Genomic DNA, 115343 nt, shown 5'->3' with positions numbered 1-115343 from the left:
GGAGGACAGGCGGCCGACCCCTACGGTAAAGCCGATCAAGGTCGCCAGGACGATACCGATGACACTCGCCAGCAAGGTGTTGAGCAGGCCGACCAGCAGCACCCGCGAGTAGGTGTCCGCTTCGGTGTAGTCGATCAGGTGCTGGGCAATGCCGAAGCCAGCACTGCGCTCGAGAAAGTCGAAGCCCGAGGTGATGCCCCGGTGCTGCATGTTGGTTTGGGTGTTGTGGATCAGGTACCAGCCCAGACCGACCACGCAGACCACCGTGAGGATCTGGAACAGCCACGCGCGCACACGTGGATCACTAAGGGAAAAGCCCTTGGGTGCGCCGATTTGATTTTGCATGAAGTGCCCCGGAAAAAAGGGATCAGAACAGCCTGCGGCGGCAGGATGCCGCCGCAGGTGCAGCCATCAGCGCACCGGTGGTGCGTACTGGATGCCGCCGTTGTTCCACAGGGCATTCAGGCCACGATCGATCTGCAGCGGGGTGCTCTTGCCAAGGTTCTTCTCGAACACTTCGCCGTAGTTACCCACTTGCTTGACGATCTGTACCACCCAGTCCTTGGGCAACTTGAGGTCTTTGCCGTATTCGCCGTCAGCGCCGAGCAGGCGGGCGTTGTCCGGGTTCTTGCCGGATTTGGCTTCAGCCTCGACGTTTTTCGAGGTGAGGCCGGCTTCTTCGGCATTGAGCATGGCGAACAGGGTCCACTTGACGATGCTGAACCACTCTTCATCACCTTTACGCACGACAGGGCCCAGTGGCTCCTTGGAGATGGTCTCAGGGAGTACCACGTAGTCGGTCGGTGCTGCCAGCTTGGAGCGTTGTGCGTAGAGCTGCGACTTGTCCGAGGTGAGCACGTCGCAGCGGCCCGATTCCAGCGACTTGGCGCTCTCGTCGGAGGTGTCGAAGGTGATCGGGGTGTACTTCAGGCCATTGGCGCGGAAGTAGTCGGAGACGTTCAGTTCGGTGGTGGTGCCTGCCTGGATGCAGACGGTCGCGCCGTCGAGTTCCTTGGCGCTGGAAACACCGAGCTTCTTGTTGACCAGGAAGCCAATGCCGTCGTAGTAGGTCACGCCAGCGAAGACCAGGCCCATGCCAGCATCACGCGAGCTGGTCCAGGTGGTGTTGCGCGAGAGTACATCGACTTCGCCGGACTGCAGCGCAGTGAAGCGCTCCTTGGCGTTGAGCTGGCTGAACTTGACCTTGGTGGCATCGCCGAACACTGCAGCGGCTACCGCACGGCACACATCGGCATCGATGCCGACGATGTTGCCCTTGGCGTCAGGTACCGAGAAACCCGGCAGGCCATCGCTCACGCCACACTGGACGAAGCCCTTTTTCTTTACCGCATCCAGCGTAGCGCCGGCCTGGGCAAAACTGGTTGCACCCAGCGCGGCGGCAGCGGTCAGGACTGCCAGCGTGGTTTTCAACATCTTCATCTACAACCTCCAAATCGCTCTTGTTGTGTCGAGCCGGAATTGCACCGCACCCTTATGAGGCGCATCCGACCCCTGTTGGCTTGTTTTTGGGTCACGTGGTGCAATGAGCTGTTCTGTGACAGCCTTTGATCCAAACGAGGGGTGTTACCGTCGCCGGTCAATCCCTTCGCATCGGTAGATCCATAGCAAGGCGCGTACCACAGTTGCCGGCTTAAGCGTTTAAGCGGTCGTCAAGTAGTAAAAGTTGTACAGTTGCGACATCTTGTTAAGGCATTCGCTACCCCTGCCTTTTTTTAATGCACTTAATACGTACACGCGCACAAATTCGGAGCAGTTATGACCAACCCGTTGATTATCGAACCGCAAACCACCGCTGACGCCTGTGTGATCTGGTTGCACGGCCTGGGTGCCGACCGTTACGACTTCCTACCGGTGGCCGAATTTCTTCAGGAGCGTTTGCTCAGCACGCGCTTTGTCATGCCCCAGGCGCCGACCCGCCCAGTCACCATCAATGGCGGCTACGCCATGCCCAGCTGGTACGACATCAAGGCCATGACCCCGGCGCGCGCCATCGATGAAGCGCAGCTGGACGAGTCGGCCGAGCAGATCATCCAGCTGATCAAGGCCGAGCAGGCCAAAGGCATCAGCTTGGCGCGGATCATCCTCGCCGGGTTTTCCCAAGGCGGCGCGGTGGTGCTGCACACTGCCTATATAAAGTGGCAGGAAGCGCTCGGCGGGGTCATTGCCCTGTCGACCTACGCGCCGACCTTCAGCGCCGAACACCAACTCAGTGCCTGCCAGGAGCGCACTCCTGCACTGTGCCTGCACGGCATCCATGACCCGGTGGTGATCCCGTCGATGGGCCGCACCGCCTTCGAGTACCTGAGCCAATGGAACGTCGCCGCGCGCTGGCAGGAGTACCCGATGGAGCATGAAGTGGCCGTGGCCGAGCTTGCCGATATTCACGACTGGCTCAGCGAACGACTGCGCTGAACCCGGCCGGCAGGCAGCTGCCGGTGCATTCCCCTACGCCGCGCCCGAATCTTGCATTACACTGGCCGGCGTATATTCCTTAATCAAATAACGAGATGACCGTGCTGAAGGCACTGAAAAAGATATTCGGCAAGGGAGACGCCGCACCGCAAACGGCTGCGCCCCAAGCCACTGAAACAGCACCCGCACCTGCGGTTCTACCGCCTGCTAACGAGGTTCAGCCTCACCCCGAGCCTGCCGTTGCCGTTGCGCCGGTCTTCCCGTCGCGCAGCGAAAAGCCTGCGCAACCCAAGCCTCGCCGCGAACGCAAGCCCAAGCCACAAGCCAGCCTGTGGAAGCTGGAAGACTTTGTCGTCGAAGCTCAGGAAGGCAAGACCCGCTTCCACGACTTCAAGCTCAGCAACGAGCTGATGCATGCTATTCAAGACCTCGGCTTCCCGTACTGCACGCCGATCCAGGCCCAGGTGCTGGGTTATACCCTGTGCGGTCAGGACGCCATCGGCCGGGCCCAGACCGGTACCGGCAAGACGGCCGCGTTTCTGATTTCGATCATTTCCCAGCTGCAGCAGACCCCGCCGCCGAAAGAGCGCTACATGGGCGAGCCGCGTGCGCTGATCATCGCGCCGACCCGCGAGCTGGTGGTGCAGATCGCCAAGGACGCCGCCGACCTGACCAAGTACAGCGGCCTCAACGTCATGACCTTTGTTGGCGGCATGGACTTCGACAAGCAGCTCAAAGCGCTTGAAGCCCGGCACTGCGACATTCTGGTGGCCACCCCGGGCCGCCTGCTGGACTTCCACCAGCGCGGCGAAGTGCACCTGGACATGGTCGAAGTGATGGTGCTCGATGAAGCCGACCGCATGCTCGACATGGGCTTCATCCCTCAGGTGCGGCAGATCATCCGCCAGACCCCGCCGAAGAGCGAACGGCAGACGCTGCTGTTCTCGGCGACATTCACCGACGACGTGATGAACCTGGCCAAGCAGTGGACCACCAACCCGGCGATCGTCGAGATCGAGCCGGAAAACGTCGCCAGCGAAACTGTCGAGCAGCACGTCTACGCCGTTGCCGGCAGCGACAAGTACAAGCTGCTGTACAACCTGATCACCCAGCAGAAGTGGGAACGGGTGATGGTCTTTGCCAACCGCAAGGACGAAGTGCGGCGTATCGAAGAGCGCCTGGTGCGCGATGGCATCAACGCTGCCCAGCTTTCAGGCGATGTGCCGCAGCACAAGCGTATCCGCACGCTGGAGAATTTCCGCGAAGGGCGCGTTACCGTACTGGTCGCCACCGACGTTGCTGGGCGCGGGATTCACATCGATGGCATCAGCCACGTGATCAACTTCACCCTGCCGGAGGATCCGGACGACTACGTGCACCGCATCGGCCGCACCGGTCGCGCTGGCGCCGCTGGCATCTCGATCAGTTTTGCGGGTGAAGACGACTCGTATCAGTTGCCGGGCATCGAAGCCCTGCTGGGTCGCAAGATCAAGTGCGAAATGCCGCCTGACGAACTGCTCCAGGCGGTGCCGCGCAAGGCGCACTGATAGTCCGATCGCAGGCCCTGCCGAACTACCAGCGTTCGGCAGCCTGCTGATCGCTGTGCCTGCCCTCGACCCAGCGTGGTCCGTCTCCGGTAGTTTCTTTCTTCCAGAACGGCGCGCGGGTTTTCAGGTAATCCATGATGAAGTTGCAGCCATCGAAGGCGGCCTGACGGTGCGCGCTGGCGACGCCGACAAAAACGATCGGCTCGCCGGGCTGAAGCGTCCCTATACGGTGCAGCACCTCGACCTTGAGCAACGGCCAACGCTGCTCGGCTTCGACAACGATCTTGGCCAGGGCCTTCTCGGTCATGCCGGGGGCGTGCTCGAGAAACATCCCCGCCACTTCGCGACCGTCGTTGAAGTCGCGCACATAACCGACAAAACTCACCACCGCACCCACGCCGGCATTGGCTGCGTGCATGGCATTGACCTCGGCGCCAGGATCGAACGCCTGTTGCTGCACTCGTACAGCCATGTTCAGCCTCCGGTCACCGGTGGAAAAAACGCAACTTCGTCGCCATCTGCCAGAGGTTCAGCCAAACGGCAAAGGTCCTGATTGCGCGCGCACATCAGGTTCTGCTCGGCGAGCACGGCATACTCCGGGCCTTTGCCAAGTAGCGTCTGGCGCACTGCTTCAACATTTTCGAAGTCGCCCTCGAGACGCTCGCCGTCACGCCCGAGCAGCTCGCGATAGCGGGCGAAGTACACCACCTCGACGCTCATTGCGCGGCCGCCTTGAAGTCGCCGCTCTTGCCGCCGACCTTCTCCAGCAGGCGCACCTGTTCGATGACCATGCCTTTGTCGACGGCCTTGCACATGTCGTAGATGGTCAGCGCGGCGACGCTGGCAGCCGTCAGTGCTTCCATCTCCACCCCGGTCTGCCCGGCGAGCTTGCAGCGGGCAACGATACGCACGGCATCAACGCCCTCGGCCGTGAGCTCGACCTTGACGCTGGTGAGCATCAGCGGGTGGCACAGCGGGATCAGATCACTGGTCTTTTTCGCCGCCTGGATACCGGCAATGCGCGCCACGGCGAACACATCACCCTTGGGGTGATCACCGTCGACGATCATCTGCAGGGTCTGCGGCAACATGCGTACACGCGCCTCGGCCACTGCCTCGCGCTGGGTCACGGCTTTTTCAGTGACGTCGACCATATTGGCACGCCCCTGGGAATCGAGATGAGTCAGCACTGCTCTGCTCCTGTGAAGGGAGTAGAGAGTGTAAACCTGCAAGTCAGCTTTTCGCAGCGAAAATAACCGGGCGGCGAACCGCCCGGCCAGATGGTTTACATATGCGACTCGGCGTACTCGGCGAGCACCGAGCGCGGAACACCCTGCAGGGTGATGTGCACGCCGTGGGGGAAGTCCTTGAAGCGCTCGGTCAGGTAGGTCAGGCCCGAGCTGGTTGCGGACAGGTAAGGGGTGTCGATCTGCGCCAGGTTGCCCAGGCAGACCACCTTGGAGCCAGCACCGGCACGGGTGATGATGGTTTTCATCTGGTGCGGGGTGAGGTTCTGGCATTCATCGATCAGGATCAGGCTCTGCTGGAAACTGCGACCGCGGATGTAGTTCAGCGATTTGAACTGCAGCGGTACCCGTTCAAGGATGTACTCGACACTGCCGTGGGTACTCTCGTCGTCCATGTGCAGGGCTTCGAGGTTGTCGGTGATAGCGCCCAGCCAAGGCTCCATCTTCTCCGCCTCGGTACCGGGCAGGAAGCCGATCTCCTGGTCCAGCCCCTGCACGCTGCGGGTGGCGATGATGCGCCGGTAGCGTTTGCTGACCATGGTTTGTTCAATGGCTGCCGCCAACGCCAGGATGGTCTTGCCCGAACCCGCCGCGCCGGTCAGGTTGACCAGGTGGATGTCCGGATCGAGCAAGGCGAACAGCGCCAGGCTCTGGTGGATGTCACGCGGTTTCAGGCCCCAGGCTTCCTGGTGCAACAGCGGCTCCTGGTGCAGGTCGAGCAACAGCAGTTCGCCCTCGCGGATGCCTTTGACCCAGCCGACGAAGCCTTGCTCGTCGATGATGAACTCGTTGACGTGCACCGACGGCAACGGGTCGGTCAGTTGTACCCGGTGCCAGGTACGGCCGCGCTCCTGACGCGTGTCGACCTTGTTGACGCGGTCCCAGAACGAACCGCTGACCGAGTGATAGCCCTTGGACAACAGCGATACGTCGTCAACCAGTTGGTCGGTGCTGTAGTCCTCGGCGGCAATGCCGCAGGCGCGCGCCTTGAGGCGCATGTTGATGTCTTTGGTGACCAGCACCACGTCCAGATCCGCACGTTTGGCGCGCAGTTCCAGCAGCTGGTTGATGATGATGTTGTCAGCGAGGTTTTCCGGCAGCAGGCGATTGGGCTCGCTGCGCGGGCCCATCAGGATCGACAGGAAGCCCTTCGGTCCGCTTTTGCCACGCTGGATCGGCACGCCCTGTTCGACGTCATTGGGTGACGCGTCGGCAAGGGTCTGGTCGATCAGGCGAATGGCCTGGCGGCAGTCGGCGGCGATGGTCTTTGTGCCCGTCTTGAGCTTGTCGAGTTCCTCCAGCACCGTCATCGGGATAGCGACGTGGTGCTCCTCGAAGTTGAGCAGGGCGTTGGGATCGTGGATCAGGACGTTGGTATCGAGCACATACAGGATTGGCTTGCTGGAGGAAGGGTTGCGTCCATGGTCATCCATACTCGGGCACCTTATGTCAGAACCGCGCGACGCATTCTGGCTGCGTCGCAGAGTGACGCCGTTCTCCCCGTATCCGCGTTGTTACGGGCGGGGGGCTCACCTGGCAAAGGAGGGTCTGGATGACGCCACCTGTGCTGCAGGAATCGGCTGTCTGGTTCTTTCATACCGCAAAAACGATGAACAAAAAAAGCTTTTTTACGTGTTGATGAAGTTTATTTTTCCGAATGACGAACCGACCTTGGCGAAGCCTCGGCATGGGTCTAGAGTCATATATCAAGCTCGATCGTCATCATCCGCCTACGCCGCTCTGCGCCGTTGCGCCAGCGTCTGCGCCGCGCCCGTATTCCTTGCAGTCCTGCCAACCGATACCGCTCTGCACCGTGTGCTGCAGCAACCACTCCAGCGCCGGCTGAGCCTTGATCTGGTTGTCATGAAACTGAATAACGCCCTTGCGCCACAACAGCATCAGCGTCACCACACGCTGGGCTGATGCCTCGGCGGTCAGTGCGCCATCGTCCATTGCGTCGATATCCCATAACGACACCTGCAGCCCTTCGCTGGCCATGAACGCCTCACCATCGCTGCGCCGCTGGCCATAGGGCGGACGGAACAGCGGCACGTACTGCTCGGGCAACTCGGCCTGCACCCACGCCTGGCTGCGGCGCAGCGAATCCTGCCAACCCTGCCATTGCGCGTGGGAGCGGTACTCCCAGCCCTGGATGCCGACGCACTGCTTGCGGTACACGTCCTGCAATCGGCCAGCGCCGCTGTCGCGGCGCTGCTGCAGGCGGTTGCCAAGGACGAAGAAGGTGGCGTTGAGTTTCTGCCGGCGCAGGTAATCGGCCAGGTTGTCGGTGCTGCTGCCCTGCCCGCCTGGTCCGCCAACAAAGGTCAGCAGGAACATCCGGTCATTCAGTTCATCGCCGTTGCGTTCGCGGCTGGACAGCCGTTCAATCTCGCTGCTGGTCTGCGGGAACAGCGCCGCCTTGCGCAGCTGTTCATCCAGGTAGCGCCGATGAAAGCTATGGCTGGGTTCGGTCCAGCCGACATAGAACTCGCCGACATCGGCATTGAACGTGGCCGCCCGGGTGCGCAATTCGGCCATCGACTCGAGCGGATAGCAGAACGACGCATCCTGCTCGCAACTGCGCTGGGCCTGCTGGTAGTTCTGCCACAGCCGCTGCCACATCCGCGCCCGCACCGCACGCACTACCGGCAGGTTGACCTGCCTGAGCTGAAGCCGCGCCGCCAGCGCCGGCTCGTCGAGCATTTCGCTCTCCTGCAGCACCTGGGCAAACGACAGGATCTCGGCCCGCGACGCCACATCGAACAGCACCGGGCTGTCCAGTTGCTCAGGCCACAGGCTGCGATCAAAGCTGGCCGGGACGACCGGGGCGGCTTGCACGGCCAGGCTCAACACACTGGCCAGCACGGCCAAGGCAATGCGCACGATCAAATTCTCCATTTCATCCTGGCCGGCACTATAGCGCGGCCCTCGACGATGTTCTGTGACTATCGTCGGCATAGTTTGGACTTGCCCGGTTCAGCCCGTAGAATCGACGCCATTCGATTTCAGGAGCCGACCCGATGCTGACGGTGATTTCCCCCGCCAAAACCCTCGACTACGACACCCCGCCGGTGACCGAGCGTTTCACCCTGCCGCAGTATCTGGATCACTCGCAGGCGCTGATCAGCCAACTGCGCGACCTGAGCCCGGCACAGATCAGCGAGCTGATGCACCTCTCGGACAAACTCGCCGGCCTCAACGCCGCACGCTTTGGCAGCTGGAGCGCAGACTTCACCCCAGACAATGCCAAACAAGCGCTGCTCGCGTTCAAAGGTGACGTATACACCGGCCTCGACGCCGAAAGCCTCAGTGAAGACGACTTCAGCTACGCCCAGGATCACCTGCGCATGCTCTCCGGCCTCTACGGCCTGCTGCGCCCACTCGACCTGATGCAACCCTACCGCCTGGAGATGGGCACCAAGCTGGCCAACCCACGCGGCAAGGACCTGTATGCCTTTTGGGACACGCGCATCAGCGAATGGCTGAACCAGGCACTGGCCGAGCAAGGCGACGACGTGCTGCTCAATCTGGCCAGCAACGAGTACTTCAGTGCGGTCAAACGCAGCGCGCTCAAGGCACGGATCATCAATGTCGATTTCAAGGACTGGAAGAACGGCCAGTACAAGATCATCAGCTTCTACGCCAAGAAAGCCCGCGGGATGATGAGCCGGTTCGTGATCCAGGAGCGGATCGCCGATCCGGAGCAGCTCAAGCAGTTCGATGTGCAGGGGTACTACTACAGTGTTGAGCAGTCGAAGCCGGATCAGCTGGTGTTTCTGCGCGATCACCTGTAGGAGCGACCTTGCCGGGGCGCCGGACCGGTCGGAAAGGCCCGCAAAGCGGGCCCGGCGATGTCGGCGGCGAAGCTGAAAATGAGGGCACGCTACGCGCGCCTTTCGCGACACAGGGCCGCTCCTACACGCCAAAGGAGGTGGTTATTGGCAGCGTCTTACTCCACCCAGACCCAACCCGCCTCCAGCCCTTGAACTTCGACGCCTTGCGGCACTGCGCGAAGGGGAGTGACGACAACATTGCGCCCTGGCTGATAGTCGTCCGCGCGATACAGCACGTAGTGGCCACTGCCGTCGTCAGTACGCAGCGCCGCTGCGGGCACCGCCAGCGCTTGCTCATTGCTGTACAGCAACACGGTCACCTGCGCGCTCATCCCCAGCCGAACGCCCAGCGCGACCGGGTCTGGCTGAGTATCCAGAGCAATCAACAAATCGAACCAGGCGCCCTGCCCTTCCTCGGTCCTGGCCTGCTGACCAACCGCGACGACCCGGCCGTTCAGCGTGTGCCCAGCAAACCCATCCCCGCTTACCTGCACGAACATCCCCTCGTGGACCTTATGCAGATCGCTTTGCTCCAGTGCGGCGCGCACCTGTAACTGGCTCAGATCGACCAGCACAAACAGCGGCGTGCCTTGACTGGCCAACTGGCCGACTTGCAGCGCAAGTTGGCGGTCCTCGCTTGGCCGAGGCACCAGCAGCCCACTGAACGGTGCGCGTACCTCGCGCTGGTTACGTAACGCCGCCAACTCGCGCTGGCGCGCTTGAGCAGCGTCGAGTTCAATGCTCGCCAGTCGCAAATCTACGCCTTGCCCGCGCTCACGGGTTTGTCGCAGATGCTGCCTGGCATCAAGCAGGTCCTGCTGCAGCATCACCATTTGTTGCTGCAAGGCCTCCACTTCCTGACGGGCGACGATACCCCGGTCGAACAGCCGCTGCGTCTGCTTCAAGGCTACCTGCGCGAGCTCCAGGCTGCTGCTGGCCATAGCCTGCGCACGTTTGGCCTGGGCCATCTCCGAGCCGCTTGCCCAGGCTTGCAGTTGCCGCAACGCGCGCTGGCTCTGCAGCAGCTGCGCTTCAGCTTGGCGAACCTGCGGGTCCAGTTCAGCAGTGTCGAGTACAGCAATGATATCTCCCGCTGCCACCTGCTGCCCCGGCGCTATCGGCAGCGCCTGAAGCAGGCCGGCAAACGGCGCCGCCACGGTCACTTGACGAACAGCCTGAATCCGCCCGAGCACGCCAAGGCGCTGCTCGATGAGTTGCGGCTCGATCCGCAGCCATGACCCGACGCTATTCTCGCTCAGCTCTGCCGGCCAAGGGCGCCATGGGCTCAGCAGAAGCCAGCCAAGCACCAGCATCGAAATTGCCAACACCTGCTGCCTAGTCATTGATGGCCACGTCCCAGCTGTCCAATGTCGTGCCCAGAATCAAGTCAAGGGCGGTCTGCGCATTCAAATAGGCGATCTGCGCGTCCAGCCGTGCACTCTGTGCGCCGCGCAGATCGCTCTCGAAACTGAGCACCTGAAAGTTGCTCGACAGGCCGAGCGCTAGCTTCTCCTGTTCGGTGGCGAGCTTGCGCCGTGACAGATCCAGTGCTCGCCCGGCGATTTGCAACTGGCGCCAACTGACCTGCACTTCGCGCACGCCATCGACAACCTCGCGCTGCAGTTGCTGACGGGCGTCGGCCAGTTGCAAGCGTCGACTATCAACGGCGACTTGGGCCCGCACCAGCCCTTGCCGCCGGCTCAAGTCAGCAATTGGGATTTCCAACTGCAACCCCAGATAGTGTTCCCAGACCTTGCCCGAATTTGGCCGCTCACGGGCCTGGCTGGTAGCACCGATCAACGACAAGTCCCAGCGCTGCTGATCCTTGGCAAGGCGCAGATCGAGGTCTGCTTGCTGATCGGCCAGCAACTGCAGCAGATAGATCGGCTGTAAGGCTTCAGCCTGGGCTAAAGCCCGCCTCGGATCTAGCCCGATCGGCTCGGCTTCCGCCTCTTCGCTAACGCGCAAGGGCGTGTCCAGATCCAGAGCCAGTGCTTGCAGCAGCGCCAGGCGGCCAGCGTGCAAGTTATTACGACTGCCCTCCAGAGCCAGTTCCTGATTGGCCAGCTCTGCTTCGGCCTGAACAATCTCGAACGCGGCCATGCGCCCGGCGTCAATCAGCTCGCGGTTGACGGCAATCAGCTGGCTGGCCCGTTGCCGAGCATCATCGGTGATGTTTAGTTGTTCCTGCGCACGTAACAGGTCGCGATACAAGCCAATGATGCGGGTGATGGTGTGTGACACCTGATCTTTGAGGGCCAGTCGATTGGCTTGCTCGGCCAGTTCCGCCTGATGCAAAGGTGCCATGGCTATGTCACGCCCTGCACCTCTGAGCAGCGGCTGGATCAGCATAAGGTTAGCGCCGTCACGATAACGCGGCCCAGCTGCATTGCCCCGAGTCTGGCCGTAGGCCCAATCGAGACTCACGCGGGTGCCGTAAGCCGTCAGCACACTCGCGCTGGGCGTTAACTCCGCCTGGCGATAGCGATCGTCCTGATTGCGGTTGGCCTGATACTGCGCCTTGAAGGAAAGTTGTGGCGCGTAGCGGTCAGCTGCAACGCGCAGCTCGAACTTGTCAGCAATGCGCTGCAAGTAAGCACTGCGAATACTGCGGTTGTCGCGCAAGGCCAAGGCAATCGCGTCGCTTAGACTCAACACCAGCTCGTCACGAGCTGCAACCGCCTTGGCCGAAACCGCCCCGGGGATGATCTGGCTAGGCGAGCGCAAGGCGGCTACGGTGATACCAGGCAGCAGGCACAGCAGCAGGCAGCAGCGCATCATCCGGTCATTCATCACGCAGCGCTGCCACGGGTTGCAGGCGCGCAGCAGCCAGCGCCGGCTGCAGGCCGAAGAACACCCCGATCAGCAGCGCACTGACCACGCCCAGCGGTATCGACCAGGGATCAAGGGCAAAATCCCAGCCCGACAGCCAAGCGAACAACCAGGCGGCCAGTACCCCAACCATCGAACCAAGCACAGCCCCGCCACTTGCCAGAATCACCGCCTCGAGCAGAAACAACCAGGCGATATCCACAGGCCGTGCGCCTAGCGCCATGCGTACGCCGATCTCACGCCGCCGCTCGATGACGCTCATCAGCATTACATTCATGACGCCTACGCCGCCAACCAGCAGTGCGATAGCGCCCAGGCCTGCCAACAACCAGCTGAACAGACGCGCCTGGCTGGCCATGCCATCAAGCAACTGCTGGGGTACCTGCACTTCGACTTCAGCGCCGGGCAGTTGCATGCGCAGATCACCGGCCAATTCATCAGCAGCAACGCGCACGCTTTGTGAATTGCGCGCCAGCGCCACTACCGCGCTGATCTGCGGTGCCGATGACAAGCGGCGCATGGCTTGCAGCGGTATCAGCAAGCCGTCATCGACCGCCACTGGCAGCAACGGGTTGTAGCCTATCGGGCCAAGGATGCCGATCACTTCGAACAGATAGAGACCCAGCTGCAATTGGTCACCCACGCTGGCCTGCAGTTGCTGCGCAGCGATCGCCCCCAGCAGCAGGTAAGGGCTGTGGGCGTCATGCTCTGACAACAACCGTCCCTGGTCGGCGGTCAGGCCGAGAACAGTGGCTAACGCCGGTGTACTGCCTGTGACCATGAGCGCTTCACTGATAGCGCCCAGACGCACCTCGACCGGCGCCATCGCCAGTGGCGCTGCGCTGATCAGCAGTGGTGAAACCGCTGACAGCTGCGGCGGCTGAGCCGTCATCGCCGGGGTCTCGCTATCACGCTGCAAAGTGGCGACCAGCAACTCGCTGCCCATGCCTTGAAATAACTGCCGAGATTGCAAGGCGGCGCTATGGCCGACATTGAGCAACGCCACCACTGCGGCGCAGCCCACCGCAATGCCCAACAAGCCCAGCCAGGCGCGACGCCCCATCGTGCCTAGGTTTGCTTTCGATTCGGCCAGCCGCTGAGAAGCGCTCGGCCCGTAATGGTCAGTGAGCATCGCCGACCTGCCCCGCCCGCACGTTCAAGCAGCGCTGCATGTGGCTGGCCATCGCGGGATCATGAGTGACCAGCAACAGGGTCACACCTCGCTCACGATTAAGCGCTTTCAATAGCTCAAGCACATCTGCCGCCGCTTCGCCATCAAGGTTGCCGGTGGGCTCATCGGCGAGTAACAACTGCGGCTCGCCGACCAACGCGCGGGCGATCGCGACGCGTTGACGCTGGCCGCCGGAAAGCTCGGCTGGCAGATGGCTCATGCGCGCCCCCAACCCGACCGACTGCAGCTGCATTCGTGCGGCGCATCTGGCCCGCGGCACAGGCATGCCGCGATAAAAAAGCGGCAAGGCAACGTTGTCCAGCACAGTCAAGCGCGGCAGCAAGTGGAAGCTTTGGAAGACAAAGCCGATGCTGCGGTTACGCATCATTGCCCGTTGCGCACCGCTGGCACCGGTCATGTTCTCACCACCGATCAGCACACGGCCATGACAGGGTTCATCGAGCAGACCGATCAGGTTAAGCAGCGTGCTTTTGCCAGAGCCTGACGGGCCAACGATGGCGCAGGATTGACCATGAGCGATCGACAGCGAGACATCACCAAGGATCACCTCGCCGCCGAGTGAACGGTGGACGTGTTCAAGCGAGATGGCGGCGCTCATGAGGGACTTGCCTGGTCGCCAAGACCTTTGGCGCTGCCCTCGTCGCCGGCCGCATCCTCGCGTTCATTAGCTGGTTTCCATTCGTTGGCGACCATGTCCAGAAGCGACGTATTGAATTCTGGCCACTCTATTTCCACAGCGCCCATCTGCATGCGGATCATGGCCTCGTAGTTACCATACCCGGCAACTTCGATGCGCGGCAGTGAGTCATAGTAATGGATAGTCTCCAGCAATGCGTCATCGCTGCGCCCGGTACGCTGACGCTCAGCATCCATCTTGTCGATTATATATCTGGCCCAGTCCTGATGTTGAGCATCCGCCTCCCATGATGCCGCACGGCGTTCATTAACCGTGAAGCTTCCGCTTTCATCGTAGGTAATCAGGCTTAGTTGATCACGCGACAGCCCCCTAAACGGGTTACTGCCCGTGCCATTGATGAAATCAGTGGCGTGCCGTGCCCTATCAAGTAACTCGACGTTATCGGTATCCGGTTTTTGCGCATCGTAAAACTCCTTTGCCGACGTATAATTCGCCCCACCAATCCTATCCCTGATCTGAGCGGCCAATTCCGCCAACTCCTTGCGTGAAAGCAGGCTATCACGAAGGGCGGCACGCGCGGATGCTTCGCTTAACTGCTTGGCCAATGGTGACAACTGCGGTTCTTCTCGCGCAACGCCAGCATCCAATTTTGCGACAATCTCAGCTTCAGAGGGCTGCACTTGGCGCCTAACGACGGCAGCACTCGCTGAAGCAGAAATAGAAGGTAGTTGCTTGTTAACAGCATCCATATTGCACACCTCTGGTAGTTTAAGAATCCAGCGCCCGTAGTTAAGCCATTACAGGAATTCAGGTAGGGCTCTACAGATCCCTAATTAGCTACTTCATTGAGAATTCGACCTTCCAGCCATAATCGGCAGCGGTACTCGTTATAGTTGCCACGCACGTAGCGCCACCACTGGGCGTTGCTGTTTTTGTCCACTGTGGTTGTTTTATTCCACCTGGCATCATCCGCATCTGAAAGGTCGTACCAAACGCGCAGGTCTTACTGCCAATGGTGTAGCGGACCATCGCTGCATTGACGTCTGGGCTGATAATCCGCTGAACACGGAAGAGTATCGAAGTGTTCGCCTCTACCTTTTCGCGGGGCTTTGGGCTGGCGATCTGATACGTGCTGGATTCGTTAGTTGTAACGATTTTCAGCACTGCCTGCTCGCGTCCCAGATTCTTGAAGGTGACATCGACGAGAGGCCCTGCCTGAGCTAACCCAGCCGCCATAGATGCCAGCGCAAGAATCACGCTCATCACCGAATTTTTCATAGCTGCTTTCATCCTTTTTTTTAAGTGATGCAGCCCGCGAACATGCAGGGCTACAGAGGCAGTACCGAATCCCCATCGTTGTGTGCAGGTTCATCTGCATTGCTCTCACCGTCTCTAACGGCACCCCGCCTCTAACCCTTAGGGTTCGTAAGGTCTTGCTCTGTTACGGCATGTGAGCCCCATTGCAGAGCACCGCGTGATAGACAGGGCGGATCGGCATTAAACGCCAAACATCAGGCGCCAAATAATCGACAAGGCAAGATCGACGCCCCCGCGCCAGCAGACCGTTCGTAGTTTTTTGACGAATTTTGCAATTATTTTTCCGGTGATGGCATATAACCATCCCGCTGGGTGTTCACCCTTTATATACCGGGGTGAAACCGTCGCGTGCTATCACCATGCAACTATGCGCACTTAGATAAATATTTAGAAATCTTTCATTTCGTCAGTTTCGGTTCAGGAACTTTGCCCCCAAGGTGCCCCTCATAGGACCCGTAACGAATCTTCATCGCTGCAGGTGAGAGATGACTTACAGATGACAAGCGGCAGGTACCTACTACCCGGCCGAAGAACTTAGGCAGACGCCACGGCAACCACCAAGCGCGCTGCCAGCTGAAGGAGATGCAAGCCCTTTTAAACGTCCTAGTGGTTGATTTCAAAGGATTTATCCACTTGAAAGAACAAGCACAGCAGTTCGCCACGTAGCGCGCTGCAGTAAAGACGGCTGCATTTCAGGGCACGTTTTTTAATGATCGGTCTTTGACTGCCTACTTAGAGTGCACACCGTTGTGCACTCCGGATTTATTCATGCCTGCGTTCGGTGAAGTGTGCACTCGCCTCGGCAAAGTGCGCCCGAATTAATGCTGGTTAATCAAACCGGCCGGCACTTCCGTGGAAGAGTCGGCGTGATAAACACTTGAGGTGAAAGCGATGCGTATCAGCATTTTTGGTTTGGGTTATGTGGGTGCAGTGTGTGCAGGCTGCCTGTCGGCACGGGGCCATGAAGTGATTGGTGTGGATGTGTCGCAGACCAAGATCGACCTGATCAACAAGGGCAAGTCGCCAATCGTCGAGCCGGGCCTTGAGCAACTGCTGCAGCAGGGCATCGCCAATGGCCGGCTGCGTGGCACCACCGACTTCGCCGAGGCCATCCGCGCCAGCGACGTGTCGATGATCTGCGTGGGTACGCCAAGCAAGAAAAACGGCGACCTGGGCCTTGAGTACATCGAATCGGTTTGCCGCGAAATCGGTTACGTGCTGCGTGACAAAGCCAGCCGCCACACCATCGTGGTGCGCAGCACCGTGCTGCCGGGCACCGTCAAGAACGTGGTCATCCCGATCCTGGAAGACTGCTCGGGGAAAAAGGCCGGCGTCGACTTCGGTGTCGCGGTCAACCCTGAATTCCTGCGTGAAAGCACCGCGATCAAGGACTACGACCAGCCACCGATGACTGTCATCGGTGAGTTCGACACCGCCAGCGGCGACGTCCTGCAAGCGCTGTACGAAGAGCTCGATGCGCCGGTGATCCGCAAGGACATCGCCGTTGCCGAAATGATCAAGTACACCTGCAACGTGTGGCACGCAACCAAGGTCACCTTCGCCAACGAGATCGGCAACATCGCCAAGGCGGTCGGCGTCGATGGCCGCGAAGTAATGGACGTGGTCTGCCAGGACACCGTGCTCAACCTGTCGCAGTACTACATGCGCCCAGGCTTCGCCTTCGGCGGCTCGTGCCTGCCCAAGGACGTGCGCGCCCTCACCTACCGCGCTGCCAGCCTCGACGTACGTGCCCCGCTGCTCGACTCGCTGATGCGCAGCAACGAATCGCAGGTGCAGAACGCCTTCGACATCATCGAGAGCCACGACAAACGCAAGATCGCCCTGCTCGGCCTGAGCTTCAAGGCCGGCACCGACGACCTGCGCGAGAGCCCGCTGGTGGAACTGGCCGAGCGCCTGATTGGCAAAGGCTACCAGCTCAACATCTACGACCAGAACGTTGAGTACGCCCGTGTCCACGGCGCCAACAAAGAGTACATCGAGTCGAAGATCCCCCACGTCTCGTCGCTGCTCAACGCCAACTTCGAGCAAGTCATCAACGACGCCGAAATCATCATTCTCGGCAACCGTGACGAGCAGTTCCGCGCCCTTGCCCAGCAAGCGCCGGCCGGCAAGCAAGTGATCGACCTGGTTGGCTTCATGAGCAAGCCCACCTGCAGCACCAGCCGCACCGAAGGCATCTGCTGGTAAGCCAGCCTGACGCGGGGCCGCAAGGCCCCGCTCTTTACTGAATTTCGTGACGGATGCCGAACATGCATAGGTTCCAGACAGTACTGATGCAGTGCGCCGGATGGCTGCTCTACATGAGCTTGCTCATGTTGATCGCCCTGGCCCTGCCCAGCGACATCTTCGATTCCGAGTCGAAGCATTTCATCTTCCTGGTCGGTGCGGTCGGCATCTGGCGTTACTCGATGGGCGCCACCCATTTCATCCGCGGCATGATCTTCCTGTATGGCGTCTATCCGTACCTGCGCAACAAGGTACGCAAGCTGGGCGACGACGCCGCGCCGTCGCATGTGTACCTGATGGTCACCAGCTTTCGCATCGATGCGCTGACCACCGCGCAGGTGTATAGCTCGGTGATTCGCGAAGCGATCAACTGCGGCTACCCGACCACCGTGGTCTGCTCGTTGGTGGAAAAGTGCGATGAGCTGTTGGTGAAAAGCCTGTGGGCCAAATACAACCCACCAGAGCACGTCACCCTCGATTTCGTGCGTATTGCCGGTACCGGCAAGCGTGATGGCCTGGCCTTCGGCTTTCGTGCCATCTCGCGGATGATGCCCGACCAGCATGCCGTAGTGGCCGTGATCGACGGCGACACCGTGCTCGGCGACGGCATCGTGCGCAAGACCGTACCCTGGTTCAAGCTGTACCCCAATGTCGGTGGCCTGACCACCAACGAATTCTGCGAAGTGCGCGGCGGCTACATCATGAGCGAGTGGCACAAGCTGCGCTTCGCCCAGCGCCACATCAACATGTGCTCGATGGCCCTGTCCAAGCGCGTGCTGACCATGACCGGGCGCATGTCGATGTTCCGCGCTAGCGTGGTGACCAACCCCGAGTTCATCGCCGACGTCGAAAGCGACTCGCTGATGCACTGGCGCCTGGGCCGCTTCAAGTTCCTTACCGGTGACGACAAGTCGAGCTGGTTCAGCCTGATGCGCCTTGGCTACGACACCTTCTACGTACCGGACGCGGCGATCAACACGGTCGAGCACCCGCCGGAAAAGAGCTTCCTCAAGGCCAGCCGCAAACTGATGTACCGCTGGTACGGCAACAACCTGCGGCAGAACTCGCGCGCCCTTGGCCTAGGCCTGAAACGCCTCGGCCCGTTCACCAGCCTGGTGCTGTTCGACCAGCGTGTGTCGATGTGGACCAGCCTGCTCGGGCTGACTGTGGCGGTGATCGCCAGCCTGAAATTCGGTATGGCATACCTGCTGGTGTATCTGCTGTGGATCGGCATCACCCGGCTGATTCTGACGATCATGCTGCTGTGCTCGGGGCACAAGGTCGGCCCGGCCTATCCCGTGATCCTTTATTACAACCAGATCGTCGGCGCGATGATGAAGATCTACGTGTTCTTCCGCCTCGATAAGCAGTCCTGGACGCGTCAGCCAACTGCCCTCAAGCGTGACCTTGCCAGCTTTCAACAATGGTTCAACACCTGGTCCTCGCGGACCATGACCTTCTCGGCGGCCAGCATCTTCGTTGCTGTGCTGTTCATGGTCGTGTGAGCCCCTCCGGATCAGAACTAACAGGAACTTGAAATCGCCATGAATAACGCCGTCAACGTCAATGTCGTGCATGAGTCCGAAGCCCAGCGCCAACACGCCCGGGTGCGTATCCCCGCCAAGCTGCGTTTTGTGGACGGCAACCGTGAGCCGCAAGAGGCCAAGGTCGATGACCTGTCTGCTGGCGGCCTGTCCTTCCAGGCCAAGCGCGCACTGCCGATCGGCCAAGTGATCCGCGGTCGCCTGCAGTTCGTGGTTGATAACCTCGGCCTGTCGATGGACATCGAGTTTTTGGTGCGCACCAGCGACGCCGCCACCGGCCGTACCGGTGCGGAGTTCCAGAACCTCGAGCCACGCGACATCGCCACCCTGCGCCACATCATCACCTCGCACCTGTCGGGCGAGTTGATCACTGCCGGTGACGTGCTCAGTACCCTGCAACGCGACAACTTCACCAAGGCGCGCAAACAGAAGGACGGCGGCTCGGGCCTGAGCGCGGTTGCCCGCCTGCGCGCCGTGACCGTGACCCTGGGCGTGTTCGTGGTCGGTATCGCCGCCTTTGGTTTTGTCGCCAAGTCGCTGTATGGCATGTACTTCGTCAGCCACGCCGAAGCCGGTGTGGTCGCCGTGCCGACCACCACCGTGACCATGCCCCGCGACGGCACCGTCAAGAGCCTGGTCGAAAGCGGCGGGCAAGTGGTCAAGGGCGCGCCACTGGCAAGCTTCAGCACCAGCATGCTGGACATGCTCAAAGGCCACCTGGACGACTCGCAGCTGGAGCCGGCCAAGGTCGAGGAACTATTCGGCAAGCAACTCGCCGGCACCCTCACCAGCCCGTGTGACTGCGTCGTCGCCGAGCAGCTGGTGGATGACGACCAGTACGCCAGCAAGGGCCAGCCGATCTTCCACCTGGTACCGCGCACCACCAACCCGATGATCGAGGCGCGCTTCAGCTACCGCCAGTTCGACGAGGTCAAGCCGGGCACCAAGGTTAACTTCCAGATCGCCGGTGAAGACGAAGTGCGCACTGGCCAGATCGTCAGCAGCGCAAGCCTCAACAGCGAAGACCTGGCCTCCGACATCCGCGTGCAGATCAAACCCGACGGTGCCTTGCCCGCCGAACTGGCCGGTCGCCCGGCAGCGGTCAACAGCGATCGCGGCCCTTCGCTGGATTGGCTGATCAGCAAAGCTGCGGCCCGTGGGCTGTAAGAGGATCTGACCATGAGCCTGTTCAACCTACCCATGGCGTCGCCCAGCGCGCGCCCAGCCACCTGGTGCTCACTGGCGATCGCCATTGCCCTGAGTGGCTGCGCCGGCCTGCCCGATCAGCGCCTGGCCAACGAAGCGCTCAAGCGTGGCGACACCGCCACTGCCGAGCGCAACTACAAGGCTTTGGCTGATCTCGGCTACAGCGATGCGCAGGTCGGCCTGGCCGATATTCAGGTGGCCTCGCGCGACCCTGCGCAGCTGCAGCAGGCCGAAGCCACCTACCGCGCCGCCGCCAGCACCTCGTCGCGGGCCCAGGCCCGCCTTGGCCGCCTGCTGGTAGCCAAACCGGACAGCACCCAGGCCGAGCGCGAAGAGGCCGAAAGCCTGCTCAAGCGGGCCGCCGCCCAGGGCGAAAGCAACACCCTGATCCCGCTGGCGATGCTGTATCTGCAATACCCGCAGAGCTTCCCCAAGGTCAACGCGCAGCAACAGATCGAACAATGGCGCGCTGCCGGCAACCCGGAAGCGGGCCTGGCGCAGATCCTCCTCTACCGCACCCAGGGCAGCTACGATCAGCACCTGGATGACGTCGAGCGCATCTGCAAGACCGCCCTGAACAGCACCGACATCTGCTATGTCGAGCTGGCCACCGTCTACCAGAAACGCAACCAGGCCGAGCAACGCACTGCCCTGCTTGAGCAGCTCAAGTCGGCCTATGCCCGCGGCAGCGTACCGGCCAGCCGGGTCGACAGCGTGGCGCGGGTACTGGCTGATCGCAGCCTGGGCCAGACCGACGAGAAAACCGCCAAGGACCTGCTCGAGCAGGTTGCCCCGGCCAACCCGGCCTCCTGGGTCAGCCTGGCGCAGTTGCTGTATGACTTCCCCGAGCTGGGCGACACCGACCAGTTGCTGGCTTACATCGACAAAGGCCGCGCCGCCGAACAGCCGCGTGCCGAGCTGCTGCTGGGCCGCCTGTACTACGAAGGCAAGACTCTGCCAGCCGATGCGGCCAAAGCCGAAACTCATCTGCAAGCCGCGGCTGCTGCCGGCGAAATCAGCGCCCATTACTACCTCGGCCAGTTGTACCGCCGTGGTTACCTCGGCCAGGTCGAGCCGCAAAAGGCGGTCGATCACCTGCTCAACGCCGCTCGCGGCGGTCAGCTCAGCGCCGACTATGCGCTGGCTCAGCTGTACAGCGAAGGCCACGGCATCCGCCAGAACCCTGGCAATGCCTGGGTATTCGCCAGCCTGGCGCAGGCCAACCCGTCGCAGCAGTCGACCGAACTGCTGCAGCAACTCGATCAGCAACTGACGCCTGAGCAGCGCAGCCAGGCCCAGCGCCTGCTTGCGCAAGAGCAGCAGGCGCGCGGCAGCATGGCCAAAGCCGGCAACAGCATGATGGCCATCGAAGCCCTGCAAGACGATGAAGACGCCGAGGATTCCTCCCTATGACGCTCAACCCCTTCGTGAAGGCCGGGATCGGCCTGAGCTTCGCCCTGCTCTGGTCGTGCCCGACCTTGGCCGATATCACCGCCGAGAAGAACTTCGGCCTCGACGTGAAAATCACCGGCCAGTCGGAAGACGACCGCGACCTCGGCACCCGCTCCGGCGGTGATGTGCAAGGCCTGGGTCTGGACCTGCGCCCTTGGGTCTACGGCGAGCGTGGCAACTGGAGCGCCTTTGCCATGGGCCAAGCGGTCGCGGCCACCGACACCATCGAAACCGACACCCTGCGCCAGTCCGACGATGGCAGCACCGTCGACACCGCTGCCGACGGGCGCAAAGCCGATAAAAGCTACCTGGCCATGCGCGAGTTCTGGGTCGGCTACAGCGGCTTCACCGCCTACCCCGGCGAGCAACTGCGGTTCGGCCGCCAACGCCTGCGCAACGACGACGGCATGTGGCGCGACAGCAACATCGAGGCGCTCAACTGGACCTTCGACACCACCTTGCTGCGGGCCAACCTGGGCATGGCCCAGCGTTTCAGCGAATACCGCACCGACCTCACCGAGCTGGCTCCGGAAGACAAGGACCGCACCCACTTCTACGGCGACGTTGCCACGCAGTGGACCCCCGGTCACTGGGTTGGCCTGCGCGCGCACCACACCCATGACAGCGGCAGCCTGAAAAACACTGGCGAGAGCCTTGATGGCCTGGACAAGCGCCGCACCGGCGACCTGACCTGGCTGGGCGTGGAAGCCAACAGCGATGCCTACAACTGGCGCAACCAGCACACCGTCAACTACTGGGGCAGCCTGACCTGGCTGACCGGTGACCGCGAAAAGCTCAACAGCGAGCTGGTCGGCAACGAGCAAATCGCCACCGGCAAGCAGAGCGGCGACGTCAATGCCTGGGCTACCGACCTCGGTATCCGCCTGCGCCTCGACCCGCAATGGCAAGTCGGCGCGGCCTATGCCCGTGGCAGCGGTGGCGGCGGCAGCAAGGGTTCGAACAACTACGAGCAGACCGGCCTTGAGAGCAATCGCTCCAGCTTCACCGGCACGCGCTCGCGGGTGCACCGCTTCGGCGAAGCCTTCCGCGGTGAGCTGGGCAACCTGCAGGCAGCCACCCTGTTCGCCTCCTGGCAACTGCGCGACGACTACGACGCCAGCGTGATCTACCACAAGTTCTGGCGCGTCAACGGCCAGCAGAACATCGGCTCCAGCGGCATCAATGCGGTGGTCGATGACGAAGGCGTCAACCGCCCACTGGTCAACGGCGAGAAGGACCTGGGCCAGGAGATGGACGTGGTCGTCACCAAGTACTTCAAGCAAGGCCTGCTGCCAGCATCGCTGAGCCAGTCGATCGACGAACCGTCGGCGCTGGTACGCCTGCGTGCTGGCGTATTCAAGCCTGGCGATGCCTACGGCAAAGAGGCCGACTCGTACATGCACCGCGCCTTTGTCGACGTGATCTGGCGTTTCTGACGTGCGCCGAGGACTGGATATGAACCTGCAACCCAAGCTTCGCTACAGCCTGCTCGCCAGCGCCCTGCTGCTGGCCGCAGGCGTGGCTCAGGCCGCCGAGCCAGGCACGGCCAAAGGCCTGCAGCAGGCCAAGACCTACACCGTGACCAGCGCGCCAGTCGAGCCGCTGCACATGGAGCCGCCGAAGCTGCCTGATCTGACTGGTTACACCGCGCAAGCGGTGCAAGCCAAGATCGACCGCAGCCGCAAGGGCAAGGTCAGCGTGCGCCGCATGCTTCAGGAAGAATCGCTCAAGGAATTCATCGGCGGCGACAACAAGGCCGCCGAGTGGGTCCAGCGCCAGCAGGGTATCCCCCAGGCGATCTTTGTCGACGACGGCCATGTCGACCTGACCGAACTGAGCAAGCAAGTGCCCAAGCAGTACCTGAGCGAAGTGTCGCCGGGCGTGTATCTGGCACGCTTGCCGATCGTGGTCGGACAGAAGGGCGTGCTGGAAATCAACGGCAAGGTCAAAGAGCTGCGTCTGTCGCAGGAGCGCGGCGCGTTTCTGGTCAACGACGGCAAGCTGTTCGTCAGCGACACCCAGGTCACCGGCTGGCGCGAGACAGACAACGGCCCGGCCAGCTTCCGCTCGCCCAAGGAGTTCCGTCCGTTCCTGCTGTCGTGGGGCGGCACCGAGACCTACATCGTCAACAGCAAGATGGCCAGCTTTGGCTACTCCCAGTCCAAGTCGTACGGCGTGAGCATCTCGCAGTACACGCCGAACATGGCGAAAAAGATGGGCCGCGCCGAACCGACCGGCTGGATCATCGGTTCCGAATTCAGTGACATGTGGTACGGCTTCTACTGCTACGAGACCAGCGACTTCGTGGTCAAGGACAGCACCTACCGCGACAACATCGTCTACGGCATCGACCCGCACGACCGTTCGCACCGCCTAATCATCGCCGGCAACACCGTGCATGGCACCAAGAAAAAGCACGGCATCATCGTTTCGCGTGAGGTCAACGACAGTTGGATCTTCAACAACAAGAGCTACGACAACAAGCTCTCCGGGGTGGTGATCGACCGTAACAGCGTCAACAACCTGATTGCCTACAACGAGATCTACCGCAACCACACCGACGGCATCACCGTGTACGAAAGCGGTGACAACCTGATCTGGGGCAACAAGGTCATCAACAACCGTCGCCACGGCATCCGCGTGCGCAACAGCGTCAACATTCGCCTGTACGAAAACATCGCCATGGCCAACGGCCTGGTCGGTGTTTACGGGCACATCAAGGACCTGTCCGACACCGACCGCGACATCGCCCTCGACCCGTTCGACACCAAGGTCTCGCTGATCGTGGTCGGCGGCGAGTTGACCGCCAATGGCTCCGGCCCCTTGTCGATCGACTCGCCGCTGTCGGTCGAGCTGTACAAGGTGGCCATGCTCGCCCCGCGCAAAGCCAGCGGCATCAGCCTCAATGGCGTGCTCGGCGAGCGCCAGGACGAAATCCTCGACCTGCTGGTGCGCCAGCAGAAGGCTGTGTTGATCGACCCGGTCGAACGCCAGACCGAAATGATCGATTAAGGAATGCTGACCATGACCACTGCACCTTTGATGAAACTGCTCGGCCTGACTGCCGCCCTGCTGGCGATCAGCCAGGGCGTGCGCGCCGAACAGGTCCAGGCGCCGAGCTTCACCGCCGAGCCATGCTGCCAGCTGTGCCCGGCAGCGCACGACGCCAGCCGCTACACCACCCGCTACCAGCAGAACTTCACCACCCTGGTGCAGGCGCAGGGCGACTGGTTGTTCCGTACCCGCGAAGACCTGCGCACCGAGTTCAGCACCAGCGCTGCCGGCTACCAGCGCCTGCAGCAGGTACACGATGCCTTCAAGAAACGCGGCATCGAGCTGGTGATGGTCTATCAGCCGACCCGTGGCCTGGTGAACCGCAACATGCTCAATCCGGCCGACAAGGCCGCGTTCGATTACCAGAAGGCGCTGGGCAACTACCAGGCCATGCTCAAGCGCTTTGCCAAGATGGGCTACACCGTGCCTGACCTGTCGCCACTGACCAACGAGCAGTTGGCGGCAGCCGATCAGGGCAAGGACTTCTACTTCCGTGGCGACCAGCACTGGACGCCGTATGGCGCTGAACGAGCGGCGAAGATCATCGCCAAGAGCGTGCAGCAGATGCCGGCCTTCGCCGACATCCCGCGCAAGGAATTCGAAACCCACAAGTCCGGGCGCATGGGCAAGACCGGCACCCTGCACAACGTCGCCGGCCAGCTCTGCGGCAGCAGCTACGCCGTGCAGTACATGGACCAGTTCGCCACCGAGCCGAAAGGCGCCGCCGGCGACGACGACCTGTTCGGCGACAGCGGCAATGCCGAGATCACCCTGGTCGGCACCAGCCACAGCGGCAAGAACTACAACTTCTCGGGCTTTTTGCAGCAATACATCGGCGCCGATGTGCTCAACGTCGCCTTCCCGGGCGGTGGCCTGGAAGGTGCGATGATCCAGTACCTGGGTAGCGAAGAGTTCAAGACCCACCCGCCGAAGATCCTCATCTGGGAATTCTCGCCGCTGTATCGCCTCGACCAGGAAACCATCTGGCGGCAGATCCTCGGCCTGCTCGACAACGGCTGCGATGACCGCCCTGCACAGATGAGCGCCAGCACCACGCTCAAGCCCGGCACCAACGAAGTCATGGTCAACGGCAAGGGCGGCGTGATCAAGGACCTGGTCAACCGCAACCTGCAGATGGACATCAAGTTCGAAGACACTTCGGTCAAGGTCCTGCAAGCGACCCTGTGGTATCTGAACGGGCGCCACGAGGACATCAAGATCGAAAAACCAGAGACCTCCGACACCGACGGGCGCTTTGTCTTCCAACTGCGTGAAGACGAAGACTGGGCCAGCCAGAACCTGCTCGCGCTGGAGCTGCAAGGCCCGGAACAAGGCACCCAGAAAGTCGAAGCCAAGCTCTGCAAACGCAACAACTTCGCCAGCTCTGCGCACACAGCGCAGGCTGGCCAGTGAGGTGCACATGATCAAGCCCCGCACGACCTTCGCCCCTGCCCTGCTCGCCCTGGCCCTGTTTGCCGGCGCTGCGCAGGCCGAGCTGGTACCCCCACAGGGTTACTACGCCGGCATCGAGCAGATGAAAACCACCGACGGCAAGTTCCGCTGTGAACAGGCGCCCAAGCCTTACACCGGCGCCTTGCAGTTTCGCAGCAAGTACGAAGGCTCGGACAAGGCCCGCTCGACGCTCAACCTGCGCTCGGAAAAAGCCTTTCGCGACTCGACCAAAGACATCACCACCCTCGAGCGTGGCGTCAGCAAGATGGTCGGCCAGTACATGCGTGACGGCCGCCCGGCGCAGCTCGATTGCGCGCTTGGCTGGCTGAGCCAGTGGGCGCAGGCCGATGCCTTGCTCTCGACCGACTACAACCACACCGGCAAGTCCATGCGCAAATGGGCACTGGGCAGCATGAGCGGCTCCTGGCTGCGCTTGAAGTTCTCCAATTCGCAGCCGCTGGCGGCGCACAAGGCCGAAGCCGAAGCCATCGAAAAATGGTTCGCCCGCCTGGCCGAACAGACCGTCAGGGACTGGAGCGACCTGCCGCTGGAGAAGATCAACAACCACAGCTACTGGGCCGCCTGGTCGGTGATGGCTACTGCCGTCGCCACCGACCGCCGTGACCTGTTCGACTGGGCCGTGAAGGAATACCGCGTCGGCGCCAACCAGATCGACGAGCAGGGTTTTTTGCCTAACGAGCTCAAGCGCCGCCAGCGCGCGCTGGCCTACCACAACTACGCTCTGCCGCCGCTGGCGATGATCGCCAGCTTCGCCAAGGTCAACGGGGTCGACTTGCGCAGCGAGAACAACTTTGCCCTGCAGCGTCTCGGCGAAGGGGTGCTGGCCGGTGCCCGTGATCCGCGTCAGTTCGTTGCCCGTACCGGCGTCAAACAGGACATGAAAGACCTCAAGGTCGACAGCAAGTACGCCTGGCTCGAGCCGTGGTGCGCGCTGTACCAGTGCGTTGGCGACACGCTGTCGCGCAAGCACGGCATGCAGCCGTTCGACAGTTTCCGCCTGGGCGGCAACATGACCCGGGTGTATGACCCGGCGGCAGCCGAGAAGAAATAGCGGCGGCTGGATTGGGGCCGCTGCGCGGCCCATCGCGACCGGTCCGGCGCCCCGGCAAGGCCGCTCCTACAGTCGCGAAACGAGGGCAACGCCCTCGCCAGATCATGAATCCCCCCCATTTTTAATGGGGGGTTTGGGGGGCTGCTGCCCCAGCTACGTACATCCATCAGGAGAACGAGGATGGTCTTCTCGTCAAATGTGTTCCTGTTCCTGTTCCTGCCGATCTTCCTCGGCTTGTACTACTTGAGCGGGCAACGCTATCGCAACCTGCTGCTGCTGGTCGCCAGCTACATCTTCTACGCCTGGTGGCGGGTCGACTTCCTGGCCCTATTCGCCGGCGTCACCCTGTGGAACTACTGGATCGGCCTCAAAGTCGGCGCCGCAGGCGTGCGCACCAAACCCGCACAGCGCTGGCTGCTGCTCGGCGTAGGTGTCGACCTGGCCATTCTCGGCTACTTCAAGTACGCCAACTTCGGCGTCGACAGCCTCAACGCAATCATCACCTCGTTCGGTTTCGAGCCGTTCATCATCACTCACGTGCTGCTGCCAATCGGAATCTCGTTCTACATCTTCGAGTCGATCAGCTACATCATCGACGTGTACCGCGGTGATACCCCGGCCACCCGCAACCTGATCGACTTTGCAGCGTTCGTGGCGATCTTCCCGCACTTGATCGCCGGCCCCGTACTGCGCTTCAAGGACCTGGTCGACCAGTTCAACAACCGCACTCACACCCTCGACAAGTTCTCCGAAGGCTGCACCCGCTTCATGCAGGGCTTCATCAAGAAGGTGTTCATCGCCGACACCCTGGCGGTGGTTGCCGACCATTGCTTCGCCCTGGAAAACCCCACCACCGGTGACGCCTGGCTCGGCGCCCTGGCCTACACCGCGCAGCTGTACTTCGACTTCTCCGGCTACAGCGACATGGCCATCGGCCTCGGTTTGATGATGGGCTTTCGCTTCATGGAGAACTTCAAGCAGCCGTACATCAGCCAGTCGATCACCGAGTTCTGGCGGCGCTGGCACATCAGCCTGTCGACCTGGCTGCGCGACTACCTGTACATCACCCTGGGCGGCAACCGCAAAGGCACCTTCAACACCTACCGCAACCTGTTCCTGACCATGTTGCTCGGCGGCCTGTGGCACGGCGCCAACATCACCTACATCCTCTGGGGCGCCTGGCACGGCATCTGGCTTGCGATCGAACGTGCGCTGGGCCTGGACACCAACCCGCAGCGCTTCAACCCGATCAAGTGGGCGTTCACCTTCCTGCTGGTGGTGACCGGCTGGGTGATGTTCCGCTCGGAGAACCTCGACGTGGCCGGGCGCATGTACGCCGCCATGTTCAGCTTCGGCGAATGGCAGCTGTCGGAACTCAACCGCGCCAACCTCACCGGCCTGCAGGTGGCAACCATGTTCATCGCCTACGCAACGCTTGCGTTCTTCGGCCTGCGCGACTTCTACCGCAATGCCAAGCCAACGCCCAAGGCAATCCCGGTACAGATCAACAGCGACGGCTCGATCGGCCTGGACTGGAGCCGGGTCATGGCCCGCGTGCTGGTGCTGCTGCTGTTCGTTGCCTCGGTGCTGAAACTCTCGGCGCAAAGCTATTCGCCATTCCTCTACTTCCAGTTCTGAGGCACGGACGACCATGACCCGGACACTTCGCATCACCTACTCGCTGACCTTCCTTGGCCTGCTCACCGGCCTTGGCGTGTGGTCGCTGAGCGGCGCTTCAAGCTTCCAGCGCACCGAGCAGATGACGGTGCTCAACGGCAAGCTGGCCAAGGCCGCCGAGACCCATTACGACGAGCAGTTCCCGATCAAGCGCCTGAGCACCAACCTGTGGGCCGCACTGGACTACAAGCTGTTCAACGAAGGCCGCCCCGGCGTGGTGCTGGGCCGCGAGCAATGGCTGTTCAGCGACGAAGAGTTCAAACCCACCGCCGGTGCCGACCAGTTGATGCAGGACAACCTGGCGCTGATCCGCGGCGTGCGCGACACCCTGCAACGCCAGGGCGTGCAGCTGGTGCTGGCGATCATCCCGGCCAAGGCGCGAATCTACTCCGAGTACCTCGGCGAAGAGCAGCCGGCCAGCCTGCATGGCGACCTGTTCAACCAGTTCCATGCCCAGGCGCGCCAGGCCAACGTATTTGCACCTGACCTGCAAGCACCAATGGAGCAGGCCAAGGCCCGCGGCCAGGTGTTCCTGCGCACCGACACGCACTGGACACCGCTGGGCGCCGAGGTAGCAGCGCAGACCGTGGCCGAAGCCGTCTCCCGGCAGAAGCTGTTGCAAGCCGAGCCGCAGGCCTACGTCACCGACGCTGGCAGCAGTGCGCCGTACAAAGGCGACCTGACCAACTTCCTGCCGCTCGACCCGCTGTTCAGCGAGTTGCTGCCAGCGCCGGACAACCTGCAAAAACGCACTACCCGCCCAGCTGCCGGCAACGCCGACAGCGGTGACGCGCTGTTCGCCGACAGCCAGATCCCGGTGGCGCTGGTTGGCACCAGCTACAGCGCCAACCCGCACTGGAATTTCCTCGGCGCGCTGCAGCAGGCGCTGCACAGCGATGTCGCCAACTACGCCGAAGACGGCCATGGGCCGTTGCTGCCGATGCTCAAGTACCTGCAAAGCGACGCCTTCAGGGATGCCCCGCCGCAAGTGGTGGTGTGGGAATTCCCGGAACGCTACCTGCCGATGAAAAACGACCTCAGCGGGTTCGACCCGCAGTGGATCGCGCAATTGAAGAACACCCGTAAATCCGAAGAAAACCTGGCCCTGTCGTCCAATCGGACGGAACACTGAAAGAGAGGAACACGCACATGTCCAACAAGCCATCTTTTGCCAAAGTCTTCACCCTCGCTGCGGGCCTGTCGCTGGCCTCGCTGCAAGCCTTCGCCGGCGCCGACGCCGCACTGTACGGCCCAAGCGCACCGAAAGGCTCAAGCTTCGTGCGCCTGTACAACGCCAGCAGCGCACCGACTGCCGCCAGTGTCGGCAACACCCAGATCAAGCAGGTCGGCGCGCAGTCCAGCAGTGACTTCAGCTTCCTCCCGGGCGGCGACTACAGCGCCCAGGTCGGTGGCAAGTCGGTGCCGGTGAAGCTCGCCTCGGACAAGTATTACACCCTGGTCAACAACGCCAGCGGCAGCCCGCAACTGATCGAAGAGCCACCGTTCAAGAACAAGCAAAAGGCATTGGTGCGGGTGCAGAACCTCACCGACCAGGCGCTGACCCTGAAAACCGCCGACGGCAAGACCGAAGTGGTCAAGCCGGTAGCCGCCCATGCGCGCGGCGAGCGCGAGATCAATCCGGTCAAGGTCAACCTGGCCCTGTACCAAGGCGACAAGAAAGTCAGCGACATCAAACCTGTCGCGCTGGAACGCGGTGAAGCCGCCGTGCTGTACGTCACCGGCTCCGGCAGCAGCCTGGCCCCGGTGTGGGTAACCCGTCCTGTCTCGACCAACTGATTTCTGCCTCTATCAACCTTTGGAGAAACATCATGATTCCGGTAATCCTTTCTGGTGGTAGCGGCTCGCGTCTGTGGCCTTTGTCGCGTAAACAGTTCCCCAAGCAGTTCCTCGCCCTGACCGGTGAGCACACGCTGTTCCAGCAAACCCTCGAGCGCCTGGTGTTCGAAGGCATGCAAGCGCCGATCGTGGTCTGCAACAAGGACCACAAGTTCATCGTCAACGAGCAGCTGACTGCACTGAACCTGCAGACACAGGCGATCCTGATGGAGCCGTTTGGCCGCAACACCGCGCCGGCCGTGGCCATCACCGCGATGAAACTGGTCAATGAAGGCAGCGACGAGCTTATGCTGGTGCTGCCGGCTGACCATGTGATCGATGACCAGAAGGCCCTGCAACGTGCCCTGGCCCTGGCCACCGTGGCGGCCGAGCGTGGCGAGATGGTGCTGTTCGGCGTGCCGGCAACCAAACCGGAAACCGGCTACGGCTACATCCGTTCCAGCCAGGATGCCCTGCTGCCGGAAGGCGTCGCCCGGGTTGCGCAGTTTGTCGAAAAGCCTGACGAAAAACGCGCCACCGAGTTCGTCCGCAGCGGCGGCTACTTCTGGAACAGCGGCATGTTCCTGTTCCGCGCCAGCCGCTTCCTCGAAGAGCTGAAAAAACACGATCCGGATATCTACGACACCTGCCTGCTGGCACTCGAGCGCAGCGAAGAAGACGGCGATTACCTGAGCATCGACGAAGCCACCTTCGCCTGCTGCCCGGACAACTCGATCGACTACGCCGTGATGGAAAAGACCCAGCGCGCCTGCGTGGTGCCACTGACCGCAGGCTGGAGCGACGTCGGCTGCTGGTCGTCGCTGTGGGATGTGCACGAGAAAGACGCCAACGGCAATGTCACCAAAGGCGACGTGGTGGTGCAGGACAGCCACAACTGCATGATCCACGGCAACGGCAAGCTGGTCTCGGTGATCGGTCTTGAGAACATCGTCGTGGTCGAGACCAAGGACGCCATGATGATTGCCCACAAGGACAAGGTCCAGGGCGTCAAGCAGATGGTCAACACCCTCGACAAGCAAGGCCGCAGCGAGACCCAGAACCATCTTGAGGTGTATCGCCCATGGGGCTCGTATGACTCGGTGGACATGGGCGGCCGCTTCCAGGTCAAGCACATCACCGTCAAGCCCGGCGCCAGCCTGTCGCTGCAGATGCACCACCACCGCGCCGAGCATTGGATCGTGGTGTCGGGCACGGCTGAAGTGACCTGTGACGAGAACGTGTTCCTGCTCACCGAAAACCAATCGACCTACATCCCGATCGCCTCGGTGCACCGCTTGCGCAACCCGGGCAAGATCCCGCTGGAAATCATCGAAGTGCAGTCCGGCAGCTACCTGGGTGAAGACGACATCGAACGCTTCGAAGACGTCTACGGCCGCAGCGCCACGCCGATCGAGCGCGGCATTTCGGTGAAAACCATCGCCCAGTAGTCCTCCCAGCCATACACGGTCCGTGTAGGAGCGGCCTTGCCGGGGCCCGGACCGGTCGGAAAGGGCTGCGTAGCGGCCCCGCATTTTCAGCTTCGCCGCTGACATTGCCGGGCCAGCTACGCTGGCCTTTCCGACCGGTCCGGCGCCCCGGCAAGGCCCTCCTACACGCCACCGTGTCGTCCATGTCACACCGCTTTTCATCCCCACCACTATTTCAGCTAGGATGTGCCAACCCGCACACCCAAGGCTTGCCCTCCCCATGATCATCGGCGCTCTGCTTATCCTGACCTGGCTGGTTCTGCTCATTCGCTACCCGGCCAAGGCTCTGCCGATTTCCCTTGCTGCTGTGCTCGGCCTCGGTTTGATCGCCCTCTGGGTTGCCTGGCAAGACACTCGCGAATCCAACCAACTGGCCCGCCTCGACCTGCGCCTGCAATACGCGCCTGAATTGTGCCCAGCCGACCGCAGCCTGCGCGTGAGCATGAAAAACGCCAACAGCGTGCCGCTCACCGAACTGCGCTGGCAGGTCGGCGCCTACGCCCCCGGCGACACGGTCAACCTCGCCGAAAACACCTACAGCACGCCGCGCTATCGCGGCCCCGGCGACCTGCAGCCAGGCGCCGAGTGGAACGACTGCCTGCCACTGCCGCCCTTGCGCTCCGGCTACCGCGCGCAAACCCTGGAGTTTCGTGCCGAACGCCTGCAAGGCTCGTTTGCCAACTAGCCGCAGGCTGATTTGTCTGGGGTATGATCGAGCACCTTGCACAGCCTACAGGCCCCGCCATGCCCACAGTCCTGATCACCGGTTGCTCCAGCGGCATCGGCCGCGCCCTTGCCGATGCCTTTCGTGATGCCGGTCATGAGGTCTGGGCCACCGCGCGCAAGCCTGAAGCCGTTGCCCAACTGGCTGCAGCGGGCTTTACCGCGCGACAGTTGGACGTCAATGACAGCGCCGAGCTGACACGCCTCACAGATGAGCTGCAAGCCAGCCATGGCGGCCTCGATATCCTCATCAACAATGCCGGCTACGGCGCCATGGGCCCTGTGCTCGATGGCGGTGTCGATGGGTTACGCGAGCAATTCGAAACCAACGTGTTCGCGCTGGTTGGGGTAACTCGCACGCTGTTCCCGCTGCTGCGGCGTAATCGCGGCCTGGTGATCAACATCGGTAGCGTCTCTGGCGTGCTGGTGACGCCATTCGCCGGTACTTATTGCGCGTCCAAGGCGGCCGTGCACGCGCTGAACACCGCGCTGCGCCTGGAGCTGGCGCCGTTTGGCATTCGCGTGATGGAAGTCCAGCCCGGCGCCATCGCTTCGCAATTTGCCAGCAATGCCCAGCAACAGGCTGAACACCTGATAGCGGCGGATTCACCGTGGTGGCCGCTGCGCGAGCACATCCGCGCGCGAGCGCGCGCCTCGCAGGACAAGCCAACGCCAACCGCCGAGTTCGCCCAAGGCGTGCTGGCGGCAGCGGGCAAGTCACCGGTGCCGGCCCTGGTGCGGCTGGGCAACGGCAGCCGGGCGCTGCCACTGTTGGCGTGGCTGCTGCCGCGACGTTTGCTCGACAGCATCCTGCGCAAGCGCTTTGGCCTGTTACGACCGCTCTGACAGCTAAGCCTTCGGCGGCGCCTCGGCGAATGCTTGCCAGCCGCCACCGAGCGCCTTGTACAAGCCGACCATCGCCTGCGAGACGGCCGCCGAACTGTCGATCCACTGCTCTTCGCTGGCCAGCAGCGCCGTCTGCACCGTGAGCACGTTGAGAAAGTCCACCGCGCCTTCCACGTACTGCTGCTGAGCGGTGTCCAGGGCGATGCGGTTTTCGCGCACGGCCTCGGCCAGGTGATCGCGACGCAGCTGGCTGGCGTTGTACAGGCGCAGCACATCGTCGATTTCGTGCCAGGCGCCGAGCACCACCTTGCGGTAGTTCAGCGCGGCCTCCTGCTGCTGCGCTTCACGCAACTGCAGCGTGCCCTTGAGCCGGCCACCTTCAAAGATCGGCAGCGACAGTTGCGGGCCAAAAGCAAACCGTCGTGAGTCCCAGCCGCCAAAGTCCGCCAATTGCAGGGCTTGCATACCGACGTTGCCCGACAGCCGAATACGCGGATAGAAGTCCGCCTTGGCCACGCCGATGCTGGCAGTTGCCGCATGCAGGCGCGCTTCGGCCTGGCGAATATCCGGGCGGCGCTCGGCCAACTCCGACGGCAAGCCAACTGCAAAGCGCTGCTGCGGCACCGGCAGTTCGCCCGGCGCCAGCAGCTCGGCCTGCAAACTGCGCGGCGGCTCGGCGGCGAGCAGGCTGAGGGCATTGATCAGGTCGTCACGCCTCGCTTGCAAGGTAGGTAAACGCGCTTCGATCGAGGCAACCTGAGCGCTGGCCTGGGCGACATCCAGGCGCGTCGCGACGCCCTCGGCCTGACGGTCGCGGGACAGTTGCAGGCTGTGCCGAGCGACCTTGAGATTGTTTTCGGTCACCTCCAGCGTTTGCTGCACGGCACGCAACTGGATGTAATCGCCGGCGGTCTCTGCGAGCAGCGCCAGCAACACGCCGCGGCGGTCCTCCTCGGCAACCGCCACGCTCGCATCGGCAGCTTCCACCTGACGGCGCACCCGGCCCCATAGATCCAGCTCCCAGCCCGCAACCAGGTCGCCCTGCCAAAGGTTGTAGGCCGATTTGCCGGCATTGCCGGACGGGTCATTCAGACCCTCGGCACTGTTGCGCGCGCGACTGTAGCCGGCATCCAGACCTAACGAAGGCGTCTCGTCAGCTGCAATCGTGCTGCGCAGCGCGCGGCTTTGCAGCAGGCGCGCACTGGCAATCTGCAGATCGAGGTTGTTGGCGGCGACGCGCTGGATCAGCGCGCTCAGCCTGGCATCGTGAAAACTCTCCCACCAACGCACTTGCAGTGGTTCGGCCAAGGGCTGGCTGGCGGCGGCCTCACCTTGCACCGGCGCCCATTGCTGTGGTGCCTGGCTGGGCGGGCGCTGAAAATCAGGGCCCTGGCTGCAACCGGCCAATGCGACAGCGAGCAGCAACGGGCTGAAGCGGACAAGTGCACTCATCGCGTGCTCACCTGCTGGCTGTCGAGCGAATCGCCCTGTGTGTCGATACTGACCACCACCGACATGCCCACGCGCAGGCGCGACAGCAACGGCTGGCCATCATCGAAAACGATCTTCACCGGTATCCGCTGCACAACTTTGGTGAAGTTGCCGGTGGCGTTGTCGGGTTTGACGGCGGCAAAGGTCACGCCGGTGGCAGGGGCGATGCTCTGCACATGGCCTTTGAGGGTCACGTCGGAATAGGTATCGACGCTGATGCTGACCGGCTGCCCCGGTTGCACATGGGTCAGCTGGGTTTCCTGGAAGTTACCGACCACGTAGGCCTGCTCCAGCGGCACCACCGACAGTAGCCGGGCGCCAGGGGTGACATAGGCGCCAACCCGCAGGGCGCGCTCGCCGACCATGCCCGCTACCGGCGCAGTAATGCGGGTGTGCGACAGGTCCAACTGGGCCTTGTCGACACCGGCTTCAGCGCGCTTGAGCTGGCCATCGGCGCTGGCGACCTGGGCCGTGAGAATATCCACCTGCTTGCGCGTCGCTACCAATGCGGCCTGGCTGTTGGCTTGTTGCGCCCGCGCCTGATCGACCCGGCTGCGCGCTTGTTGCGCGTTCTGCACGGTGCCCGCGCCCTGCTCGGCCAGGCGGCCGTAGCGTTTGACCTCCTGTTCGGCAAACGCCGCCTGCGCCTGAGCCGCCTTGAGCGCGGCCTCGGCCTGGGCGATCAGCGCAGCCTGGCGTTCGAGGGTGGCGCGCGCATCGGCGCTCTGCGCCTTGGCCACCAGCACCTGTGCCTGCGCGGCGGCCAACGCCGCCTCATAGTCGCGGGCATCGATAGTGGCCAGCAGCTGACCAGCCTGGACCTGCTGGTTGTCTTCGACCAGCACCTCCTGGATAAACCCGGCAACCTTTGGCGCCACCACGGTGTAGTCCGCGCTGACATAGGCATCGTTGGTCTGCTGCCGGTGATCACTGCTCAGCAGCCACGGCCCAACCAGTGCAGCCAGCACAGCCACGGCCAGCACCGAGCCGATGACGATAGTCTTGCGATTGTTGCTCATGTTCAGTGTTCTCGAATTCAGTCGGGTTCAGGCCACCGCGCGGGGTGGGTAAACCCGGGTGGGCGCAAAAGGAATCAGGCAAATCAGGGCCACGGCGACACAGGCCAGCAGCAGGTAGAGGTCGGCCGAGGTCAGCACCAGCGCCTGCTGGTGCACGCGCTGAGCCAGCCCGACTGTGCGGTCATCAAGCAGCGGTGCATTGCCCAGGCTGTCCACCAGGTGATTGGAATGAAAGTGCCGGCGCAGCGTGCCGACGGCTTCCAGCAGGCCCGCAGCGATCACTGCCGCAAGGCCTTTGACGGTGTTGAACCAGGCCGAAGCGAACGGCCCTTCCTGCGGCGACATGCCGTTGGTGGAGAGCATCAGCAACGGCAGCACGGCCATCGGTTGGCCGAACACCTGCAACAGGTAAAAGCCGTAGAAATCGTTGCGAATCCACTGCGAGGTCAACTGGCTGCTGCCCACACAAGACAGCGCCAGCATGCCCAGGCCCAGCGCCAGCACCCAACGGCAGTCCACTGCGCGGATGTTGCACAGCGCGGCAGTCAGCGGCAGCGCGGCCAGTTGCGGCATCGCCACCAGCAGCATCAGCGGGCTGCTCTGCGCCGGCCGGTAGCCCTGAATCTGCGCCAGGTACGCCGAAGGGATCGAGCCCAGCCCGGACAACACAATCAGCACCCCGGCGAGGGTCAGCAGGGCAAAACTCAGGTTGCGCCGCGAGAGCATGCGCAACTGAAAGAACGGCACCGGCTCGGACCACTCGTTGTACATGAACAGCAGCAACAGCAGCAGGCCGCCGCCGAGCAGCCAACAGATCAGCGGCGAGTCCAGCCAGCCCCAGCGGTCGCCCAGCGACAACCCGAGGACGATGCAGCTGAGTGCAGGCAAGCCCAGCAGCACGCCGCGCCAGTTGAACTGCTTGAAGCGCTCCAGCCGCAGCGGGTCCTGCGGCAGGCCCCAGGCCACACAAGCCATGGCCAGCAGCGACGGCAGGATGATCTGCCAGAACGCCCATTGCCAGCCAACGTATTCGGTCCACAGGCCCGCCAGAGGCGTGCCGAGATTGGGTCCGAAGGTAGCGGTCAGGGCATAGCAGGCCAGGCCATAGACTTTGATCCCCGGTGGCAGAAAGCGCAGCGCCACGCTCATCAGCATCGGCGGCAATGCGCCTGCGGCCAGGCCCTGAACGATCCGCAGCAGCATCAGGCTGTGCAGGTTCGGCGCATAGGGTTGCAGCAGGCCCAGCATGGCAAACACGGCTATTGCGCAAAGGGTGAAGCGACGCAGGGAAAAGGTCGCTGCCAGCCACGGCGAAAAGGCCATCGCCGACACCGACGCAGCCGCATACACCGCCAGCAACCAGGCGCCCTCGTCGGCACCGATGCCCATCGCGCCGCGAATGTCGTTCAAGGAAATCTTGGTGACCGCCTCATTCAACCCGGCGCAGAGCACAGCCAGCAGCACACCGAACAGCCCGACCACCACGCGCAGGCCAAATGCGGCCTGAGCGGGGGCGGAAGCCGCAGGGGTGGCGGAAAGCGAGGTCATATCAAGGAAATCTCCAGCAACAATTTGCACTGGAGGCATTTTAAAAAGATCGAATGCTTACGAAAACTGACTTATCGCCAGCTTTAAATTGCGTCAGACGCAATCCGCATTTGTCTCGAGTTCAAGGTTCAAGCCCGCAACAGGCCTTCAAGGTCTGGCGCAGCCAACGGTGCGCTGGGTCGCTATCAAAGCGCGGGTGCCAGGCCTGCATGACATTGACCCGCTCCAGCGCCAGAGGGATCTCGAACGAGCGCAGCGGCAGGCCGAGCTTGCTGACACTGCTGAGAATATTCGCCGGCATCGGCAGAATCAGGTCCGAATCGGGTAGTGAAAACAACGCCGAGTGGAAGCTCGGGGTGATCAGGGCCACCCGCCGCTGCACCTTGCAGTGGGCCAGTTCGACATCGATCGGCCCGTTGGCGCGCCCCCGGCGCGATACGCTGATCTGTGGATAACTGGCAAAGCTCTGCGCTGTCACCGGCTCGGCGAAGATCGGATGGTCCTGCCGCGCCAAGCCGATATAGAACGTCTGAAACAGGCTCTGTACCTTGATCTCCGGGCCCAGATCGACAGTCGAGCTGATGATCAGGTCGGTGCGCCCGTCACGCAGCACACTGTCGTCGTCGCCGCCTGGGCTTTCCGGGATGAAGCGCAGCACCGTACGCGGCGCCTGCTCGTGCATCATGCGCAGCAACTGCGCGCCGTACAGGGCAATGAACAGGTCATTGGTGCGGATGTTGAAAGCACGGTCGAGGTTGGCCAGATCGACCGTATCGGCACTGCGAAAGACCTGTCCGGCCTGTTCCACCAGCACGCTGACCTGCTCGCGCAGGGCGAGCGCCCGTGGCGTCGGCACCAGGCCACGACCGGCGCGGACCAGAATCGGGTCACCGAGCGCATCGCGAATCCGCCCCAGGGTCCGGCTCATCGCCGCCGGGCTCAGGTTCATCCGCTGCGCAGCACCGACCACACTGCCCTCATCAAGCAAGGCATCAAGGGCAACCAGCAGGTTCATGTCCGGGAGTTGCATGGCCGGTTTCCGTGACTGTTGTGGGAATGTGCATGTTAACAGCTCGCACGATTGCGCCAGACGCAACGACACCGTGCGTGCGGGGCCATTTATCCACAGCTGGAGCTCCGCTCAAAATGGCCTGCCGGCCACATCGCCTCGCGAGGACCCCCTATGCTCCGCTCTGTACTGATCGCCATCGACGCATCCCCCGCCACCAGCACCCTGCTGGCCCTGGCGCAGCGCTTCTGCCGCCCCGATCTGCACCAGTTGCATGTGCTGCTGGCGATCGACTCGACCTTCGCCGTGCATGAGCAACCCGCGCCCTTCACCCAGGCTGAGCGCGAGGAATACCCCGCTGCCTGCGAAGAGCAGCAACACGCAGAGGCCGCCATCGCCGCCGCAGTACAGACCTTGCGCGCTGGCGGCTTTGTAACCGAAGGCAGCCTGCGCGCCGACCAACCAGTAGATGCCATCGTCGCTCAAGCCCAGGCGCTGGACTGCGAACTGATCGTCATGGGCCACCGCCACATGTCACGGCTGGGGCGGCTGCTGGATCCGTCGATCAGCGCCAAGGTGCTGGATCGGGTCGAGATACCGGTGTTGGTGGGGGTGGCGGATTAGAAGCTTGCGTTTGGTTCGAGTACGCCGGCGGCGCTGCGCACCCCTTTCGCGACACAAGGCCGCTCCTACGGCGACCGCGTAAGTCGATCGTGCGCGGTCACTTGTAGCGGCCTTGTGTCGCGAAAGGGCCGCGCAGCGCCCCAGCAGTAATGGACACTACCGCGTTCGCTACTTTCCACCAGGCCTCACCACCACCGTACAGGTCGTCCCGGCCGCCAGCAGAAACCCCTCCGGCACTGCATCGATACGAATCCGCACCGGCACGCGCTGGGCCAGACGTACCCAGTTGAAGGTCGGGTTGACATCGGCGATCAGCTCGCGGCTTTGTGGGTTGTCGCGGTCGTAGATGCCGCGGGCGATGCTCTCGACATGGCCGCTGAGGCGTTCGCCGCTCATCATCTGCAGCTCGGCCTGATCACCGACGCGCACGTGCGGCAGCTTGGTCTCTTCAAAAAAGCCGTAGACCCAGAACGAGTGCTCGTCGACCACCGCCATCACCGGCTCACCGGTGCGCGCATAGTCGCCGCGGTGGACGTTGAGGTTGGTCACGTAGCCGTCGACGGTGGCGAGGATGCGCGTGCGTTTCAGGTCCAGCTCGGCGGCGGCCAGCTGCGCAAGGGCCTGCTGGTAATCGGCTTGGGCCGAGTTGGCGATGTTGCTGGCGTCGTCACGGTTTTCCTTGGAAATAACCAGGTTGTCGAGATCGGCCCGGCGCTTGGCGTTGACCTTGCGCATCTCCCAGGTGGCCTTGCGTGAAGCCACCAGCGCCTTGGCCTGGTCGGCCGCAACCTGGTAATGCTCGGCGTCGATCTGGATCAGCACATCGCCCTTCTTGACCCGCTGGTTATCGCGCACCGGCACATCGGTGACGTAGCCCGGCACATCGGCGGCGACATTGATGATGTCGGCGCGCACGCGGCCATCGCGGGTCCACGGGGTGGTCATGTAGTGCAGCCACAGCTGGCGGCCAATGGCCACGGCTGCGACCAGCACCAGCAGGGTGGCGATCAGGCTGAAGAACTTTTTCATCGAGGGGTTCTCACCAGTAGACAGTCAGCGCCAGCGCGCCGAAGAGGCAGATGAACAGGCACAGGCGCAGCAGCGCCGGGTGCCAGAAGAAGCGGTAGCCGTCATGGCTGGCGATAAACCGGTCCAGGCCCCAGGCCAGGCCTGCGGCAAGCACAAACAACAAGGTCATGGTCGGCATGTACACACCATGGAAGGCAATTTCACGGGGCATGCGGCAGTCCTTGCGCCAGTGGCGATTGGGGGTCGAGCAGCGAGCTGCGGATGAAGTGCAGGTAGCTCTGCGCACGGCGCAGCAGCGAGGTGTCGAAGTGCCGGGCGAACGGCTCGTCGGTGGCCTGCACCCGGCTGATGGCGTGGTCGACGGCGACCAGCGCGCGTTCGTGGTTGCTGGCGCTGGGCTGCAGGAACAACCGCGCCAGGGCACGGCCCATGACTCGGATCGCCTGGCGCCAAGGCTGCGACTCGGCATAGGCCGGGTGCACGGGCGCGTTGTGTTGCTCCTTGCGCAGCTCGATCACGGCGTGGCCGATTTCCAGCACGACGAACATCCAGCGCATCAGTTGGCTCTGTACCTGCGGCTTGCCAGCAGCCAGGCCGTAGGCTTGATGGAGAAGGTCGCGGGTGCGGCTGTCGAAGGCCGAACCGAGCCCGCGCAGGCGCCCACCGATGGCGAACAGCACCTGCTCGCGCAAGTCCTGCTCCAGCCGGCTCCATAACCAGCGGCTGTTCGGCGGCAGGATGATGGCCCCGGCGGCGGCGCAGACCAGCATGCCCAGGAGCATGCCGATGTAGTCGTTGATGAAGGTGTACGGGTTGTACACAGTCAGGTTGTTCGGCACCGAGCCGATCGCGAAGAACACCAGCAGGCCGATCCCATAACCGGCATAGGCTGGTCGCGACGAGAGAAACGCGCCAAGCACGAACACCGGCGCCAGCACCATGCACAGCAGCGGGAAACCGTCGATCCAGGGGAACACGAAAAAGGTTTCGAAAAAGCCGATGAAGGCCCCGAGCAGCGTGCCGCAGGCCATTTGGAACGACATACGTTTGGGGTTTGGCGAAGCAGCCGATAGACCGGCGGTGACGGTTGCGATCAGGGTCATCATCGCCCCGCTCGGCCAGTCGCTGAGCAGCCAATAGCTGCCGAGCAAGAGCAGTACCGCCGAGGCGCGCAGGCCGGCCGCCAGCGACACCAGCCAGTTGGTCCGCGACACGTACGGTTCGTCCCACTGCTCGCGCTGGTGGCTGTGCGCCGACAGTGAGGCGTGGGTCTGGGCATAGCTGAACATCTCGTCGACCAGGCGATAGAGCAGCTCAAAGGCCGTATGAAAATCGAGCAGCTCGGCTTCGCTGGGATGGGTTTGCAGATACTCGCTGCGCAGGCCGCGCACCTGGGCTTGCAGGCCATCTTTGTAGGCGGCCAGTTCGAGGGTCAGGCGCAATGCGTCGGCTTCGGTCAGGGCCCGGCCCACGTAGGGTTCGAGCAGCTCGACGAGGGTTTCCAGGCCCGGCTCGATGGCGCCGACAATCTGCAAAGGGCCACGCGCGCGCAGCCGTTCGAGCAGTTGATGAAGGGCATTGAAGCGGGTGCTGACGGCCATGAACTCGCTGTTCATGCGCACCAGTCGGCCGCTGCGACGGCGCATGTGCGGGTCTTCGAAGGCGGTGACGTTGCGCAGGCTCTCCAGGCCCACCGCCTCGGCGATGAAACGCACATTGCTGGCTTCGAAACGGTCGCGCTGAGTGTTGCCGCGCAGCGCCTCGACCACCACCCCGGCAAACACGCCAAAGCGCTGATACAAGGCATTGCGCATGGCGGCGCTGGCCGACTGCGGCAGGATCGCCGCGCTGACCAGGGTCGACACGAGGATGCCCAGGGAGATTTCCAGCACCCGCCACACCGCCGCCATAAACGCTTGCTCGGGATGCTCCAGCACCGGCAGGCCGATCATCGCTGCGGTGTAGCCGGCCAGCACGAAGCCATAGGCACGGAAGGTGCGATAGCGCATGGCCCCGGCCGAGCACAGGCCGACCCACAGCGCCAGGCTTGGCAAGAACAGCTCACTGTTCTGCGGGAAGATCGCAATCAACGCGACCATCATCGCCGAGCCAGCCAAGGTGCCTAACACCCGGTAGAAGCTCTTGGCGAAGACGTGCCCACTCTGCGGCTGCATGACGATGAACACGGTGATCATCGCCGTGCGCGGCTGCGGCAGTTCCAGGCGCATGGCCAGCCACAGGGTAATGAACGCCGCCACCAGCACCTTGAAGATGTACACCCAGGTCACCCCGTCGGTGCGCGCCCAGGCAAAGAAGCCGCGGCGCCATTCCAGGCTGTGCAGCCAGTTCCAGAGCAGGCTCATCGGCGGTCGCCAAGACGATCGACTATGGCCAGGCTGGCCGGCGGTTTCGGCGCGGCCTGTTGCGCTGGCGCGGGCACGTCGTCCCCGGCCTGCAAGCCGCCGCCCAACGCCGTGACCAGTTCGGCGTGAGCAGTCAGGCGCGCGGCCTGTACCTGCTGCTGAATCTGCTGCTGGCGAAACAGCAACGTCTGCGCATTAAGCACGTTGACGTAGTCGGTCAGGCCGCGCTGGAAGGCCACCAGGGCGATGTCGTAGGTCTTCTGCGCGGCGGCCACCGACTGCTCGGCGAAGTGCGCCTGCTCGTGCATCGACTCACGGCGGATCAACTGGTCGGAGATGCCTTTCAACGCGCTGACCACCGTCTGGTTGTAGCGCGCCACCGCCACGTCATAACCGGCCGAAGCGACCCCCAGCTGTGCCCGCAGGCGGCCGCCATCGAACACCGGCAGGCTGATCGCCGGGCCGACGTTGTAGTTGAACTTGCGCCCGCTGAGAAACGCCAGCGCACCACCGCCGGTGGCCATGAACCCTAGGCTGCCGACCAGATCGACATTGGGCATGAAGCTGGCGTGGACGACTTCGATACCGCGCGCCTGAGCCGCCACCTGCCACCGCCTGGCGACTACATCCGGGCGCTGGCCGACCAGCTCGGCGGGCAGTGTCGAGGGCAATTGCAGCGGCGCAGCGAGGGCCAGGGTCGGCCGCTGCAACTGCACGCCCTCGCCCGGGCCTTTGCCTGCCAACGCTGCCAGCTGGTTACGCGCCAGGGCAATCGCCTCGTTGACTGCATCCAGCTGGCGGTGGGTTTCGGGCAGCGGCGCCTCGGCCTGGCTGACTTCGAAGTGGGTCCCGATGCCGCCATCAAGGCGACGCCTGGCCAGGACCACGAGCTGCTCCTGCTGCTCAAGCTCGGCCTGGACGATGTCGCGCTGAGCAAAGTGCAGGGCAAACTGGATGTAGACCTTGACCAGGTTGTTTTCCAGCTCGAGCTGGGCCTGGCGCGCTTCGGCCACGTTCATGTGCGCGAGGTCGAGCGCCTGCTCGCTGGCACTGCGCTCACCGCCCCACAGGTCAAGCGCGTAGCTCAAACCAAGGCCAGCGCTGTTGTCCCAGGTGTTGGCACCCGACAGCGCACCGGGGCCGTAGAACTGGTCCTCCGGCCAGTTGTGCCGTTTCAGGTTCGCCTGACCATTGCCCTGCAGCTGCTCGGCCGCTTCGCTGACACCGGCCAGCGCCCGCGCTTCGCGGACCCGCGCGGCGGCCATGGCCAGGCTTGGGCTGTCGGCTATGGCCAGTTCCAGCCAGCGATCCAGCTGGCGATCGCCATAGGCACGCCACCACTGCTGGCGCGGCCAGTGGGCGTCCGTGGCGGCCTCGGCGATGGCGTGGTCAGTGAGCAGGGTGTTGGCTTGCAGCGTCTGGGTTTGCGGGGCGATGCCCCAGGTTCCGATACAGCCCGACAAGGTCAGGCTCAGGGCACAGGCACTGAGCGCATTCAGCGCTCCGATGATGCGACGCGGCACAGCTGCGATTTCCCGAGAAGTGGATGAGGCCGGGCAATTCTAGGGGGCCGCCGGACTGGCGATAAGCGCATAATCCTGCGAATCTTTGTTACCAAAACAGCGATAATCCGCCTTTGGTCGAAGCAACGAATTCGTAACTTCATGTCACAATTTCGGCCTCTATTTTGAGAGTGACCCATGGACACCCTGCAAAACATGCGTGCGTTCAGCTGCGTGGCCCAGCTGGGCAGCTTCACCGCCGCCGCTGTGCAACTGGATACCACCACCGCCAACGTGTCGCGAGCGGTCTCCAACCTGGAAGCCCATCTGCAAACCCGCCTGCTCAACCGGACCACCCGGCGCATTGCCCTGACCGAAGCGGGCAAGCGCTACCTGATGCGCTGCGAGCAGATCCTTACCTATGTCGAGGAAGCTGAAGCCGAAGCCAGCGACGCCCATGCGCGGCCCGGCGGGCAGTTGAAGGTGCACTCGATGACCGGCGTCGGCCAGCACTTCGTGGTCGATGCCATCGCTCGCTATCGCGAAACCCACCCGGACGTTACCTTTGACCTGACCATGGCCAACCGCGTACCGGACCTGCTCGACGAGGGTTACGACGTGTCGATCGTGCTCGCCAGCGAGCTGCCCGACTCCGGCTTCGTCTCGCAGCGTCTGGGCATCACCTACAGCATCGTCTGTGCCTCGCCGGAATACGTCGCCCGCCACGGCATGGCGCACAAGCCGGCCGATCTGCTCAAGCACGCCTGCCTGCGCATGGTCAGCCCGGTCATTCCGCTGGAAAAATGGCTGTTCGACGGGCCTGAGGGCCAGGAGCTGGTCAACATCAACAGCTCGCCGTTTCAGGTCAACTCGGCCGATGCGATGAAGACCGCGATCCGCTCGGGTATGGGCGTCGGCGTTCTGCCGATCTACTCGGCCATCGATGGCCTGCGCGATGGCAGCCTGGTGCGGGTGATGCCGGACTACCGCCTGCAGGAGCTGAACCTGTACGCGATCTACCCGTCCCGGCAATACCTGGATGCCAAGATCAAGACCTGGGTCGAGTACCTGCGCAACTCGCTGCCGGAGATCCTCGCCGCCCATGAAGCCGACCTGAAAACCCACGAGCTGCTGGTTGCCCACTGAAAAAGCTGCTGCATTGGGGCCGGGACCAATGGTAGGTTGCTATGCATTGTTCTGGCGCCAGCCTCGACCTACGCCGTCGAGGCCGGCATACCCGTAGCGCCTTGCAGAGAGTTGCCGATGAAAAAGACCGTCCTGGCCTTCAGCCGCATTACCCCGGCCATGGCCGAGCGCCTGCAGCACGACTTCAACGTGATCGTGCCCAACCCCAAATTGGGTGACATCAGCGCCCAGTTCAACGAAGCACTGCCAGAGGCCCACGGCCTGATCGGCGCCGGGCGCAAGCTTGGCCGCGCGCAGCTGGAAGGCGCGGCCAAGCTGGAAGTGGTATCGAGCGTGTCGGTCGGCTACGACAACTACGACGTCGACTACTTCAACGAGCGCGGCATCGCCCTGACCAACACCCCCGACGTGCTCACCGAAAGCACCGCCGACCTCGGCTTCTCGCTGATCATGGGCTGCGCCCGACGCACCGCCGAGCTGGATGCCTGGACCAAGGCCGGCAACTGGAAAGCCACGGTCGGCCCGGAGCGCTTCGGCACTGACGTACATGGCAAGACCCTCGGCATCATCGGCATGGGCAATATCGGCGCGGCGATTGCCCGCCGTGGCCGCTTCGGTTTCAACATGTCGATCATGTATGCCGGCAACAGCCGCAAGCAGGCCCTGGAACAAGAGCTCGGCGCGCAGTACCGCAGCCTCGAGCAACTGCTGGCCGAAGCTGACTTCGTCTGCGTGGTGGTGCCGTTGTCGGAGGCCACGCGCAAGCTGATCGGCGCCCGCGAGCTGCGACTGATGAAGCCCAGCGCGTTCCTGATCAACATCGCCCGCGGGCCGGTGGTGGATGAGGCGGCGCTGATCGAGGCGCTGCAGGCCGGGACCATTCGTGGCGCGGGCCTGGACGTCTACGAGCATGAGCCGCTGGCTGAATCGCCGTTGTTCAGGCTGCCCAATGCGCTGACCTTGCCGCACATCGGCTCGGCCACCGCCGAGACTCGCGAGGCGATGGCCAACCGCGCGCTGGACAACCTGCGTTCGGCGCTGCTCGGTGAGCGGCCGCGGGATTTGGTCAATCCGCAGGTTTGGAAGGGCTGATCATCTACCGTAGGGGGCTGCTTTGCAGCCCCAGCGATCTAAAGTTTACGGCGCCACCGCTACAGCTTCGGGCCGCTTGACCTTGGGCTTGCGAAACACCAGCACGTTGCCTGCCATCACCGCCACCAGGCCCAACAGCGCTGGCGTGGTCCATTGATAGCCTTCGGCAAATGCCGACACGTTCAACGCTACCAGCGGGAACAGCACCGTGCTGTATGCGGCCCGCTCCGGGCCTATGCGCCCAACCAGCGTCAGGTAAGCGGTAAAAGCGATCACCGAACCCGGTATCACCAGGTACAGCAGCGAGCCGATGTAACGGCTGTTCCACTCCATGTCGAACGGAATCTCGCGCAGCACGCAGTACATTCCCAGCATCCCGGCACCGTAGAGCATGCCCCAGGCGTTGGTGGTCAATGGCCGCAGCCCGGCTTTCTGCTGCATGCTCGAGAGCATGTTGCCTGCCGAGAAACACAACGTGCCAAGCAAGGCCAGGCCGATGCCGTACAAGGTTTCGCGGCTGGCGCCGTGGCTACTCAGTTCTGGCGAAAACAGCAGCCCCAGCCCGAGCAGCCCCAGTGCGCCGCCGGCCAGCACGTTACTGGCGATGCGCTGGCCGAAGAATATCCGCGCATTCAGCGCATTCCACAGGGTTGCCGTGGAGAACACCACCGCCAGCAGGCCGCTGGCGATCCATTGGCTGGCGGTCAAAAAGCACATGAAGTTGACGCAGAACAGGCACAAGCCCTGCGCCAGGCAGATCAGATGCCCGCGCCGGTTCATCGGTTGCAGGCGACGGGTGAGCATCAGGATGACGAACAGCAGCAACCCGGCCAGGGCAAAGCGGTAGACGATCGATACCGGGATGGCGACCACCCCCAGCTGCAGTTTCAGGGCGATCCAGGTGGTACCCCAGATGAGTACGGTCAGCAGGTACAGCGACAGGTTCATGGCGGGACTCTCTGGCAAGGCATGACGATGCAGGCAGTGTCCGGCTCGGCTGCTCGCGGCGCTTGCACAAACTTGCGCTTTTGCTTCGCCAGCGGCTGCCATCCGCGCGCCAGCGCAGTAGGATGGCAATCAGAGGATTTCACCATGACCCCATTCAGCCAGTTGCAAGTCTTCAACGTCATGCATGCAGCGCCCAACGCACGCCTGGAGCACAGCGTGCAGCTGGCTGACGGCCTGTCGGCGGCGGTGTGGAGCAACCGCGACGACGCCCGCGATTATCAGGCGCCGAGCCACCACACGCTGTCGTGCTACATCAGCGACGGCACCGGCACCTTTCGCCGTCAGCGCCCTTCGGACAAGGGCGCCCCGGACAAGCTGTGCATCATGCCAGCTGGCTCCGAGTCGAACTGGGTAGTCAACGGCTCGATCCGCCTGGCCCACCTGTACATCAGCGAGGAACAGTTCGCCCTCGGCTGCATTCGCCTACTCGACCGTGAACCGCGGGAAATGCAGCTGCGCGAAGCGACCTTCGTCGATGACCGCGAGCAGGCGCAGCGCTTTCGCCAGCTGATCGGCATGGCCTGGGACGAACCCGGCGAACGCCTGCTGGCGAGCAGCCTGGCGCATGCCATCGTCGACCATGCGGTGCTCAGCCAGGCCGGGCTGCGCCAGGGCTTACGCCTCAAGGGCGGCCTGGCGCCAAGTGTGCGCCGGCAACTGGCCGAGTACATCGAAGCGCACCTGGACCAGCCGCTCAGCCTCGGCGAGCTGGCGCTGCGCTGCAACCTCTCCGAATACCACTTTGCGCGGATGTTTCGTGCAAGCTTCGGCCTGCCGCCGCATCAATACCTGCTGGCCCGCCGCCTGCAGCGTGCTTGCCAGATGTTGCGTCACGGCCAACAACCCCTGCTGCAGATTGCCCTGCACTGCGGTTTTGCCAGCGCCAGCCACTTCAGCAACCGTTTCCGTCAGGCCTTTGCGGCGACGCCTGGCGAATACCGGGCAGCCTGGCGCGGTTAGAACTCCAGGGTGGTCGACAGGCTGACCTGGCGCGTATCGCCAACAGCAACGAAGTAACGGTTCACTGCCGAGCTGTAATAGACCTTGTCGAACAGGTTCTTCACGTTCAGTTGCAGGCGCACCTTGTGCTCATCAAGTTGGGTTTCGTAGCTGGCGAAGGCATCGGCCACGGTGTAGGCCGGCAGGTCGAAATCATTGGCCGCGTTGCCGGCACGCTCGCCGACATAGCGAGCGCCAGCGCCCAGGCGCAGGCGGTCGCCACCGAACAGGCTGCCGTAGTCATACACCGCCGACAGCGAGCCACTGTTGCGCGCGACGTTCTGCAAACGCTTGCCCTTGAGCTCTGGATCCTTGGTCACTTCGGCGTCGGTGAAGGCATAGCTACCGATCAGGCTCCAGCGCTCGCTGAGCTGACCGCTGAGGTCCATCTCAAGCCCACGCGAGCGAACTTCACCGGCGTTGCTGTAGATGATCGTGCCTGGGTTGCTGTCACCGTCGGCGACCAGCACGTTGCGCTTGGCGATGTCGAACAGAGCAATGTTGCCGGTCAACTGCCCTGGCATGTCCAGCTTGGCGCCCAGCTCCCACGACTTGCCCTCCTCCGGGGCAACACCGCCGTCCAGCGTCAGGGTCTGACCGCCGCCGACGCTCAGCGGCGCGATGGTCGAGTTGGGCTTGAACGACTCGCTGTAGCTGGCATACAGCGACAACTGCTCATCGACCTTGTACACCACGCCGGCATTCGGCACCCAGGTCTGGCCGTTGCTGTCGGTGTTGACGTTGAACGGGCGGCCGCGGCCAGCGTACTGGTCGTACTGCTGGAAGCGCGCGCCGGCCACCAGAATCCAGTTTTCATCGAGGTGCAGCGCGTCCTGCACGAACAGCGAGTCGGTGCGCAGCTTGTCGGTCTGGTCGCTGTCGCTGGCGCGTACGTTGCTGCCTTCCACCTCCTGGCCATACACCGGATTCTGGTAGCTGAAGGTCGAGCGGCTGGTCTGGCGAATCAGGTCGCCGCGAAACACCTTGCGGTCTTCGTGATCAAGGCCGAGCAGCAGGTCATTGCGCAGCCCGGCCAATTCGAGGTTGCCGTTCAGGCTGACGGTGGCGAACTGGTCGCGGCTCATCGCGCCGTGGGTGCCATCGATACTCCGGGTCAAGGTGCCACGTGCCTCGTTGACGCCGGTCACGCGGACCTGGCTGGCATCGTAGGTTTCGCGGTTGAAGCTGTAGCCGGCATGGACCTTCCAGTCGTCGCTGAGCTGGTGGTCCAGCTCGAGCCGGTACAGGTCGCTGCGCCCCTGCATGTCGTTGAACGGCTCATCAAGACGCCGGGTTGCCGGGATATTCAACGGGTGGCCATTGCTGCCGAAGGCGGTACCGCGGTCGAACGGATAGAGAAACTCGCGGTGCTCGTAGGCCAGCACCACTTGCGTGTCCTCGCCCAACCAGGCCAGCGACGGCGCGACCATCGACTCGCGGTGCACGCCGTAGTTGCGCCAGTAGTCTTCGTCTTCGTGGTCGACGATCAGCCGGTAGGCCAGCGGCGTGTCGCCCAGTGCGCCGGTACTGTCGAAGCCGCCGCCGCTGCCGTTCTTGCCACTGCCGTAGGTCGAGCCGCGCAGGTTCAAGGCGTTGTACTGCTCCAGTTGCGGGCGCTTGCTGACCACGTTGATCACCCCGCCCGGATCCTGAATCCCGTACAGCAGCGAGGCCGGGCCCTTGAGCACTTCGACCCGCTCGGTGCTGGCATTGAGGCTGCGCCCCTGCACCAGCGGCATGCCGTCGCGCATGATCGAGCCGTCGCGGTTGTCGCCAAAACCGCGTTTCATCACTGTGTCCGAAGTGCCGCCGAAATTGTTGCCCTGGGTGATGCCGCTGACGTTGGCCAGGGCATCGTCCAGGTTACGCGGCGCCTGGTCGCGGATGACCTGGGCCGGGACCACGTTGATGCTGTGGGGGATGTCCTGCACCGCGCCCTGGCCGCGCATGATCGAGGCGTTGGCGGGGGGTTGATAGCTGTACAGGTCGCTTTGCGAATTGACGTTGATCGCCTGCAGGTTGAGCGCGCCGGAAGTGTCCACCGGCTCCAGAGTGAGGGTGCGCGCGTCTACGCGCCGCCAGCTCAGGCCGGCATTGCCCAGCAGTTGCTGCAAGGCCTGTTCGGCGCTGAGTGAACCATTCAGGGCCGGAGCCTGCAACTTGGGCAACTCGACGGTATAGACCAGGCTCTGGCCGGTGGTGCGGCTGAAGGCGTTGAGTGCCGCCGGCAACGGCTGGCTGGGCTGGGCGAAGCCGTACAGCTGTGCTTGCGCCGCAGCACTGGCAAGCGGGGCAACGACGGCGCCGGACAGGGTGGCAAGACCCAGCCAGAGGGGAACGCAACGCGAGGAAAACTTCATGGACGCTGACCTGAAAGAGGGTGATCGCATGCGAATGAATCGCTTTTCACTCACTACACGGATGGCGTCGCCGCTTACCTCACAACAATTCGCAGTTATTTTTCATCAGTGCGTAATTATCTGATCAATGTCAGACGGCCGAGCAGCGTCTGCTGCGAGAAACCCACCACCTTACCCAGCGAATCCAGCGCCAGCAGCGGCTGATTGGCGGGGATGCTGGCACTGACCAAGCGCTGGCCCAGGGTGTCGTCGAGCAGCACGATCCGCCCTGGGTAATAGCGACGCAGGTCTTCCAGCACTTCGGCCAGGGGCACCTGTTGATAACTCAACCAACCCTGACGCCAGGCCAGGCGGCTGTCACTGTCGACGGCTTCGATTTGCCCGGCGCGGCCTGCGGCGTAGGTCAGTTGCTGGTTGGCCGTCAGCTCGCGGGCCGACCGACCTGCCGTAGGCGTTACCGCAACGCGCCCGCTGCGCACCGTGACCTGGGCGCCCTCGCCTTGCTCGCGTACTTCGAACTGGGTGCCGAGCACGCGCACTTCACCGCCAGCGGCGTCGACCAGAAAGGGCTGACCGGTGTGGGTCACCTGAAAGAACGCTGCGCCGCGCAAAAGCTGAATTCGCCGCTCACCGTGGTCGAAGTCGACCGCCACCGCGCTGCCCGCATCCAGGGTCATCAGCGATCCATCGGCCAGGGTGATTTGCTGCAACTCAGCACCACTGCGGTAATCGGCCTGGGCATCCTGCAACCAATGCTGCGGCTGCCAGCCGCCGACGCTGCCCAGCGCCAGCAGCAGGCAGGCGGCGACAGCCAAAGCACCACCACGACGGCCCCAGCGCTTGGGCTGGCGAGCCTGGCGGATAGCGTCCAGGTAAGGCTGCAGACTGGCCTGCTGTTCTTCGGCCAGTTTGGCCGCCGGCAGTTGGCTCAGTTGCCAGACATGCTCTGCGTGCGCATACGCCTCGCGATTGGCTGGGTCGGCCAGCAGCCAGCGTTTGAACGGCGCAGCCTGGGCTTCGCCTGGATTGTGAATGATGCGGGTGAGCCAGTGCAGCGCCGCCTGCTCGGGAGCCGGGCTGCTCGGCTCGGTGTGGCTGGTCATCGGCCGCCTCCTGGCCTGCGCGGCGCGGCAACGCTTGCCTTGCACGCTTCGAGGGCGCGCATCATATGCTTTTCCACAGCGCTCTGGGACAACTGCAAGGCCTTGGCGATTTCGCCGTAGGTGCAGCCGTGGACGCGGCTGAGCAGAAATATCTGCCGGCTGCGCTCGGGCAGGCCGCGCAACGCGGCCTCGATCCGCTGCAGATCATGCTCGGCGGCCAGCGCCTGCTCTGGCGCCGGGCTGTCATCGGCAACCGGCAAGCCTTCGACTACTCGGCCACGGCTGCCCTCACTGCGCAGGTGGTCGATCGCCAGGTTGCCGGCGCAGCGCAGCAGGTAGGTATCCAGTGCTTCGACCTTTACCTCGGGCCGGCGCCAGAAGCGCAGGAACAACTCCTGCACCAGGTCCGCCGCCGTAGCCCGGCAGCCCACGCGGCGGCTGACCAGCGCTTCCATACGCCCGCGCTGGGCGAGAAACACCTGGACGAAGCGCGCCCGACCACTGGCGGCGTCGGCGTCTGCCGGGTTGCTGGGCGTTGGCTCGTTCAAGCGCTCACACACCCAGCGCAGCCAGCACCGGACCGAGCAGCATGCTGACCAGTGCCAGGCCAAGCAACAGCCGTGGCTGATAAGGCAGGCCGAACACCCACAGGGTCAGCCCGGCCATCACCAGCGCAAACCACTCAACCAGGCCGAAGGCCAGGCCGCGGATGTTGACGGCAAGGATCAGCGACAGCACCAGCAGCGCCCAGCCTACCCAACGCAGGGCAGGTAATTGCCCAGGCTTGGGTTTGCGCTTGAGCAGCTCACCGAAGTGCTTTTCCATCGCCAGACACAGGGCCACCAGCCCGGCGAAGGTGATCAGGGCAACGCTCAGCATCAGTTCACCTCGGCTGTGGTCGAGGCGGCCTTGGCAGCACGCGGTGCGCGCTTGGCCTGCACGGTGGGCGTGCGCAGCATCTTGCCAGCGGCCCAGGCGAGGAACAGCCCGGTGCCCAGCGCGGTAAGGTCAAAGCCGGCCATGGCCCAGTCGCCACGGGCGATCGACTGATCAAGGCCGTGGCCGGTGACCAGCGCGTTGAGCAGCGGCAGCCCGGCAAACGCCAGTGCCCCCAGCGCCAATTGCTCGCCCCAGGCCTTGCGCCCCGGCCGCAGCAGCGCGTGCAGCGGCGACAGCGCCCAGGCCAGGAAGAACACGTTGATTTCCCAATCAGCCCGCCCCTGCATGCCGACAGGCAGCAACCGATTGGCCCAGAAGAACCCTGCCACGCCGAGCAACAGCCCACTCATGCTGGCGATATTGAGCACTTCGACCAGGCGCAGCTCGAACGGCAAGCGGCCACTCTTGGCGTGCTTGAGCTGGCGCTTGCCCAGCCACATCACCAGGCCGGTGCCGATCACCGCAGTACCGGCCACGCCAAACACAAAGTACAACCAGCGCAGCCAGGGCCCGGCAAAGTTGCCCATGTGCAGGCCGGCGATGGTGAACGAGGTCATCATCGCCGCGCTTTCCGGCTCGCCCTGGCTGAGCAGCGCGCCGCTGACTCCATCGAAGGTCCAGTTGGCGCTGCGCTGATAGGCGACGTGATCGGCGGCGGCCTGGGTCACGGTCACCTGGGCATTGCTGTCGCCGGGGTTGGCTATCTGCAAGTAGCCGATACGGGCGCCGGGCACGATGGTCTGCACCTTGGCATACAGCGCCGGCAGATCGGTCAGCGGCGCTGCCACGCCGGCGGCCTTGGGCGCTTCGTCACGGCCGAACAGCTCGCTGAAGTAAGTGTCGGAGTCGCCCTTGTACGCCGCCATGATGCTCGCCGGCATGACCATGTACATGAACAGCAGCAGGCTGCTGTAGCTGATCATCAGGTGAAACGGCAGCACCAACACGCCGATCGCGTTGTGGCCGTCCAGCCACGAGCGCTGGCCCTTGCCGGGGCGGAAAGTGAAGAATTCCTTGAAGATCTTTTTGTGGGTGATGATCCCCGTGACCAGCCCCAGCAGCATGATCAGCGCGCAGAAAGTCGCCAGCCAGCGGCCCCACGGGTGCGGCATCTGCAACTGGAAGTGGAAGCGGTAGAAGAAGTCGCCACCGCGGCTGTCGCGCACCTCTACCCGCTCACCGCTGCGCGCGTCCAGCTCATGGCTGATGAAACCGCGCCGCCCGGTGGCGTTGGGGTCGCGCCAGCTGACGCTGAGGGCAGGCTCGCGGTCGCTGGGCAGGCGGATGAACCAGCTGCCGGCAATGGCGGCGTTGCTCTGCAGATACCGCTGGGCGAGGCCAAGGCCGGCAGCCGGGTCGAGCTGATGGCGCTGTACCTCGGGCTGGCTCCAGTGGGTGATCTCGTCCTTGAAGTACGACAGCGTGCCGGTCAGGAAAATCGCGAACAGCAGCCAGCCAAACAGCAGCCCAGTCCAGGTGTGCAGCCAGGCCATGGCCTGGCGAAAGCCCTCTTTCATGGGTTCTTCATCCAGTAAGCCAGCCCATTGATCAGCGCCAGCGCAAGGCTTGGCAGCAGTACACCTAGCCAGGCGCGGGCGGCCGTGCGGCAGGCGAAGCACCAGATGAACGCCAGCAGGTAAAACACGAACGACAGCATCATCCCGGTCAAGGTCGCGTCGACCGGGGTCATTGGCACCAGCAAGGTGATGCAGACGCTGGTCATCGACGCCAGCAGATAGCCGCCAAGCAATGCCGCCAGGCAGCGCGAGGCCACAGCCAGTCGATAGCTCAGGAGAATCCCGCCAGCTTTGCGCTTCATGACAAGGTCCGCTAATTGAAGCCACCAATAATAATGATTTCAATTCTCATAAGCAAAGCTCGGCTGCGGCTTCTATCGGTTTTTTGAGGATTGCCGACATGCTGCAAGGAAATTACAATGCGAACCATTCTTACTAGCACTCGCGCCGTTCAGCGCCGGAGTCGTTACGGTGTCCAGCGCCCTTTCTGCAACCGTCGAAGGCCTCTATCACGAGCATCACAGCTGGCTCACCAGCTGGTTGCGGCGTCGTTTGGGCTGCCCGCACAGCGCTGCCGATCTGGCCCAGGACACCTACCTGCGCCTGCTCCAGGCCCGCGAGGCGCCGCAACTGCTCGAGCCGCGGGCGTTTCTCGCCACCGTGGCCAAGCGGGTGCTGTGCAATCACTTCCGCCGCCAGGAGCTGGAACGCGCCTACCACGAAGCTTTGGCGCAGGTGCCCGAGCAGTTCGCCCCGTGCGAAGAGCAGAAGGCGATCATCTTCGAGACCCTGCTGGAGCTGGACCGCTTGCTCGACGGCTTGTCGCCGCTGGTCAAGCGCGCCTTCCTGCTGGCCCAGGTCGATGGCCTCGGGCAAAGCGAAATCGCCCGTGAACTGGGTATCTCGCTGGCCACGGTGAAGCGTTATCTGAGCAAGGCAGCCCTGCGCTGCTACTTCGCCCTGTGAACAGCAGCTTTGGCGCCGAGGTCGCCGAGCAGGCGGTGCACTGGCTGATCGAATCCCAGGGCGATGATTTCGACGCGCGCCAGCAGCATGCGCTGCAGCGCTGGCTGGAGGCTGACGGCGAGCACCAGCGCGCCTGGGCGCATATCCAGCAGGTCAACCAGCGCTTGCGTGGGGTGGCCTCGCCCGTTGTGCATGCGACCTTGCAGGCGCCGCCATCGCCTGCCCGGCGGCGTGCGCTCAAGGCTTTGCTGCTGCTGGGCGTAGCAAGCGCCAGCGGGCTCGCTGTGCAGCAACATAGCCCCGTGCCGGGGCTGCTGGCCGACTACCGCAGCCCGGTCGGCCAGCGCCGGCGGCTGAGCCTTGAGGACGGCAGCCAGCTGCAACTCAACACCGGCAGCGCCGCCGATGTGCGTTTCGACAGCCAGCAGCGGCTGCTGCGGTTGGTCGAGGGCGAGCTGCAAGTTGAGGTGGTCAACGATAGCCGGCCGCTGCTGCTGCGCAGCGCCGAAGGCGTGCTGCGGCTGGAACCGGGGCGCTTCAACCTGCGTCAGTTCAGCGGCTTCAGCCAAGTGGCGGTGTACAGCGGCCGCGCCAGTCTCAACGGGCAGTCATTGCTGGCGGGCCAGCAGGCAGATTTTGCCAACGCTGGCTGGCAGGCTATTGCGCCGTTGCAGGCAGATCGCGGTGCCTGGGTCGACGGCATGCTGGTGGCCGCGCAAATGCGCCTGGCGGACTTTCTCGACGAGCTCAGCCGCTACCGCCACGGCCGCTTGAGCTGCAGCGAGCAAGTCGCCAACCTGCGTATTTCCGGCTCTTATCCGCTGGATGACAGCGAGCGGATCCTGCAGATGCTCGAAGTCGCACTGCCGGTCAGCGTGCGCCGCTTCACCCGCTATTGGGTCACGGTCGAGCGCCGCGTTGGCTAGTCAGCAAGTATTTTTCAAATAATCTGAGCCATTTCTGCAAGCTCGCGTGACAGACAAGGCAGACCCCCTCTCAAGGACCCGCTCATGCTGTTGCGTCCCAGCTCCCTCGCCCTGTTGCTAGCCTCCACCTTCAGCCTCGCCGCGCCTGCCGTGCTGGCCGCCGAGTACCACATCGCCGCCGGCTCGCTGGAGCAGGCGCTGAACCAGTTTGGCCGCGAAAGTGGTGCGTTGATTTCGTATGGCTCGCAGCTCACCCAAGGCTTGCAGAGCCCGGGCCTGCAAGGCGAGTACGCGCTTGATCAGGGCCTGGAGGCACTGCTGCGCGGCAGCGGTCTGCAGGCTCGCCAGGAAGGTGCCAATGCCTTCAGCCTACAGCCTGTCGCGGCACCTGCAGCCAGCGCGCCGATCGAGCTGGGCGCGTCCACCGTGGTCGGTGACTGGCTGGCCGAAGCGCAGGCCGACAATGTCTTCGACCACCCCGGCGCACGTGACGTGATCCGCCGCGAGCAGTTCGAACGCAGCGGCGCCAGCAGCCCGCGTGAAATGCTCAACCGCATCCCAGGGGTGAATGCGCCGGGCACCAGCGGCACCGGCGGCCACGACCTGGCGCTGAACTTCGGCATCCGCGGCCTCAACCCGCGCCTGGCTTCACGCTCGACCGTGCTGATGGACGGCATCCCGGTGCCGTTCGCGCCGTATGGCCAGCCGCAGTTGTCGCTGGCCCCGCTGAGCCTGGGCAACATGGACGCGGTAGACGTGGTGCGCGGCGGCGGTGCTGTGCGCTATGGGCCGCAGAACGTCGGCGGCATCGTCAACTTCGTGACCCGGGCGATCCCCGAAGAAGCCACGTTCAAGGCGGCCATGCAAAATCAGATGACGCCGTCGTCCAGCCACGATGGCATCAAGAACAGCGCCAACCTGCTGGTCGGCGGCACCAACGCCAATGGCCTGGGCGGCGCCCTGCTGTATTCCGGCAGCCGCGGCGGCGACTGGCGCGAGCACAGCGATACGCAGATCGACGATTTGATGCTCAAGGGCAAGCTGCAGCTCGATGAGGCCAACAGCCTGCACGCCATGGCGCAATACTATGAAGGCGAAGCCGAGATGCCCGGCGGCTTGAGCCAGGCAGCCTACGACGCCGATCCGTATCAGTCGACCCGACTCAAGGACAAGTTCTGGGGCCGGCGCACGCTGGTCAACGTCGGTTACGACTACAAGCAGGATGATCGCCAGGTCAGCGTCAACAGCTTCTTCACCAAGACCCTGCGCAGCGGCTATTTGGACCAGGGCAACTTCGTCTCGCTGTCGCCACGCGAATACTGGGTACGCGGCATCGAAACGCGCTTCTCGCAAGGCCTCGCCCTGGGTGACAGCTGGCATGAAGTCGGCGTCGGCTACCGTTACATCAACGAAGCCGGCCACGAGTTGCGCTACCAGGCACCGGTCAATGGCGACCTGCCGACCAGCAGCAGCTTCCTCGGTCGCGACACCCGTGGCAGCACCGAAGCGCATGCGATCTACCTGGACGACCGTATCGATATCGGCCGCTGGACCATCACCCCGGGCGTGCGCTACGAGATGATCGACTCCGAGCAGAGCAACAAGATCAGCGGCCAGCGCTTCCAGGGCAGCTACAACACCGCCCTGCCCGCCCTGAACGTGCTGTACCACGTGACCGACAGCTGGAATCTGTATGCCAACACCGAAGGCTCATTTGGCAGCGTGCAGTACAGCCAGATGCCCAATCGCGTCAGCAGCGGCGAAGTGAAACCGGAAAAAGCCCGCACCTGGGAAGTCGGCACGCGCTACGACAATGGCGACCTGCAGGCGGAGATCGGCGCATTCTTGATCAATTTCGACAACCAATATGAAAGCAACCAGAGCAACGACGCGGTCATCGCACGCGGCGAAACGCGCCACCAGGGCATCGAGACCAACCTGCGTTACGCGCTCGATGGTTTGAGCCCGGTATTAAGCGGCTTCGATGTGCACCTTGGCTACGCGTTCGTCGATGCGACCATCCGTGAAGACGGCGCCAACAAGGGCAATCAGGTGCCGTTCTCGTCTCGCCACAAGGGCACCCTCGGCCTGGGTTATACCGATGGGCCGTGGCAGCTGAACCTGGACAGCAGCTTCCAGAGCAGCCAGTTCGCCGACAATGCCAACACTCGCGACGAAAGCGCCAATGGCGCCAATGGGCGCATCCCCGGCTACATGCTGGTAAGCACCCGCGCCGGCTACGACTTCGGCCCACAGTTGTCGAACCTGAAGCTCGCTGTGGGGGTGAAGAACCTGTTCAACCGCGAGTACTACACGCGCTCGTTTGACGATAACAATCGCGGCAAATATGTCGGTGAGCCACGCACGTTGTACGTTCAGACTTCGGTCGAATTCTGACCGGGTGAGGGGCGCATCGGCGCCCCAAGCCGAATCATGCTGCGCTCGGCTGCGTCCATCAAAGGCTGATTTAATTCAAAAAATTTATATTTGAAAAGGGCTTGAAATCGCCGCGCGGATGCCTGACCTTACAGTCAAGAGGCGATAATTTTCCACAGGCCTCAATGGCCTGGGCGACTCTTGCGAGCAAGCTGAATAAGGATTGAAGTCATGCAAATCCAAGTCAACAGCAGCAACCAGATCGACGGCAGCATCCGGCTTGAAGAGTGGGTACGTAGTACTCTTGAGAGCAGTCTTGAACGTTACGAGGACGACCTCACCCGCATCGAGGTGCACCTGCGAGACGACAACGGCGCCAAGCCCGGACCGCATGACAAACGTTGCCAGATGGAGGCTCGCCCCAAAGGCCATCAACCGATTTCCGTAAGCCACACGGCCACTTCGCTGGAGCAGGCTGTCGAGGGTGCCACGACCAAACTCGACCACGCGCTGGATCACCTGTTCGGCAAACTGCGCAGCAAGCGTGTAGTGCTGGAAGTGAACGAAGAAATCGAGGAGTGATGACAGCGCTGTTCAGTTAGTCGCACAAGGGCCGCTTCGCGGCCCTTTCTGATTCAACCATCTCACCAAAAAGCCACGCCGATCAGCGGCTGTGAACCATCTGAGCGAATACCCGGTCAACTTTTCCATCCAGTTAACCTGTAGATCCGCGCCCATGCACAATCCATTCGATCAGATCAGCAATGCCTTCTCCCCGCGTTATCGGGTCAACCTGAGCATCGCCCGCCTCGACGGCAGCATCATGCTGACCCTGTCCGACGACAGCGGCGCCGTGGCCAAGCGTTTGATCAGCCAGGCCCAACGCAACGATCCGGTACGCTTGCAGCGGGTCATCGACAGCATCCGCCTTGGGCTGGCCATCGAACAAGGCGAAAACCCGCTGCAGGTACTCGCCGCCCTCACCCGCGACCCTGGCCAGCAACGTCACGCCGCCAGCCAGCTCGCCAACTGAGCGCTAGCGGCCTTCGTCGACTTCCTTGCCGTGAGCGTCCAGCGCCCGGCTTGAGGGATAGCGGTACGATGCATAGCGCACCACCAGAATCGCGAAGGCCAACAGCAAGATGCCGCCGCACAAGTACAGCAGGCCAACGTCCGGCGCCTTGTGATGGGACACATCGCCGATCAGCAGGCGCGTCAGGGCCGTGATTGCCACGTACAGCAGGAAGCGGATCGGCATGTGGTTGGTCTTGAAATAGATCCCGACCATCGCCCCCAGCTCCAGGTAGATGAATAGCAGCAGAATGTCATCGACGCTGACCCCGCCCTTGCTGAGCATGTCCAGAAACGCCTCGACCGCCGCCCACGCGGTAATCCCGCCGATACCGAACAACGCCAGGTAGTGAAACCCCTCGACGCACAGGTTGCCCAGCGAGTCGGCAGAGCCGTGCAGGCCCTTGCGCATTTTTTCTGCCCATTTGATGTTCACGATGCTCGATTCCCCGATACGACTGAAGGATGGTGCGCCACCTGTGTGACGCTTGTGCCATGCAGTTAAAAGGCCAGACACGAGGGTTGGAAGGCGACCGATTGCCGCAAGGCACCTATGAGCTACGCTTTCGTGCAGATAAATGGCCACTATCGGGTTGCGCTGGGGTGGCCTATGCGAGTACTGTACACCCATACAGTAAATTATTTGCATAACCCGCTATAAAGGCACAGAGGTGATGAATGGCCGTCGAAGTGGTATACCGCAGCAGTCGCGACCCGGAGCAGTTGTTCATGGATAAAGCCGAAGCGGATCGTCACGACAAGATGCTCGAGCTGGCCGAGCGCCTGGCTGATGTGCTGCAAAAAGCGGTGCCGTCGCTGACCGAACAACAAGTCGAGGAAGCCGGCATTTACATGGCGAAGAATCGCGATGTGTTCGCCCGAGCGTTCAAGAGCCAGCCCGATGCCTTGGCCGAGCTGCTTGAGGGCAGCGCTGCAGAATAACTGCCGTCAGCCATACAGCAAGCGCTCCGCCAGCATCTGCGCCACCCGCGCTGGCGAGCGTTTTTCCGCCTGGGCATGGCCGAACACTTCGGTCAGGCGTGACGGAATTCGGGACAGATGCGCGGTAATGGTGCTGAGGCTCTCGCCCCGGTGGGTCAGTGCCACGTAGATCAAGCCACCGGCATTGATGACGTAATCCGGCGCATAGAGTATCCCGCGCTTTTCCAGATGATCGGCCACCTGCAGGGTCGTCAGCTGGTTGTTGGCAGACCCCGCCACGGCAGCGCAGCGTAATTGCGTGACGCTTTGGCCACTGAGTACCTGGCCCACACCACAAGGTGCGAAGATGTCGCACGGGGTGCTGACCAGCGCATCATTGGTCACTGGTTGGGCATTGAATTGCTCCACCGCCAAACGTACCTTGCCCGCGTCAAGATCGCTGACCAACAGTTCCGCGCCCGCCGCGTGCAGTTGCTCGGCCAACGCGAAGCCGACGTTACCCAAGCCCTGTACAGCAATCCGCAAGCCCTCCAGATTATCGGTGCCCAGCCGTGCCATTGCTGTGGCCCGGATGCCAGCGAACACCCCGATGGCAGCATGTGCCGAGGGGTCTCCCGAAGCGGTGGTACTGGTGACGTGAGAAGTGCTCTGGGCAATGCAGTCCATGTCCAGGGTTGAGGTGCCACTGTCGACGGCAGTGATGAAGCGCCCATTCAAGCTGTCGAGCGCGCGGCCAAACGCCTCGAATAGTGCTGCGCGGTTTTCCACATGGGCTCCGCGCATGATCACGGCATTGCCACCGCCCTGTGCCAGGCCTGCCAGTGCAGCCTTGTAGCTCATGCCCTGAGCCAGGCGAATGGCGTCGGTGACGGCGCTTTCGTCGTCGGCATAGGCCAGGTAGCGACAGCCGCCCATGGCGGGGCCCAACTGCTCGTTGTGGATCGCCACCACGGCTCTAAGGCCGCTGGGTGGATCAACGAACAGGTGCAGTGACTGCGTGCGGGTGCTTTGCATGAGCGCGAACATCGACCGCCTCCAGCGAGGTGCTCCTGACAGTATAGGCAGCGCGATGCACAGCGCGGGCTGGTCGGACCACTGGACGAACCGCGCTGTCAGAGCTAATACTCAAGCGTGTCGGGGAGAGTCTGATGAACCCACGTAAAGCCTGCCTGGCGTGCCTGGAACGCGCGCCCGTCGACCTGCTGGAAGCAACCTTGTGGATTGCCGCCGAGCACGATCCCAGTGTCGTGCCCGCCCACGCCCTCGCCCAGGTGCGTGAGCTGCACCAACAAATCAATGCCAGCCTGCCGATGTTGCCACTCAGTGAGCTCGCCCAGCCGCTGTTGCGCCAGCTCAACACGCTGGGCTTCCAGCAAGACGAAATGCTGCCACTGCGTGCCCACGCGGCACTGATGGACAAAGTGTTGCAGCGCCGCCGTGGCCAGCCGCTGGCGCTGGCAATCCTCGCCCTGGAATTGGCCCGGAGTTTGTCGATCCCGCTGGAAGGGGTCAACTTCCCAGGCCATTTTCTGCTGCGCGTGCCTGGCGCGGATCACCTGCTCGACCCGTGCGGCGGTCGCCGTCTGTACCCGGCTGAGTGCCGCCAGCTACTGGCCCGTCAGTTCGGCCCACAGGTAGCGTTGACGGCTGAACACATGCAGGTGGCCAGCCCGTTGCAGATGCTGCAGCGGCTGTCACGCAACCTGCGCCAGCTGCATATCAGCAACGACAATGACCTCGCCGCATTGATCGACGCCGAACGGGTCATGCAGCTGGGGCCGGTGCTGGTCAGCGATTATCTGGCGCGCGCCACGCTGTACCAGCGCCTGGATTGCCCGCAGGCCGAGCGCTTTGACCTGGAACGGGCATTGCTGCTCAGCGAAGACCCTGCGCAGCGCTTGAAGCTGAGCGAACGTCTTGGCCACCTGCCCGCCAGCAGCCCATCGATTCACTGAAGCGGGGTATCAGGCTGACGTGATGGATGCGCCTGGATAAACGCCGGATGCTGCGCAGCCAGCGCTGCCACCCGGTTGATCCGCGGGTAGCGGCTCAGATCGACACTGAACCGCTCGGCGGCATACAGTTGTGGCAGCAGATAGGCATCAGCCAAACCCGGCGCCAGACCAAAGCAGAAGCCCTGATCATCGATCAACTGCTCCACCGCTGCCAGACCCTGGCCAATCCATTGGGCAATCCATTGATTGACCTGCGCCTCGTCCAGCCCCAGCTGACGCAACTGATTGAGTACGCTGACGTTGTGCAGCGGGTGCACATCGCAGCCGATGATCGCAGCGACGCCCCGTACCTTCGCCCGCGCCTCAGCCTCGGCAGGCAATAGCGGCGGCTGTGGATAAAGCTCCTCCAGGTACTCGATGATCGCCGCCGATTGCACCAGCATACTACCGCTGTCACAGCCCAGCGCGGGCACCCTGCCCTGCGGATTGAGCGCCAGGTAGACATCGCTGCGCTGCTCGCCTTTGAGCAGGTTGACCGCCACGTTGTCGAACGCGAGGCCCTTTAACGCCAGGGCAATCCGAACCCGATAGGACGAGGTCGAACGGTAATAGCCGAACAGCTGCATGGCCTGCCCTCTCAGTTACCCGCGATGACTTTGCCGCGGCACTCGCCGAAGCCGATGCTGACCGCGCCGTCGCGCTTGCAGCGAGCACGCAGGATGATCTCGTCGCCGTCTTCGAGGAACTTGCGCACCTCGCCGCTGGCCAGCTCGATCGCCTGCTTGCCGCCATCCGTCATCTCCAGCAGGCTGCCAAGTGACCCTGGCTGCGCGCCGGACAACGTGCCCGAGCCGAACAGGTCGCCTGCTTGCAACTGGCAGCCGTTGACGCTGTGGTGGGCAACCATCTGCGCCACGGTCCAGTACATGCTCAGGGTGTTGCTCAGGCTCAGACGGTGAGGCGGCAAGCCTTGTTCACGCAGGCCCTCGGTGATCAGCAGCACTTCCAGTTCGATGTCGAGCGCGCCGTTGGCCTGATCGCGTGCATCGAGCAGATACGACAGTGGCTGCGGATCGCCCTCGGGACGCGCCGGCTGAGCGCAGCGGAACGGTTCCAGTGCCTCGGCAGTGACTACCCACGGTGACAGCGTGGTGATGAAGCTCTTCGACAGGAAAGGCCCCAACGGCTGGTATTCCCACGCCTGAATGTCGCGCGCCGACCAATCGTTGAGCAGGCAATAACCAGCAACATGCTCGGCCGCATCGCCAATCGGGATCGCTTGCCCAATGTCATTGCCCTGGCCAATCCAGATGCCCAGTTCCAGCTCGAAGTCGAGCCGGGCGCAAGGGCCGAAACTTGGCTCGGTCTGACCCGCAGGCAGGGTCTGGCCTTTGGGCCGACGCACATCGGTGCCCGACGGGCGCAAGGTCGAGGCGCGGCCGTGGTAGCCGATTGGCACGTACTTGTAGTTGGGCAGCAGCGGGTTGTCCGGGCGGAACAGCTTGCCGACGTTCTTCGCGTGTTCGATGCCGACATAGAAGTCGGTGTAATCGCCCACCTTGGCCGGCAGGTGCATTTGGCAGTCGCTGGCGAGGTACAGCGCCGCTTGCAGTGCAGCCTGATGTTCGCTGTGCTCGCCCAGCAGTTCCAGCAAACGCTGGCGCAACGCAACCCGGGCCGAACGGCCAAGGGCGAAATAGGCATTCAGCGTGGCGTCGACGGTGGCCTCGACCGCAGTTTTGGCTTCACCCTCGAACAGGCCGGCGGCAAGCACGGCCTGCAGGTCGAGAATCGAATCGCCGATGGCCACGCCACAGCGCTGTGCTTCACCTGGCCGGCTGAAAATCCCCAAAGGCAGGTTCTGCAGCGGGAAGTCGCTGTGGCCGTTGGCCTGTTCGACCCAACTACGGGCAGTCGCGGTGTGGTTCATGGGTTATCTCCGATTCGGGTTGAAGGTGCTCGGCAAGGTGGCCCAGCAGCTGTCGTAGTCGGCCTGCAATTGCGGGCATTCAAGCGCACTCTGGCTCGGGCGCAGGACCTGGCTGGTCTCGAACATGAAGGCCATGGTGTTGTCGATCTTGTGCGGTGCCAGCTCGCCATTGATGGCCTTGTGGCATGTCTCGGCATCCGGGCCATGGGCGCTCATCACCCCATGCAGCGACGCGCCGCCGGGCAGGAAGCCGTCGGCTTTGGCGTCGTAGGCGCCCTGGATCAGGCCCATGAATTCATTCATCAGGTTGCGGTGGAACCACGGCGGGCGGAAGGTGTTCTCGGCGACCATCCAGCGCGGCGGGAAGATCACGAAGTCCATGTTGGCCAGACCGTGGACGCTGCTCGGTGAAGTCAGCACAGTGAAGATCGATGGGTCCGGGTGGTCGAAGCTGACCGTACCGAGGGTATTGAAGCGACGCAGGTCGTATTTGTACGGGACGTTGCTGCCGTGCCAGGCGACCACATCCAATGGCGAATGCTGCAGTTCGCAGGCCCAGTGTTCACCGAGAAACTTCTGTACCAACTGGACCGGGCCGTCGCTGTCATCGTAATGGGCCACGGGGGCGAGGAAATCTCGCGGGTTGGCCAGGCCATTGCTGCCGATCGGGCCAAGATCGGGCAGGCGCAGTGGCGCGCCGTGGTTTTCGGCGAGATAACCACGCGCCTGACCGTCGAGCAGCTCGACGCGAAACTTCATGCCGCGCGGAATCACGGCGATTTCCAGCGGTTCGACATCGAGTACGCCCAGCTCGGTGGCGATACGCAGGCGGCCTTGCTCAGGCACCAGCAGCAGCTCGCCATCGGCATTGAAGAACACCCGCTGCATCGAGCGGTTGGCGCTGTAGATATAGATGCTGACGCCGGATGGCTTGTCCGCCGCGGCAGTGGCAACCATCGGCCGCCAGCCCTCGATGAAATCAGTGGCTTCGGTCGGCAGCGGCTGCGGGTTCCAGCGCAGGCGGTTGGGCGTCACCGCGCCCAGTGGCGCCGCCAGCGGCTGGCGCGCCAGGCGCTCGAAGCGCGGGTGCAGCGCCGAGGGGCGAATGCGGTACAGCCAGGTGCGCCGCAGTTCGCTGCGGGCCATGGTGAACGCGGTGCCCGAGAGCAATTCGGCGTACAGGCCGTAAGGCGCACGCTGGGGTGAGTTCTGCCCGACCGGCAGGGCGCCAGGCAGCGCTTCACTGGCAAACTCGTTGCCAAAGCCGCTTAGGTAGTCGAGGGCGGTGTCGCGGGTCATCTGTGCCTCCAGGCTCACTGAGAGCCATGCTGGCAGGGGCTGCTGGGCTGAACCGGGCCGTATCACGGTGGCTGGCAGCGCGTCTGCATTGTTATTGTCGTAATCAGATTACGAATAACGTAATTTGCTCGCCGCCCGTCGTCAAGTTATAAAGTCGCCATCTGTCAATGTGGATTCCTTTCCCCATGTCCAAAGCCAGCACCCCTGCCGACACCGGCAAGCAAAAGGTCCGCTCGGCGGAAGTCGGCACCGATATCCTCAAGGCCCTTGCCGAGCTTTCGCCGTCGACCTCGCTGTCGCGCCTGGCCGAGCACGTCGGCATGCCGGCGAGCAAGGTGCATCGCTATTTGCAGGCGCTGATTGCCAGCGGTTTCGCCGAGCAGGATCGCGCCACCAACCACTACGGCCTGGGCCGCGAAGCGTTGCGGGTGGGCATGGCGGCGCTGGGCAGCATCGATGTGCTCAAGGTGGCGGCGCTGCCGCTGTCGGCATTGCGCGACGCGCTCAACGAGAGCTGCTTCATTGCTGTGTGGGGTAATCAGGGCGCGACCGTGGTCAGTATCGAGCCGGCGGTGCGCGCCGTTACCGTGGTGACGCAGATCGGCTCGGTGCTGCCGCTGCTCAGCTCATCGACCGGGCTGGTGTTCGCTGCGCATTTGCCCGAGCGCGAAACGGTTGACCTGCGTGAGCGTGAGTTGGCCGCCATGACGCAGACATTCGATGCTTATCAGCCACTGCTGGCGGGGATTCGCGAGCAGGGGCTGCACCATGTGCATGGGCTGTTGATGCCTGGCGTCGACGCATTGTCGGCGCCGATCTTCAATGCCATGGGGCACATCGTAGCGGTGATGACCGTGGTAGGGCCGACCTCGATTTTCCATGCCGATGAGCATGGCCCGGCGGCGCAGAAGTTGCTGGCGGCCACCCGCGACATCAGCTGGCGGATGGGCTACGCGGCTTGAGCAGTGACTCTTACCCGGCGCGTAAAGGTGAATGTCGCCTAGGGCTATTTTTCTCGCCGCAACAGCGGCTTATGCTGACTTCACTGGCCAGCACGCAGCGCACTCCCCCGGCCCTGAGTGCAGGCCACGCTCGACGACGTTGATTTAGAAGCTCCTTGATCTAACGTCCAGATTGGCCACTGCACATGCAGTGGCCTTTTTTTTTGCTCAGGTCAGCGCGGCAAAGCCTGCACGGATCTCGTCTTCGGGCAGTTCATCGCCGATAAACACCATCACACTTTCACGCGCCTCGTCGGCCTTCCATTCGCTGTCCCAGTCGAACCCGTACAGCTTCAACACGCCTTGGAACACCAAACGGCGGTCATCCCCGGCGATGTTGAGCACGCCTTTGTAGCGCAGCAATTGTTTGCCGTGGTTTTCCAGCAGCTCGTTCATGAACTCGCTGAGGCGATCGATATCCAGCGCAGTGCTGCTACGCAAGACCAGCGTCGAGATGCGATCCGGGGTCGCCGGCTTGAGCACCGGGCGCAGGCTGCGGGTGATGCTCGCACCCAGATCAGGATTGAGATTGAAGCCACGCACATCGAGCAGCTCGGCGAGGTTGATGCGGCCCTGCTCGACGATGCGAATCGCCGCGCGGCCGTTAATCCGCGCCAGGCGCTCCTGCAAGGCCTCGACAGCCTCTGCCGTGACCAGATCGGTCTTGCTCAACAGCAAGCGGTCGGCAAAGCCGACCTGAGCCTGGGCAATGGCCTGAGTCAGGTGGACATCGGCGTGGGCGGCGTCGACCAGGGTGATGATGCCGTCGAGGATGTAGCGATCGCGCAGCTCTTCTTCGATGAAGAAGGTCTGCGCGACTGGCGCCGGGTCAGCCAGACCGGTGCATTCGATCACCAGCCGGTCAAACGCGATGTCGCCGGCATCCAGCCGCTCCAGCAGCAGGTACAGGGCTTTGGTCAGGTCGGTGTGGATGGTGCAGCACACACAACCGTTGGCCAGGGTCATGACCTGCACCGGCTCGTCTCCGAGCAATTGGCTGTCGATGCCGGCTTCGCTGAATTCGTTTTCGATCACGGCGATCTTCAGGCCATGCTCGGCCTTGAGCATGTGCTTGAGCAGGGTGGTCTTGCCCGCACCGAGAAAACCGGTGAGGACCGTTACAGGAATAGGCGTTTGCACGCAGACATCTCCTTTGGCCATAAATGAAAGTGGGAGCCCGGTTGCCCGGGCTCCCACTCGATCACACTTGCCGCTGGTTCAACAGCACTTGGGCCCGGACTTGCCGCCGTAACGGGCTTCCTGTCGCTCGCGGAAGAACTCCTCGTAGCTCATCATCGGCTTGTCCGGGTGCTTACCCTGCATGTGCTCGACATAATTGTCGTAGTCGGGCATGCCGACCATCAGCCGGGCAGCTTGCCCCAGGTACTTACCCAGACGACCCAGGTCGTTGAACATGGCTGCAGTCCTCTCGTTTACGCGTCAGGCAGCGCCTGGAACGGGGTTTCTTTATCGCTGCGCTCTTTGCGACCCAGTGCCGAGTAACCGACTCTGAGGGCGAAGAACAGGATGCTGAACACCACCACCAGGAACAGGATGGTCAAGCCAGCGTTGGTATAGGCGTTGAAGATCACGTGCTGCATCTGACCAACGTCCTTGGCCGGAGCCAGTACCTGACCGGCGTCCAGCGCGACGCTGTACTTGTTCGCCAGGGCCAGGAAGCCAACAGCCGGGTTCGGATCGAACAGCTTGATGAAGCCTGCAGTAGTGGTGCAGATCAGCAGCCATACCGCCGGTACCAGGGTGACCCACATGTAGCGCTGGCGCTTCATCTTGATCAGTACCACGGTGCCGAGCATCAGCGCGATACCGGCCAGCATCTGGTTGGAGATACCGAACAGCGGCCACAAGGTGTTGATGCCACCGAGCGGATCGATCACGCCTTGATACAGCAGGTAGCCCCACATCGCCACGCAGCCAGCAGTGGCAAGCAGGTTGGCGCCCCACGACTCGGTACGTTTGAGTGCAGGCACGAAGCTGCCGAGCAGGTCTTGCAGCATGAAGCGCCCGGCACGGGTACCGGCGTCCACTGCAGTGAGGATGAACAGCGCCTCGAACAGAATCGCGAAGTGGTACCAGAAGGCCATGGTGTTTTCACCCGGCAGTACCTGGTGCAGGATCTGCGCGATACCGACTGCCAGCGTTGGCGCACCACCGGCACGGGCCAGAATGGTGTGCTCGCCAATGTCGCGGGCAACCGCTTCAAGTTGCTCAGGGGTAATCAGGAAGCCCCAGCTGCTGACCGTCTGCGCAACGCTTACCACGTCGGAACCGACCACTGCCGCTGGGCTGTTCATGGCGAAGTACACGCCTGGCTCGATCACCGAAGCGGCGACCATGGCCATGATTGCCACGAACGACTCCATCAGCATGCCGCCGTAACCGATGTAACGGGCGTTGGTTTCGTTATCGAGCAGCTTGGGCGTGGTGCCCGAAGAGATCAACGCATGGAAACCGGATACCGCACCGCAGGCGATGGTGATGAACAGGAACGGGAACAGCGTGCCCTTCCAGACCGGGCCAGTGCCGTCAGTGAACTGGGTCAGCGCAGGCATCTTCAGTTCAGGCGCGAGGATCAGGATGCCCAGCGCCAAGGCGACGATGGTACCGATTTTGAGGAAGGTCGACAGATAGTCCCGCGGCGCCAGTACCAGCCATACCGGCAGGACGGCGGCAACGAAGCCATAGCCCACCAGCATCCAGGTGATCTGTACACCGGTGAAGGTGAACGCCGGGCCCCAGACCGGGTCGGCAGCCACCAGGCCACCTATCCAGATCGATAGCAGCAGCAGGACCACGCCGATGATCGAGATCTCGCCAATCCGCCCCGGGCGGATATAGCGCATATAGATGCCCATGAACATCGCGATCGGGATGGTCGCCATCACCGTGAACATGCCCCATGGGCTTTCAGCCAGGGCCTTGACCACGATCAGCGCCAGCACCGCGAGGATGATGATCATGATCAGGAAGCAGCCGAACAGGGCGATGGTGCCCGGGATCCGGCCCATTTCTTCACGGACCATGTCACCCAGCGAGCGGCCATTGCGGCGGGTGGACATGAACAGGACCATGAAGTCCTGAACGGCACCTGCCAGGACCACACCGGCAATCAGCCACAGCGTACCGGGCAAGTAACCCATCTGCGCGGCGAGGACCGGACCGACCAGCGGCCCCGCGCCAGCGATGGCGGCGAAGTGGTGACCGAAGAGGATGTGCTTGTTGGTCGGCACATAGTCCAGACCATCGTTGTTGAGTACCGCAGGGGTTGCCCGACGCGAGTCGAGCTGCATCACCTTGGTGGCGATGAACAGGCTGTAGTAGCGATAGGCGACCAGATACAAGGCCACTGCCGCCACCACAATCCACAAGGCGTTGACTGCCTCGCCGCGACGCAGGGCAACTACACCCAGCGCACAGGCTCCCAGTACTGCCAACACCAGCCACGGAATGTGGCGTAGCAGGCTATTATTGTTGTTCATGGTTTACTTCCAGCTGGTGGATTGGAAAGACCGCCAAGCGAGTCTAGGGCCAGTCAAGGCGCATTGCCACATTTGCTTTGTTCTAGAGCCTTTGCCGCCCAATTGCGCAAGCACATACGCCCATACCTTCAACTATAGTCAGGATGTCTTGCAGAGGGCTTTGACCATGAGCGATCACGACGAACGTCGGCGTTTCCAGCGAATTGCTTTCGATGCCACCGCAGAACTGCGCCAAGGCTCGCAAAAATGGCAGGTAAAGCTGCTGGATATCTCCCTCAAGGGCATTCTGGTCAGCCGCCCCGAGCGCTGGGAGCCAGATGCCACGCAGGATTTTGAAGCGACGGTACACCTCAGCCCCGAGGTGCAACTGGAAATGCTGGTCGAGCTGCGTCATGAAGAAACCAGCAAGCTGGGCTTCGTCTGCCTCTACATCGACCTCGACTCGATGAGCCATCTGCACCGTCTTGTGGAATTGAACCTGGCTGATCGCACTGAAATGATGCGCGAACTGCGCGAACTCATCGAATAATACTATCTGTTAGCTAGCTAACCTGCCCCTCCTCAATGTGTTTCCTGTCTACCCAGACAGCTTCTTGCAAGCGGTCTGGGGACTTGTACACAACTTTATAATCACGCTTGCGCTCTGTTGGAACGCTTTCTGCATTCAGCTGACACGCTGTTTACGGGCACTCTTGTGCGCGCTCCGATCAAAATATTGTATACAATTTTTGTGGCCATCCTTTGTAGGAAGTGTCTACAGTAGCCCCACAACAATAAACAGAGAGCCTGCTCCATGACGACGCCCCCTGGAACATCTGCAGCCCAACGTCCCGAGGACGAAAACCTCGGCCTTGGCGCCAACCTGGCCTACGGTCTGCAGCATGTGCTGACCATGTATGGCGGGATCGTTGCGGTCCCGCTGATTCTGGGCCAGGCAGCGGGCCTGAACCCCGCCGAGATCGGTCTGTTGATCGCCGCCTCACTGTTTGCCGGTGGCCTGGCGACCTTGCTGCAAACACTTGGTTTACCGTTTTTCGGCTGCCAGCTGCCGCTGGTTCAAGGTGTGTCCTTCGCCGGTGTGGCGACCATGGGCGCGATCCTCAGCAGTGAAGGTGGCGGTGGCCTGCCGGGGGTGCTCGGCGCAGTGATGGCGGCCTCGGTGCTCGGCTTTTTGATCACGCCGGTGTTCTCGCGGATCACCAAGTACTTCCCACCGCTGGTGACCGGCATCGTCATCACCACCATCGGCCTGACGCTGATGCCGGTTGCGGCGCGCTGGGTCATGGGCGGCAACAGTGCCTCACCAGAGTTCGGCAGCATGGCCAACATCGGCCTGGCCGCGCTGACCTTCGCCATCGTGCTGGTGCTGAGCAAACTCGGCAGCGCAACCATCTCGCGACTGTCGATCCTGCTGGCGATGGTGGTCGGTACGTTGATTGCCTGGTCGCTGGGCATGGCCGATTTCAGCAAGGTCGCCGAGGGCCCGATGTTCGCCATGCCCTCGCCGTTCCACTTCGGCATGCCGACCTTCCATATCGCCGCGATCCTGTCGATGTGCATCGTGATCATGGTGACCCTGGTCGAAACCTCGGCAGACATCCTTGCGGTCGGTGAAATCATCGATACAAAGGTTGACTCCAAGCGCCTGGGCGACGGTCTGCGCGCCGACATGGCCTCCAGCATCCTGGCACCGATCTTTGGCTCCTTCACCCAGAGCGCCTTCGCCCAGAACGTCGGCCTGGTGGCTGTGACCGGAGTCAAGAGCCGCTATGTAGTGGCTACCGGCGGCCTGATCCTGGTCGTGCTGGGCCTGCTGCCGGTGATGGGCCGGGTGATCGCCGCAGTGCCGACGCCAGTACTTGGCGGTGCTGGCATCGTGCTGTTCGGTACCGTGGCTGCGAGCGGGATTCGCACCTTGTCCAAGGTCAGCTACAAGAACAACGTCAACCTGATCATCGTCGCCGCCTCGCTGGGCTTTGGCATGATCCCGATTGCCGCACCGAACTTCTACCACCAATTCCCGAACTGGTTCGAGACCATCTTCCACTCCGGCATCAGCTCGGCGGCGATCATGGCGATTCTGCTCAACCTGATGTTCAACCACTTCACCACCGGTAACTCGGAGAACCAGTCGGTGTTCGCCGCAGCCTACGAGCGCACCATCCAGTACTCGGACATCTCCGCCCTGCGTGATGGCGACTACTTCAAGGAGGGCAAACTGTTCGACGCCGAAGGCAACGAGGTGCCACTGCAAGAGGGCGCAGAGCAGGACGGCGAGGCGCGACGGCGCAACGCGGTGGCCGAGCACTGACGCCTGACCGAGCAGTAAAAAGGGGAGCCGACGCGCATCGTCGGCTCCCCTTTTTTATGCGGCGGTTTTGCCTGGTTACTCGAACAGCGCGTCGAGGGCCTGTTCAAGCCGGGTCACGGCAATCACCTGCAGCCCCGGCGGAGACTCCTTGGGCGCATTGCCCTTGGGCACGATGGCACGCTTGAAGCCATGCTTGGCGGCTTCCTTCAAACGCTCCTGACCGCTGGGCACCGGCCGTACTTCGCCAGACAGGCCGATTTCACCGAACACCAGCAGGTCATGGGCCAGGGGCCGATTGCGCAAGCTCGACATTACTGCGGCCAACAACGCCAGGTCAGAGGCCGTTTCCAGCACCTTGACCCCGCCGACCACGTTGAGGAACACGTCCTGATCGTGGGTCGGGATGCCGCCGTGCCGGTGCAAGACGGCCAGGAGCATGGCCAGGCGGTTCTGGTCCAGGCCCAGGGTGACCCGGCGCGGGTTGGCCAGGTGGCTGTCGTCGACCAGCGCCTGCACCTCGACCAGCATCGGCCGGGTGCCTTCCCAGGTCGCCATGACCACACTGCCGGGGACTTCTTCCTGAGTGCGATTGAGGAAAATCGCCGACGGGTTGGAGACCTCTTTCAAGCCGCGATCGGTCATGCCGAACACGCCCAGTTCGTTGACCGCGCCAAAGCGGTTTTTCACTGCACGCAACAAGCGCAGACGGCCATCGGACTCGCCCTCGAAATACAGCACGGTATCGACCATGTGCTCGAGCACCCGTGGCCCGGCCAGCGAGCCTTCCTTGGTCACGTGACCAACGAGGAAGATCGCCGTGCCGCTCTGCTTGGCGTAACGCACCAGCAATGCCGTGCTCTCGCGCACCTGGGCGACCCCGCCTGGTGCGGATTGCAGCTGTTCGGTGAAGATGGTCTGGATCGAGTCGATGACCATGACCCGCGGCTGCTCGACGCGAGCGGTGGCGATGATGGTCTCGATGCAGGTTTCGGTCATGACCTTGAGCTTGTCCTGCGGCAGGCCCAGACGCCGTGAGCGCATCGCTACCTGCTGCTGCGACTCTTCGCCGGTGACATACAGCGCCGGCATGGCGGCGGCCATGTGGCACAGGGTCTGCAACAGGATGGTCGATTTGCCGATACCGGGGTCACCGCCGATCAACACCACCGAGCCATCTACCAGACCACCACCGAGCACCCGGTCCAGCTCGCCACTGCTGGTGCTGAAGCGGGGGATTTCCTCGACGCTGACTTCGGCCAGGGTTTTCAGCTGGGCTTGCTGCCCGGTCCAGCCAGCACGCCCGCTTGGCGCCGCAGCGCCGCCGCTTTCGATCATGCTCTCGACCAGGGTGTTCCAGGCGCCGCACTCGCCGCACTGGCCCGCCCATTTGGGAAAGGTCGCGCCGCACTCGGTGCAGCCATACAAGCGCTTGGCCTTGGCCATAGGGGCAGTCTCCTGGAAAAAGTGGCCATGATAGCCGAGCCAGACGTGTCTCGAACGCCGCAGGATGCGACAAAACTATTCGATCTAACCGCAGTCACTTACTAACCTCGGTCACTGCAGCGTCACGCATGAAGCGTTTTAGTGGCTTACACTGCGTTTTACTTATCCATTTGTTACAAGGAATACACCATGGGCATGATCAGTGAATTCAAGGCATTTGCCGTAAAAGGCAATGTTGTCGATATGGCGGTCGGGATCATCATCGGCGCCGCCTTCGGCAAAATCGTTTCGTCGTTTGTGGGCGACGTTGTGATGCCGCCGCTGGGCCTGCTGATCGGTGGCGTCGACTTCAGTGACCTGGCGATCACCTTGAAAGCCGCCGAAGGCGATATCCCGGCCGTGGTGCTGGCGTATGGCAAGTTCATTCAGACCGTGATTGACTTCGTCATCGTCGCATTCGCCATCTTCATGGGCGTCAAGGCGATCAACCGCCTCAAGCGCGAAGAAGCCGTGGCGCCTACCACGCCACCGGTGCCAACCCCTCAGGAAACCCTGCTGACCGAGATTCGCGATCTGCTCAAGACGCAGAATCAGAACCGTCTGCCCTGACCGAGCGAAGGGGCGCGCCGCGCCCCTTACCAGTAGTTTTCCACTGCTACCTGGCCTGGACGTTTGCTCAAGTTGAGTTGCAGATCGCGCGCCTTCAACACTTGGCGCGTGTCGTCGATCATCTGCGGGTTGCCGCAGAGCATGATCCGCGAATGCTCAGGGGATAATTCAAGCCCCGCCGCCCGCTCCAGCTCGCCGCTTTCAATCAACTGGGTAATCCGCGCATTCAGTGCACCCGGATATGCTTCGCGCGTGACCACTGGAATGAACTGCAACTTGCCGGCATATTCGGCCAGATAGTCGCGCTGCTCCAGCCCGGCAATTTCATCGACGTAGGCCAATTCCGCGGCCTCGCGTACCGAATACACCAGTTTGATGTTGTCGAAGCGTTCCCAGACTTCGAAGTCCTGCAGGATCGACATGAACGGTGCAATGCCGGTACCGGTCGCGAGCAGCCACAGATCGCGGCCAGGTGGCAGTCGATCAAGGGTCAGATAGCCGAACGCCTGGCGATCGATAAGCAAGCTGTCGCTCTGCGCCAGGCGGCTGAGCTCGCTGGTGAATTCGCCGCCAGGCACAACGATCGAGAAGAAATCCAGATACTCGTCATGCGGCGCACTGACCATCGAGTACGCGCGCCAGACCACGCTGCCATCGGCTTTGCTCACGCCCAACCGAGCGAACTGCCCTGCGCGAAAACGAAAGCCAGGATCGCGCGTCACGCGCAGGGAAAACAGGTTGGGCGTCAACGGCCGAACGTCGAGCAGGGTCTGGCGGGTGAACTTGTCGGCGCTGGCGGTCATGACGGGCTCCATAAATCAGATGTGCCCAGTTTCGCCGAAAGCCGCCTGAATGAACACCGACGGTTTGCAAGGGCAAGTCGCGCGATGATCAACAGGTCACACATTTAATGAGAAAAAAACCTAACAAAGGACTAAGTCTTTTCCTACAATCTGTCCACAGAATCTAATGGATCCAGAATAATCCACGGAGATTTTCGTTCATGTCGCAATGGAGAGCCGAGCAATTGCAGTTGCTGATCGCCGAGCGCGAGCCGCAGCAGTTGTTCGATCGTGCGCTGACGCTGGTGCAGGAAATGGACATGACCTACCTCGGCCTGGCCTTGCACATCCACCTGGCAGCCAGCCGACCGCATACCATTCTGTATAGCAATTATCCTAGCGACTGGTTGAGCTATTACGCCAATGCGGATGTACTGAAAGCAGATCCGGTAGCAGCCCGCTGTCACCAGTCGACCCAAGCTGTAATGTGGACGGACGAGGCTTACCGCGAAGTCCCGGTTTTCCGCGAAACTGCCTGCAAGCACGGTTTGCGCCACGGCTGGACCCAGTCGGTCTACGATCAGCGCCACAACCAAACTCAGATGAGTGTTGCCAGGCCAACCCGGCCGGTGCAGCTCGGCGAGTTCTATGAAAGCGGCGCGCGCGCGCTGTGGCTCTGCCATACCCTGCATGGGCTGCTCTGCGAGCATCATCTGGCCAGCCTGGCGCCGGTGCCCAAACTCACCGAGCGTGAGCTGGAGGTACTCAAATGGTCCGCCGATGGCAAGACGGCGGCAGACATCGCGCGTATTCTGACTCTGTCGACCAGCACCGTGAACTTCCATATCCGCAGCGTGATCGCCAAGACCAACGCCTCCAACAAAGCCGGCGCGGTCGCCATCGCAGCCAGCCGTGGGCTGTTCTGAGCGCAACCTCCCCCCCGTGGATAAAGCCCTGTAGAATCTCGCCCCTCAAGCTCGTCGTGGTCTGCGCCGAGCAGATTCATAGCTGAGCCCCACGCCATGCCCCTGCTGACCAGCCCTTTCGCCGAACTTGATCTGATCCGCCAACCGGAACAGGCCGATGACCCGCTGCAAGCGTTCGACGCTGCTGACCAGTACCTGCTCGAGCACCTCGCCAGCCAAGGGTTGCCCGCCGACTGCCGTGTGCTGGTACTCAATGACAGCTTTGGCGCGCTGGCGGCCAGCCTGTGCGACAGCCTGCAGGTGACCAGCAGCGGCGATTCGCACCTGGCGCGCATGGCCTTGGAAAAGAACCTCGCGCGCAATGCCAAGGCGTTTGACCGCGTGCCGTTCGTGCCGTCCAACCAGGTCTGGCAGGGAACGTTCGACCGGGTGCTGGTGCGGGTGCCGAAAACCCTGGCCTTGCTTGAAGAGCAGTTGATCCGCCTGCAAGGCCACCTGGCACCGGGCGCCGAGGTGATCGCCACGGCCATGATCAAGCACTTGCCGCGTGCCGCTGGCGACCTGCTGGAAAAGTACATCGGCCCGATGCAGGCCTCGCTGGCGCAGAAAAAAGCGCGCCTGCTGACGGCCAGCTTCAGCGAACGGGCTCCGGCTCAATCGCCCTACCCTAGCCGTTACACCTTGGATCAACCGCCCCTGGAGCTGGTCAATCACGCCAATGTGTTCTGCCGCGAAGGACTGGATATCGGCACCCGTGCGTTTCTCCCGCACCTGCCGCGCGATCTTGGTCAGGCCCGGGTCGCCGACCTGGGTTGCGGTAACGGCGTGCTGGCGATCGCCTGTGCGCTGCTCAATCCACAGGCGCAGTTCAGTCTGGTCGATGAGTCGTACATGGCCGCGCAGTCGGCACTGGAAAACTGGCAGGCGGCATTGCCCGAGCGGCCGGTTGAGGTGCTCGCGGCAGACGGCCTGGCCGGGTTCGAGAAGCAATCACTGGATGTGGTGCTGTGCAACCCACCGTTCCACCAGCAACAGGTGGTCGGTGACTTCCTCGCGTGGCGCATGTTCCAGCAGGCCCGCGATGCGCTGGTGGTGGGCGGCGCCCTGTACATCGTCGGCAACCGCCACCTGGGCTATCACAGCAAGCTGGCGCGCTTGTTCCGTGGGGTCGAGCAAGTTGCCGCGACCCCCAAGTTCGTCATCCTCAAAGCGCGCAAGTAATTCGCCCGGTCAATGCGTGCTCAGCCCGGCTGCGCTCATGAACATGCGCATCAGCCAAGCCAGCACACCCAGGGCGGCGACACTCGCCGCCCAAATCATCACCAGCCAACCTAGCCGCTGCCACAGTGGCTTCTTCTGTTCGATACCGGTCATGCCGCGCACCTCCTAGTGATAGCCCTGGTCATGGGTGACTTTGCCGCGGAACACGTAATAGCTCCAGAACGTGTAACCGAGGATCAACGGCAGGATGAACAGCGTCCCCACCAGCATGAAGCCCTGGCTCTGCGGCGGTGCGGCGGCCTCCCAGATCGAGATCGACGGCGGGATGATGTTTGGCCAGATGCTGATCCCCAGGCCGCTGTAGCCCAAGAAGATCAACACCAGGGTCAGCAGAAACGGCGTGTAGTGCGCTGAGCGGGCAATCGCCTTGAACAGGCCATAGAACGTCACCATGACCAGAATCGGCACCGGCATGAACCACAGCAGGTTAGGCATGCTGAACCAGCGCTCGGCAATCTGCGGGTAAGCGATCGGCGTCCACAGGCTGACGATGCCGATGACCGCCAGCAGCACCAGTGCCAGGGGCCGGCCAAGCACATGCATCTGCTGTTGCAGCGGGCCTTCGGTTTTCATGATCAGCCAGGTGCAACCCAGCAAGGCGTAGGCGACGATCAGGCCCAGTCCGGAGAACAGGCTGAACGGCGTGACCCAGTCCCAGGCGCCGCCGGCATAGTGGCGGTCGACCACCTTGAAGCCCTCGATGAACGCGCCCAATGCCACGCCCTGAAAGAACGTCGCCAGCAGCGAGCCGCCGATGAACGCTTTATCCCACACGTGGCGCTTGGCAGCAGTGGCCTTGAAGCGGAATTCGAAGGCCACACCGCGGAAGATCAACCCGATCAGCATCAAGATCAACGGCAGGTACAGTGCCTCCAGCACCACCGCGTAGGCCATCGGAAACGCCCCGAACAAGCCCGCACCGCCCAGCACCAGCCAGGTTTCGTTGCCGTCCCAGACCGGCGCGACGGTGTTCATCATCACGTCGCGGTCATGCTCGGCCTTGACGAATGGGAAGAGAATGCCGATACCCAGATCGAACCCGTCCATCACCACATACATCATCACGCCAAAGATGATGATCACAGCCCAGATCAGCGGAAGATCGATACCCATGGCTCAGTTCCTCTCGGTCAGGCTGGAATTGGCCTCATGGCCGTCATCGGCAGCGGACAAGGGCCGCGCCGGGGTCCGTTTTTGCCCTGGGCCACCATGTGGCTGCTCTTCTTCACCGGTATGCGGGCCTTTGCGCACCAGGCGCATCATGTACGCCAGGCCAGTGCCGAACACCGCAAAGTAGACCACCACGAACATCACCAAGGTGAAGCCGAGCTGGCCATAACTATGGTTGGAAACACCGTCGGCTGTGCGCATCAGGCCATACACCACCCACGGCTGGCGGCCGATCTCGGTGGTGAACCAACCGGCGAGGATGGCGATCAGGCCGGATGGGCCCATCCACAATACAAAGTACAGGAACGGCCGCGAATGGTAGATCGCGCCGGTTCTACGCAGCCACAGACTCCACAGGCCAGCGGCAATCATCAACATGCCCAGCGCAACCATGACCCGGAACGACCAGAAGATGATCGTCGAGTTGGGCCGATCCTCTTTGGGGAATTCCTTCATGGCCGGCACTTGCTTGTCCAGGCTGTGGGTCAGGATCAAACTGCCGAGCACCGGAATCTCGACCTTGAAGCGAGTGGTTTCGGCTTCCATGTCGGGGATGCCGAACAGGATCAGCGGCGTCGCCTCACCGGGCTTGTTCTCCCAGTGGCCTTCGATGGCGGCGATTTTCACCGGCTGATGCTTGAGCGTATTGAGCCCATGGAAGTCGCCGATAATCGCCTGCACCGGGGCCACGATCAGGGCCATCCACATCGCCATCGAAAGCATCTTGCGCACGGCCGGGTTGTCCCGCCCGCGCAACAGATGCCAGGCCGCCGAGGCGCCGACGAAGAACGCCGTGGCGACGAAGGCGGCAGTGGCCATGTGCGCCAGGCGGTAGGGGAACGATGGGTTGAAGATCACCGCCAGCCAATCCACCGGGATTACCCGGCCATCGATGATTTCGTGGCCCTGCGGGGTCTGCATCCAGCTGTTGGAAGCCAGGATCCAGAAGGTCGAGACCAGCGTGCCCAGCGCCACCATCAGCGTCGAGAAGAAGTGCAGGCCGCGGCCTACTCGGCTCCAGCCAAACAGCATGACGCCAAGGAAGCCCGCTTCGAGGAAGAATGCAGTGAGCACTTCGTAGGTCAGCAATGGCCCGGTGACGGCGCCGGCGAAATCAGAGAAGCGGCTCCAGTTGGTGCCGAACTGATAGGCCATGACCAGGCCCGAGACCACGCCCATGCCGAAGTTGACGGCAAAGATCTTCGACCAGAAATGATAGAGATCGCGGTAGACGCGGTTGTCGGTTCTCAGCCAGAGGCCTTCGAGAACCGCCAGATAACTGGCCAGGCCAATGGTGATGGCCGGGAACAGGATGTGAAAGGACACGGTAAAGGCGAACTGGATTCGGGCGAGCTCTAGGGCTTCTAAGCCGAACATGGTGCTTCCTCTTCAGGTGAACCGGCATTTCGGGCTTGTGGCCCTGATGCCCACTGCCCCCACGATTATCGAGTGCGACCTGTTGGAATTGTTCTATTCGATTGCAGGGATTCACGCCGCACGGGCCGATCAATGCATTTGCAACGATTGACCCAGATCAATGGCTGTATCCAGCATAGCCCCGAATCCCGCCCCAGGGCCTGTGGCTGGATGCCGCGTGGCGCATTGCCCCACCCTCTTCCAGGCAGCGACAAAAGGTGCTTGATCAGGGCTTGTGCAACTCTTTGTTACAAACAGATGATAGGCTGCTGGACACCGAGTTCCTTACAGGTCGCAGGCTGCCGATGTCCGATTCTGCCCCGCTGTTGTTGCGTCACCACCGCCCCTTTCTCGCATTCTGGCTGGCCCGCGTGTTTACCGCGAGCGGCTTTCAGATGCTCACCGTGGCAATCGGCTGGCAGCTCTATCAGCTGACCGGCAACGTGCTCGATCTGGGCCTGGTCGGCCTGGTCGAATTCGCCCCGCGGGTCTTGTTCATGCTGCATACCGGGCACGTGGCCGACCGCTATGACCGGCGCCGGGTGGCAGCGCTGTGCCAGAGCCTGCAAGCGCTGATTGCGCTGGCACTGGTGCTCGGCAGTGCCAGCGACAACGTCAGCCGTGAGCTGATCTTCTGCCTGGCCTTCCTGCTCGGCGCCGCACGTTCGTTTGAAATGCCGGCGACTCAGGCCCTGCTGCCAAACGTGGTCCCGCCCGGGCTGTTCCCGCGGGCGGTGGCGGCATCGGCATCGGCGACCCAGGCCGCCACTATCGTCGCCCCTGCGGTCGGCGGCTTGTTGTATGCGTTGGGCAGCATCTGGGTGTACGGCCCGACCGTGGCACTGTATGTGATCGCCTGCGGCCTGACTCTGAGCCTGGATGCCCGCCAGCAGGTCCAGCAGCGCGGCCGGGCAACGCTGGAGTCTCTATTGGCCGGGATACGCTTCATCCGTAGCCGGCCGGACATCCTCGGTGCCATCTCGCTGGACCTGTTCGCCGTGCTGCTGGGCGGCGCCACCGCTTTGCTACCGGTCTTCGCCAAGGACATCCTGTTGACCGGTGCCTGGGGCCTGGGCCTGCTGCGCTCGGCACCGGCGGTCGGCGCACTGTTGATGTCGCTCTGGCTGGCGCGCTTCCCGTTCGAGCGCAAGGTCGGCCGGACCATGTTCACCGCAGTCGGCGTGTTCGGCGTGGCCACCATCGCCTTTGGCCTGTCGACCTCGTTCTGGTTCTCGCTGGCGGTGCTGGTGGTGCTGGGCGCGGCAGACATGATCAGCATGGTCATCCGCAGCGCCTTCGTGCAGCTGGAGACGCCTGACGAAATGCGCGGCCGGGTCAGCGCGGTGAACGGGTTGTTCATCGGGGCTTCGAACCAGCTCGGAGAGTTCGAGTCGGGCGTTACCGCGCACTGGATGGGCACCGTGCCGGCTGTGGTGCTGGGTGGGGTTGGCACGCTGGTGGTGACCGGTGTGTGGATAAAGTTGTTCCCGACCCTGGCCAACCGCGATCAACTGCACAGCCAGCCGGTAGCAGAAGCGCCAGCGGCGTCAGCCGCACCGATCAAAGGTTGACCCCGCCAGCAGCAGGCTCATCTGCTGCTCGTAGCCGACCCGGGCGCGAAAGCCGTTGCCGCTTTCGCGCCAGCCGGTTGCACGGTACAAGGCCAAAGCGCCGAGGTTGGCGCGGTCCACTGACAACTGCAGGCGCCTGATATCAGGCCACATCGTGCGCAAAAGAGCCGGTAGCGCCTGCATGCAAAAGCGCCCAAGGCCCTGCCCCTGAAACCTGCGGTCGACCTGTAACGCAGTCATCATCGCTGCATCAGGCTGGCCCCAGGCGGGCAGAAATGCGCCACGCTGAAGCAGCAGAAACGCTCTGGGCACATCATCGAGCAACAGCGCAACGCCGCGGCGCTGATCAGAGCCGCAACCGAGCAACAGATACAAGGCATCCGCCACGTCACCCGCAAAGCACTGCTGCTCTGACGGCAGCTGTATCTCCAGCAGTTGCCCACGCTGAACCGGGGTTAGCTGCGAGTAGTCAATCAGCTGCACAGCGTCATCTCGGCGGCGGCCGTCTGGGTGATCGGCACTGAATGCGCAGTGTATCGCGACATTGATTACCGCTCAGCAAGCATGCTGGTATGATGCGCGGCTTTTTTCTACCCCAGATAAAACCACGGCATCCGGTACGGTCTGTGCTTTGCTGATGAGGTCGATACATTAACGGCGCCCCGGGGGCGTCTTTGGGAGCGGGCATGCTGGAAAGGCTGTTTCAACTAAAAGCACACAACACAGACGTGCGCACCGAGATGCTTGCGGGCGTGACCACATTCCTGGCCATGGCCTACATCCTCTTCGTCAACCCGAGCATCCTCGGCGAGACCGGTATGGACAAGGGCGCGATCTTTGTCGCGACGTGCCTGGCTGCGGCCATCGGCTCGGCGACCATGGGCCTGATCGCCAACTACCCGATCGCACTGGCGCCGGGCATGGGCCTGAACGCCTTCTTCACTTACACCGTGGTCCTGCACATGGGCCATACCTGGCAGGTGGCGCTGGGTGCGGTGTTCATCTCGGCGGTGTTGTTCTTCCTGCTGTCGATCTTCCGCATCCGCGAGTGGATCGTGAACAGCATTCCGCTGCCGCTGCGCTCGGCGATCGCCGCCGGTATCGGCCTGTTCCTCGCGCTGATTGCGCTGAACAATGCCGGCATCGTCGTTGATAACCCAGCCACCCTGGTTGGTTTGGGCGATCTCAAGAAGCCTGCGCCGGTGCTCGCTGCGCTGGGCTTCTTCCTCATCGTCGCGCTGGAAGCGATGAAGGTTCGCGGTGCAGTACTGATCGGCATTCTGGCCGTCACAGTAGCCTCGATCCTGATGGGCGTGACGCCGTTTGCCGGTGTCGTCTCGATGCCGCCCTCGCTGGCGCCGACCTTCCTCCAGCTGGACATCGCTGGCGCTCTGGATGTGGGCCTGGTCAGCGTGATCTTTGCTTTCCTGTTCGTCGACCTGTTCGATAACTCCGGCACGCTGATCGGCGTGGCCAAGCGCGCGGGTCTGATGAGCAAGGATGGCCACATGCCGAAAATGGGCCGTGCGCTGATCGCGGACAGCACCGCGGCCATGGCCGGCTCGCTGCTGGGTACCTCGACCACCACCAGCTACATCGAGTCGGCAGCAGGTGTAAGCGCCGGTGGCCGTACTGGCCTGACCGCCATCGTGGTCGCGGTGTTGTTCCTGCTGGCGCTGTTCTTCGCGCCGTTGGCCGGCAGTGTGCCGGCCTTCGCCACCGCACCGGCGCTGTTGTTCGTCGCCGTGCTGATGGCCTCGGGCCTCGCTGAAATCAACTGGGACGACGTCACCGAGGCCGCCCCTGTGGTGGTGACTGCCCTGGCCATGCCGCTGACCTACTCGATCGCCAACGGCATCGCCTTCGGCTTCATTGCCTGGACCGCGATCAAGCTGCTGTCAGGCCGCCGCCAGGACCTGAACCCGGCGCTGATCATCCTGTCGATTCTGTTCGTTATCAAGCTGGGCTGGTTCAACGCATGAGTTCTGTTTTCGATCCATCTGCCTACCAAAGCCTGCTGGCGCCAAAGGTCGCGCGCCTGCGCGAGCTGCTGGCGCCGTTCAGCGCGCCCGAGCCTGTGGTGTTCGAGTCGCCGCGCGAGCATTACCGCCTGCGCGCCGAGTTTCGCCTGTGGCGTGAAGACGGCCAGCGTCACTACGCCATGTTTGCCCCGGGCGAAAAGCACAAGGCGATCCTGATCGAGGATTTCCCGATTGCCAGCCAACGCATCAATGCGCTGATGCCGCGCCTGAAAGCGGCCTGGCAGGCGAGCGAGACGCTGAGCAATCGGCTGTTCCAGGTGGAGTTCCTGACCACCCTGGCCGGCGACGCAATGATCACCCTGTGCTACCACCGCCCGCTCGACGATGAGTGGGAAGCTGCCGCCCGCGAGCTGGCCGCCGAGCTCGACGTGAGCCTGGTCGGCCGCTCCAAAGGCAAGCGCTTGGTAATTGGCCGTGACTATGCGGTGGAAAAACTCGACGTCGCCGGCCGCACCTTCAGCTACCGCCAGCCCGAGGGTGCTTTCACCCAGCCCAACGGCGCGGTCAACCAGAAGATGCTCAACTGGGCCTTTGAGGCCATCGGCGAGCGCGACGACGACCTGCTCGAGCTGTACTGCGGCAACGGCAACTTCACCCTGCCGCTGGCAACCCGCGTACGCCAGGTGCTGGCCACCGAGATCAGCAAGACCTCGGTCAATGCCGCCTTGCACAACCTCGACGAAAACGGCGTGGATAACGTGCGCCTGGTGCGCCTGTCGGCTGAAGAGCTGACCGAGGCACTGAACGAGGTGCGCCCGTTCCGACGCCTGCAGGGCATCGACCTGAAGAGCTATCAGTTCGGCACAGTGTTCGTCGACCCGCCGCGCGCGGGGATGGACCCGGATACCTGCGAGCTGACTCGACGCTTCGAACGCATTCTGTACATATCCTGCAACCCGGAAACCCTGGCGGCCAATATCGCTCAGTTGCACGATACACACCGGATCGAACGCTGCGCTCTGTTCGACCAGTTCCCCTATACCCACCATATGGAAAGCGGTGTGCTGCTGGTCCGACGCTGAACCGACGTCTGCCGGGGCTGCAATGCTTCGGCACGGCCAACCCACCCGCAGCGCTTGCAACTGAGCAGCCCGGCAGGCTAGCAGTGCGATGTGCTGATACCGGCGCCAGCGAGGCTTTTGGGGGCCTCGCTGGCGTAAGCTAGCTTCAGGCTTGTATCAGAAGTCGAAGAACACCGTCTCGCCTTCGCCCTGAATCCGCATGTCGAAGCGATAGGCAGTCTTGCCGTCGACTTCGCAGCGTTTGGCAATCAGCGTCTCGCGCCGTTGCGGCTGCTCGATCAGGTTGAGCACCGGGCACTTGGCGTTGGCCTCGGCTTCGTCATCAAAGTAAAGCCGCGTGTGCAGTTGGATATTGATGCCGCGGGCAAACAGGCTGATGTTGATGTGCGGCGCCATTGGCACGCCGGCGGCATTCTTGACCACACCCGGCTTGACCGTGTGCAGCGTCCAGTCACCGGAGTCGAAGGTGGTGGCGGTACGGCCAAAGCTGTTGAACGGGTTTTCCAGGTTGTACTGATCCTGGTACTGGCCGTCGGCATCGGCCTGCCACACTTCCAGGAATGAATCACGCACCAGATGGCCATTGCCATCGTAGACCTGACCGATCAGCAGGATGTGCTCGCCGGCGGCTTCAGGGCGCGCTAGGGTGTTCCAGATTTCGGTCGGCCGAACCGGGTTGCCCGCTGCTTGCAGGGCCAGGCCGATGTGCACGTAAGGGCCGGCAGTCTGCGACGGGGTTTCCGGCAGCAATTCAATTGGCATGTCGCGGCTCCTCAGCGGTTTTCGAAGTGGGTCTGGCGCTGACCGCGCAGAACGATGTCAAAACGGTACGCCAGGCAATCCATCGGATTGGCGTTGCTCATGTCGAGCTTGGCAATCAGTTGCTGCACCGCTTGCGGGTTGGCGATCGACTTGACGATCGGGCACAGCGGGATCAGCGGGTCACCTTCGAAGTACAGCTGGGTAATCAACTTGGTCGAGATCGACGGGCCGCTGATCGAGAAGTGAATGTGTGCCGGGCGCCAGTCATTCGGGCCGTTGCGCCATGGGTACGGGCCGGGCTTGATAGTGCGGAAACTGTAATAGCCCTCGCGGTCGGTCAGGGCCCGGCCGACACCGCCGAAGTTGGGGTCCAGCGGCGCCAGGTAACGGTCGTTCTTGTGGCGGTAACGACCGCCGGCGTTGGCCTGCCACATTTCCACCAAGGTGTTTGGCACCGGTTTGCCGTACTGGTCGATCACTCGGCCGGCGACGATGATGCGCTCGCCGATCGGCAGGCCACCGTTGTCGAAGTTGAGCAGCAGGTCGTTGTCGTGCTGGCCAAAGCCCAGGTGAGTGAAGTCCGGGCCGGTGCTTTCACTGATCGACTGCGGGATGCTGACCAGCGCCTGGCGCGGCGAGCGGGCAATCGACGTCTTGTAATCTGGGGTCAGCGCTTTCGGGTGCCAGTTGCGATCACGGATCACGAAGCGGCTGGTGTCCTCGGCAGGCATACCGGTGTTCCTCTTATTGGAGTTGTGCGAGCGCCCGTGCGTAGCGGGCGGACTTGCAGTTTCCGATAGCCTGAATGGGATGAATATTGAAATCAGCGGTCTTAGACATAACTGTTTGGTTATGCCTTGCAGCGTGCCTGCACAAGGCAGCAGCACTGCACTAATCTATACCCTCAACCTCGCGGTTCGGAGAAGCTCGATGGAATGGCGAAAAGGTCGGCGTAGCGACAATGTGGTCGATGCTCGCGGTGCAGGCGGCGGCGGTGGCGGCGGCATGCGCTTTGGCGGCGGCAAGGGGCTGGGCCTGGGCGCCATCCTGCTGATCGTCGGCATCGGCTGGATGACCGGCCAGGACCCGCTGCAGATTCTCGGCCAACTGACCGGGCAGATGCAGCAAAGCGCGCCGGCCAACGTCGAAGGCAAGGCGCCGCCGGCCAATGATGATCAGGCAGCGTTCGTCGCCTCGATCCTGGGTGACACCGAAGACACCTGGAAGGCGCTGTTCGCCCAGGCCGGCAAGCAATACCGTGACCCCAAGCTGGTGCTGTTCAGTGGCCAGGTCAATTCGGCCTGCGGCTTCGCCTCCTCGGCGGTCGGGCCGTTCTACTGCCCGGCTGACCAGCGGGTGTACCTGGACATGACCTTCTTCCGCGAAATGGAAACGCGCTTTGCCGCCGCCGGCGACTTCGCCCAGGCCTATGTCATCGCACACGAGATCGGCCATCATGTGCAGACGCTGCTCGGCGTCTCCAATCAGGTCCAGGCCGCTCGCCAGCGTGGGCAGAAGATGGAAGGTGACAACGGCCTGCTGGTGCGTCAGGAATTGCAGGCCGACTGTTTTGCCGGGGTCTGGGCCTATCAGGCGCAGAAACGCCTGAACTGGCTGGAACCGGGTGATATCGAAGAGGCGCTTAACGCCGCCAACGCCATCGGTGATGACCGCTTGCAACAGCAAGGCCAAGGTCGCGTGGTGCCGGATTCGTTCACCCACGGCACGTCGGCGCAGCGCGTACGCTGGTTCAAGACCGGCTTCACCGACGGTGACGTCAACCGCTGCGATACCTTCAACGCACGCACGCTGTAACTCCCCGCCAATCCGCATTCAATAACGCCTCTTGAGCCCTTTTTGCGCTCAGGAGGTGTCGTTGAATGCGTCGCTTTTTAACGCCAATGCCGCAGTAAAACCCTCGGATTTTCAAACAGTTATAAATCTGCTGAAAAAGCGTTTCAGCTACCCCGTTTTCAGCCGATAACTCATGCACGAATCAGCGGGCCCCAGGAAGAATAACGCCAGCGATTGACAACAACTGAGCGAATAATCTTTATGGAGTGCGTGCATGAACAGTTGGTTTGCCAACATCAGCGTCAACCTCAAACTGGGCCTGGGCTTTGGCCTGGTGCTGCTCTTGACCGGCCTGCTGGCCCTGACCGGCTGGAACAGCCTGGGCAGCTTGATCGACCGCAGTAACTGGATGAGCGACATCAGCCAGCTCAACAAAGACCTCACCGACCTGCGCATAGCACGTCTGCAGTACATGATCGCCAACGGCGATGACGCCGCTGCGGCCAACACCCAGACCAAACTGGACACCTTCAGTGCCCAGCAGCAGCGCTTGGTGGCCTCGTTCAAGAGCCCTGAAAACGTCAAGCTGCTCAACGAGCTGGGCGCGATCATCAGCGACTACAAACTGTCGCTGAGCAAGATGCGCGCGGGCTACAAGACCACCCTCGCCAACCGCGAGAACATGAACCAGACCGCCGCCAAGGCCGATCAGATCCTTGATGCGATCAGCCGCGACGTGCTGGCCCAGCCGGAAGTCGACAGCGTACGCCTGGCCCAGTATCAGGCCATCAGCAACACGCGTCAGCAGTTGCTGCAAGTGCGCGTCGATGTACGCGGCTACATCGCTGACAACAGCGCGGCCAATGAACAGGCCGCCCTGCGCCAGCTCGACGCGGCCCTGGTCGAGATCGACAACCTCAAGCGCCAGCTACCCAACGAAAGCACCCGCCTGCAACTGTTCGACCAGAGTGTGCAGGCTTACCGCTCTGCCGTGCGCGACTTCCGCGACGCCACCGCCGCCATCGCCGTGGCCCGCGCCGAGATGACCGTACAAGGTGCCGACATCGTCAAACGCAGCGACGCCCTGTACAAGATCCAGCTCGAGCGCCGCGACATCGAAAGCGACCAAGCGCGCAACCTGCAGATCATCTCGACCCTGCTGGCGTTGTTGGTTGGTGTGTTCGCCGCGATCATCATCACCCGCCAGATCACCCGCCCGCTGCGCGAAACCATGGACGCCGTCGAGCGTATTGCCGGTGGCGACCTGTCCAGTGAGCTGCGGGTCACCCGCCGTGACGAGTTGGGCGTGCTGCAACAAAGCATCAGCCGCATGGGCAGCACCCTGCGCGAGTTGATCGGTGGTATTCGTGATGGCGTAACGCAGATTGCCAGCGCCGCCGAAGAGCTGTCGGCCGTGACCGAGCAGACCAGCGCGGGTGCCAACAGCCAGAAAGTCGAGACTGACCAGGTTGCCACTGCCATGCACGAGATGGCTGCGACCGTGCAGGAAGTCGCCCGCAACGCTGAACAGGCTTCGCGCGCGGCAACGGGTGCCGATGATGAAGCGCGTGCCGGTGACCGGGTGGTGGGCGAGGCGATCAACCAGATCGAACGCCTGGCCGACGAAGTCCAGCGCTCGACTGACGCGATGAACCTGCTGCAGCAGGAAAGCCAGAAAATCGGCAGTGTCATGGACGTGATCAAGTCGGTTGCCGAGCAGACCAACCTACTGGCATTGAACGCGGCCATCGAAGCCGCCCGCGCTGGTGAAGCCGGGCGTGGTTTTGCCGTGGTCGCCGACGAAGTGCGCGGCCTGGCGCAGCGTACGCAGAAGTCCACCGAAGAGATCGAAGAGCTGATCGCCAGCCTGCAGAACGGCACCCAACAAGTGGCCAACGCCATGCTGGGCAGCCGCAACCTGACTGAAAGCAGCGTCGAGCTGGCGCGCAAGGCCGGTGGTTCGCTGGAGAACATCACCCGCACCGTGTCCAACATCCAGTCGATGAACCAGCAGATCGCCGCAGCCGCCGAGCAACAGAGCGCGGTTGCCGAGGAGATCAGCCGGAGCATTCTCAATGTACGCGATGTGTCGGAACAGACAGCCGCAGCCAGTGATGAAACCGCCGCGTCGAGCGTCGAGCTGGCACGCCTTGGCAGTCATCTGCAGACGCTGGTAAGCAAGTTCCGCGTTTGACCGCTGCCTTGTGAACTGCTCAGCCCGGCCAGCGCAATGCTGGCCGGGCTGAGCAGCGCTGGCGTTATTTGACGATCATGCCAACACCACGACCGCGCGGGTCGGAGGCGGTTTCAAGCTTGCCATCGGTGACGCGAATGGCCTGGATATCGCCCATCTCCCAGCCCTGATCCTCAAGCACATAGCCCATCTTTTTCAGCTCGTCGGCGACCTTGCCGGTCAACGGTGCATAGCTGTCGAAGTAGATAGTGTCCTTGGGCAGCAGCTGGTGATGCACGCGCTGCGCTGCAACGGCCTTGGCCAGCGGCATGTTGTAGTCGTAGAGGTTGTTCATCACCTGGAAGATCGAGGTGAAGATGCGCGAGCCGCCCGGCGTACCGATGACCAGGCTGACCTTGCCGTCGCGGGTCACCAGGCTTGGGCTCATCGACGACAGCATGCGTTTGCCCGGAGCAATCGCGTTGGCATCGCCGCCGACCACGCCAAAGGCATTGGCGGTACCAGGCTTGCTGCTGAAGTCATCCATCTCGTCGTTGAGCAGGAAGCCTGCGCCCTTGACCACCACACCACTGCCGTAGTCGAGGTTGAGGGTGTAGGTGTTGCTGACCGCGTTGCCCTGTTTGTCGACGATGGAGAAGTGCGTGGTTTGATGCGGCTCCAGCCCCGGGCGGACCTTGTCGGTGGCGGAGATGGCGGTTGGGTTGACCTGCTCGGCGCGTTTTTTCAGGTAGTCCTTGGCCACCAGCTTGTCTACCGGTACCTCGGTGAAGGCCGGGTCGCCAAGATAGTCGGCGCGGTCGGCGAACACGCGCTTTTCAATCTCGGCCAGCAGGTGGATATAGCGCGCCGAGTTCTGCTCGACGCCCTTGAAGTCTGCCGCGCGGTTTTCCTTGATCCCGAGCAACTGCGCCAGCGCTACGCCGCCTGAGCTTGGCGGTGGCGCGGTGTAGACCACGTTGCCGCGCCAGTCGATGGCCATCGGCTCGCGCCAGAGGGCTTTGTAGTCCTTCAGGTCGTCTTTGCTGATCAGGCCGTTATCGGCCTTCATCTGCGCAACCAGCAGGTCGGCGGTCTTGCCTTGATAGAACTCGCTGACGCCTTTGTCGGCGATGCGTTCGAGGGTCTGCGCCAGCTCCGGCTGCTTGAACAGCTCGCCGACTTTCATACTGCCGAAATAATCGTTGAAGTTGGTAGCGGTCTTGAACAGGCCTTGGGCATCGTCGCGATACTGGTACTGCTTCTGGGCGATCTTGAAGCCGTTGTTGGCGTAACCGATGGCCGGAGTCAGCAGCTCGCTCCAGGGCAACTTGCCGAACTTTTGATGCGCCTCCCACAAGCCCATTACTGTGCCCGGTACGCCAGCGGCGCGCACGCCGACCAAGCTGAGGTTCTCGATGACCTCGCCTTTTTCGTCCAGGTACATATTGCGGGTGGCCGCCTTGGGCGCCACTTCGCGGTAGTCGAGGAAGTACGCTTTGCCGTCCACGTACAGGGTCATGAAGCCACCGCCGCCGATGTTGCCGGCTTCTGGATAGGTGACTGCCAGGGTGAAGGCAGTGGCCACGGCGGCATCGACGGCGTTGCCGCCTTTTTTCAGGATATCGGCGGCGACCTGTGCGCCATATTGATCGGGCGCGGCCACTGCGCCGCCTTCAAGAGTCACCGCGAAGGCCGACGAACAGCTCAGGATCGCGGCCCCGAGGGCCATGGACTGGAACATGACGAGACGCATGAGCACTTCCTTGGTGTTGTTTTTGTTGATCACTTATTAACACTGAAGCTTTTTGACTAAGCAAATGCAGCAGGCGCAGGACGACGTCATTGCGTTATTTGTGTCGTTTTTGGAACGGTTCCTAGGATCGAGATAGCTGGGGCCGCGTCAGCCTGAGTGGACGCCGTCGGCGTAGGAGCGGCCTTGTGTCGCGAAAGGGTCGCGTAGCGGCCCCAGCAATGCCAGACAGTGACCCTGCTCAGCAGGCATACGCCGCCAGCTTGGCCTGGATGAAATCAAGGAAGCACTGAATCCGCAGCGCCAGCTGGGTGTTGCGGTAGTAAACCGCATGAATCGGCTGCCGGTACCCATTGTTGGCCTCGCTCAACAGCACCTGCAGGCGCCCGGCGCGGATGTCTTGGTGGGTCATGAAGTGCGACAGGCAGACGATACCCTGCCCGGCCAGCGCCAGCTGACGCAAGGTCTCGCCACTGGATGCGGTCAACTGCGGGCGGATTCGCCAACTGTCGCCGTCGGCGTGGCGCAGCGGCCATTGGTTGAGGCTGTCGACGGAGCTGAAGCCGAGCAGGCAGTGCTCGCTCAAGTCACTGACCTGGTGCGGCACGCCGTGGCGTTGCAGGTATTCGGGGCTGGCCAGAATCTGGATCGGGCTGCAGCCCAGCGAGCGCGCATGCAGGCTGGAGTCGGCCAGCTCGCCGATGCGGATGGCGACGTCGGTGCTTTGCTGGAGCAGGTCGATGATCAGGTCATCGGTGTTCAGTTCCAGCTCGATGGCCGGGTACAGCGCGCGAAACTCAGCGATCCAGGGCACGATCGCGTGCAGCATGAACGGTGCTGCGGCGTTGATGCGCAGGCGCCCCGACGGCGTCTGCCGGTGCAGCGACAGGCGCTCTTCGAGCTCGCTCATCTGTTCGAGGATGGTCCGCGCGTGCAGTACAAAGAACCGCCCTTCTTCGGTCAGGTCCATGCGCCGCGTGGTGCGGTTGATAAGCGTGGTGCCGAGCTTGCCTTCCAGCCGCGCCAGGGTGCGGCTGACCGCAGACGGGGTTTGCCCGAGTTGCTCGGCAGCGGCGGAAATCGAGCCGCAGTCGATCACGCTGACGAATACCTGGAGTTCTTCTGAGCGGGTTTTCACGGTGGTGCCTGGGCCAGGATGAGGCCTGGATTGTCGGCCGTTTATTGCCGGGCAGGCAACTGCCGCGGCGGTCACGCCGCGCATCGCCTACCGGGCCTGGCCGAACACCTTGGCCAGATGCGCCTCGTAGGCTGCCACGGTAGCGGCCACATCCGGGCGCTTCATCACATCCACGGCGAGGAAGGTTGGCAGGCCGCTCATGCCGAGGAACTGGTTGGCCTTGTGGAACGGGAAGTACACCGCATCCACGCCCTTGCCTTCAAAGAAGTCGCTGGGGTCGTCGAAGGCCTGTTGCGGCGCGTTCCAGGTGGCCGAAATCATGTACTGCTTGCCCCGGATCAGGCCGCCACTGCCGTACTTCTGCGAAGCGTCGGAGCGGGTCCGGCCGTCGCTGGCGTAGAGGCTGCCGTGGCCTTCGGTGAACACTTCATCCAAGTACTGTTTGACGGTGTACGGGGCGCCCATCCACCAGCCGGGCATCTGATAGATGATCACGTCGGCCCAAAGGTATTTCTGCACTTCTTCCTTGATGTCGTAGCCGCCGTCGATGAAGGTTTGTTTGACATCGAAACCGGCCCGGTCCAGATAGGCCAGCGCGGCATCGTGCAGGGTTTCGTTCAAGCGGCCGTCGGAGTGGGCGAACTGTTTGCCGCCATTGAGCAGAAGAATCTTTTTCATATCGAGCCTCTAAGGTTGTGTGTCGATCCGCAGACCGATGCACTTCAGTTGGCTGCAGGTTAGAGGCTCGCCCTTGGCGGAAACAGCCAGCATTGGACAAATCAGTTTTGCCTTGTAATCACGAATGATCACCAGACTGTTGCTTTAAAATCGCTTTTCCACTTATTTACAAGGTGCAGTCATGAACGCTCAATACGCCTTTATTCTCAAAGCCAAGACCCGCCCGGAAAAAGCCGAAGCATTCGAGCAACTGTTCCGCGCCTACGTCGAACCAAGCCGCCAGGAGCCGGGCTGCGTCGAATACCACATGTTGCGCGATCAGCAGGACCCGAGCCTGTTCATCTTCTATGAGGTGTGGGCCGATCAGGCGGCGTTCGATGCGCACTGCGCGCTGGCCCATATGCAGCAGTTTGCCGCGCAGCGCATGGACTATCTGCAGCGCGATTTCGAGGTGCAACGCATCGACATGCTCAGCGCCGCCTCGGGTAAACGTTGAGCCGTTCAAATAGCTGACAAATGTCGCTTGCCGCCAGCCGGCGGGTTTCTCACAATCCACCGATTGGCTTTCATTGCGCACCCGATAAGGATCTCCCCGTGCCGTCCATCTATCAGCTCAAACCCCGCTTCCAGGCCCTGCTGCGACCCACCGTGCAGCGCATGTACGACCGCGGGGTGACGGCCAATCAGGTCACGGTTGCCGCTGGGATAGTCTCGCTGCTGCTGGGCCTGCTGCTGGCCTGCTTTGCCGACATCCACGGGCTGTTCATCCTGCTGCCGATCTGGATGCTGCTGCGCATGGCGCTCAACGCGGTGGATGGCATGCTCGCCCGCGAGTTTGGCCAGCAGTCCAGGCTTGGTGCCTACCTCAATGAACTGAGCGACGTGATCGCCGACGCTGCGCTGTACCTGCCGTTTGCCCTGCTGATCGGGGTATCGCCCGTGCTGGTGGTGCTGGTGGTGTTGAGCGCACTGATCAGCGAATACGCGGGGGTGATGGGCCCGCTGGCCGGTGCAGCGCGGCGCTACGACGGGCCGATGGGCAAGAGCGATCGCGCGTTTGCCTTTGGCCTGCTCGGTACCGGTGTCGCCTTTGGCCTGCTCAATCCAACCTGGATCAACGGCCTGCTGCTGGTGATTCTGCTGCTCTCGCTCTATACCCTCTACAACCGTGTACGTCAGGGCCTGGCCCACGCCAACTGATCGTCGCCACTGACCGCACCGCCGCCAGCCAAAAGGACCTTTGCCATGCGCCAGGCGCAATCGCTGCACTTCTCTACCCATGACGGCGTCGAGCTGCACTATCGCTACTGGCCGGCCATCCGCAGCGAGCATCAGCCGCGTCGGGCGGTGGTGATGTTCCACCGGGGCCATGAGCACGGTGGGCGCCTGGCGCACCTGGCAGACGAACTGGACATGCCCGGCTATGACTTCTTTGCCTGGGACGCACGTGGCCACGGCCAGTCGCCAGGGGCGCGCGGCGACAGCCCGAGCTTTGCCACCAGCGTGCGCGATGTGCAGACCTTCATCGAGCACATTCAAATCCGCCACGGCATCGCCGAAGATAACACCGTGGTGCTGGCGCAAAGCGTCGGTGCCGTGCTGATTGCCACCTGGGCGCATGACTACGCGCCCAAGGTACGCTGCCTGGTGCTGGCCTCGCCGGCGTTCAAGGTCAAACTCTACGTGCCGTTTGCCCGCCCTGGCCTGAAGCTGATGAAGGCTGCGCGCGGCAACTTCTTCGTCAACAGCTACGTCAAGCCGCGGCTGCTCACCCACGACCCGGAGCGGGTGGCTTCGTATGTGGCCGACCCGCTGATCAGCCGGCCCATCTCGGTGACCATGCTGCTCGGCTTGTATGAAGCCGCAGACCGGGTTGTGGCGGACGCTCAGGCGATCCAACTGCCGACCCAACTGCTGGTTTCGGGCGCCGACCTGGTGGTCGAGCGGGCGCCGCAGGAGCAGTTCTTCGAGCGCCTGGGCAGTGCCCGCAAAGAGCTGCACCTGCTGCCTGGGTTCTTCCACGACACCCTTGGCGAGCGTGACCGCGGCCATGTACTGCCGCGCATCAAGCGCTTCGTCGAGCACTGCTTCGATGCCCCGCTGGCGGCACCTTCGCTGCTCGATGCCGACCAGTCCGGCGCCAGCTGCGCCGAAGCCGAAAGCCTCGCAGCAAAGCTGCCGCGCAACTCGCCACGGGATCTGTACTGGCGCGCCACCCGCGCCGGCCTGCGTCTGGGCAAAGGCATGGCAGACGGGGTCAAGCTGGGCTTCGATACCGGCTTCGACTCCGGCAGCACCCTCGACTATGTCTATCGCAATCAGGCCACCGGCAAGGGCAAGCTGGGGCAGATGATTGACCGCAACTACCTCGACGCCATCGGCTGGCGCGGTATTCGCCAGCGCAAGCTGCATGTCGAAGAGCTGCTGCGCGAAGCGATCCGGCGCCTGCGCGAGCAGGGCCGCAGCGTCGATATCGTCGACATCGCAGCCGGCCATGGCCGCTACATTCTTGAAGCCTTGCAGGAACTTGAGCAACTGCCGGACTCGATCCTGCTGCGCGACTACAGCGAACTGAATGTACAGCAGGGCACGGCGCTGATTGCCGAAAAGGGCTTGGGCGATATCGCGCGTTTCGTCCAGGGCGACGCCTTTGACCGGCAGAGTCTGGCCACACTCGAGCCGCGCCCGAGCCTGGCTGTGGTTTCCGGGCTGTACGAACTGTTCGCCAGCAACCAGATGGTCAGCACCTCGCTGGCCGGCTTGGCTGATGCCGTCGAAACGGGCGGCTATCTGGTCTACACCGGCCAGCCGTGGCACCCGCAGCTGGAGATGATCGCCCGCGCCCTGACCAGCCACCGCGGCGGTCAGGCCTGGGTCATGCGTCGACGCAGCCAGGCCGAAATGGATCAGTTGGTTGCCGCCGCTGGTTTTCGCAAGATCACCCAGCGCATCGACGAATGGGGCATCTTCAGTGTCAGCCTGGCGCAGCGGGTCGAGTGATGGCGCGTGAAGCCGGGCTGATCCGTCGTGGGGTCTTGTGGCTACTGCTGCTCGGGCCGTTTTTCTTTCTCAGCTACGGCTTGGCCAACACCTACACGGCGGGCCGTGCCGATGTCGGCAGCCTGGTGTTCGGCTGGGAAAGCCAGATGCCGCTGTGGCCGTGGACGATCATCCCGTACTGGTCGATCGACCTGCTCTACGGCCTGTCGTTTCTGCTGCCACGCAACCGCCGCGAGATGGATCGCCACGCCCTGGCCTTGTTGAGCGCGCAGCTGATCTGCGTGGCCGGCTTTCTGCTCTGGCCGCTGCGCTTTACCTTCGAGCGACCGGCGCTGAGCGGCCTGTTCGGCTGGCTGTTCGATGTGCTGATGGGCTTCGACAAACCGTTCAATCAGGCGCCCTCGCTGCACATCGCCCTGCTGGTGATCATCTGGACGATGTTCGCCCGCCACCTGCGCAACCCGCGTGGGCGCTGGCTGATGCACGGCTGGATGGCGCTGATCGGGGTGTCGGTGCTGACCACCTGGCAGCACCACTTCATCGACTTGCCGAGCGGTGCGTTGGTCGGGCTGCTATGCGTCTGGCTGTGGCCTCGCGACGGTCAACCGCCGTTGCAGGCTGCGCGTCTGACGCAGGATCCCAAGCGCTGGCGGCTGGCGCTTTACTACACCCTCGGCGCTGCGCTGTGCACCGGTTTGGCGAGCTGGGCTGGCGGCGCCTGGCTGTGGCTATTGTGGCCGGCACTGGCGCTGCTGCTGGTGGCCTTGAGCTACGCGATACTCGGTGCCAGCGCGTTTCAAAAAGGCGCTGATGGGCGCCTGTCGATGGCCGCCAGCTGGCTGTTTGCGCCCTACCTGCTCGGCGCCTGGATCAACTCGCGGCTGTGGACGCGACGCCATCCGCAGGCGGACGAAATCTGTGACGGGGTCTTCCTCGGCCGTATTCCGGCAGCCGGTGAGGCGGGGCAGTTTTCGGCGATTGTCGACCTGTGTGCCGAACTGCCATGTCTGGCAGCCAAACCATTGGCAAACCATTACCGCAGCCTGTCGACCCTGGATCTGGTGGTCGCCGATCTACAGCTGTGCCGCGCCGCCGCCGACGCTATCGAGACGCTGCGCCAGCAAGGGCCGTTGCTGGTCTGTTGCGCGCTGGGTTACTCGCGCAGCGCCACCGCCGTCGCCGCTTGGTTGCTGCTCAGTGGCCGCTGCACGAGCCTGGCTGAAGCCGAACTGCGCTTGCGCCAGGCGCGCCCGGGCATCGTCCTGCGCAGCGCACACCAGCACATGCTCAGGCAACTGGAGGGGCAAGCATGCACCTGCGCGTAACCGCCAGCCTGCTCGGCCGCGGCCAGCAACTGGAACGACTGTCCGACGGCATCAGCCTGATCGCGCTGGGCTATGGCCTGGCGCCGCTGCTAGGCACCCCACTGCCGCTGCTGGGCAGTGGATTATGCGCCCTGCTGGTGATACTCGGCCTTGTGCATAAATACCTGGCGGTGCGAGTCGCGCTGGATGCCGAGTTATTTGCCGAGCTGGCTTCGCGGAGCGACCTGCCAGCCGCCACGGGCCAGCTCGACCGCGCCTTGTTCGACCTCAACCTCAAACCCAGCGCCAGCGACCCGCGCGATTGGACCACGCGCAGCCAGGCTGCGCTCGGCCTGTTACGCCGCCAAGGCCTGTGCCTGGCCCTGCAGATCGCGCTGTGCCTGACTACGCTGCTGACACTCCCTTTGATCGGATAAGACCCGTGCCATGCTCACCGCCCTGACTGCCTTTGCCATCACCTCCGCCGCGCGCCTGATCACCGGCGCCCGCGCCCTCTGGCTCGGCTGCACGCCGCAGCCGGTGCAGCGCCTGTACTTCGCCAACCACAGTAGCCACGGCGACTTCGTCCTGCTCTGGGCGTCGCTGCCGGGGCCGCTGCGCCAGCGCACGCGACCGGTTGCAGGCGCCGACTACTGGGCCAAACCGGGCCTGCGTAACTTCGTCATCCGCAAGGTATTCAACGGTGTGCTGATCGACCGGCAGCGCAGCGAAGTCCAGGCCAACCCGCTGCAGCCGGTGCTTGATGCGCTGTCCGGTGGCGATTCGTTGATCTTCTTCCCCGAGGGCACGCGCAACCTCGGTGACGAGCCGCTGCTGCCGTTCAAGAGCGGTTTGTTCCACCTCGCCGCCGCCAATCCCGACATGGAAGTGGTGCCGGTGTGGATCGCCAACCTCAACCGGGTCATGCCCAAGGGCCGCGCCCTGCCGCTGCCGCTGTTGTGCACCTTGAGCTTTGGCGAACCGCTGCAGGTGCAGGCCGCTGAAGACAAGCACGCGTTTCTCGAGCGGGCCCGCCAGGCCCTGCTGAACCTGGCCCCCAAGGAAGTCTGAGATGGACCACAACACTGTTTTGCTGTTTGCCGGGATCGGCGCGCTGCTGCTACTCGCCAGCGTCATCGGCCGCCTGCTCAAGTGGCGCGCCGGCGGCGGCCCCCATGCGGTGATCGACAATCTCAATGCGCGGATCAACGCCTGGTGGGTGATGGTGCTGGTGATCGGCATCGCCTTCCTGTTCGGCAAGTACGGCGTGATCGTGCTGTTCTACTGCGTGTCGTTCTATGCCCTGCGCGAGTTCATGACGCTGACCCCGACCCGGCGCAGCGACTACCCCGCGCTGGTCGCAGCGTTCTATGTGGCACTGCCGCTGCAGTACCTGCTGATCGCGATGGACTGGTACGGCCTGTTCAGCATCTTCATCCCGGTCTACCTGTTCCTGTTGCTGCCGATTCTGGCCAGCTTTGGCGGCGATACCACGCGCTTTCTCGAACGCGCCTCGAAAGTGCAGTGGGGGCTGATGATTGCCGTGTACTGCGTGTCAGCGGTGCCGGCGCTGATGACCCTCGACATCCCCGGTTTCGAAGGCCGCAACCTGCTGCTGATCGCCTGGCTGATCCTGGTAGTGCAGATCAGCGATGTGCTGCAGTACGTCTGCGGCAAGCTGTTCGGCAAGCGCAAAGTGGCACCCAATCTGTCGCCGTCGAAAACCCTCGAGGGCCTGCTCGGCGGCGTAGCCCTGGCCACCCTGATCGGCGCCTCACTGTGCTGGATCACCCCGTTCAGCTTTTGGCAGGCGGCGTTGATGGCGCTGACCGTGAACGCCATGGGCTTCTTCGGCGGGCTGGTGATGTCGGCGATCAAGCGCGACCGTGGGGTCAAGGACTGGGGGCACATGATCGAAGGCCACGGCGGCATGCTCGACCGCATCGACTCGGTGTGTTTTGCCGCGCCGGTGTTCTTTCACTTCGTGCGTTACTGGTGGGCATAACCGCGCGGCGATAGCGCGGGCAGGCAGGTAGAGGTCGAGCGCAGGCAACTGGGCCAGGCGCGATAGCCCTATGGTGATGCGTCCATAAGCATCCCAAAGGGAACACCTGCCATGTCCGATTTCATTACCGTCCTGCGTGAAACCTGCCCGATCCCGGTAGTCGACGCGACCAAGTGGAAGCGCATTGGCGGTGACCCGCACACGGTGAACCTCAACGCCTACCTGTCGGCTGACGGCAGCAAGATCATGGGCACCTGGATCTGCACACCGGGCAAGTTCGAGGTCAACTACGACAAGTGGGAATTCTGCCACTTCCTCGACGGCTACTGCATCATCACCCCGGAAGGTGAAGAGCCCAAGCACCTCAAGGCCGGCGATGTGTTCGTCATCGAGCCGGGCATGAAAGGCACCTGGGAAGTGGTCGAAACCGTACGCAAGTATTTTGTCTTTGCCTGATCAAAGATTGAGTTGATCGGCTAAGCGCAAGGCAAAAAAAATCGCGACTCGAACCGCCCTCCCCCAGGTGCGCAGTTACAGTGGGAGGGCGCTTCGAGCCACGATCAAGACACGTGACGCTCAATCCTTCTTGCGATAGCCCTCGACGATTGCCGAGAAGTCCTTGCCGCCATCGCCGCGCAGGCTCATCGCCTGATACAGCTGCTGCGCCACGGCACCGAGAATCACCGGCTGATGCGCCTGTCGCGCAGCTTCAGTGGCCAACCCAAGATCCTTGAGCATCAGCTCGGCACCAAAGCCGCCGGTATAACCGCGCGCGGCAGGCGCCGTATCAATTACACCCGGCCATGGGTTGTAAGTATCCGAACTCCAGCAACGGCCTGTGGAACTGTTGATGATGCCGGCCAGCACCTGGGTGTCGATGCCCAGCGCATTGCCCAGCGCCATCGCCTCGGACACGCCGATCATCGAGATGCCCAGCAGCAGGTTGTTGCAGATCTTGGCGATTTGCCCGGTACCGACTTCGCCGCAGTGGACGATGTTGCGGCCCATGTCCTTGAGCACCGGCTCAAGGCTGGCAAACAGCTCAGCGCTGGCGCCAACCATGAAGGTCAGGGTGCCGCCCGCTGCGCCACCGGTACCGCCGGACACCGGCGCATCGCCCATGTCGACGCCCTTGGCCGCAGCAGCCTTGGACACTTCGCGGGCGGTCTGTGGGTCGATCGTGCTGCAATCGACGGTTGGCGTACCTGGGCGAATCCCGGCCAGCACGCCGTCATCGTTGAGGTAGACGCCACGCACATGCGCTGCCGCCGGTAGCATGGTGATGACCAGCTCGCTGTTGGCCGCTGCGTCCTTGGGTGAGGCGCTGATCTGCCCGCCAAGCTCGGCAAGTTCGGCCAGTACGCTCTGGTTGAGGTCGAACAGGTTGAGCTGATGCCCAGCCTTGATCAGGTTGCGGGCCATGGGCGCGCCCATGTTGCCCAGACCAATGAATGCAATACGCATGGAGCCTCCTTAGCGCAGGCTGATGGTGGTGTTGACGCCGTCATTGACGCTGTCGTCATCGAACCAACGGGCCGTGACCGTCTTGGTCTGAGTGTAGAACTGCACCACCTGCTTGCCATACGGGCCGAGGTCGCCGAGCTTGGAGCCGCGCGAACCGGTGAAGCTGAAGTACGGCACCGGCACCGGGATCGGGATGTTGATGCCGACCTGGCCGACGTCGATCTCGCTCTGGAACTTGCGCGCCGCAGCGCCGCTCTGGGTGAACAGGCCGGTACCGTTGCCGAACGGGTTGCTGTTGACCAGGGCGATGGCCTCGTCGAGCGTGTCGACTTCAAGGGTGATCAGCACCGGGCCGAAGATTTCCTGGGTGTAGATCTGCATCTGGGTGGTGACCCCGGAGAACAGCGTCGGGCCGACGAAGTTGCCTTGCTCATAGCCCGGCACGCTGACGTCACGGCCATCCAGCTCCAGCTTGGCGCCCTCGGCGATGCCGCTTTCGATCAAGCCCAGCACGCGCTCCTTGGCCCGCTTGGAGACCACCGGGCCAACATCCGTGCCTGGCTCGCAACCGGCGTTGACCTTGAGCTGGCTGGCGGCAGCCTTGATGTCCGGCAGCCACTCGCGGGCCTTGCCGACCAGCACCGCCACCGAGGTGGCCATGCAGCGTTGCCCGGCGGCACCAAAGGCGGCGCCAACCAGCGCGTTGATGGTTTGCGTGCGGTTGGCATCGGGCAGCACTACCGCGTGGTTCTTGGCGCCCATCATCGACTGCACGCGCTTGCCGTGCTGGCTGCCGAGGTTGTAGACGTGGGTACCGACCTCGGTCGAACCGACGAATGAGATCGCCTTGATGTCCTTGTGCGTGCAGATCGCATCTACCACCTGCTTACCGCCGTGGACCACGTTGAGTACACCGGCCGGCACCCCGGCCTGCAGCGCCAGCTCGACCAGCATCAGGGTCGACAGCGGGTCCTGTTCGGACGGTTTGAGGACGAAGGTGTTACCGCAGACGATGGCCATCGGGAACATCCACAGCGGGATCATCGCCGGGAAGTTGAACGGGGTGATCCCGGCGCAGACGCCGATCGGCTGACGCAGGGTGTAGGTGTCCACACCGCCAGCGACGTTCTCGGCGAACTCACCCATCTGCAGGGTGCCAATCGACGCTGCGTGTTCGACCACTTCCAGGCCGCGGAAGATATCGCCCTCGGCGTCGGCAATGGTCTTGCCCTGCTCGGCGCTGAGGGTCTGGGCGATGCGTTTGCTGTGCTCGCGGATCAGCGCCTGCAATTTGAGCATGATGCGCATGCGCGCCCCGATCGGCGTGTCGCGCCAGCTGGCGAATGCACGCTGGGCGGCAGCGACAGCGGCATCGACCTCGTCGACCGTGGCAAACGGCACCCGCGCCAGCACCTGCTGGGTGGCCGGGTTGATTACATCGCGCCATTCGGTGGTTTTCGACTCGACCCATTGGCCGTCGATCAGCAGCTTGACCTGCTCTACCTGAGTCTGGGTCGGGGATTGGGGTGCGTTCATCTGCGCGTTCCTTGGAATTATTGTGGGAGACGAGATTGCCAGGCGGGGCTGGCGTCGAGGCGCTGATTTGAAGTATAGATGTGCAAACATCCAATAAGAACGCACATAAAAACCGGATCATCATGCAAAAAGACCTTACCTCCCTCAGTTCGCTGAACTGGGATGACCTGAAGTTCTTTCTTGAAGTGGCGCGCACGCGCAAGGCAAGCAGCGCGGCCAAACGGCTGAATGTCGACTACACCACGGTGTCGCGGCGAATCAGCTCGCTGGAGGCGGCGCTGGGCACGTTGCTGTTCGAAAAGTCGCGCACCAATGGCTTTGTCCTGACCAACGAAGGCCAGCGCCTGCTCGGTTACGCCGAATCCGTCGAGAGCACCCTGCACATGGCCTGCGAGCAGGTATCAGGCTCCGGCGTGGCCTTGTCCGGGCACGTGCGCATGGGCTGCACCGAAGGTTTCGGCAGCTTCTTCGTCACCCCGCAGCTGAGCCACTTCGTCGACGCCTGGCCGGCGATCACCGTGGACATCCTACCGCTACCGCACTTCATCAGCCTGTCCAAGCGCGAAGCCGACATCGTCATCGCCCTCGAGCGCCCCGAACATGGCCCCTACGTGTGCTGCAAGCTGACCGACTACCGCCTGCGTCTGTACGCCACCCAGGACTACCTCGACAACCACGCGCCGATCCGCCAGGTCAGCGACCTGGCCGAACACCCGTTCATCAGCTACGTCGACGACTTGGCCTTCAGTTCAGAGCTGCTGTACCTGGCCAACCTGATCCCCAACGCCCACGCCCACCTGCGCAGCACCAGCGTCATCGCTCAGTACACCGCAGCGCTGCAAGGGCGCGGCCTGGCGATTCTGCCGTGCTTCCTGGCTGCACAGGATCCACGACTGGTGACAGTGTTGCCTGAGGAGATCGCGATTACCCGGCAGTTCTGGATGTACTGCCGGGAGGATTTGCGCAAGCTCAAGCGGATTACCCTGTTGTGGGATTACATCCGCGAGGTGACCGAGGCCAATGCGCCGCTGTTGCTAGGCGAATCACGCGAGATGCGCTTCGCCCAGGACTGACTCAGTTGGACGCCACAACGATCGAGACCCGGCGGTTTTCCGTGCGCCCGGCGCTGGTGCGGTTGTCGGCGACTGGCTGGCTGCTGCCGAGGCCGCGACTTTGAATGTTCTGCGGTTGCATGCCGATCTCGATCAGCGCCTTGGCCACGCTCTGGGCGCGGCGTTCGGACAGTTGCTGGTTGTAGGCCGCTTTGCCCGAGGCATCGGTGTGGCCGTCAACGCGGACACGCTGGATATCGACGCTGAGCAAGGCCCGGCCAATACGCTCGACGATGGCTCGGCTCTGGCTGTTGAGGCTGTCCAGATCACTGCCGAACAGCACTTTGCCGGACAGATCGAAACTCCAGCCTTCATCGGTGGGGGTGAAGCCCTCGCGCTTGAGCACGGCGATCTGCTCGGCAGTCAGTCCGGGCGGTGGCACACTCTGGCAACCGCTCAAAGCCAGCAGACTCAACAACACTGCCATGCAAGGCAGGCGCAAACGTACAAACAGTTGCAACACGATTAGCTCCTTTTTTCAAAATCTGCGGCGCTACTTTCCGTATGCGCCACATGCCACTGGCCGCGGCGTGCGCGTTTGGCTTGGTACATCGCCGCATCAGCGGCATTGAGTAGACTGGCCGGGTCATGGCCATCGTCCGGGTAACATGCGATGCCAACGCTAAGTGAAGCGCTGATGCTGGTGCCCTCGTTCAGGGCAATCGGCAGCTTCATGCTGGCAACGATCTTCTCGGCAATCCGTTGGGCGTCCTCGCAGGATTGCAGCGGGGTCAGCAAGACCGCGAACTCATCACCGCCCAGCCGCGCGACCAGATCATGCTCGCGCAACTGCGCACGCACTCGCGCAGCAACGGTGACCAGCACCTCGTCGCCAACGGCATGGCCCTGGCTGTCGTTGATCTGCTTGAAGTGATCGCAGTCGATGAACAGCAGCGCCAGATATTCCTGGTGACGCTCGGCAGTGCGTAAGGTGCGGCTCAGGCGCCCCTCGAAGAAAGCGCGATTCGGCAACCCGGTCAGGCTGTCGTGGCTGGCCAGATGGGCCAGGGTGGCGTTCTCGCTGCGCAGGTGGTTCTGCCAGTTCTCCAGTTCGTCGAGCAGGGCATTGAAGTCGTTGCCCAGCTCGTTGAGCTCGGCGATGTGGGTTTCCGGTACGCGGCGGTCGAAGCTGCGCTCGCGGCGGGCGGCGTGGGCGACGCTGGCAAGGTTGCGCAGGGGCCGGATGATGTCGCCGAACAGGCGCCGCGACCAGTGGCTGGCGACCCAGGCGCTGAGCAGCATGCACAAGAGGATGCCGGTCAGCCCGCTGAGCAGAAAGCGCAATACGCTGCGGCCCTGGCCGGTGACTTCGATGTGGCCGACCTGCTGTTGCTGATGGAGAATCGGCATGTGCACCGGCTCGACCAGAAAGCTGCTTGCCAGCGACCGTTCCAGCGGCGCCAGCACGCCGTCTTCGGGCCTTTGCCAGTGGGCCAGCAGCTCACCATCGTTGTTGAACACCTTGGCGTCGGCCACGCCTTCGTTGGCGGCGATCAGCGCCAGTGACTCGTTGGCGGCGGCGCTGTCGTCGAACACCACCGCGGCTTCGACTGTGTAATTGATCGAGCGCGCAATCAGGTGCAGGTTCTGGTTGGCATATACGCGCAAAGCCAGCACGCCAAGCAGGGTCACGCACAGGCCAGCCAGGCCGACCGCGAGCAGGGCCACGCCCAAATGCCCGCGGCCGAGCACAGCGCGCAGGGTCGGCCGGCGGTCGCGCCTGGCTGAGCGGATCATGGCTGCACCGCGCGGCGACGCGACAGCTGCAGCACGCTGGGGTGGATACGCACACCGCTGCGGGCTACCGAATCGAGGTTGACCTCGAAGGTTACCTGCTCGTCGCTCACGCGCAGGCAGAACAGGCTACCGACCGTGCAGGGGTCGTCTGCTTCGCTGATGCTCAGCACCGGCCGGCCGTTGAGGGCATGAAACAACCGCTCGCGCTGGCCACGATCGAGCTTGCCGATATACACCGCATCACAGGCACCGGCGGTTTGCGGATCGTCGGCCAGAAGGCGACGGGTCTGCAGCGGCTTGCCAGAGTTCTGCTCGGTGCCCTTGATCAAGTCATCGGCGTATTCGGTCGGGCCGATCAGGCACAGCCGCAACGGGGCCGGCTCACTGGGCCAGCGCGCGTAGCTGAAAATGCCCAACACCACCTGGGTCACGGCCTTGCCCCGCTGCTGCGCCAGGGCGGCGCTGGCAGCGGTCTCTGCCCGGCTGGGGCTGGCGTAGAGCAAAAGGGCGGCGAGCAGCAGGGCAAGCGCAGCGCCCGTTGCGCGCGCCCAGGTCGAGACAGCCACCATCATGTGGGAATTTTCTCAAAATCTTGTCAGATAATGCCGCAACGATAGCATATTGCCGCTGCGGCAGAACGTCAGCCTTGCTCCAACATCAGGCCGGAGATGCGCCGCACGCGGCGTTCAACCGCCTCTTCGAACACTCCCGCACGGGGCTCGATCAAGCTGAAGCAGTGCTTGGCGCGGGTAATGCCGGTATATACCAGCTCCTTGGTCAGCACCGGATTGAGCGCGTCCGGCAGCACCAGAGCGGTGTGGCTGAACTCCGAGCCCTGCGACTTGTGCACGGTCATGGCATAGACGGTTTCGACTTCATTGAGCCGGCTGGGTAACACGAAGCGCACCCCACCACTGCCGTCGTTACGCGCAAAGGCCACGCGCAACAAGGCGACGCCGCGTTCGTCGGGCAGGCGCAGGGCAATGCCGATATCGCCGTTCATCAGGCCCAGACCATAGTCGTTGCGGGTGACCAGCACCGGCCGGCCTTCGTACCACGGCTGCTGACTGTCGATCAGACCAGCGTTGTGCAGCACGCGGGTGACGCGCTCGTTCAGACCCTGCACGCCCCACGGCCCCTTGCGTACTGCACAGAGCAGCTGGAAGTCCTCGAAACTGTGCAGCACCTGGCCGGCCCACTGCTCCCAGCGCGGGTCGTCTGCTGCGGTCGCGGGCGGGGGGCGCAGGCGACCGATGTTGCGCAGGTAATGGCGGTAGCCCTGCGGGCCGTCGGTGCCGCGATCAAGGCCATCGAGCAGCAGTCTGTCGAAGCGTCGATCATGCTCGCCTTGCAGCGACAGGCCGTGCACGTCGTCGAGCTTTTGCGTCAGCAGTTCGCGCGCCGCCTGGGCTTGCTGGCGGTTGACCAGGCGGGCCAGCTGACCGATCCCGCTGCCTTCACCAAAACGCCGCGAGTGGCGCAACATCACCACCTGCTGCGCAAGTGGGTGCTGCCCGGCGTCGCCGGGGGTTAGCCCGCTGTCCTGCAGGGACTGTCCGCCGACCTGCTCCAGCCAGGCGCGGGTGGCCGCCGAATAGAAACCCTCCTCGGCATCGCGGCACAGGTCACCGAGCACTGCACCGGCTTCGACCGAGGCCAACTGGTCCTTGTCACCCAGTAGCACCAGCCGCGCCGACGGTGGCAAGGCGTCGAGCAGCACGGCCATCATCTCCAGGTCGATCATCGATGCTTCATCGATCACCAACACATCCAGTGGCAACGGGTTGCCAGCATGGTGGCGGAAATGGCGCGAGCCCGGGCGGCTGCCGAGCAAGCGGTGCACGGTGCTGACATCGGTCGGAATCTGCTGGCGGACCTCAGCGCTGACCTCAAGCAACTCGACCTGTTGGCCAATCGACTCGGTCAGGCGCGCAGCGGCCTTGCCGGTGGGCGCTGCCAGGCGAATCCGCAGCGGCCTGCCCTGCTCCACCGCAGGCCCTTGCAGCAGTGCCAGCAGGCGCACCACTGTTGTGGTCTTGCCGGTGCCGGGGCCGCCAGTGATGATGCTGAACGAGGCGCGAGTAGCCAAGGCGCAGGCGAGTTTCTGCCAGTCGACCTGGCCTTGCGGCGCGCCACCCTTGAACAGTTGCTCAAGCCGTTCCGGCAGCGCTGGCGCGATGACTTGATCCGCTGCCAGGCGCTGGCGCAGCGCGTTGTCGATCTGTCGCTCGTAGCTCCAGTATCGGCGCAGGTACAGGCGCAAGCCGCTGAGGACCAGTGGTCGCGCGCTGTGCCCCGGCGTATTGCCAGTGGCCACTAGCGGGCTGGCCGTGATGCGCTCGCACCAGGTGTGCTGATCGAGCTTCGTCAGCAGTTGTGATGGCAGCAGCAATGGCCCGTCGAGTGCATCACCTTCCGGTGGCAGCGACAGGGCGAAGTCCGGCTCGGCCAGGGTCTGGGCGAGGTCCAGGCAGACATGCCCGTGACCCAACTGGTGGCTGGCCAGGGCAGCGGCGAGCAACAGCAGCGGGTCGCTGCCGGGCGCACGCTCTTCAAGAAAAGCCACCAGTGCGCGGTCGAGCGCGCGCAGCCAGCCGCGCTCAACCCAGCGGTCGAGCAGGATCAGCAGGTCATGGCTACTCTGCAGCGGCGCCAGGGCAGCCAGCTGCTCGGCTTGCAGGGGGGTTGGCAACAGGTCTTCAAGGCGGCGGCTCATGGCGCGGCTCCGGCAAACAGGTCCTGCTGTGCCGGCACCGGAGCACCGCGGAACAGGGCATCGAGGGCTTCGATCAGCTCACGTGGCGGCTTGCTGAAATACACCCCGTGGCCTGCCCGGCTGGCGCCACGCAGGAAGATGAACAGCGCACCGCCGACATGGCGGTCATAATCGTAGTCGGGCATGCGCGCGCGCAACTGGCGGTGCAGCGCGAGCAGATAGAGCACGTACTGCAGGTCGTAGCGGTGATCGAGAATCGCCTGTTCCATGGCCAGCGCGTTGTAGCTGTGCAGGTCCGGGCCGAGCCAGTTGGATTTGTAGTCGGTCACGTAATAACGGCCGTCCAGCTCGAAGGCCAGGTCGATAAAACCTTTGAACATGCCGTTGAGCTGGCTCGGCTCGGCGGCGGCACGCGCGGCGCCGCCGTGGGTATGCCGGGTCACCAAATGATCAAGCTCGATGACATCGACCTTGTGACTGGCAAACCAGAATTCCATCTCGATCTGATACTGCTGCAGGTGCGCCAAGGTCAATTGGCGATCCTCGCCATGTAACGGCAGCGGCTCGACCAGCAGATGCTGCAGCCACTCGGTGAGGCCCGGGATCCAGCCTTTCCAGTCCCGTCGGTTGCAGCGCTGGCCGACCGTATGTTCGATGAGCTGAGGCTGCTGGCTGACTTCGGCGAAGCCCTCACGCCCGGCCCACTCGAGCAGACCGTGCAGGAAGGTGCCGGGGTTGGGCCCGCGTGGGAAGCGATGAATGTCGCCGCTCTGAGCCGGGATATCACGCAACTGCTGGGCGTCGATGCGCTCGTCATCGGTCAGCTGCTGGGCCAGCGAGCTGTCACCGGCAAGGCCCTGGTCGCCCACGCGCAGGGCGCTGTAGGAGGCGATCCACCAGTTCTCTGCCGCAGACCGGCGTGGCTTGCACGCGGCAATCAGCTCGTGACCATCTTGTGGGGGCAGATAGCGCTGTTGGTCTGCGCCGGGCAGCTCTTCACAGACGATATCCGCGCAGCTCGCTTGCAGGCTTTGCAGCCACTCGGCCAGCTGTGCCGACGAGGCCAGCGGCAGGCCGCCGCCGAGCAGATAGCCCAGGGCCGAGCGATGCAGCAGCGAGTGTTTCTGGTTACCGCGTTTGAGGTCGGCGACACCGAGCCAGCAGGCGTGCTGGGCGCGGGTCAAGGCGACGTAGAGCAAGCGTAGATCTTCGGCCAGGCGCTCGTCATCGGCGCGCTCGATCTGCTCTTGGTCGGGTGTCAGGGTCAGGTGCGCGTGGCCGTCGCTGTCGTGCCAGATCAGCGGCAGGCGCTGGCCATCGACCGGCTTGCTGGTGCAGATGAACGGCAGATACACCAACGGATACTCAAGGCCCTTGGACTTGTGAATGGTCACGACCTTGACCAGTTGCTCGTCGCTTTCCAGGCGCAGGATCTGCTCTTCGCCCGCCTGCCCGGAGCCGGCCAGGTTCTCGCCCAGATGGCGGATCAAGGCTTGCTCGCCATCCAGTTCGCCAGCGGCCTGCTGCAGCAGTTCGGCCAGGTGCAGCAAATTGGTCAGCACCCGCTCGCCGTCGCTACGGGCGATCAGCCGGCGCGGCAGTTCGAAGTCATGCAGCAGGCGCCGCAGCATCGGCAATACGCCCTGACGCTGCCAGGTTTCGCGGTACTGGCGGAAGCGCATGACCCAGTCTTCCCAGACCCGCTCGTCCTGATTCAGCCGCTCGAGTTCAAGCAGTGACTGTTCAAGGGTCGGGCTGGCCAAGGCGGTCTTGAGCAGGCGCTCGGAGTCGGGTTCGGCGCAGGCCTTGAGCCAGGCTAGCAGGTCGTGCGCCTCCTGGGCGGCAAACACCGAGTCTTTGTCCGACAGGTACACACTGCGCACATCGCGCGCTGCCAGCTCAGCGCGGACCAGCTGCGCTTCGCGGCCATCGCGTACCAGAATGGCGATATCTGACGGCAGACAGGCTGTTAATTTTCCATCGGGCTTTTGGAAACCACTGACGCCCTGTTGACCGCCATTGAGCAGGCCGACGATATGGCTGGCGCAGCTGGCGGCCAGTTGCTGACGATAGAGGGTGCTGGACACCGGTTCATCACTGTCCAGCCGCCAGCAATGCAGCGCGGCGGATGGCTGGCCGTTGATCAGCAGTTGCTCGCTGCGGCCTTTGGCGTGAACCTGGATAAACGGCAAGGGATTGTCTTGCCCCTCACGGAACAGAAATGCGCCGCGGCCGCTGCTACGCCCTTCTGCGGCGAGGAACAGGCGGTTTACCGCACTGACCATGGCTTTGCTGGAACGGTAGTTGGTGTCCAGGCTGTGCAGGCGCCCGGCAGTGGCGCGGCGGGCCGCCAGGTAGGTAAAGATGTCGGCACCGCGGAAAGCGTAGATCGCCTGCTTCGGGTCGCCGATCATGAACAGGCCGGTTTCGGCGTGGTTCTGGCTGATCTGGTAGATGCGCTCGAAGATGCCGTACTGGACCGGGTCGGTGTCCTGGAACTCGTCGATCAGGGCGACCGGGAACTGCTCGCGGATGAGCGCGGCCAAGCGTTCGCCGGACTCCTGATTAAGCGCGTGCTGCAGACGCAGGAGCATGTCGTCGAAGCCCATTTCGGCACGGCGGCGTTTTTCCTGCTCGAAGCGTGCTGACACCCAACTGGCGGCATGCTCGAGCAAAGGCACTTCGGGGCTGGCCAGGCCTTGTAGCTGCTGGCGCAGGTTTTCCATGGCGCGCAGGGCCGGGTGATCGGGTGGGTCACCGTGCTTCCAGGCTTCGGCCATGCCGGCTGGAGTCAGGCGGGTGAAGCCGGTGCCCAGATCCAGTTCGAGGACCTGATCGTCACCGGCCCAGGCGCGCAGTTTTTCGAACCACGGCTCGAAGTAACGCGCCTGCAACTTGCGCCCATCAGCGTGCTTGGCCGCAACCGCCGCGTGGCAGATCTGCTGCAACTCGTCAGCCCAGACGCCCCAAGGCGCCTTGAGCTGGCACAGCTGCTGCGCGCGTTGCTCCAGAGTGGTCTCGATCAGTGCCTGCGGCTCGATATCATCGGCGCTGCTGGCGACACGGCCAAACAGCGGACGCAGGCGCGGCAACAAGGCATCGGGGCTGACCCAGTTGCCGCGTACCCAGTTCAGGGATTCGCCGCGCATGCCATAGCAGAAACGCCGCCAGTAGTCGCGCATGACCTGGCCGAGCAGTTCGCTGTGATCGGTCTCAAGACTTTGAGTAAACAGGCTGCCGCTGTCGAAGGCGTGTTCGCGCAGCATCCGTTGGCACCATCCGTGAATGGTCGATACGGCGGCTTCGTCCATCCACTGTACGGCCACCTCCAGGCGGCTGGCGCAACGTGGCCAGAGCTCTGCCGGGTAGTCGGCACGGAGCATCTGCAGCAGCGGGTCGGCGTCGGCCAGCTCGTCACGGAAGAACCGTGCGGCTTCGGCCAGTCGCGTACGAATGCGCTCACGCAGCTCTTTGGTGGCCGCATCGGTAAAGGTCACCACGAGGATCTGCGGCGGCAACAGCTCGCGGCCAAAGCCGTGCGCATCGCCATGGCCAAGGATCAGCCGCAGGTACAGCGCCGAGATGGTGAAGGTCTTGCCGGTACCGGCGCTGGCTTCGATCAGCTGGCTGCCATGCAGCGGGAAGCTCAAGGCCAAGGGGCGGGCCTGGGTCATGCGGCACTCTCCGGATTGCCCTGGGTTTGCCAGGGCGCGGCGAACAGGGGGCGGTACAGGGCTTCACACCAGCCTTCGAAGGTTTCATCGGCGCTCAGTGCGGCGAAGTCGCGGAACTGGCGCGCCAGGGCGAGGCTTTCGCTGCGTTCGCCAAAGCTGTTCTGGCCGTCGCCTTCGTAGGCGCGGGCGGCAGCGGCCAAGGCCTTGTCCGGGTCGTCCTGGCCGAGCCAGGCGAAGGCGGTCTTGGCCGCCACCGGCAGCGGCGCGTTCATGCCGGCCTGACGTGCGACCAGCAGATCAGCAAGCCGCTCACTGGCCTCAGCCTGTGGCAAAGGTTCCAGCAGCAGGGTCAGGTCGCTGGCCACCAGTGCACTGTGCAGCGGGTAGCCGGCAGCGCAGGCAGCCAGGTGCATGACCCAGGTCGGAATCAGCCGATGGCGCTTGAGGTTGTTACGCCCGGCACTGATGGTGTTGGGGATGGTCGTGATGCTCAGCAGGCTTTGGTCGGCCGCCTGATACACCCGTCCAAGCCAGCCTTGCAGGCGCTCGCGGCCATGCTCAAAGTGAATCGGCAGCGCGCCTTCGACCAGGCTCGGCCAGCGTTGCAGCAGGTGTCGATGACGTTGCAGTAGATTGGGCAGGGGCTCGATCAGCTCGGCCTGGAGGATCTCGCCAAAACCGGCCAACGGCAGCAGGCCATGGCCTTGCAGGCGGCGCGCCTGGGCGTACAGGGCCGATTCGGCGTTGCCTGGGTCAGCCAGGGCGGCATCCAGCAGGCTTTCGCTGAGGCCGTAGCGCTGCAGTGCGTCGAGCACGAACGGTTCTTCGTCCGGGGTCGGTGCCTCGAGTGACTCGAAGAACACCTTCAAGCGCTGGCGGAAGAAATGCCGCACCGGGTGGCGCAGAAAGTCCTGCAGTTGGGTCAGGCTCAGCGGCTCGTCATTGACGTAGGGCGCTAGCGTGTCGTCTGCGAGGGGTGTGGCAGCCTCGGCCTGATGCAACAGTTGCCACTCATGGGCGTAACTGAACAGCGGGCTACCTTTCTGGAAGTAGCGCTGGCTGAACGGCTGCAGCGGGTGCTCCTGAGTCAGGCCGTGCAGCAGTTGCTGGCCGGCGTCTTCGCGCAGGCCTGGCTTGGCGTTGGCGACTTGCCAACCGGCGGCCAGGTGATCGCGCAACTGGCCGATCAGGACCGAGGCCGGCCGCTCGCTGTTGTCGCGGATGCTGCGCCCTACCCAGCTGACATACAGCTGGTCGCGGGCAGACAGCAGGGCTTCGAGCAGCAGGTAGCGGTCATCCTCACGGCGCGAGCGGTCGCCTGGGCGGTAGTCACTGGCCATCAGGTCGAAATCCAGCGGCTGCTGGGCTCGTGGGTAATCGCCGTCGTTCATGCCCAGCAGGCAGACCACCCGGAAGGGGATCGCTCGCATCGGCATCAGCGTGCAGAAGTTTACTGAGCCGGCGAGAAAGCGTTGCGAAAGTTTGCCTTGATCGAGACCTGACAGCCATGCCTCGCGCACTACTGTCAGTGGTAGTGGGTCGTGAAGGGCGACCGTATCGCAGGTTTGCAGCCAGGTGTCGCGCAGGTCCTGAAGCTGTACTAGAAGAAACTCGTCATGCTCGTTTTCGGCCAGGAAAAACACCTGCAGCAGTGCATTCAGGCGCTCGCCCCACTCAACGGCTGTTGCCGCTTGAGCGAGCTCGACACAGGCCACATCAAGCGCATCGAGCAACGCCACTAGCGGCCCGATCAAGGCGGCATCGAGGCCGCCGATCTCGTCGTACGGCTCGATGCCATCGCAGCCCTCGCCTACGCCCACTGCGTAACCGAGCAGCATCCGGCGCAAGCCAAACCGCCAGCTGTTCTGCTCCAGCCCTTCGGGCAGGCCGAGGCTGGCGCGCTGGGCGGCACTCAGTCCCCAACGGATGCCAGCGCCTTCGATCCAGCGATGCAGAGTCGGCAGGTCGCTTTCCTGAATGGCGAAGCGCGCGCGCAGTGCGGGCACGTCGAGAAGATCGAGCACCTCACTAACGGCAAAGCGGCTGTCGGGCAGCTTGAGCAGATGCTCAAGAGCGATAAGTAAAGGGTCGCGGCCACGCTGGCCCTGATCGGTCAGGGTGAACGGGATATAGCGCGGGTCGTGGCGATCGAGCTGGCCGAACACCGCGCGGATATGCGGGGCGTAGTCATCGATGGCTGGCAGCATGACGATGATATCGCGCGGGCGCAGGGTAGGATCGGCGCTGAAGCGGGCCAGCAACTGATCGTGGAGGATCTCGACTTCACGCTGGGCGCTGTGGGCGATGTGAAACCTGACCGAGCGGTCCTTGGTCGGGTCCACTGCGGGCCAGACTTCGCGGGTTTCGGCCAATGGCCGCAACTCGAGAATGTCATCCTGCAACTGGTTGAGCAGATTGCCTGGCTGGGCCTCGCTGAACAGGTCGATGCGGCCTTCGTTGAACACGCCAAGGTAACTAGCAGGGTCATCGTAGCTGTCGAGCAGGTTGATGTAGTCGCGACCCTGTTTGCCCCAGGCAGCGAGCAGCGGGTGGGCATGCTGGTGCAAGCTCTCGTCGTCCAGTTGCAGGGGCATGCCTTGCTTGCGCTGTTGGCGCTTGTACTGGTGGCGGAGCAGGTCTTTGTCGGCAACGATATCGCCCCAGTGGTGCCGACACGGGTTGTGCACGCAAAGCAGCACCTGGCTGAAACGGGCCAACGACGCCAGAGCTTCGAGTGCCTGCGCCGGCAGGGACGAAATACCAAAGACGATGACTCGCGCTGGCAGGCCCTTGGGCGGCTGCTCGAGGCTGTTCATACTCTCGATAAAGCGCTGGTGCACGCCGGCACGGCTCTGCTCCATACCGGCCTGGCCTACATCTTCGAGCAACGCCCGCCACAGTTCGGCCTGCCAGCAGTTGCCGGCAGCCAGTGGCTTGCGCTGGGCGCGGGCGGTGTTGAGAACATGCTTACCGGCTGCCCAATCCTGCAGCCAGTCGGCGCGGTAGACCTGATATTGGTCGAACAGGTCAGCCAGGCGCTCGGCCAGCTGGTAGCGCTTGCGCAGGTCGCTGTCGTCAGTCAGAAAGCGCCGTAGCGGCTCGAAGTGCGGGCGCTCGATCAGCGCCGGCAGCAAGCGCATCAGGCGCCAGGTAAGTGGGGCCTTGTCGAGCAGGGATACTTCGGGGATTTCGTCGCGGCCGAGCACCTTACGGTACAGCTGCCACATGAAGGTACCGGGCAATTGCACATCGATGGCGGCAGCGATGCCACAACCGCCGCTGTCATCGTCTTGTGGGTCTTCGGCCAGGGCGAGTTTCAGCCATTGGGCGATGCCATTGCTTTGCACCAGGGCGACTTCGTTTTCCAACGGGGCCAGAGGGAAGCGGCGCATCATACTCACCACCAAGCTGCGCAGGTCGTCCAGGCGGTTGCCGTGAACAATCATGAAGCCGGGGTGCAAGCGGGTATCTGCCATTGCGCTCTCTCTGAAAGGCGTTCGTCCTGGTGGGGAACCATATCATGGGCGGGGGTGGTGCGATGGGGGACGCTATGTAGCCCCAGATTTCCGGATCCCGAA

The 115343-nt window shown here is 63.1% G+C and carries 103 protein-coding genes (1 of these 103 running past the window's edge); 48 read left to right on the top strand and 55 right to left on the bottom strand.

All coding sequences use genetic code 11. The features are described 5' to 3' along the window. Together FW789_RS18110 and FW789_RS18105 are read right to left on the bottom strand one after the other, a co-directional pair. Positions 1-345 carry the start of an amino acid ABC transporter permease gene (locus FW789_RS18110; RefSeq protein ID WP_101322028.1) on the bottom strand. The gene continues 834 nt to the left of window position 1, outside the view, so the window shows 345 of its 1179 coding nt (coding positions 1-345); the start codon lies at positions 343-345; its stop codon lies beyond the left edge, outside the window. A gap of 66 nt (positions 346-411) precedes the next feature. Next, a complete protein-coding gene (locus FW789_RS18105) occupies positions 412-1440 on the bottom strand; it encodes an amino acid ABC transporter substrate-binding protein (RefSeq protein WP_101322029.1) in 1029 nt (342 codons plus the stop codon). 336 nt (positions 1441-1776) lie between these two features. On the opposite strand from FW789_RS18105, the gene FW789_RS18100 reads away from it, so the two are divergent. After that, positions 1777-2433: an alpha/beta hydrolase gene (locus FW789_RS18100; RefSeq protein ID WP_101322030.1), complete on the top strand. Its 657-nt coding sequence runs from the start codon at positions 1777-1779 to the stop codon at positions 2431-2433. Positions 2434-2534: 101 nt separating this feature from the next. Beyond that, positions 2535-3980 carry an ATP-dependent RNA helicase RhlB gene (gene rhlB, locus FW789_RS18095; RefSeq protein ID WP_446431827.1) on the top strand — a complete coding sequence of 482 codons (1446 nt, stop codon included), beginning with the start codon at positions 2535-2537 and terminating at the stop codon, positions 3978-3980. A gap of 25 nt (positions 3981-4005) precedes the next feature. Here the strand turns inward: rhlB and moaE are convergent, their stop codons facing one another. From moaE to FW789_RS18070, 5 genes are all read right to left on the bottom strand, one after another. Beyond that, on the bottom strand, positions 4006-4452 hold the full coding sequence (moaE, locus tag FW789_RS18090) for a molybdopterin synthase catalytic subunit MoaE (protein WP_186701073.1): 447 nt from the start codon (positions 4450-4452) through the stop codon (positions 4006-4008). Positions 4453-4454: 2 nt separating this feature from the next. Next, a complete protein-coding gene (locus tag FW789_RS18085) occupies positions 4455-4700 on the bottom strand; it encodes a MoaD/ThiS family protein (RefSeq protein ID WP_103438499.1) in 246 nt (81 codons plus the stop codon). Continuing rightward, positions 4697-5170: a cyclic pyranopterin monophosphate synthase MoaC gene (gene moaC / locus FW789_RS18080; protein WP_186701072.1), complete on the bottom strand. Its 474-nt coding sequence runs from the start codon at positions 5168-5170 to the stop codon at positions 4697-4699. The genes FW789_RS18085 and moaC overlap by 4 nt, the downstream gene beginning before the upstream one ends. 95 nt (positions 5171-5265) lie before the next feature. Further along, a complete protein-coding gene (locus tag FW789_RS18075) occupies positions 5266-6660 on the bottom strand; it encodes a PhoH family protein (RefSeq protein WP_101322034.1) in 1395 nt (464 codons plus the stop codon). A gap of 289 nt (positions 6661-6949) precedes the next feature. Continuing rightward, positions 6950-8110: a polysaccharide deacetylase family protein gene (locus FW789_RS18070; protein WP_340612191.1), complete on the bottom strand. Its 1161-nt coding sequence runs from the start codon at positions 8108-8110 to the stop codon at positions 6950-6952. Positions 8111-8247: 137 nt separating this feature from the next. On the opposite strand from FW789_RS18070, the gene yaaA reads away from it, so the two are divergent. Further along, positions 8248-9021 (top strand): peroxide stress protein YaaA, encoded by a 774-nt coding sequence (yaaA, locus tag FW789_RS18065; protein WP_103438501.1) that lies wholly within the window; start codon positions 8248-8250, stop codon positions 9019-9021. A gap of 155 nt (positions 9022-9176) precedes the next feature. Here yaaA and FW789_RS18060 read toward each other — a convergent pair whose 3' ends face one another. The 6 genes from FW789_RS18060 to FW789_RS18035 form a co-directional block, all read right to left on the bottom strand. Beyond that, positions 9177-10403: an efflux RND transporter periplasmic adaptor subunit gene (locus tag FW789_RS18060; RefSeq protein WP_411562618.1), complete on the bottom strand. Its 1227-nt coding sequence runs from the start codon at positions 10401-10403 to the stop codon at positions 9177-9179. Beyond that, positions 10396-11841, bottom strand: coding sequence for a TolC family protein (locus tag FW789_RS18055; protein ID WP_446431826.1), 1446 nt, complete (start codon positions 11839-11841; stop codon positions 10396-10398). Before FW789_RS18055 ends, FW789_RS18060 begins: the two co-directional genes overlap by 8 nt. 4 nt (positions 11842-11845) lie before the next feature. Continuing rightward, a complete protein-coding gene (locus FW789_RS18050; protein ID WP_446431825.1) occupies positions 11846-12955 on the bottom strand; it encodes an ABC transporter permease in 1110 nt (369 codons plus the stop codon). A 58-nt stretch (positions 12956-13013) separates the two neighbouring features. Next, entirely contained in the window at positions 13014-13682 is a 669-nt protein-coding gene (locus FW789_RS18045) for an ABC transporter ATP-binding protein (RefSeq protein WP_446431824.1), read from the bottom strand. Further along, positions 13679-14470 carry a hypothetical protein gene (locus FW789_RS18040; RefSeq protein ID WP_446431823.1) on the bottom strand — a complete coding sequence of 264 codons (792 nt, stop codon included), beginning with the start codon at positions 14468-14470 and terminating at the stop codon, positions 13679-13681. The genes FW789_RS18045 and FW789_RS18040 overlap by 4 nt, the downstream gene beginning before the upstream one ends. An 88-nt stretch (positions 14471-14558) precedes the next feature. Beyond that, entirely contained in the window at positions 14559-14999 is a 441-nt protein-coding gene (locus tag FW789_RS18035) for a hypothetical protein (protein ID WP_446431822.1), read from the bottom strand. 930 nt (positions 15000-15929) lie between these two features. Between FW789_RS18035 and FW789_RS18030 the strand changes: the two genes are divergently transcribed. From FW789_RS18030 to FW789_RS17965, 14 genes are all read left to right on the top strand, one after another. Next, entirely contained in the window at positions 15930-17246 is a 1317-nt protein-coding gene (locus FW789_RS18030) for a nucleotide sugar dehydrogenase (RefSeq protein WP_101322042.1), read from the top strand. Between the two features lie 53 nt (positions 17247-17299). Continuing rightward, the gene (locus FW789_RS18025) at positions 17300-18790 is read left to right on the top strand and encodes a glycosyltransferase family 2 protein (protein WP_101322043.1); all 1491 of its coding nucleotides are present in this window, start codon (positions 17300-17302) and stop codon (positions 18788-18790) included. 39 nt (positions 18791-18829) lie between these two features. Continuing rightward, positions 18830-19996, top strand: a complete 1167-nt coding sequence (locus FW789_RS18020; RefSeq protein ID WP_207073190.1) for a PilZ domain-containing protein — start codon at positions 18830-18832, stop codon at positions 19994-19996. A 33-nt stretch (positions 19997-20029) separates the two neighbouring features. Continuing rightward, on the top strand, positions 20030-21448 hold the full coding sequence (algK, locus tag FW789_RS18015) for an alginate biosynthesis TPR repeat lipoprotein AlgK (protein ID WP_446431854.1): 1419 nt from the start codon (positions 20030-20032) through the stop codon (positions 21446-21448). Then, positions 21445-22923 carry an alginate export family protein gene (locus FW789_RS18010; protein WP_446431821.1) on the top strand — a complete coding sequence of 493 codons (1479 nt, stop codon included), beginning with the start codon at positions 21445-21447 and terminating at the stop codon, positions 22921-22923. The genes algK and FW789_RS18010 overlap by 4 nt, the downstream gene beginning before the upstream one ends. A 19-nt stretch (positions 22924-22942) precedes the next feature. Further along, positions 22943-24499 (top strand): mannuronan 5-epimerase AlgG, encoded by a 1557-nt coding sequence (gene algG / locus FW789_RS18005; RefSeq protein ID WP_207073189.1) that lies wholly within the window; start codon positions 22943-22945, stop codon positions 24497-24499. A 12-nt stretch (positions 24500-24511) separates the two neighbouring features. Further along, a complete protein-coding gene (locus FW789_RS18000; RefSeq protein ID WP_186701064.1) occupies positions 24512-25954 on the top strand; it encodes an alginate O-acetyltransferase in 1443 nt (480 codons plus the stop codon). Between the two features lie 7 nt (positions 25955-25961). Further along, positions 25962-27065: a mannuronate-specific alginate lyase gene (locus tag FW789_RS17995; RefSeq protein ID WP_411562614.1), complete on the top strand. Its 1104-nt coding sequence runs from the start codon at positions 25962-25964 to the stop codon at positions 27063-27065. Between the two features lie 180 nt (positions 27066-27245). Continuing rightward, entirely contained in the window at positions 27246-28703 is a 1458-nt protein-coding gene (locus FW789_RS17990; protein WP_103438512.1) for an MBOAT family O-acyltransferase, read from the top strand. A gap of 13 nt (positions 28704-28716) precedes the next feature. Further along, positions 28717-29874 (top strand): alginate O-acetyltransferase, encoded by a 1158-nt coding sequence (locus tag FW789_RS17985; RefSeq protein ID WP_103438513.1) that lies wholly within the window; start codon positions 28717-28719, stop codon positions 29872-29874. Between the two features lie 17 nt (positions 29875-29891). Continuing rightward, positions 29892-30539: an alginate O-acetyltransferase AlgF gene (locus FW789_RS17980; RefSeq protein ID WP_446431820.1), complete on the top strand. Its 648-nt coding sequence runs from the start codon at positions 29892-29894 to the stop codon at positions 30537-30539. A gap of 32 nt (positions 30540-30571) precedes the next feature. Beyond that, complete coding sequence (locus FW789_RS17975) at positions 30572-32026, top strand: mannose-1-phosphate guanylyltransferase/mannose-6-phosphate isomerase (RefSeq protein WP_103438515.1); 1455 nt, start codon at positions 30572-30574, stop codon at positions 32024-32026. Positions 32027-32285: 259 nt separating this feature from the next. Next, the gene (locus FW789_RS17970; protein WP_101322052.1) at positions 32286-32750 is read left to right on the top strand and encodes a multidrug transporter; all 465 of its coding nucleotides are present in this window, start codon (positions 32286-32288) and stop codon (positions 32748-32750) included. A 59-nt stretch (positions 32751-32809) separates the two neighbouring features. After that, entirely contained in the window at positions 32810-33634 is an 825-nt protein-coding gene (locus FW789_RS17965) for an SDR family oxidoreductase (protein ID WP_103438516.1), read from the top strand. 3 nt (positions 33635-33637) lie between these two features. Here FW789_RS17965 and FW789_RS17960 read toward each other — a convergent pair whose 3' ends face one another. The 4 genes from FW789_RS17960 to FW789_RS17945 form a co-directional block, all read right to left on the bottom strand. Further along, positions 33638-35086: an efflux transporter outer membrane subunit gene (locus tag FW789_RS17960; protein WP_446431819.1), complete on the bottom strand. Its 1449-nt coding sequence runs from the start codon at positions 35084-35086 to the stop codon at positions 33638-33640. Next, positions 35083-36144, bottom strand: coding sequence for an HlyD family secretion protein (locus FW789_RS17955; protein ID WP_186701059.1), 1062 nt, complete (start codon positions 36142-36144; stop codon positions 35083-35085). The genes FW789_RS17960 and FW789_RS17955 overlap by 4 nt, the downstream gene beginning before the upstream one ends. A 27-nt stretch (positions 36145-36171) precedes the next feature. Further along, positions 36172-37692, bottom strand: a complete 1521-nt coding sequence (locus FW789_RS17950; RefSeq protein ID WP_411562611.1) for an MFS transporter — start codon at positions 37690-37692, stop codon at positions 36172-36174. A gap of 121 nt (positions 37693-37813) precedes the next feature. Next, on the bottom strand, positions 37814-38722 hold the full coding sequence (locus FW789_RS17945; protein ID WP_103438520.1) for a LysR family transcriptional regulator: 909 nt from the start codon (positions 38720-38722) through the stop codon (positions 37814-37816). A 153-nt stretch (positions 38723-38875) separates the two neighbouring features. On the opposite strand from FW789_RS17945, the gene FW789_RS17940 reads away from it, so the two are divergent. Then, positions 38876-39325: a universal stress protein gene (locus FW789_RS17940; protein ID WP_411562610.1), complete on the top strand. Its 450-nt coding sequence runs from the start codon at positions 38876-38878 to the stop codon at positions 39323-39325. A 168-nt stretch (positions 39326-39493) separates the two neighbouring features. Here FW789_RS17940 and FW789_RS17935 read toward each other — a convergent pair whose 3' ends face one another. The 4 genes from FW789_RS17935 to FW789_RS17920 are packed head-to-tail and all read right to left on the bottom strand — an operon-like array spanning position 39494 to position 44240. Next, entirely contained in the window at positions 39494-40354 is an 861-nt protein-coding gene (locus tag FW789_RS17935) for an efflux RND transporter periplasmic adaptor subunit (protein ID WP_446431818.1), read from the bottom strand. A gap of 10 nt (positions 40355-40364) precedes the next feature. Next, positions 40365-40565, bottom strand: a complete 201-nt coding sequence (locus FW789_RS17930; protein WP_103438523.1) for a DUF1656 domain-containing protein — start codon at positions 40563-40565, stop codon at positions 40365-40367. After that, positions 40555-42717 (bottom strand): FUSC family protein, encoded by a 2163-nt coding sequence (locus FW789_RS17925; protein WP_103438524.1) that lies wholly within the window; start codon positions 42715-42717, stop codon positions 40555-40557. The genes FW789_RS17930 and FW789_RS17925 overlap by 11 nt, the downstream gene beginning before the upstream one ends. Further along, positions 42714-44240: an efflux transporter outer membrane subunit gene (locus tag FW789_RS17920; protein ID WP_186701054.1), complete on the bottom strand. Its 1527-nt coding sequence runs from the start codon at positions 44238-44240 to the stop codon at positions 42714-42716. The genes FW789_RS17925 and FW789_RS17920 overlap by 4 nt, the downstream gene beginning before the upstream one ends. Before the next feature lie 177 nt (positions 44241-44417). Between FW789_RS17920 and FW789_RS17915 the strand changes: the two genes are divergently transcribed. After that, entirely contained in the window at positions 44418-45365 is a 948-nt protein-coding gene (locus FW789_RS17915) for a LysR family transcriptional regulator (protein WP_101322063.1), read from the top strand. A 117-nt stretch (positions 45366-45482) separates the two neighbouring features. Then, on the top strand, positions 45483-46457 hold the full coding sequence (locus tag FW789_RS17910; RefSeq protein ID WP_186701053.1) for a 2-hydroxyacid dehydrogenase: 975 nt from the start codon (positions 45483-45485) through the stop codon (positions 46455-46457). Between the two features lie 45 nt (positions 46458-46502). On the opposite strand, the gene FW789_RS17905 is transcribed toward FW789_RS17910, so the two are convergent. Next, positions 46503-47405: a DMT family transporter gene (locus FW789_RS17905; protein WP_207073183.1), complete on the bottom strand. Its 903-nt coding sequence runs from the start codon at positions 47403-47405 to the stop codon at positions 46503-46505. 144 nt (positions 47406-47549) lie between these two features. Between FW789_RS17905 and FW789_RS17900 the strand changes: the two genes are divergently transcribed. Next, positions 47550-48425, top strand: coding sequence for a helix-turn-helix domain-containing protein (locus FW789_RS17900; RefSeq protein ID WP_103438528.1), 876 nt, complete (start codon positions 47550-47552; stop codon positions 48423-48425). On the opposite strand, the gene FW789_RS17895 is transcribed toward FW789_RS17900, so the two are convergent. The 6 genes from FW789_RS17895 to FW789_RS17870 form a co-directional block, all read right to left on the bottom strand. Then, positions 48422-50824: a TonB-dependent siderophore receptor gene (locus FW789_RS17895; protein WP_411564306.1), complete on the bottom strand. Its 2403-nt coding sequence runs from the start codon at positions 50822-50824 to the stop codon at positions 48422-48424. The genes FW789_RS17900 and FW789_RS17895 overlap by 4 nt on opposite strands. Before the next feature lie 116 nt (positions 50825-50940). Further along, complete coding sequence (locus FW789_RS17890; protein ID WP_103438530.1) at positions 50941-51927, bottom strand: FecR family protein; 987 nt, start codon at positions 51925-51927, stop codon at positions 50941-50943. Then, positions 51924-52475, bottom strand: coding sequence for an RNA polymerase sigma factor (locus FW789_RS17885; RefSeq protein ID WP_446431817.1), 552 nt, complete (start codon positions 52473-52475; stop codon positions 51924-51926). The genes FW789_RS17890 and FW789_RS17885 overlap by 4 nt, the downstream gene beginning before the upstream one ends. Positions 52476-52479: 4 nt before the next feature. Beyond that, positions 52480-52806, bottom strand: coding sequence for a DUF3325 domain-containing protein (locus FW789_RS17880; protein WP_446431816.1), 327 nt, complete (start codon positions 52804-52806; stop codon positions 52480-52482). After that, positions 52806-54383, bottom strand: coding sequence for a PepSY-associated TM helix domain-containing protein (locus tag FW789_RS17875; protein ID WP_446431815.1), 1578 nt, complete (start codon positions 54381-54383; stop codon positions 52806-52808). The genes FW789_RS17880 and FW789_RS17875 overlap by 1 nt, the downstream gene beginning before the upstream one ends. Then, complete coding sequence (locus FW789_RS17870) at positions 54380-54685, bottom strand: DUF3649 domain-containing protein (protein ID WP_446431814.1); 306 nt, start codon at positions 54683-54685, stop codon at positions 54380-54382. The genes FW789_RS17875 and FW789_RS17870 overlap by 4 nt, the downstream gene beginning before the upstream one ends. A 169-nt stretch (positions 54686-54854) precedes the next feature. On the opposite strand from FW789_RS17870, the gene FW789_RS17865 reads away from it, so the two are divergent. The 5 genes from FW789_RS17865 to FW789_RS17845 all read left to right on the top strand — a co-directional run bounded on the left by FW789_RS17865 (position 54855) and on the right by FW789_RS17845 (position 59684). After that, complete coding sequence (locus FW789_RS17865) at positions 54855-55349, top strand: sigma-70 family RNA polymerase sigma factor (protein WP_427118016.1); 495 nt, start codon at positions 54855-54857, stop codon at positions 55347-55349. Further along, entirely contained in the window at positions 55346-56275 is a 930-nt protein-coding gene (locus FW789_RS17860; protein WP_446431813.1) for a FecR domain-containing protein, read from the top strand. Before FW789_RS17865 ends, FW789_RS17860 begins: the two co-directional genes overlap by 4 nt. An 84-nt stretch (positions 56276-56359) precedes the next feature. Continuing rightward, positions 56360-58672: a TonB-dependent Fe(3+) dicitrate receptor FecA gene (gene fecA, locus FW789_RS17855; RefSeq protein WP_446431812.1), complete on the top strand. Its 2313-nt coding sequence runs from the start codon at positions 56360-56362 to the stop codon at positions 58670-58672. A gap of 210 nt (positions 58673-58882) precedes the next feature. Then, positions 58883-59233 (top strand): HPF/RaiA family ribosome-associated protein, encoded by a 351-nt coding sequence (locus FW789_RS17850; RefSeq protein WP_101322075.1) that lies wholly within the window; start codon positions 58883-58885, stop codon positions 59231-59233. Positions 59234-59387: 154 nt separating this feature from the next. After that, positions 59388-59684 (top strand): DUF3509 domain-containing protein, encoded by a 297-nt coding sequence (locus tag FW789_RS17845; protein ID WP_103438537.1) that lies wholly within the window; start codon positions 59388-59390, stop codon positions 59682-59684. Positions 59685-59687: 3 nt separating this feature from the next. Here the strand turns inward: FW789_RS17845 and FW789_RS17840 are convergent, their stop codons facing one another. Continuing rightward, a complete protein-coding gene (locus FW789_RS17840; protein ID WP_101322077.1) occupies positions 59688-60158 on the bottom strand; it encodes a phosphate-starvation-inducible protein PsiE in 471 nt (156 codons plus the stop codon). Positions 60159-60400: 242 nt separating this feature from the next. On the opposite strand from FW789_RS17840, the gene FW789_RS17835 reads away from it, so the two are divergent. Beyond that, on the top strand, positions 60401-60664 hold the full coding sequence (locus FW789_RS17835; RefSeq protein WP_186701042.1) for a YebG family protein: 264 nt from the start codon (positions 60401-60403) through the stop codon (positions 60662-60664). A 6-nt stretch (positions 60665-60670) separates the two neighbouring features. Here the strand turns inward: FW789_RS17835 and FW789_RS17830 are convergent, their stop codons facing one another. Next, the gene (locus FW789_RS17830; protein WP_103438543.1) at positions 60671-61690 is read right to left on the bottom strand and encodes a Glu/Leu/Phe/Val dehydrogenase family protein; all 1020 of its coding nucleotides are present in this window, start codon (positions 61688-61690) and stop codon (positions 60671-60673) included. Positions 61691-61812: 122 nt separating this feature from the next. Here FW789_RS17830 and FW789_RS17825 point away from each other — a divergent pair, with 122 nt between their 5' ends. Next, positions 61813-62619, top strand: a complete 807-nt coding sequence (locus FW789_RS17825; RefSeq protein ID WP_103438544.1) for a SirB1 family protein — start codon at positions 61813-61815, stop codon at positions 62617-62619. On the opposite strand, the gene maiA is transcribed toward FW789_RS17825, so the two are convergent. From maiA to hmgA, 3 genes are read right to left on the bottom strand one after another with little or no spacing between them, the layout of a single operon-like run. Then, on the bottom strand, positions 62613-63245 hold the full coding sequence (gene maiA, locus FW789_RS17820) for a maleylacetoacetate isomerase (RefSeq protein ID WP_411562600.1): 633 nt from the start codon (positions 63243-63245) through the stop codon (positions 62613-62615). The genes FW789_RS17825 and maiA overlap by 7 nt on opposite strands. Before the next feature lie 11 nt (positions 63246-63256). Continuing rightward, positions 63257-64549, bottom strand: a complete 1293-nt coding sequence (gene fahA / locus FW789_RS17815) for a fumarylacetoacetase (protein ID WP_340612941.1) — start codon at positions 64547-64549, stop codon at positions 63257-63259. 3 nt (positions 64550-64552) lie between these two features. Beyond that, a complete protein-coding gene (gene hmgA / locus FW789_RS17810) occupies positions 64553-65848 on the bottom strand; it encodes a homogentisate 1,2-dioxygenase (protein WP_103438547.1) in 1296 nt (431 codons plus the stop codon). Between the two features lie 185 nt (positions 65849-66033). Here hmgA and FW789_RS17805 point away from each other — a divergent pair, with 185 nt between their 5' ends. After that, entirely contained in the window at positions 66034-66810 is a 777-nt protein-coding gene (locus FW789_RS17805; protein ID WP_103438548.1) for an IclR family transcriptional regulator, read from the top strand. Positions 66811-67017: 207 nt separating this feature from the next. On the opposite strand, the gene yjiA is transcribed toward FW789_RS17805, so the two are convergent. The 3 genes from yjiA to FW789_RS17790 all read right to left on the bottom strand — a co-directional run bounded on the left by yjiA (position 67018) and on the right by FW789_RS17790 (position 70349). Then, positions 67018-67989, bottom strand: coding sequence for a GTPase (gene yjiA, locus FW789_RS17800; RefSeq protein WP_186701039.1), 972 nt, complete (start codon positions 67987-67989; stop codon positions 67018-67020). A gap of 78 nt (positions 67990-68067) precedes the next feature. Then, entirely contained in the window at positions 68068-68265 is a 198-nt protein-coding gene (locus FW789_RS17795) for a YbdD/YjiX family protein (protein ID WP_101322086.1), read from the bottom strand. A 17-nt stretch (positions 68266-68282) separates the two neighbouring features. Further along, positions 68283-70349 carry a carbon starvation CstA family protein gene (locus FW789_RS17790; RefSeq protein ID WP_101322087.1) on the bottom strand — a complete coding sequence of 689 codons (2067 nt, stop codon included), beginning with the start codon at positions 70347-70349 and terminating at the stop codon, positions 68283-68285. A gap of 166 nt (positions 70350-70515) precedes the next feature. On the opposite strand from FW789_RS17790, the gene FW789_RS17785 reads away from it, so the two are divergent. After that, entirely contained in the window at positions 70516-70878 is a 363-nt protein-coding gene (locus FW789_RS17785) for a PilZ domain-containing protein (protein ID WP_103438550.1), read from the top strand. Between the two features lie 264 nt (positions 70879-71142). After that, positions 71143-72660 carry a nucleobase:cation symporter-2 family protein gene (locus FW789_RS17780; RefSeq protein WP_103438551.1) on the top strand — a complete coding sequence of 506 codons (1518 nt, stop codon included), beginning with the start codon at positions 71143-71145 and terminating at the stop codon, positions 72658-72660. Positions 72661-72735: 75 nt separating this feature from the next. On the opposite strand, the gene radA is transcribed toward FW789_RS17780, so the two are convergent. Then, positions 72736-74103 carry a DNA repair protein RadA gene (radA, locus tag FW789_RS17775; RefSeq protein WP_101322090.1) on the bottom strand — a complete coding sequence of 456 codons (1368 nt, stop codon included), beginning with the start codon at positions 74101-74103 and terminating at the stop codon, positions 72736-72738. Positions 74104-74292: 189 nt separating this feature from the next. Between radA and mscL the strand changes: the two genes are divergently transcribed. Further along, positions 74293-74712, top strand: coding sequence for a large-conductance mechanosensitive channel protein MscL (gene mscL, locus FW789_RS17770; RefSeq protein ID WP_103438552.1), 420 nt, complete (start codon positions 74293-74295; stop codon positions 74710-74712). 26 nt (positions 74713-74738) lie between these two features. On the opposite strand, the gene FW789_RS17765 is transcribed toward mscL, so the two are convergent. Beyond that, complete coding sequence (locus FW789_RS17765; RefSeq protein WP_446431811.1) at positions 74739-75515, bottom strand: ferredoxin--NADP reductase; 777 nt, start codon at positions 75513-75515, stop codon at positions 74739-74741. 200 nt (positions 75516-75715) lie between these two features. Between FW789_RS17765 and FW789_RS17760 the strand changes: the two genes are divergently transcribed. Together FW789_RS17760 and FW789_RS17755 are read left to right on the top strand one after the other, a co-directional pair. Then, positions 75716-76420 carry an autoinducer binding domain-containing protein gene (locus tag FW789_RS17760; RefSeq protein WP_207073173.1) on the top strand — a complete coding sequence of 235 codons (705 nt, stop codon included), beginning with the start codon at positions 75716-75718 and terminating at the stop codon, positions 76418-76420. Positions 76421-76516: 96 nt separating this feature from the next. Continuing rightward, positions 76517-77641: a methyltransferase gene (locus FW789_RS17755; protein ID WP_446431810.1), complete on the top strand. Its 1125-nt coding sequence runs from the start codon at positions 76517-76519 to the stop codon at positions 77639-77641. Between the two features lie 9 nt (positions 77642-77650). Here the strand turns inward: FW789_RS17755 and FW789_RS17750 are convergent, their stop codons facing one another. Genes FW789_RS17750 through FW789_RS17740 form a run of 3 tightly spaced genes read right to left on the bottom strand, consistent with a single transcriptional unit; the run spans position 77651 to position 80248 of the window. Then, positions 77651-77794 (bottom strand): DUF2474 domain-containing protein, encoded by a 144-nt coding sequence (locus FW789_RS17750; protein WP_101322094.1) that lies wholly within the window; start codon positions 77792-77794, stop codon positions 77651-77653. Positions 77795-77806: 12 nt separating this feature from the next. Next, positions 77807-78814, bottom strand: a complete 1008-nt coding sequence (gene cydB / locus FW789_RS17745) for a cytochrome d ubiquinol oxidase subunit II (protein ID WP_103438556.1) — start codon at positions 78812-78814, stop codon at positions 77807-77809. 3 nt (positions 78815-78817) lie between these two features. Continuing rightward, positions 78818-80248: a cytochrome ubiquinol oxidase subunit I gene (locus FW789_RS17740; RefSeq protein ID WP_446431809.1), complete on the bottom strand. Its 1431-nt coding sequence runs from the start codon at positions 80246-80248 to the stop codon at positions 78818-78820. Between the two features lie 344 nt (positions 80249-80592). Between FW789_RS17740 and FW789_RS17735 the strand changes: the two genes are divergently transcribed. Then, positions 80593-81858 (top strand): MFS transporter, encoded by a 1266-nt coding sequence (locus FW789_RS17735; RefSeq protein ID WP_446431808.1) that lies wholly within the window; start codon positions 80593-80595, stop codon positions 81856-81858. Here FW789_RS17735 and FW789_RS17730 read toward each other — a convergent pair. Continuing rightward, positions 81835-82341, bottom strand: coding sequence for a GNAT family N-acetyltransferase (locus FW789_RS17730; protein ID WP_207073172.1), 507 nt, complete (start codon positions 82339-82341; stop codon positions 81835-81837). The two genes, FW789_RS17735 and FW789_RS17730, sit on opposite strands and share 24 nt — an antisense overlap. 203 nt (positions 82342-82544) lie before the next feature. Between FW789_RS17730 and FW789_RS17725 the strand changes: the two genes are divergently transcribed. Beyond that, entirely contained in the window at positions 82545-83840 is a 1296-nt protein-coding gene (locus FW789_RS17725; protein ID WP_186701033.1) for an NCS2 family permease, read from the top strand. Next, entirely contained in the window at positions 83837-84922 is a 1086-nt protein-coding gene (trmA, locus tag FW789_RS17720) for a tRNA (uridine(54)-C5)-methyltransferase TrmA (RefSeq protein WP_186701032.1), read from the top strand. The genes FW789_RS17725 and trmA overlap by 4 nt, the downstream gene beginning before the upstream one ends. Before the next feature lie 156 nt (positions 84923-85078). Here trmA and pcaG read toward each other — a convergent pair whose 3' ends face one another. Both pcaG and pcaH read right to left on the bottom strand, forming a co-directional pair. Beyond that, positions 85079-85684 carry a protocatechuate 3,4-dioxygenase subunit alpha gene (gene pcaG, locus FW789_RS17715; protein ID WP_150573010.1) on the bottom strand — a complete coding sequence of 202 codons (606 nt, stop codon included), beginning with the start codon at positions 85682-85684 and terminating at the stop codon, positions 85079-85081. A gap of 11 nt (positions 85685-85695) precedes the next feature. Then, a complete protein-coding gene (gene pcaH, locus FW789_RS17710; RefSeq protein WP_186701030.1) occupies positions 85696-86415 on the bottom strand; it encodes a protocatechuate 3,4-dioxygenase subunit beta in 720 nt (239 codons plus the stop codon). 199 nt (positions 86416-86614) lie between these two features. Here pcaH and ypfJ point away from each other — a divergent pair, with 199 nt between their 5' ends. After that, positions 86615-87499 carry a KPN_02809 family neutral zinc metallopeptidase gene (gene ypfJ / locus FW789_RS17705; protein ID WP_103438564.1) on the top strand — a complete coding sequence of 295 codons (885 nt, stop codon included), beginning with the start codon at positions 86615-86617 and terminating at the stop codon, positions 87497-87499. 253 nt (positions 87500-87752) lie between these two features. Next, entirely contained in the window at positions 87753-89672 is a 1920-nt protein-coding gene (locus FW789_RS17700) for a methyl-accepting chemotaxis protein (RefSeq protein ID WP_446431807.1), read from the top strand. A gap of 64 nt (positions 89673-89736) precedes the next feature. Here the strand turns inward: FW789_RS17700 and ggt are convergent, their stop codons facing one another. The 3 genes from ggt to FW789_RS17685 all read right to left on the bottom strand — a co-directional run bounded on the left by ggt (position 89737) and on the right by FW789_RS17685 (position 93217). Further along, on the bottom strand, positions 89737-91404 hold the full coding sequence (gene ggt, locus FW789_RS17695) for a gamma-glutamyltransferase (protein ID WP_446431806.1): 1668 nt from the start codon (positions 91402-91404) through the stop codon (positions 89737-89739). A gap of 238 nt (positions 91405-91642) precedes the next feature. Then, positions 91643-92539 carry a LysR substrate-binding domain-containing protein gene (locus FW789_RS17690; RefSeq protein ID WP_207073169.1) on the bottom strand — a complete coding sequence of 299 codons (897 nt, stop codon included), beginning with the start codon at positions 92537-92539 and terminating at the stop codon, positions 91643-91645. A gap of 87 nt (positions 92540-92626) precedes the next feature. Next, positions 92627-93217: an NAD(P)H-dependent oxidoreductase gene (locus FW789_RS17685; RefSeq protein WP_411564289.1), complete on the bottom strand. Its 591-nt coding sequence runs from the start codon at positions 93215-93217 to the stop codon at positions 92627-92629. A 181-nt stretch (positions 93218-93398) separates the two neighbouring features. Here FW789_RS17685 and FW789_RS17680 point away from each other — a divergent pair, with 181 nt between their 5' ends. The 8 genes from FW789_RS17680 (at position 93399) to FW789_RS17645 (ending at position 99982) form a co-directional block, all read left to right on the top strand. Further along, the gene (locus tag FW789_RS17680; RefSeq protein WP_186701026.1) at positions 93399-93713 is read left to right on the top strand and encodes a putative quinol monooxygenase; all 315 of its coding nucleotides are present in this window, start codon (positions 93399-93401) and stop codon (positions 93711-93713) included. Between the two features lie 98 nt (positions 93714-93811). After that, the gene (locus FW789_RS17675) at positions 93812-94417 is read left to right on the top strand and encodes a CDP-alcohol phosphatidyltransferase family protein (RefSeq protein ID WP_411562596.1); all 606 of its coding nucleotides are present in this window, start codon (positions 93812-93814) and stop codon (positions 94415-94417) included. Positions 94418-94462: 45 nt separating this feature from the next. Further along, positions 94463-96217 carry a bifunctional alpha/beta hydrolase/class I SAM-dependent methyltransferase gene (locus tag FW789_RS17670; RefSeq protein WP_446431805.1) on the top strand — a complete coding sequence of 585 codons (1755 nt, stop codon included), beginning with the start codon at positions 94463-94465 and terminating at the stop codon, positions 96215-96217. Beyond that, on the top strand, positions 96217-97542 hold the full coding sequence (locus FW789_RS17665) for a phosphatase PAP2/dual specificity phosphatase family protein (protein ID WP_446431804.1): 1326 nt from the start codon (positions 96217-96219) through the stop codon (positions 97540-97542). Before FW789_RS17670 ends, FW789_RS17665 begins: the two co-directional genes overlap by 1 nt. Continuing rightward, entirely contained in the window at positions 97527-97958 is a 432-nt protein-coding gene (locus FW789_RS17660; RefSeq protein ID WP_186701022.1) for a hypothetical protein, read from the top strand. The genes FW789_RS17665 and FW789_RS17660 overlap by 16 nt, the downstream gene beginning before the upstream one ends. Before the next feature lie 10 nt (positions 97959-97968). Further along, positions 97969-98592: a lysophospholipid acyltransferase family protein gene (locus tag FW789_RS17655; RefSeq protein ID WP_186701021.1), complete on the top strand. Its 624-nt coding sequence runs from the start codon at positions 97969-97971 to the stop codon at positions 98590-98592. A 1-nt stretch (position 98593) separates the two neighbouring features. Continuing rightward, positions 98594-99526 carry a phosphatidate cytidylyltransferase gene (locus tag FW789_RS17650; protein WP_103438573.1) on the top strand — a complete coding sequence of 311 codons (933 nt, stop codon included), beginning with the start codon at positions 98594-98596 and terminating at the stop codon, positions 99524-99526. Positions 99527-99637: 111 nt separating this feature from the next. Beyond that, positions 99638-99982, top strand: a complete 345-nt coding sequence (locus FW789_RS17645) for a cupin domain-containing protein (RefSeq protein ID WP_101322114.1) — start codon at positions 99638-99640, stop codon at positions 99980-99982. Between the two features lie 120 nt (positions 99983-100102). Here the strand turns inward: FW789_RS17645 and mmsB are convergent, their stop codons facing one another. Both mmsB and FW789_RS17635 read right to left on the bottom strand, forming a co-directional pair. Then, positions 100103-100990 carry a 3-hydroxyisobutyrate dehydrogenase gene (gene mmsB / locus FW789_RS17640; protein WP_103438574.1) on the bottom strand — a complete coding sequence of 296 codons (888 nt, stop codon included), beginning with the start codon at positions 100988-100990 and terminating at the stop codon, positions 100103-100105. 9 nt (positions 100991-100999) lie between these two features. Beyond that, entirely contained in the window at positions 101000-102526 is a 1527-nt protein-coding gene (locus FW789_RS17635) for a CoA-acylating methylmalonate-semialdehyde dehydrogenase (protein WP_186701019.1), read from the bottom strand. 122 nt (positions 102527-102648) lie between these two features. Here FW789_RS17635 and FW789_RS17630 point away from each other — a divergent pair, with 122 nt between their 5' ends. Then, entirely contained in the window at positions 102649-103599 is a 951-nt protein-coding gene (locus FW789_RS17630; protein ID WP_101322117.1) for a LysR family transcriptional regulator, read from the top strand. 1 nt (position 103600) lies between these two features. On the opposite strand, the gene FW789_RS17625 is transcribed toward FW789_RS17630, so the two are convergent. The 6 genes from FW789_RS17625 to recC form a co-directional block, all read right to left on the bottom strand. Continuing rightward, positions 103601-104065, bottom strand: coding sequence for an OmpA family protein (locus FW789_RS17625; RefSeq protein WP_103438853.1), 465 nt, complete (start codon positions 104063-104065; stop codon positions 103601-103603). A gap of 38 nt (positions 104066-104103) precedes the next feature. Beyond that, positions 104104-105375: a diguanylate cyclase domain-containing protein gene (locus FW789_RS17620; RefSeq protein WP_411564282.1), complete on the bottom strand. Its 1272-nt coding sequence runs from the start codon at positions 105373-105375 to the stop codon at positions 104104-104106. Continuing rightward, positions 105372-105944, bottom strand: a complete 573-nt coding sequence (locus FW789_RS17615) for a YfiR family protein (RefSeq protein ID WP_103438854.1) — start codon at positions 105942-105944, stop codon at positions 105372-105374. Before FW789_RS17615 ends, FW789_RS17620 begins: the two co-directional genes overlap by 4 nt. Before the next feature lie 71 nt (positions 105945-106015). Next, on the bottom strand, positions 106016-108091 hold the full coding sequence (gene recD, locus FW789_RS17610) for an exodeoxyribonuclease V subunit alpha (protein WP_446431803.1): 2076 nt from the start codon (positions 108089-108091) through the stop codon (positions 106016-106018). After that, positions 108088-111765 (bottom strand): exodeoxyribonuclease V subunit beta, encoded by a 3678-nt coding sequence (recB, locus tag FW789_RS17605; RefSeq protein WP_446431802.1) that lies wholly within the window; start codon positions 111763-111765, stop codon positions 108088-108090. Before recB ends, recD begins: the two co-directional genes overlap by 4 nt. Further along, on the bottom strand, positions 111762-115241 hold the full coding sequence (gene recC / locus FW789_RS17600) for an exodeoxyribonuclease V subunit gamma (protein WP_411564279.1): 3480 nt from the start codon (positions 115239-115241) through the stop codon (positions 111762-111764). Before recC ends, recB begins: the two co-directional genes overlap by 4 nt. Between the last annotated feature and the right edge of the window lie 102 nt (positions 115242-115343).

The organism is Pseudomonas sp. 1121_17 (genome assembly GCF_052850745.1).
This window is presented reverse-complemented; position numbering and strand designations above follow the sequence as displayed.

What these genes read in the sequence shown, in the direction of transcription:
- FW789_RS18105 (WP_101322029.1), bottom strand. Translation starts at nt 1,440, where the DNA reads ATGAAGATGTTGAAAACCACGCTGGCAGTCCTGACCGCTGCCGCCGCG.
- FW789_RS18100 (WP_101322030.1), top strand. Translation starts at nt 1,777, where the DNA reads ATGACCAACCCGTTGATTATCGAACCGCAAACCACCGCTGACGCCTGT.
- moaE (WP_186701073.1), bottom strand. Translation starts at nt 4,452, where the DNA reads ATGGCTGTACGAGTGCAGCAACAGGCGTTCGATCCTGGCGCCGAGGTC.
- FW789_RS18085 (WP_103438499.1), bottom strand. Translation starts at nt 4,700, where the DNA reads ATGAGCGTCGAGGTGGTGTACTTCGCCCGCTATCGCGAGCTGCTCGGG.
- FW789_RS18075 (WP_101322034.1), bottom strand. Translation starts at nt 6,660, where the DNA reads ATGGATGACCATGGACGCAACCCTTCCTCCAGCAAGCCAATCCTGTAT.
- yaaA (WP_103438501.1), top strand. Translation starts at nt 8,248, where the DNA reads ATGCTGACGGTGATTTCCCCCGCCAAAACCCTCGACTACGACACCCCG.
- FW789_RS18060 (WP_411562618.1), bottom strand. Translation starts at nt 10,403, where the DNA reads ATGACTAGGCAGCAGGTGTTGGCAATTTCGATGCTGGTGCTTGGCTGG.
- FW789_RS18055 (WP_446431826.1), bottom strand. Translation starts at nt 11,841, where the DNA reads ATGATGCGCTGCTGCCTGCTGCTGTGCCTGCTGCCTGGTATCACCGTA.
- FW789_RS18050 (WP_446431825.1), bottom strand. Translation starts at nt 12,955, where the DNA reads ATGGGGCGTCGCGCCTGGCTGGGCTTGTTGGGCATTGCGGTGGGCTGC.
- FW789_RS18045 (WP_446431824.1), bottom strand. Translation starts at nt 13,682, where the DNA reads ATGAGCGCCGCCATCTCGCTTGAACACGTCCACCGTTCACTCGGCGGC.
- FW789_RS18040 (WP_446431823.1), bottom strand. Translation starts at nt 14,470, where the DNA reads ATGGATGCTGTTAACAAGCAACTACCTTCTATTTCTGCTTCAGCGAGT.
- FW789_RS18035 (WP_446431822.1), bottom strand. Translation starts at nt 14,999, where the DNA reads ATGAAAAATTCGGTGATGAGCGTGATTCTTGCGCTGGCATCTATGGCG.
- FW789_RS18030 (WP_101322042.1), top strand. Translation starts at nt 15,930, where the DNA reads ATGCGTATCAGCATTTTTGGTTTGGGTTATGTGGGTGCAGTGTGTGCA.
- FW789_RS18025 (WP_101322043.1), top strand. Translation starts at nt 17,300, where the DNA reads ATGCCGAACATGCATAGGTTCCAGACAGTACTGATGCAGTGCGCCGGA.
- FW789_RS18020 (WP_207073190.1), top strand. Translation starts at nt 18,830, where the DNA reads ATGAATAACGCCGTCAACGTCAATGTCGTGCATGAGTCCGAAGCCCAG.
- algK (WP_446431854.1), top strand. Translation starts at nt 20,030, where the DNA reads ATGGCGTCGCCCAGCGCGCGCCCAGCCACCTGGTGCTCACTGGCGATC.
- FW789_RS18010 (WP_446431821.1), top strand. Translation starts at nt 21,445, where the DNA reads ATGACGCTCAACCCCTTCGTGAAGGCCGGGATCGGCCTGAGCTTCGCC.
- algG (WP_207073189.1), top strand. Translation starts at nt 22,943, where the DNA reads ATGAACCTGCAACCCAAGCTTCGCTACAGCCTGCTCGCCAGCGCCCTG.
- FW789_RS18000 (WP_186701064.1), top strand. Translation starts at nt 24,512, where the DNA reads ATGACCACTGCACCTTTGATGAAACTGCTCGGCCTGACTGCCGCCCTG.
- FW789_RS17995 (WP_411562614.1), top strand. Translation starts at nt 25,962, where the DNA reads ATGATCAAGCCCCGCACGACCTTCGCCCCTGCCCTGCTCGCCCTGGCC.
- FW789_RS17990 (WP_103438512.1), top strand. Translation starts at nt 27,246, where the DNA reads ATGGTCTTCTCGTCAAATGTGTTCCTGTTCCTGTTCCTGCCGATCTTC.
- FW789_RS17985 (WP_103438513.1), top strand. Translation starts at nt 28,717, where the DNA reads ATGACCCGGACACTTCGCATCACCTACTCGCTGACCTTCCTTGGCCTG.
- FW789_RS17980 (WP_446431820.1), top strand. Translation starts at nt 29,892, where the DNA reads ATGTCCAACAAGCCATCTTTTGCCAAAGTCTTCACCCTCGCTGCGGGC.
- FW789_RS17975 (WP_103438515.1), top strand. Translation starts at nt 30,572, where the DNA reads ATGATTCCGGTAATCCTTTCTGGTGGTAGCGGCTCGCGTCTGTGGCCT.
- FW789_RS17970 (WP_101322052.1), top strand. Translation starts at nt 32,286, where the DNA reads ATGATCATCGGCGCTCTGCTTATCCTGACCTGGCTGGTTCTGCTCATT.
- FW789_RS17965 (WP_103438516.1), top strand. Translation starts at nt 32,810, where the DNA reads ATGCCCACAGTCCTGATCACCGGTTGCTCCAGCGGCATCGGCCGCGCC.
- FW789_RS17960 (WP_446431819.1), bottom strand. Translation starts at nt 35,086, where the DNA reads ATGAGTGCACTTGTCCGCTTCAGCCCGTTGCTGCTCGCTGTCGCATTG.
- FW789_RS17955 (WP_186701059.1), bottom strand. Translation starts at nt 36,144, where the DNA reads ATGAGCAACAATCGCAAGACTATCGTCATCGGCTCGGTGCTGGCCGTG.
- FW789_RS17950 (WP_411562611.1), bottom strand. Translation starts at nt 37,692, where the DNA reads ATGACCTCGCTTTCCGCCACCCCTGCGGCTTCCGCCCCCGCTCAGGCC.
- FW789_RS17945 (WP_103438520.1), bottom strand. Translation starts at nt 38,722, where the DNA reads ATGCAACTCCCGGACATGAACCTGCTGGTTGCCCTTGATGCCTTGCTT.
- FW789_RS17940 (WP_411562610.1), top strand. Translation starts at nt 38,876, where the DNA reads ATGCTCCGCTCTGTACTGATCGCCATCGACGCATCCCCCGCCACCAGC.
- FW789_RS17935 (WP_446431818.1), bottom strand. Translation starts at nt 40,354, where the DNA reads ATGAAAAAGTTCTTCAGCCTGATCGCCACCCTGCTGGTGCTGGTCGCA.
- FW789_RS17930 (WP_103438523.1), bottom strand. Translation starts at nt 40,565, where the DNA reads ATGCCCCGTGAAATTGCCTTCCATGGTGTGTACATGCCGACCATGACC.
- FW789_RS17925 (WP_103438524.1), bottom strand. Translation starts at nt 42,717, where the DNA reads ATGAGCCTGCTCTGGAACTGGCTGCACAGCCTGGAATGGCGCCGCGGC.
- FW789_RS17915 (WP_101322063.1), top strand. Translation starts at nt 44,418, where the DNA reads ATGGACACCCTGCAAAACATGCGTGCGTTCAGCTGCGTGGCCCAGCTG.
- FW789_RS17910 (WP_186701053.1), top strand. Translation starts at nt 45,483, where the DNA reads ATGAAAAAGACCGTCCTGGCCTTCAGCCGCATTACCCCGGCCATGGCC.
- FW789_RS17905 (WP_207073183.1), bottom strand. Translation starts at nt 47,405, where the DNA reads ATGAACCTGTCGCTGTACCTGCTGACCGTACTCATCTGGGGTACCACC.
- FW789_RS17900 (WP_103438528.1), top strand. Translation starts at nt 47,550, where the DNA reads ATGACCCCATTCAGCCAGTTGCAAGTCTTCAACGTCATGCATGCAGCG.
- FW789_RS17895 (WP_411564306.1), bottom strand. Translation starts at nt 50,824, where the DNA reads ATGAAGTTTTCCTCGCGTTGCGTTCCCCTCTGGCTGGGTCTTGCCACC.
- FW789_RS17890 (WP_103438530.1), bottom strand. Translation starts at nt 51,927, where the DNA reads ATGACCAGCCACACCGAGCCGAGCAGCCCGGCTCCCGAGCAGGCGGCG.
- FW789_RS17880 (WP_446431816.1), bottom strand. Translation starts at nt 52,806, where the DNA reads ATGCTGAGCGTTGCCCTGATCACCTTCGCCGGGCTGGTGGCCCTGTGT.
- FW789_RS17875 (WP_446431815.1), bottom strand. Translation starts at nt 54,383, where the DNA reads ATGAAAGAGGGCTTTCGCCAGGCCATGGCCTGGCTGCACACCTGGACT.
- FW789_RS17870 (WP_446431814.1), bottom strand. Translation starts at nt 54,685, where the DNA reads ATGAAGCGCAAAGCTGGCGGGATTCTCCTGAGCTATCGACTGGCTGTG.
- fecA (WP_446431812.1), top strand. Translation starts at nt 56,360, where the DNA reads ATGCTGTTGCGTCCCAGCTCCCTCGCCCTGTTGCTAGCCTCCACCTTC.
- FW789_RS17850 (WP_101322075.1), top strand. Translation starts at nt 58,883, where the DNA reads ATGCAAATCCAAGTCAACAGCAGCAACCAGATCGACGGCAGCATCCGG.
- FW789_RS17845 (WP_103438537.1), top strand. Translation starts at nt 59,388, where the DNA reads ATGCACAATCCATTCGATCAGATCAGCAATGCCTTCTCCCCGCGTTAT.
- FW789_RS17835 (WP_186701042.1), top strand. Translation starts at nt 60,401, where the DNA reads ATGGCCGTCGAAGTGGTATACCGCAGCAGTCGCGACCCGGAGCAGTTG.
- FW789_RS17830 (WP_103438543.1), bottom strand. Translation starts at nt 61,690, where the DNA reads ATGTTCGCGCTCATGCAAAGCACCCGCACGCAGTCACTGCACCTGTTC.
- FW789_RS17825 (WP_103438544.1), top strand. Translation starts at nt 61,813, where the DNA reads ATGAACCCACGTAAAGCCTGCCTGGCGTGCCTGGAACGCGCGCCCGTC.
- maiA (WP_411562600.1), bottom strand. Translation starts at nt 63,245, where the DNA reads ATGCAGCTGTTCGGCTATTACCGTTCGACCTCGTCCTATCGGGTTCGG.
- fahA (WP_340612941.1), bottom strand. Translation starts at nt 64,549, where the DNA reads ATGAACCACACCGCGACTGCCCGTAGTTGGGTCGAACAGGCCAACGGC.
- hmgA (WP_103438547.1), bottom strand. Translation starts at nt 65,848, where the DNA reads ATGACCCGCGACACCGCCCTCGACTACCTAAGCGGCTTTGGCAACGAG.
- FW789_RS17805 (WP_103438548.1), top strand. Translation starts at nt 66,034, where the DNA reads ATGTCCAAAGCCAGCACCCCTGCCGACACCGGCAAGCAAAAGGTCCGC.
- FW789_RS17795 (WP_101322086.1), bottom strand. Translation starts at nt 68,265, where the DNA reads ATGTTCAACGACCTGGGTCGTCTGGGTAAGTACCTGGGGCAAGCTGCC.
- FW789_RS17790 (WP_101322087.1), bottom strand. Translation starts at nt 70,349, where the DNA reads ATGAACAACAATAATAGCCTGCTACGCCACATTCCGTGGCTGGTGTTG.
- FW789_RS17785 (WP_103438550.1), top strand. Translation starts at nt 70,516, where the DNA reads ATGAGCGATCACGACGAACGTCGGCGTTTCCAGCGAATTGCTTTCGAT.
- FW789_RS17780 (WP_103438551.1), top strand. Translation starts at nt 71,143, where the DNA reads ATGACGACGCCCCCTGGAACATCTGCAGCCCAACGTCCCGAGGACGAA.
- radA (WP_101322090.1), bottom strand. Translation starts at nt 74,103, where the DNA reads ATGGCCAAGGCCAAGCGCTTGTATGGCTGCACCGAGTGCGGCGCGACC.
- mscL (WP_103438552.1), top strand. Translation starts at nt 74,293, where the DNA reads ATGGGCATGATCAGTGAATTCAAGGCATTTGCCGTAAAAGGCAATGTT.
- FW789_RS17765 (WP_446431811.1), bottom strand. Translation starts at nt 75,515, where the DNA reads ATGACCGCCAGCGCCGACAAGTTCACCCGCCAGACCCTGCTCGACGTT.
- FW789_RS17760 (WP_207073173.1), top strand. Translation starts at nt 75,716, where the DNA reads ATGTCGCAATGGAGAGCCGAGCAATTGCAGTTGCTGATCGCCGAGCGC.
- FW789_RS17755 (WP_446431810.1), top strand. Translation starts at nt 76,517, where the DNA reads ATGCCCCTGCTGACCAGCCCTTTCGCCGAACTTGATCTGATCCGCCAA.
- FW789_RS17750 (WP_101322094.1), bottom strand. Translation starts at nt 77,794, where the DNA reads ATGACCGGTATCGAACAGAAGAAGCCACTGTGGCAGCGGCTAGGTTGG.
- cydB (WP_103438556.1), bottom strand. Translation starts at nt 78,814, where the DNA reads ATGGGTATCGATCTTCCGCTGATCTGGGCTGTGATCATCATCTTTGGC.
- FW789_RS17740 (WP_446431809.1), bottom strand. Translation starts at nt 80,248, where the DNA reads ATGTTCGGCTTAGAAGCCCTAGAGCTCGCCCGAATCCAGTTCGCCTTT.
- FW789_RS17735 (WP_446431808.1), top strand. Translation starts at nt 80,593, where the DNA reads ATGTCCGATTCTGCCCCGCTGTTGTTGCGTCACCACCGCCCCTTTCTC.
- FW789_RS17725 (WP_186701033.1), top strand. Translation starts at nt 82,545, where the DNA reads ATGCTGGAAAGGCTGTTTCAACTAAAAGCACACAACACAGACGTGCGC.
- trmA (WP_186701032.1), top strand. Translation starts at nt 83,837, where the DNA reads ATGAGTTCTGTTTTCGATCCATCTGCCTACCAAAGCCTGCTGGCGCCA.
- pcaG (WP_150573010.1), bottom strand. Translation starts at nt 85,684, where the DNA reads ATGCCAATTGAATTGCTGCCGGAAACCCCGTCGCAGACTGCCGGCCCT.
- pcaH (WP_186701030.1), bottom strand. Translation starts at nt 86,415, where the DNA reads ATGCCTGCCGAGGACACCAGCCGCTTCGTGATCCGTGATCGCAACTGG.
- ypfJ (WP_103438564.1), top strand. Translation starts at nt 86,615, where the DNA reads ATGGAATGGCGAAAAGGTCGGCGTAGCGACAATGTGGTCGATGCTCGC.
- FW789_RS17700 (WP_446431807.1), top strand. Translation starts at nt 87,753, where the DNA reads ATGAACAGTTGGTTTGCCAACATCAGCGTCAACCTCAAACTGGGCCTG.
- ggt (WP_446431806.1), bottom strand. Translation starts at nt 91,404, where the DNA reads ATGCGTCTCGTCATGTTCCAGTCCATGGCCCTCGGGGCCGCGATCCTG.
- FW789_RS17685 (WP_411564289.1), bottom strand. Translation starts at nt 93,217, where the DNA reads ATGAAAAAGATTCTTCTGCTCAATGGCGGCAAACAGTTCGCCCACTCC.
- FW789_RS17680 (WP_186701026.1), top strand. Translation starts at nt 93,399, where the DNA reads ATGAACGCTCAATACGCCTTTATTCTCAAAGCCAAGACCCGCCCGGAA.
- FW789_RS17670 (WP_446431805.1), top strand. Translation starts at nt 94,463, where the DNA reads ATGCGCCAGGCGCAATCGCTGCACTTCTCTACCCATGACGGCGTCGAG.
- FW789_RS17665 (WP_446431804.1), top strand. Translation starts at nt 96,217, where the DNA reads ATGGCGCGTGAAGCCGGGCTGATCCGTCGTGGGGTCTTGTGGCTACTG.
- FW789_RS17660 (WP_186701022.1), top strand. Translation starts at nt 97,527, where the DNA reads ATGCACCTGCGCGTAACCGCCAGCCTGCTCGGCCGCGGCCAGCAACTG.
- FW789_RS17655 (WP_186701021.1), top strand. Translation starts at nt 97,969, where the DNA reads ATGCTCACCGCCCTGACTGCCTTTGCCATCACCTCCGCCGCGCGCCTG.
- FW789_RS17650 (WP_103438573.1), top strand. Translation starts at nt 98,594, where the DNA reads ATGGACCACAACACTGTTTTGCTGTTTGCCGGGATCGGCGCGCTGCTG.
- FW789_RS17645 (WP_101322114.1), top strand. Translation starts at nt 99,638, where the DNA reads ATGTCCGATTTCATTACCGTCCTGCGTGAAACCTGCCCGATCCCGGTA.
- mmsB (WP_103438574.1), bottom strand. Translation starts at nt 100,990, where the DNA reads ATGCGTATTGCATTCATTGGTCTGGGCAACATGGGCGCGCCCATGGCC.
- FW789_RS17635 (WP_186701019.1), bottom strand. Translation starts at nt 102,526, where the DNA reads ATGAACGCACCCCAATCCCCGACCCAGACTCAGGTAGAGCAGGTCAAG.
- FW789_RS17630 (WP_101322117.1), top strand. Translation starts at nt 102,649, where the DNA reads ATGCAAAAAGACCTTACCTCCCTCAGTTCGCTGAACTGGGATGACCTG.
- FW789_RS17625 (WP_103438853.1), bottom strand. Translation starts at nt 104,065, where the DNA reads ATGGCAGTGTTGTTGAGTCTGCTGGCTTTGAGCGGTTGCCAGAGTGTG.
- FW789_RS17620 (WP_411564282.1), bottom strand. Translation starts at nt 105,375, where the DNA reads ATGATCCGCTCAGCCAGGCGCGACCGCCGGCCGACCCTGCGCGCTGTG.
- FW789_RS17615 (WP_103438854.1), bottom strand. Translation starts at nt 105,944, where the DNA reads ATGGTGGCTGTCTCGACCTGGGCGCGCGCAACGGGCGCTGCGCTTGCC.
- recD (WP_446431803.1), bottom strand. Translation starts at nt 108,091, where the DNA reads ATGAGCCGCCGCCTTGAAGACCTGTTGCCAACCCCCCTGCAAGCCGAG.
- recB (WP_446431802.1), bottom strand. Translation starts at nt 111,765, where the DNA reads ATGACCCAGGCCCGCCCCTTGGCCTTGAGCTTCCCGCTGCATGGCAGC.
- recC (WP_411564279.1), bottom strand. Translation starts at nt 115,241, where the DNA reads ATGGCAGATACCCGCTTGCACCCCGGCTTCATGATTGTTCACGGCAAC.